At 66.7% G+C, this 114,100-nt stretch carries 111 protein-coding genes, 3 tRNA genes and 1 pseudogene (1 of these 115 cut by a window edge); 49 read left to right on the top strand and 66 right to left on the bottom strand.

Features of this window, described 5'->3' with window-relative positions; all coding sequences use genetic code 11:
• The 11 genes from P6281_RS00575 to P6281_RS00525 form a co-directional block, all read right to left on the bottom strand.
• Nucleotides 1–1,105 carry the 5' portion of a TetR/AcrR family transcriptional regulator gene (locus P6281_RS00575; protein ID WP_009955629.1) on the bottom strand. The gene continues 155 nt to the left of window position 1, outside the view, so only the first 1,105 of its 1,260 coding nucleotides appear in the window; the start codon lies at nt 1,103–1,105; its stop codon lies beyond the left edge, outside the window.
• A gap of 129 nt (nt 1,106–1,234) precedes the next feature.
• On the bottom strand, nt 1,235–2,032 hold the full coding sequence (locus P6281_RS00570; RefSeq protein WP_014710780.1) for a mannan-binding family protein: 798 nt from the start codon (nt 2,030–2,032) through the stop codon (nt 1,235–1,237).
• 12 nt (nt 2,033–2,044) lie between these two features.
• Complete coding sequence (locus P6281_RS00565; RefSeq protein ID WP_014378798.1) at nt 2,045–2,638, bottom strand: hypothetical protein; 594 nt, start codon at nt 2,636–2,638, stop codon at nt 2,045–2,047.
• A 31-nt stretch (nt 2,639–2,669) separates the two neighbouring features.
• Nucleotides 2,670–3,920 (bottom strand): MlaD family protein, encoded by a 1,251-nt coding sequence (locus tag P6281_RS00560; RefSeq protein ID WP_014381598.1) that lies wholly within the window; start codon nt 3,918–3,920, stop codon nt 2,670–2,672.
• Nucleotides 3,917–5,149: an MlaD family protein gene (locus P6281_RS00555; RefSeq protein ID WP_014378796.1), complete on the bottom strand. Its 1,233-nt coding sequence runs from the start codon at nt 5,147–5,149 to the stop codon at nt 3,917–3,919. Before P6281_RS00555 ends, P6281_RS00560 begins: the two co-directional genes overlap by 4 nt.
• A 2-nt stretch (nt 5,150–5,151) precedes the next feature.
• Nucleotides 5,152–6,267, bottom strand: coding sequence for an MCE family protein (locus P6281_RS00550; protein WP_324738570.1), 1,116 nt, complete (start codon nt 6,265–6,267; stop codon nt 5,152–5,154).
• The gene (locus tag P6281_RS00545) at nt 6,264–7,310 is read right to left on the bottom strand and encodes an MCE family protein (RefSeq protein ID WP_009955638.1); all 1,047 of its coding nucleotides are present in this window, start codon (nt 7,308–7,310) and stop codon (nt 6,264–6,266) included. Before P6281_RS00545 ends, P6281_RS00550 begins: the two co-directional genes overlap by 4 nt.
• Nucleotides 7,303–8,382, bottom strand: a complete 1,080-nt coding sequence (locus tag P6281_RS00540) for an MlaD family protein (protein ID WP_324738569.1) — start codon at nt 8,380–8,382, stop codon at nt 7,303–7,305. Before P6281_RS00540 ends, P6281_RS00545 begins: the two co-directional genes overlap by 8 nt.
• Nucleotides 8,379–9,950: an MlaD family protein gene (locus P6281_RS00535; protein ID WP_202349641.1), complete on the bottom strand. Its 1,572-nt coding sequence runs from the start codon at nt 9,948–9,950 to the stop codon at nt 8,379–8,381. Before P6281_RS00535 ends, P6281_RS00540 begins: the two co-directional genes overlap by 4 nt.
• Nucleotides 9,951–10,808: an ABC transporter permease gene (locus tag P6281_RS00530; protein ID WP_009952080.1), complete on the bottom strand. Its 858-nt coding sequence runs from the start codon at nt 10,806–10,808 to the stop codon at nt 9,951–9,953.
• A gap of 1 nt (nt 10,809) precedes the next feature.
• The gene (locus tag P6281_RS00525; protein WP_008262772.1) at nt 10,810–11,679 is read right to left on the bottom strand and encodes an MlaE family ABC transporter permease; all 870 of its coding nucleotides are present in this window, start codon (nt 11,677–11,679) and stop codon (nt 10,810–10,812) included.
• A 328-nt stretch (nt 11,680–12,007) separates the two neighbouring features.
• Here P6281_RS00525 and P6281_RS00520 point away from each other — a divergent pair, with 328 nt between their 5' ends.
• Together P6281_RS00520 and P6281_RS00515 are read left to right on the top strand one after the other, a co-directional pair.
• Nucleotides 12,008–12,619, top strand: a complete 612-nt coding sequence (locus tag P6281_RS00520) for a hypothetical protein (protein ID WP_009952082.1) — start codon at nt 12,008–12,010, stop codon at nt 12,617–12,619.
• A complete protein-coding gene (locus P6281_RS00515) occupies nt 12,619–13,320 on the top strand; it encodes a hypothetical protein (RefSeq protein ID WP_026071081.1) in 702 nt (233 codons plus the stop codon). Before P6281_RS00520 ends, P6281_RS00515 begins: the two co-directional genes overlap by 1 nt.
• 21 nt (nt 13,321–13,341) lie before the next feature.
• Here P6281_RS00515 and P6281_RS00510 read toward each other — a convergent pair whose 3' ends face one another.
• From P6281_RS00510 to P6281_RS00495, 4 genes are read right to left on the bottom strand one after another with little or no spacing between them, the layout of a single operon-like run.
• A complete protein-coding gene (locus P6281_RS00510) occupies nt 13,342–14,298 on the bottom strand; it encodes a dipeptidase (RefSeq protein WP_201407149.1) in 957 nt (318 codons plus the stop codon).
• Nucleotides 14,295–14,879, bottom strand: a complete 585-nt coding sequence (locus P6281_RS00505) for an arsinothricin resistance N-acetyltransferase ArsN1 family B (RefSeq protein WP_202349640.1) — start codon at nt 14,877–14,879, stop codon at nt 14,295–14,297. The genes P6281_RS00510 and P6281_RS00505 overlap by 4 nt, the downstream gene beginning before the upstream one ends.
• A 55-nt stretch (nt 14,880–14,934) precedes the next feature.
• Nucleotides 14,935–15,366 carry an SgcJ/EcaC family oxidoreductase gene (locus tag P6281_RS00500; protein ID WP_009952089.1) on the bottom strand — a complete coding sequence of 144 codons (432 nt, stop codon included), beginning with the start codon at nt 15,364–15,366 and terminating at the stop codon, nt 14,935–14,937.
• Nucleotides 15,363–16,751 (bottom strand): FAD-dependent oxidoreductase, encoded by a 1,389-nt coding sequence (locus P6281_RS00495; RefSeq protein WP_009952091.1) that lies wholly within the window; start codon nt 16,749–16,751, stop codon nt 15,363–15,365. Before P6281_RS00495 ends, P6281_RS00500 begins: the two co-directional genes overlap by 4 nt.
• Nucleotides 16,752–17,119: 368 nt before the next feature.
• On the opposite strand from P6281_RS00495, the gene P6281_RS00490 reads away from it, so the two are divergent.
• On the top strand, nt 17,120–18,016 hold the full coding sequence (locus P6281_RS00490) for an alpha/beta fold hydrolase (RefSeq protein WP_162832309.1): 897 nt from the start codon (nt 17,120–17,122) through the stop codon (nt 18,014–18,016).
• On the opposite strand, the gene P6281_RS00485 is transcribed toward P6281_RS00490, so the two are convergent.
• The 7 genes and pseudogenes from P6281_RS00485 to P6281_RS00455 all read right to left on the bottom strand — a co-directional run bounded on the left by P6281_RS00485 (nt 18,013) and on the right by P6281_RS00455 (nt 23,003).
• Nucleotides 18,013–18,690 (bottom strand): Crp/Fnr family transcriptional regulator, encoded by a 678-nt coding sequence (locus P6281_RS00485; protein ID WP_009952093.1) that lies wholly within the window; start codon nt 18,688–18,690, stop codon nt 18,013–18,015. The two genes, P6281_RS00490 and P6281_RS00485, sit on opposite strands and share 4 nt — an antisense overlap.
• A 128-nt stretch (nt 18,691–18,818) precedes the next feature.
• Nucleotides 18,819–18,947 (bottom strand): hypothetical protein, encoded by a 129-nt coding sequence (locus P6281_RS00480; protein ID WP_008262754.1) that lies wholly within the window; start codon nt 18,945–18,947, stop codon nt 18,819–18,821.
• A 126-nt stretch (nt 18,948–19,073) separates the two neighbouring features.
• A complete protein-coding gene (locus P6281_RS00475) occupies nt 19,074–20,507 on the bottom strand; it encodes an FAD-binding oxidoreductase (protein WP_009952095.1) in 1,434 nt (477 codons plus the stop codon).
• Between the two features lie 99 nt (nt 20,508–20,606).
• Nucleotides 20,607–21,346: pseudogene (locus tag P6281_RS00470) on the bottom strand (SDR family NAD(P)-dependent oxidoreductase).
• Nucleotides 21,347–21,403: 57 nt separating this feature from the next.
• On the bottom strand, nt 21,404–21,679 hold the full coding sequence (locus P6281_RS00465; RefSeq protein WP_014383609.1) for a hypothetical protein: 276 nt from the start codon (nt 21,677–21,679) through the stop codon (nt 21,404–21,406).
• Nucleotides 21,680–21,811: 132 nt separating this feature from the next.
• Nucleotides 21,812–22,009 (bottom strand): hypothetical protein, encoded by a 198-nt coding sequence (locus tag P6281_RS00460; RefSeq protein WP_014710772.1) that lies wholly within the window; start codon nt 22,007–22,009, stop codon nt 21,812–21,814.
• Between the two features lie 571 nt (nt 22,010–22,580).
• A complete protein-coding gene (locus P6281_RS00455) occupies nt 22,581–23,003 on the bottom strand; it encodes an Hsp20/alpha crystallin family protein (RefSeq protein ID WP_008262748.1) in 423 nt (140 codons plus the stop codon).
• 306 nt (nt 23,004–23,309) lie between these two features.
• Between P6281_RS00455 and P6281_RS00450 the strand changes: the two genes are divergently transcribed.
• Nucleotides 23,310–23,939, top strand: coding sequence for a TetR/AcrR family transcriptional regulator (locus tag P6281_RS00450; protein ID WP_008262744.1), 630 nt, complete (start codon nt 23,310–23,312; stop codon nt 23,937–23,939).
• A gap of 81 nt (nt 23,940–24,020) precedes the next feature.
• Here P6281_RS00450 and P6281_RS00445 read toward each other — a convergent pair whose 3' ends face one another.
• From P6281_RS00445 to P6281_RS00435, 3 genes are read right to left on the bottom strand one after another with little or no spacing between them, the layout of a single operon-like run.
• Complete coding sequence (locus tag P6281_RS00445) at nt 24,021–24,884, bottom strand: SDR family NAD(P)-dependent oxidoreductase (protein ID WP_014710769.1); 864 nt, start codon at nt 24,882–24,884, stop codon at nt 24,021–24,023.
• Nucleotides 24,885–24,906: 22 nt separating this feature from the next.
• A complete protein-coding gene (locus P6281_RS00440) occupies nt 24,907–26,094 on the bottom strand; it encodes a cytochrome P450 (protein ID WP_014383606.1) in 1,188 nt (395 codons plus the stop codon).
• Nucleotides 26,095–26,145: 51 nt separating this feature from the next.
• The gene (locus tag P6281_RS00435) at nt 26,146–26,889 is read right to left on the bottom strand and encodes an SDR family NAD(P)-dependent oxidoreductase (RefSeq protein ID WP_009952105.1); all 744 of its coding nucleotides are present in this window, start codon (nt 26,887–26,889) and stop codon (nt 26,146–26,148) included.
• A 149-nt stretch (nt 26,890–27,038) separates the two neighbouring features.
• Here P6281_RS00435 and P6281_RS00430 point away from each other — a divergent pair, with 149 nt between their 5' ends.
• Complete coding sequence (locus P6281_RS00430) at nt 27,039–27,809, top strand: SDR family NAD(P)-dependent oxidoreductase (protein ID WP_014383605.1); 771 nt, start codon at nt 27,039–27,041, stop codon at nt 27,807–27,809.
• Nucleotides 27,810–27,891: 82 nt separating this feature from the next.
• Here the strand turns inward: P6281_RS00430 and P6281_RS00425 are convergent, their stop codons facing one another.
• Nucleotides 27,892–28,449: a nuclear transport factor 2 family protein gene (locus tag P6281_RS00425; protein ID WP_324738568.1), complete on the bottom strand. Its 558-nt coding sequence runs from the start codon at nt 28,447–28,449 to the stop codon at nt 27,892–27,894.
• Between the two features lie 292 nt (nt 28,450–28,741).
• Here P6281_RS00425 and P6281_RS00420 point away from each other — a divergent pair, with 292 nt between their 5' ends.
• Entirely contained in the window at nt 28,742–29,656 is a 915-nt protein-coding gene (locus P6281_RS00420; protein ID WP_324738567.1) for an MBL fold metallo-hydrolase, read from the top strand.
• An 84-nt stretch (nt 29,657–29,740) separates the two neighbouring features.
• Nucleotides 29,741–30,370: a hypothetical protein gene (locus P6281_RS00415; protein WP_008262709.1), complete on the top strand. Its 630-nt coding sequence runs from the start codon at nt 29,741–29,743 to the stop codon at nt 30,368–30,370.
• 354 nt (nt 30,371–30,724) lie between these two features.
• On the opposite strand, the gene P6281_RS00410 is transcribed toward P6281_RS00415, so the two are convergent.
• On the bottom strand, nt 30,725–30,928 hold the full coding sequence (locus P6281_RS00410) for a cold-shock protein (protein ID WP_009952110.1): 204 nt from the start codon (nt 30,926–30,928) through the stop codon (nt 30,725–30,727).
• Nucleotides 30,929–31,378: 450 nt separating this feature from the next.
• On the opposite strand from P6281_RS00410, the gene P6281_RS00405 reads away from it, so the two are divergent.
• Genes P6281_RS00405 through P6281_RS00395 form a run of 3 tightly spaced genes read left to right on the top strand, consistent with a single transcriptional unit; the run spans nt 31,379 to nt 35,378 of the window.
• Nucleotides 31,379–31,801, top strand: coding sequence for an MmpS family transport accessory protein (locus tag P6281_RS00405; RefSeq protein ID WP_014383602.1), 423 nt, complete (start codon nt 31,379–31,381; stop codon nt 31,799–31,801).
• Nucleotides 31,798–34,683, top strand: a complete 2,886-nt coding sequence (locus P6281_RS00400) for an MMPL/RND family transporter (RefSeq protein ID WP_324738566.1) — start codon at nt 31,798–31,800, stop codon at nt 34,681–34,683. Before P6281_RS00405 ends, P6281_RS00400 begins: the two co-directional genes overlap by 4 nt.
• Before the next feature lie 5 nt (nt 34,684–34,688).
• Nucleotides 34,689–35,378 (top strand): TetR/AcrR family transcriptional regulator, encoded by a 690-nt coding sequence (locus tag P6281_RS00395; protein WP_014381579.1) that lies wholly within the window; start codon nt 34,689–34,691, stop codon nt 35,376–35,378.
• A 30-nt stretch (nt 35,379–35,408) separates the two neighbouring features.
• Here P6281_RS00395 and dnaB read toward each other — a convergent pair whose 3' ends face one another.
• From dnaB to P6281_RS00350, 9 genes are all read right to left on the bottom strand, one after another.
• Nucleotides 35,409–38,036: a replicative DNA helicase gene (dnaB, locus tag P6281_RS00390; protein ID WP_014383600.1), complete on the bottom strand. Its 2,628-nt coding sequence runs from the start codon at nt 38,034–38,036 to the stop codon at nt 35,409–35,411.
• A 529-nt stretch (nt 38,037–38,565) separates the two neighbouring features.
• Nucleotides 38,566–39,024, bottom strand: a complete 459-nt coding sequence (gene rplI / locus P6281_RS00385) for a 50S ribosomal protein L9 (protein WP_008262694.1) — start codon at nt 39,022–39,024, stop codon at nt 38,566–38,568.
• A 30-nt stretch (nt 39,025–39,054) separates the two neighbouring features.
• The gene (rpsR, locus tag P6281_RS00380; protein WP_003874730.1) at nt 39,055–39,309 is read right to left on the bottom strand and encodes a 30S ribosomal protein S18; all 255 of its coding nucleotides are present in this window, start codon (nt 39,307–39,309) and stop codon (nt 39,055–39,057) included.
• 36 nt (nt 39,310–39,345) lie between these two features.
• The gene (locus tag P6281_RS00375; protein WP_008262692.1) at nt 39,346–39,864 is read right to left on the bottom strand and encodes a single-stranded DNA-binding protein; all 519 of its coding nucleotides are present in this window, start codon (nt 39,862–39,864) and stop codon (nt 39,346–39,348) included.
• Between the two features lie 117 nt (nt 39,865–39,981).
• Entirely contained in the window at nt 39,982–40,272 is a 291-nt protein-coding gene (gene rpsF / locus P6281_RS00370; protein WP_007771721.1) for a 30S ribosomal protein S6, read from the bottom strand.
• Nucleotides 40,273–40,405: 133 nt separating this feature from the next.
• Nucleotides 40,406–41,047 (bottom strand): DJ-1/PfpI family protein, encoded by a 642-nt coding sequence (locus P6281_RS00365; RefSeq protein WP_202377667.1) that lies wholly within the window; start codon nt 41,045–41,047, stop codon nt 40,406–40,408.
• A 1-nt stretch (nt 41,048) separates the two neighbouring features.
• Nucleotides 41,049–42,695 (bottom strand): glycosyltransferase family 87 protein, encoded by a 1,647-nt coding sequence (locus P6281_RS00360; RefSeq protein ID WP_065508490.1) that lies wholly within the window; start codon nt 42,693–42,695, stop codon nt 41,049–41,051.
• Nucleotides 42,692–45,283, bottom strand: a complete 2,592-nt coding sequence (locus tag P6281_RS00355) for a transglycosylase domain-containing protein (protein WP_201408913.1) — start codon at nt 45,281–45,283, stop codon at nt 42,692–42,694. Before P6281_RS00355 ends, P6281_RS00360 begins: the two co-directional genes overlap by 4 nt.
• Complete coding sequence (locus P6281_RS00350) at nt 45,280–45,714, bottom strand: DUF5318 family protein (protein WP_036396835.1); 435 nt, start codon at nt 45,712–45,714, stop codon at nt 45,280–45,282. Before P6281_RS00350 ends, P6281_RS00355 begins: the two co-directional genes overlap by 4 nt.
• A gap of 120 nt (nt 45,715–45,834) precedes the next feature.
• Here P6281_RS00350 and P6281_RS00345 point away from each other — a divergent pair, with 120 nt between their 5' ends.
• The 9 genes from P6281_RS00345 to P6281_RS00305 all read left to right on the top strand — a co-directional run bounded on the left by P6281_RS00345 (nt 45,835) and on the right by P6281_RS00305 (nt 54,638).
• On the top strand, nt 45,835–46,713 hold the full coding sequence (locus P6281_RS00345) for a DUF1707 SHOCT-like domain-containing protein (protein WP_201408912.1): 879 nt from the start codon (nt 45,835–45,837) through the stop codon (nt 46,711–46,713).
• A gap of 161 nt (nt 46,714–46,874) precedes the next feature.
• The gene (locus tag P6281_RS00340) at nt 46,875–47,417 is read left to right on the top strand and encodes a PadR family transcriptional regulator (protein ID WP_003874738.1); all 543 of its coding nucleotides are present in this window, start codon (nt 46,875–46,877) and stop codon (nt 47,415–47,417) included.
• A 55-nt stretch (nt 47,418–47,472) separates the two neighbouring features.
• A complete protein-coding gene (locus tag P6281_RS00335; protein ID WP_008262662.1) occupies nt 47,473–48,567 on the top strand; it encodes an inositol-3-phosphate synthase in 1,095 nt (364 codons plus the stop codon).
• A gap of 213 nt (nt 48,568–48,780) precedes the next feature.
• On the top strand, nt 48,781–49,908 hold the full coding sequence (locus P6281_RS00330; RefSeq protein WP_014383595.1) for an LLM class flavin-dependent oxidoreductase: 1,128 nt from the start codon (nt 48,781–48,783) through the stop codon (nt 49,906–49,908).
• Nucleotides 49,905–51,074, top strand: a complete 1,170-nt coding sequence (locus tag P6281_RS00325) for a sulfotransferase family protein (protein ID WP_014383594.1) — start codon at nt 49,905–49,907, stop codon at nt 51,072–51,074. Before P6281_RS00330 ends, P6281_RS00325 begins: the two co-directional genes overlap by 4 nt.
• A gap of 1 nt (nt 51,075) precedes the next feature.
• Nucleotides 51,076–51,879: a sugar phosphate isomerase/epimerase family protein gene (locus P6281_RS00320; RefSeq protein ID WP_014383593.1), complete on the top strand. Its 804-nt coding sequence runs from the start codon at nt 51,076–51,078 to the stop codon at nt 51,877–51,879.
• A 2-nt stretch (nt 51,880–51,881) separates the two neighbouring features.
• Nucleotides 51,882–53,090: a DUF1214 domain-containing protein gene (locus P6281_RS00315; RefSeq protein ID WP_324738994.1), complete on the top strand. Its 1,209-nt coding sequence runs from the start codon at nt 51,882–51,884 to the stop codon at nt 53,088–53,090.
• Between the two features lie 15 nt (nt 53,091–53,105).
• Entirely contained in the window at nt 53,106–54,026 is a 921-nt protein-coding gene (locus tag P6281_RS00310) for an alpha/beta fold hydrolase (protein WP_324738565.1), read from the top strand.
• Between the two features lie 6 nt (nt 54,027–54,032).
• Nucleotides 54,033–54,638, top strand: coding sequence for a TetR/AcrR family transcriptional regulator (locus P6281_RS00305; RefSeq protein ID WP_008262648.1), 606 nt, complete (start codon nt 54,033–54,035; stop codon nt 54,636–54,638).
• On the opposite strand, the gene P6281_RS00300 is transcribed toward P6281_RS00305, so the two are convergent.
• A complete protein-coding gene (locus P6281_RS00300; protein ID WP_008262645.1) occupies nt 54,579–55,592 on the bottom strand; it encodes an NAD-dependent epimerase/dehydratase family protein in 1,014 nt (337 codons plus the stop codon). The two genes, P6281_RS00305 and P6281_RS00300, sit on opposite strands and share 60 nt — an antisense overlap.
• A 50-nt stretch (nt 55,593–55,642) precedes the next feature.
• Here P6281_RS00300 and P6281_RS00295 point away from each other — a divergent pair, with 50 nt between their 5' ends.
• The 7 genes from P6281_RS00295 to P6281_RS00265 all read left to right on the top strand — a co-directional run bounded on the left by P6281_RS00295 (nt 55,643) and on the right by P6281_RS00265 (nt 62,412).
• The gene (locus tag P6281_RS00295) at nt 55,643–56,833 is read left to right on the top strand and encodes an NADH:flavin oxidoreductase (RefSeq protein ID WP_008262643.1); all 1,191 of its coding nucleotides are present in this window, start codon (nt 55,643–55,645) and stop codon (nt 56,831–56,833) included.
• A 19-nt stretch (nt 56,834–56,852) separates the two neighbouring features.
• On the top strand, nt 56,853–57,638 hold the full coding sequence (locus P6281_RS00290; protein ID WP_014378767.1) for an LLM class F420-dependent oxidoreductase: 786 nt from the start codon (nt 56,853–56,855) through the stop codon (nt 57,636–57,638).
• Nucleotides 57,639–57,758: 120 nt separating this feature from the next.
• On the top strand, nt 57,759–58,499 hold the full coding sequence (locus tag P6281_RS00285) for a GntR family transcriptional regulator (protein WP_038538361.1): 741 nt from the start codon (nt 57,759–57,761) through the stop codon (nt 58,497–58,499).
• Nucleotides 58,500–58,549: 50 nt separating this feature from the next.
• On the top strand, nt 58,550–60,367 hold the full coding sequence (locus tag P6281_RS00280) for an ABC transporter substrate-binding protein/permease (protein ID WP_038534686.1): 1,818 nt from the start codon (nt 58,550–58,552) through the stop codon (nt 60,365–60,367).
• Nucleotides 60,364–61,113, top strand: a complete 750-nt coding sequence (locus P6281_RS00275; protein ID WP_201406322.1) for an amino acid ABC transporter ATP-binding protein — start codon at nt 60,364–60,366, stop codon at nt 61,111–61,113. The genes P6281_RS00280 and P6281_RS00275 overlap by 4 nt, the downstream gene beginning before the upstream one ends.
• A 66-nt stretch (nt 61,114–61,179) precedes the next feature.
• On the top strand, nt 61,180–61,683 hold the full coding sequence (locus P6281_RS00270) for a MarR family winged helix-turn-helix transcriptional regulator (RefSeq protein WP_009954167.1): 504 nt from the start codon (nt 61,180–61,182) through the stop codon (nt 61,681–61,683).
• Between the two features lie 57 nt (nt 61,684–61,740).
• Entirely contained in the window at nt 61,741–62,412 is a 672-nt protein-coding gene (locus P6281_RS00265; protein ID WP_009954166.1) for an SDR family oxidoreductase, read from the top strand.
• Nucleotides 62,413–62,417: 5 nt separating this feature from the next.
• Here P6281_RS00265 and leuS read toward each other — a convergent pair whose 3' ends face one another.
• Nucleotides 62,418–65,327: a leucine--tRNA ligase gene (gene leuS, locus P6281_RS00260; protein WP_095662376.1), complete on the bottom strand. Its 2,910-nt coding sequence runs from the start codon at nt 65,325–65,327 to the stop codon at nt 62,418–62,420.
• A 184-nt stretch (nt 65,328–65,511) separates the two neighbouring features.
• Between leuS and P6281_RS00255 the strand changes: the two genes are divergently transcribed.
• Together P6281_RS00255 and P6281_RS00250 are read left to right on the top strand one after the other, a co-directional pair.
• Nucleotides 65,512–66,687 carry an LpqN/LpqT family lipoprotein gene (locus tag P6281_RS00255; protein ID WP_014381569.1) on the top strand — a complete coding sequence of 392 codons (1,176 nt, stop codon included), beginning with the start codon at nt 65,512–65,514 and terminating at the stop codon, nt 66,685–66,687.
• A 66-nt stretch (nt 66,688–66,753) separates the two neighbouring features.
• Nucleotides 66,754–67,095, top strand: a complete 342-nt coding sequence (locus P6281_RS00250; protein WP_008262622.1) for a hypothetical protein — start codon at nt 66,754–66,756, stop codon at nt 67,093–67,095.
• 17 nt (nt 67,096–67,112) lie between these two features.
• Here P6281_RS00250 and P6281_RS00245 read toward each other — a convergent pair whose 3' ends face one another.
• On the bottom strand, nt 67,113–67,718 hold the full coding sequence (locus P6281_RS00245; RefSeq protein ID WP_014381568.1) for a YqgE/AlgH family protein: 606 nt from the start codon (nt 67,716–67,718) through the stop codon (nt 67,113–67,115).
• 145 nt (nt 67,719–67,863) lie between these two features.
• Here P6281_RS00245 and P6281_RS00240 point away from each other — a divergent pair, with 145 nt between their 5' ends.
• A complete protein-coding gene (locus P6281_RS00240; RefSeq protein WP_014381567.1) occupies nt 67,864–69,150 on the top strand; it encodes an MFS transporter in 1,287 nt (428 codons plus the stop codon).
• Between the two features lie 50 nt (nt 69,151–69,200).
• Entirely contained in the window at nt 69,201–69,974 is a 774-nt protein-coding gene (locus P6281_RS00235) for a TIGR03084 family metal-binding protein (RefSeq protein ID WP_008262612.1), read from the top strand.
• Between the two features lie 245 nt (nt 69,975–70,219).
• On the opposite strand, the gene P6281_RS00230 is transcribed toward P6281_RS00235, so the two are convergent.
• Entirely contained in the window at nt 70,220–70,546 is a 327-nt protein-coding gene (locus P6281_RS00230; protein WP_170320646.1) for a DUF2710 family protein, read from the bottom strand.
• A 51-nt stretch (nt 70,547–70,597) separates the two neighbouring features.
• On the bottom strand, nt 70,598–72,337 hold the full coding sequence (locus tag P6281_RS00225) for a DUF5631 domain-containing protein (protein ID WP_014383582.1): 1,740 nt from the start codon (nt 72,335–72,337) through the stop codon (nt 70,598–70,600).
• 82 nt (nt 72,338–72,419) lie between these two features.
• On the opposite strand from P6281_RS00225, the gene P6281_RS00220 reads away from it, so the two are divergent.
• On the top strand, nt 72,420–72,563 hold the full coding sequence (locus P6281_RS00220; protein WP_014378759.1) for a hypothetical protein: 144 nt from the start codon (nt 72,420–72,422) through the stop codon (nt 72,561–72,563).
• 33 nt (nt 72,564–72,596) lie between these two features.
• Here P6281_RS00220 and P6281_RS00215 read toward each other — a convergent pair whose 3' ends face one another.
• The 6 genes from P6281_RS00215 to P6281_RS00190 all read right to left on the bottom strand — a co-directional run bounded on the left by P6281_RS00215 (nt 72,597) and on the right by P6281_RS00190 (nt 76,878).
• Nucleotides 72,597–72,908, bottom strand: coding sequence for a DUF2694 family protein (locus tag P6281_RS00215; RefSeq protein WP_008262605.1), 312 nt, complete (start codon nt 72,906–72,908; stop codon nt 72,597–72,599).
• Nucleotides 72,905–73,222: an ESX-1 secretion-associated protein gene (locus P6281_RS00210; RefSeq protein ID WP_008262603.1), complete on the bottom strand. Its 318-nt coding sequence runs from the start codon at nt 73,220–73,222 to the stop codon at nt 72,905–72,907. The genes P6281_RS00215 and P6281_RS00210 overlap by 4 nt, the downstream gene beginning before the upstream one ends.
• Nucleotides 73,223–73,272: 50 nt before the next feature.
• Nucleotides 73,273–74,730, bottom strand: coding sequence for a DUF4226 domain-containing protein (locus tag P6281_RS00205; protein WP_014383581.1), 1,458 nt, complete (start codon nt 74,728–74,730; stop codon nt 73,273–73,275).
• Between the two features lie 130 nt (nt 74,731–74,860).
• The gene (locus P6281_RS00200) at nt 74,861–75,223 is read right to left on the bottom strand and encodes a DUF4226 domain-containing protein (protein ID WP_009952739.1); all 363 of its coding nucleotides are present in this window, start codon (nt 75,221–75,223) and stop codon (nt 74,861–74,863) included.
• A 48-nt stretch (nt 75,224–75,271) separates the two neighbouring features.
• Nucleotides 75,272–76,090, bottom strand: coding sequence for a C40 family peptidase (locus P6281_RS00195; RefSeq protein WP_014940919.1), 819 nt, complete (start codon nt 76,088–76,090; stop codon nt 75,272–75,274).
• On the bottom strand, nt 76,087–76,878 hold the full coding sequence (locus P6281_RS00190) for a helix-turn-helix domain-containing protein (protein WP_009952746.1): 792 nt from the start codon (nt 76,876–76,878) through the stop codon (nt 76,087–76,089). Before P6281_RS00190 ends, P6281_RS00195 begins: the two co-directional genes overlap by 4 nt.
• A 144-nt stretch (nt 76,879–77,022) precedes the next feature.
• On the opposite strand from P6281_RS00190, the gene P6281_RS00185 reads away from it, so the two are divergent.
• The 4 genes from P6281_RS00185 (at nt 77,023) to P6281_RS00170 (ending at nt 80,290) form a co-directional block, all read left to right on the top strand.
• Complete coding sequence (locus P6281_RS00185) at nt 77,023–77,439, top strand: WhiB family transcriptional regulator (protein ID WP_008262579.1); 417 nt, start codon at nt 77,023–77,025, stop codon at nt 77,437–77,439.
• Between the two features lie 95 nt (nt 77,440–77,534).
• The gene (locus P6281_RS00180; protein WP_008262577.1) at nt 77,535–78,917 is read left to right on the top strand and encodes an acyl-CoA dehydrogenase family protein; all 1,383 of its coding nucleotides are present in this window, start codon (nt 77,535–77,537) and stop codon (nt 78,915–78,917) included.
• A 61-nt stretch (nt 78,918–78,978) separates the two neighbouring features.
• Nucleotides 78,979–79,974 (top strand): pirin family protein, encoded by a 996-nt coding sequence (locus tag P6281_RS00175; protein ID WP_202349556.1) that lies wholly within the window; start codon nt 78,979–78,981, stop codon nt 79,972–79,974.
• Nucleotides 79,961–80,290 (top strand): GNAT family N-acetyltransferase, encoded by a 330-nt coding sequence (locus P6281_RS00170; RefSeq protein ID WP_008262573.1) that lies wholly within the window; start codon nt 79,961–79,963, stop codon nt 80,288–80,290. The genes P6281_RS00175 and P6281_RS00170 overlap by 14 nt, the downstream gene beginning before the upstream one ends.
• 68 nt (nt 80,291–80,358) lie before the next feature.
• Here P6281_RS00170 and P6281_RS00165 read toward each other — a convergent pair whose 3' ends face one another.
• Together P6281_RS00165 and P6281_RS00160 are read right to left on the bottom strand one after the other, a co-directional pair.
• The gene (locus tag P6281_RS00165) at nt 80,359–80,793 is read right to left on the bottom strand and encodes a hypothetical protein (RefSeq protein ID WP_080587971.1); all 435 of its coding nucleotides are present in this window, start codon (nt 80,791–80,793) and stop codon (nt 80,359–80,361) included.
• Nucleotides 80,794–80,795: 2 nt separating this feature from the next.
• Complete coding sequence (locus tag P6281_RS00160) at nt 80,796–82,652, bottom strand: putative alpha/beta hydrolase (RefSeq protein ID WP_202349554.1); 1,857 nt, start codon at nt 82,650–82,652, stop codon at nt 80,796–80,798.
• Nucleotides 82,653–82,949: 297 nt separating this feature from the next.
• Here P6281_RS00160 and P6281_RS00155 point away from each other — a divergent pair, with 297 nt between their 5' ends.
• Nucleotides 82,950–83,537 (top strand): GNAT family N-acetyltransferase, encoded by a 588-nt coding sequence (locus P6281_RS00155; RefSeq protein ID WP_014381558.1) that lies wholly within the window; start codon nt 82,950–82,952, stop codon nt 83,535–83,537.
• Between the two features lie 12 nt (nt 83,538–83,549).
• Here P6281_RS00155 and mbtM read toward each other — a convergent pair whose 3' ends face one another.
• Nucleotides 83,550–85,109, bottom strand: a complete 1,560-nt coding sequence (gene mbtM, locus P6281_RS00150; protein ID WP_324738564.1) for a long-chain-fatty acid--ACP ligase MbtM — start codon at nt 85,107–85,109, stop codon at nt 83,550–83,552.
• Nucleotides 85,106–85,369 (bottom strand): acyl carrier protein, encoded by a 264-nt coding sequence (locus tag P6281_RS00145; protein ID WP_050989361.1) that lies wholly within the window; start codon nt 85,367–85,369, stop codon nt 85,106–85,108. Before P6281_RS00145 ends, mbtM begins: the two co-directional genes overlap by 4 nt.
• 280 nt (nt 85,370–85,649) lie before the next feature.
• On the opposite strand from P6281_RS00145, the gene P6281_RS00140 reads away from it, so the two are divergent.
• On the top strand, nt 85,650–86,090 hold the full coding sequence (locus tag P6281_RS00140; protein ID WP_014383574.1) for a DinB family protein: 441 nt from the start codon (nt 85,650–85,652) through the stop codon (nt 86,088–86,090).
• Nucleotides 86,091–86,156: 66 nt separating this feature from the next.
• Nucleotides 86,157–86,513 carry a nuclear transport factor 2 family protein gene (locus tag P6281_RS00135; protein ID WP_014383573.1) on the top strand — a complete coding sequence of 119 codons (357 nt, stop codon included), beginning with the start codon at nt 86,157–86,159 and terminating at the stop codon, nt 86,511–86,513.
• A gap of 20 nt (nt 86,514–86,533) precedes the next feature.
• On the opposite strand, the gene P6281_RS00130 is transcribed toward P6281_RS00135, so the two are convergent.
• Together P6281_RS00130 and P6281_RS00125 are read right to left on the bottom strand one after the other, a co-directional pair.
• A complete protein-coding gene (locus P6281_RS00130; protein ID WP_014383572.1) occupies nt 86,534–86,971 on the bottom strand; it encodes an Imm63 family immunity protein in 438 nt (145 codons plus the stop codon).
• Between the two features lie 100 nt (nt 86,972–87,071).
• Nucleotides 87,072–87,154 (bottom strand) — tRNA-Leu (locus P6281_RS00125).
• A gap of 251 nt (nt 87,155–87,405) precedes the next feature.
• Between P6281_RS00125 and P6281_RS00120 the strand changes: the two genes are divergently transcribed.
• The 7 genes from P6281_RS00120 (at nt 87,406) to pknB (ending at nt 97,222) form a co-directional block, all read left to right on the top strand.
• Nucleotides 87,406–89,034 carry a DUF3662 and FHA domain-containing protein gene (locus P6281_RS00120; RefSeq protein ID WP_014383571.1) on the top strand — a complete coding sequence of 543 codons (1,629 nt, stop codon included), beginning with the start codon at nt 87,406–87,408 and terminating at the stop codon, nt 89,032–89,034.
• Nucleotides 89,035–89,158: 124 nt separating this feature from the next.
• On the top strand, nt 89,159–89,626 hold the full coding sequence (locus P6281_RS00115) for an FHA domain-containing protein FhaB/FipA (RefSeq protein WP_007771646.1): 468 nt from the start codon (nt 89,159–89,161) through the stop codon (nt 89,624–89,626).
• A gap of 64 nt (nt 89,627–89,690) precedes the next feature.
• Entirely contained in the window at nt 89,691–91,196 is a 1,506-nt protein-coding gene (locus tag P6281_RS00110; protein WP_324738562.1) for a PP2C family protein-serine/threonine phosphatase, read from the top strand.
• On the top strand, nt 91,193–92,602 hold the full coding sequence (locus tag P6281_RS00105; protein WP_008262556.1) for an FtsW/RodA/SpoVE family cell cycle protein: 1,410 nt from the start codon (nt 91,193–91,195) through the stop codon (nt 92,600–92,602). The genes P6281_RS00110 and P6281_RS00105 overlap by 4 nt, the downstream gene beginning before the upstream one ends.
• A complete protein-coding gene (gene pbpA / locus P6281_RS00100) occupies nt 92,599–94,077 on the top strand; it encodes a D,D-transpeptidase PbpA (protein ID WP_009952767.1) in 1,479 nt (492 codons plus the stop codon). Before P6281_RS00105 ends, pbpA begins: the two co-directional genes overlap by 4 nt.
• Nucleotides 94,074–95,345: a serine/threonine-protein kinase gene (locus P6281_RS00095; protein ID WP_041297605.1), complete on the top strand. Its 1,272-nt coding sequence runs from the start codon at nt 94,074–94,076 to the stop codon at nt 95,343–95,345. Before pbpA ends, P6281_RS00095 begins: the two co-directional genes overlap by 4 nt.
• Nucleotides 95,342–97,222 (top strand): Stk1 family PASTA domain-containing Ser/Thr kinase, encoded by a 1,881-nt coding sequence (pknB, locus tag P6281_RS00090; RefSeq protein ID WP_324738561.1) that lies wholly within the window; start codon nt 95,342–95,344, stop codon nt 97,220–97,222. Before P6281_RS00095 ends, pknB begins: the two co-directional genes overlap by 4 nt.
• On the opposite strand, the gene P6281_RS00085 is transcribed toward pknB, so the two are convergent.
• Both P6281_RS00085 and P6281_RS00080 read right to left on the bottom strand, forming a co-directional pair.
• On the bottom strand, nt 97,200–97,886 hold the full coding sequence (locus P6281_RS00085; protein ID WP_014940906.1) for an aminodeoxychorismate/anthranilate synthase component II: 687 nt from the start codon (nt 97,884–97,886) through the stop codon (nt 97,200–97,202). The genes pknB and P6281_RS00085 overlap by 23 nt on opposite strands.
• Before the next feature lie 44 nt (nt 97,887–97,930).
• Nucleotides 97,931–98,674, bottom strand: a complete 744-nt coding sequence (locus tag P6281_RS00080; protein ID WP_009955365.1) for a DUF881 domain-containing protein — start codon at nt 98,672–98,674, stop codon at nt 97,931–97,933.
• A 129-nt stretch (nt 98,675–98,803) separates the two neighbouring features.
• Here P6281_RS00080 and crgA point away from each other — a divergent pair, with 129 nt between their 5' ends.
• Together crgA and P6281_RS00070 are read left to right on the top strand one after the other, a co-directional pair.
• Complete coding sequence (gene crgA / locus P6281_RS00075; protein ID WP_003872098.1) at nt 98,804–99,085, top strand: cell division protein CrgA; 282 nt, start codon at nt 98,804–98,806, stop codon at nt 99,083–99,085.
• A gap of 155 nt (nt 99,086–99,240) precedes the next feature.
• Nucleotides 99,241–99,666, top strand: coding sequence for a PH domain-containing protein (locus tag P6281_RS00070; protein WP_202349552.1), 426 nt, complete (start codon nt 99,241–99,243; stop codon nt 99,664–99,666).
• 24 nt (nt 99,667–99,690) lie between these two features.
• Here P6281_RS00070 and P6281_RS00065 read toward each other — a convergent pair whose 3' ends face one another.
• Nucleotides 99,691–100,239 carry a peptidylprolyl isomerase gene (locus tag P6281_RS00065; RefSeq protein ID WP_008262529.1) on the bottom strand — a complete coding sequence of 183 codons (549 nt, stop codon included), beginning with the start codon at nt 100,237–100,239 and terminating at the stop codon, nt 99,691–99,693.
• 170 nt (nt 100,240–100,409) lie between these two features.
• On the opposite strand from P6281_RS00065, the gene cwsA reads away from it, so the two are divergent.
• Entirely contained in the window at nt 100,410–100,844 is a 435-nt protein-coding gene (gene cwsA / locus P6281_RS00060) for a cell wall synthesis protein CwsA (RefSeq protein WP_008262526.1), read from the top strand.
• A gap of 2 nt (nt 100,845–100,846) precedes the next feature.
• On the opposite strand, the gene P6281_RS00055 is transcribed toward cwsA, so the two are convergent.
• Nucleotides 100,847–102,061, bottom strand: a complete 1,215-nt coding sequence (locus P6281_RS00055) for a cytochrome P450 (RefSeq protein ID WP_008262524.1) — start codon at nt 102,059–102,061, stop codon at nt 100,847–100,849.
• Nucleotides 102,062–102,257: 196 nt separating this feature from the next.
• Here P6281_RS00055 and P6281_RS00050 point away from each other — a divergent pair, with 196 nt between their 5' ends.
• Nucleotides 102,258–102,824 (top strand): TetR/AcrR family transcriptional regulator, encoded by a 567-nt coding sequence (locus P6281_RS00050; RefSeq protein WP_008262523.1) that lies wholly within the window; start codon nt 102,258–102,260, stop codon nt 102,822–102,824.
• 22 nt (nt 102,825–102,846) lie between these two features.
• On the opposite strand, the gene P6281_RS00045 is transcribed toward P6281_RS00050, so the two are convergent.
• The 9 genes from P6281_RS00045 to dnaA form a co-directional block, all read right to left on the bottom strand.
• Nucleotides 102,847–102,919 (bottom strand) — tRNA-Ala (locus P6281_RS00045).
• 148 nt (nt 102,920–103,067) lie between these two features.
• A tRNA-Ile gene (locus P6281_RS00040) sits at nt 103,068–103,141 on the bottom strand.
• An 81-nt stretch (nt 103,142–103,222) separates the two neighbouring features.
• Entirely contained in the window at nt 103,223–104,107 is an 885-nt protein-coding gene (locus tag P6281_RS00035; protein WP_008262519.1) for a DUF3566 domain-containing protein, read from the bottom strand.
• A 146-nt stretch (nt 104,108–104,253) separates the two neighbouring features.
• Nucleotides 104,254–106,770: a DNA gyrase subunit A gene (gyrA, locus tag P6281_RS00030; protein WP_008262517.1), complete on the bottom strand. Its 2,517-nt coding sequence runs from the start codon at nt 106,768–106,770 to the stop codon at nt 104,254–104,256.
• Nucleotides 106,771–106,821: 51 nt separating this feature from the next.
• Nucleotides 106,822–108,855, bottom strand: coding sequence for a DNA topoisomerase (ATP-hydrolyzing) subunit B (gene gyrB / locus P6281_RS00025; RefSeq protein WP_009954877.1), 2,034 nt, complete (start codon nt 108,853–108,855; stop codon nt 106,822–106,824).
• Nucleotides 108,856–109,112: 257 nt separating this feature from the next.
• Complete coding sequence (locus P6281_RS00020) at nt 109,113–109,676, bottom strand: DUF721 family protein (RefSeq protein WP_014940902.1); 564 nt, start codon at nt 109,674–109,676, stop codon at nt 109,113–109,115.
• Nucleotides 109,673–110,830, bottom strand: coding sequence for a DNA replication/repair protein RecF (gene recF / locus P6281_RS00015; protein WP_038534615.1), 1,158 nt, complete (start codon nt 110,828–110,830; stop codon nt 109,673–109,675). Before recF ends, P6281_RS00020 begins: the two co-directional genes overlap by 4 nt.
• Nucleotides 110,831–112,030 (bottom strand): DNA polymerase III subunit beta, encoded by a 1,200-nt coding sequence (dnaN, locus tag P6281_RS00010; RefSeq protein WP_201408873.1) that lies wholly within the window; start codon nt 112,028–112,030, stop codon nt 110,831–110,833. It lies immediately after the preceding gene.
• Between the two features lie 534 nt (nt 112,031–112,564).
• Nucleotides 112,565–114,100 carry a chromosomal replication initiator protein DnaA gene (gene dnaA, locus P6281_RS00005; RefSeq protein ID WP_324738560.1) on the bottom strand — a complete coding sequence of 512 codons (1,536 nt, stop codon included), beginning with the start codon at nt 114,098–114,100 and terminating at the stop codon, nt 112,565–112,567.

The raw sequence follows: 114,100 nt of genomic DNA, 5'->3' as shown, positions 1-114,100 counted from the left end.
CGTGCACGGCGTACCGCGCGCGTCCCAGGGTGAGTTCCGGTCTTGCCGCGACGGCCAACCGGGCCCAGGATTCGACGGTCGAGCGCTGAATGTTGTAGAGCAGCACCGCATCTGACTCGGGCAGGTTGTGACGCTCGGTGTAATAGACGCACGCGAGCTCGGGGTTGGCGAAGGACCGGGTCACATAGGCGTCGATGAGCCGGGCGAGTGCCTGCTCCGGATCGTCGCTGGTGGCCAGGATGCTGGACAGGTCGCCGGAGAGTTGGTCGGCGGCGCGCCGGTAGTAGACCGCCAAGATGGCGGCCTTCCCCGGAAAGTATTGGTAGATGCTGGCAACCGGTATGCCCACCGCGGCGGCGATGTCCTCCATCCCGGTCTCGCGGTAACCGCGCTCGTTGAACAGGCGCATCGACTCATGGAGCAGCAGCTCGTAGCTGCCCGCGGCGCTGGTCAGCGTCGACGTCCGCAGCGGTTCGGAGCCGCGTGGGTGCTGCGCCGGCAACTCGGCGTGCAACACCGCGGTCGCGATATCGGTGAGCGCTGCCCGGATCTCCGCGTTGCCGAGGCGGGACCGATGGTCGGTGATACTGCCGATGACGCTCAACGTGGCCGCCGACAGCAACCAGCGTTGCCGCGATGTGAGTTTGGGGCGCAGCCTGACCAACGGCCGCTGCAGGCGCCGGTTGATCCGCTTGATCTGCTCCGCCGAAGCGCGTTGGTCGTCCCCGCGCAGATAGCGGCCTTCCCACCGATACAGCCCGCCGGTGGTGCGGTTGACGATGGTGGTGTCGATCAGCGCACGGGTGAGCGCGCTGAGGACCTTTTCGGGATCGGCGTCGGCGGGCACGTCGTCGGCGAACGCCGTCGCGTCGACCAGTTGCTGGCCCAGCGCCAAGACGACATCGCGGAACAGGTCGTATTTGCCTTGCGAATGCCGGTACAGCGCGGCCGCGGAAATCCCGACCCTCGCCGCGATGTTCTCCATGCTGACGGCGTGGTAGCCGAGCTCGCTGAAGGCATCGGTGGCGGCGCGGGCGATCTGGATCTTGCGGTCCTTCGGGCGCCGCTTGACGTGATCCGCAGACGAGCGGCTAGCCGATGGCATACAGATCACCGTAGCCGCAGCGGCGGCTGATCGGGCGATCGGTGGACCGCCGGTTTTGTGGGGACGGCAAGGTGGGGCCGCCCGGCCGGGCGCAGCGTCGTACGCGAGGTCATTGGACGTCTAACCCCGTTACGCCCCGCCGAATTCCGGCCGCAGCACCGGGCTGAGCGCGCTGAGCGGGATGTGTGGCTGGGCGGTGCCTCCGTCCATAAACCATTGCTGGGACTGCCCGTACTGGATCGGGGAGTCGTGCCCGACCGGGTAGTCCGGCATGTAGAGAATCAGCTCGTCGGGCGTGAGCGCCCACGCCTTGTAGCCCCCGGAGAACACGTTGTCCGGTGTCCAGCGGTCGACGGTGAACGGATATGTCCCCGGGGTGTGTTGCCACGCGGCGCGGTCGAGCGCCTCCTGAATGAAGGGTTCGGCCAACGGAGGGATAGCGGTCAGCGGGGCGACACCGGGTTTGGTGATGTCAGCCAGCTGCAGCGGCCGTCCGGACGCCATGTCGAAGGTGAACGTGCGATAGGCGTTGTTGAACGACGGCCCGTCGGCGTGGTAGTCCTCGTGGAAGGCCACGCTGAGCGCGCGCCCATGCGAGAAGACTTGGAAGTTCTCCTCGCCCCAGCTGTCTTGGACCATCGAGGCGCCCTTCGCGCGCCAGTTGTTCATCAGGGTGTGCAGGTACTCGCGGATCGCGGGGCCGCTGGTCGGGTTTTCGACCAGATCGCCCGGCAGGGCCATCTTGATGTCGCGCACGGCTTTTCGCTCGGATGTCACCGAGGCGTGGCAGTACTGTCCGTCCCAGTCGCCGCCGAGGTCGCCGCAAAACGACTGCGCCGACGCCGACGCCGGCGGCGCGGTCAACACCGCCGTGGCCACCGCCGCGGCCACCGCCGCGACACTGGCCGAGAGCCGGATAATCCGCATGACCGAAACGCCCTAGGGGAGTTCGACTTTGCTGGCCAGCCAATGGCCGCCGACATTGTCCATCGTGATCTTCATCCGACTCCGGTCGACGCGGCCGTCGGGACGCACGGCATTGCTGACCGTCTGGTCGACCATCAACAACACCACCACCCTGGTTTTGCTCAGGGATTCGATCGCGGAGTCGACGACCGTGCCGTGCGCGGTGGCCTTGTTGTCGACCAGCAGCTGCCGAAGCTGCACGCTGGCCTTGGTGTAGGTGTCCTTGAATTCCCCTGTGGCGCCGTCGAGTACGGCGGAGAAGTTCTGGTCGACCTGGTTGGAGTCGATGCTGGTCAGCACCTGGGCATAATCGATCGCGGTTCGCTGGGCCGCCTGCCCGGCCTGAGTCACCGTGTGCTCATCCCACAGCTTCCAGCCCAGCCCGCCCGCAAGGCCGAATGCGCCCAGGTAGACGGCGGCCACCACGGCGACGCCGGCGTACCTTTTCCACTGGCGCGCCGCGGTTTTCGGGCCCTTCTCCCCGGCATCCGACGCGTCTTCGCCGTCGTCGGGCGGCTTCTCGATGTCCTCGGTGGTGTCGCATTCTTGGTCGGCGGTCACGGTCACGGTTTCTCCTCGAGGTCTGGGCGTCGGTAGGTCAGTGGGGTGGTTCGATCGGCAGCACCGGTCCGCCGTACGGCGTGGGAATGGTGAACCGGCCCTTGGGCGTTGGATCCGCGGTTTGGCCGAGGTCGGCGCCGGCCGGGGGGCCCGCGGTGTCGTCGCCGCCCGGCCGGGGGGCGTTCTTGGCGCCGCGGATCAACACCTGGGGATCGTCGTCGCGGCAATAGGTGTACAGGAACGGTTCGGGGTAGTCCGCCGACGACGACGGCCGGCGCGGGGTGCCGTAGTCACAGGTGTAGCGCGGGTAGATGTCGGCGGTCGCCCACAGCCCGTGCTCGTGCATGGTCGTCATCAGGGCCTCGAGCGTGGACCCCCGGTAGTTCGGGAAGACCGCGTTCAAGGCAGGAACCCGGACATAGATGATCCGCGCGGTGGTCACCAGGTTGGCCAGCAGCCCGACCATGGTGTCGGAGTTGTCGTCGAACAGGTTGTCCACCGACGACATCGCGTGCGGTGTCTGGTCGACGAATTTGCGATAGCCGCGGTCCATTTTGTTCACACCGGTCATGAGGTCGCCGACATTGCGTGCGGCGACCGCGAGCCCGGCATTCTTGTCGGAGAGGGTGGTCAGGACGACGCGACTGGTCTTGAGCATGCTGACGGTCTGCGGCAGCACCGGGTCCATCGTGGAGAGCAGGAACGTCGAACCGTCGATGATGTCGGTGAGCTTTTGCGGGCCCTCCTTGCTCAAACTCAGTTCGCGCTTCACGATTTCGAGCTTCTTCGGGTCGGCTTGGGCGAGCATCCCATCGGCGTCGGCCAGCACCTGGGACAGCGGGATGGGAGTCGTGGTCCGCTGTGGGCCGATCACGCTGCCGTTCGACAGGAACGGTCCGCTGTTGGAGGCGGGCTCGAAATCGATGTACTGTTCGCCGGCGGGCGAGAGTCCGGACACCCGCACCGGGCTGACAGCGGGAATCTTGGTGTTCGCGTTGATGTTTGCGATCACCTCGACACCGGTGGGTGTGGGTCGCAGCGACTGAATCCGCCCGACCCGGATCCCGCGGACGGAGACGTCCTGGTTGGCCAGCAACCCGCCGGATTCGGGCAGCCGGATCGTGACCTGGAAGGTGGAGTCCAGCGGATTGATGCGCAGTGCGCCGATCGCCAGGTAGGCCAGGCCGACCACGAGGGTGAGCACCAAGGCGAGGCCGGACAGCCAGGCGCGCTGGCGGTGGCCGGCTCGGACCGCGGCGACGATGATTCGAGCGAGGGTGTCGATCATCGCGGTGGCTCCGGGTTGATGGGATCGGGCGGCGCTTCTCCCCCGGGCGCCGGGGGGAGGGGCGGACCGCTCGGCGTCCACGGGGTCTGGCCCATCGGCGTTTGCGGCCCGCGACCCACGACGCGTTCCTGCAGGCGCCACAGCACGTACTTGATGGAGCCGATCATGTAGTTCCAGTCGCGGCGCATGGGTCCGTGAAATGCCGGGTCGCCCTTGAACCCCCCGGTCTCCGCCCCGGTACCGGGTCGCGATCCCATGACCAGCCGGTCGAAGCTTCCGCGTACCGAAATGGCGTCGCTGGACGTGGTTTTCACGAACGGCGGGATCAGCCGGTTCAGCGCGGCGAGGCTGGTATCGGGGCTCAGCACCACGTCGTTCCAGGCGGCGGCGATGGTGTTGGCGTCCTTGATGACGCTGCGGCCTGTCTTGTCGGTGCCGGCGATGGAGGGGAATTTGGAGAGCTGCCGGGTCGTGGCGCCGAGTTCGTCGACCACGTCGGCGATTTCATCGGCGTTGCTGGACAACACGTTCGTGGCCGGGCCGACGGCCTGCAAGACCTCGGTGATCGCCTGGTTCTTCTCATCCAGGCGATCGGCCAGGCCCGCCGTCTCGGTCACCGCCGCGTCGATCTGCTCCGATCGGGCGTTGAGCTTGCCCAGCAATAGATTGGTCCGGTTGATCAGGTCGCCGAACGCGCGTCCCTGGTCGCCTGTCGCCTTCCCGGCGCCGTTGACGATGTTGGTGAAGTTGCGGACCGCACCGCCGTTGACGAGCAGCGCGGCCGAGCTGAGCACGCTCTCGACGGTGGCGGCGGCGCGGGTGGCCGGCAGCCCGATGGTTTCGCCGCCCTTGAGCAGCGGCGCATTCGGGTCCACCGGGGTCGGTGGCTTGATGGCGACGAACACGTCGCCGAGCGGTGTCGCGGATCGCAGCTCCGCGGTGCTGCCGACGGGGATGCGCACGCCGTCCATGATGCGCAGGGTGGTCACCGCGGTGTAGTTGCGCGCGACCATCTTCTCGAGTTGCCCGACGTCGGCTCCGGCGAGTTTGACCTTGGCATGGGCGGGCAGATTCAGGGCGTTGGAGAACACGGCGTTGAGCAAATATCCACCGCCGCCGATTCCCGGTGCCGGCAGCGGCAAACTGGCCAGGCCGTTGGTGGCACAGCCCGCACTGACCATCACCGCGCTCAGCGCCGCCGCCGCTGCCTTGTGCTTGCCCCAGGTCATCGCTACTGCCCCATCGCCGAGAGGCCCTCGAGGATGTAGGTCAGCCCGAAGTCCGGGCCGTAATCCTGGAGCGTCCCTGTGCTGCAGCCCAATTGGCGCAGGTGCATCAGATTGCACAGCTCCTTGGCCGACTGGCTGTCGGTGAGCGCCTTGTCGAGCAGGCCGTGCACACGGATCGCGCCATTGGTGCGGTCGACGGTGTTGTACAGGTTTTCCAGTGTCAGCGGGAGCACGTCCAGCATCTCGGCCACGACGCGCTGATCCGCGACAACCGTCTTGGCGACCGTGTCCCCGTTGCGGACGGCCTGCTTGAGGTTGTCGCGATTGTTCTCGATCAGCGTGGTGACTTCTTCGAGTATCCGGTTGATGGTCCGCCCGGTGGCGCCGGTGCCGAACTTCTCGTCCGCCAGGATCTGGCTGAGCTGCCGTGTGGTGGAACCGAACTCGCGTACCTTGGCGTCGTTGCGCGCGGCCGCCTCGGTGATCGAGCTGAGGTCGGTGATGATGGTGGTCAGTTGCTCGCGGGTGGTGACGCCACGCTCGGAGCTGAGGCGCAGCGCTTTGGAAAGCTCGTCGAGGGCGGCCAGGATCTTCTTGCCGTTCCCATCGGTGATGGCGACCGCCGCGTCGCTCAGGTCGGCGACCGGGCCGCCGCCTTTCCCGTCGCCCTTGAGCGATTTGGAGACTTTGTCGAGCATGTCGAGCACGCGGTCGAACGCCACGGGCGTCTTCGTCCTGGTCAGTCCGATGGTGTCGTGGTTCTTGAGCACCGGTCCGCTCCGGTATGGCGGGGTCAATTCAACCTGGCGGTCGGTGAGTATCGAGGTGGTGATCGTGACGGCACGGACCGCGGCGGGGATCTTGACCTTCTTGTCCAGCGTCAGCTCGGCCTCGACGTAACTGCCTTTGGACGTGACCTTGCTGACCTTCCCCACCGGCATGCCGAGCACCGCTACCACGTTTCCCTCGTAAAGGCCGGCGGCGCTGTCGAATTGAGCGATCACGGTCATCGTGTCTAGTCGGGATTTGACATAGTGCCCTACCAAGCCGATGGCGACGGCCGCCGCCGCGGCTGCCACGGCCGCGACGGCGATGAGCCTGCGCCGACCTGAAATCATTTGCAGTCCTTGAAGTACTGGATCATCTTGAATTCCTTCGCGCGCCCACTGATGGCGCACATCCACGAGTCGATGGCGAGCCCGTTGGGCAGGTTGAATTCGACGACCGGACCGTAGCCGGTGGCGTTCGTCAAGCCCCGCAGCGCCACCGGGGCGACCTGCAGCGTGTTGCGCACCAAGTCGTCGTGCTGGCCGATCATGTTCGTCAGGTCATGCAGGTTGACGAACAATTCGTCGAGCATGGGGCGGTTGGTGACGACGACCTTGTCGAGCTGATCGACCAGCTCGGTCAGCGCCGCGAACATGGCGTGGAAGGTGGCCTGGCGGGCCACCAGGTGGCCGAGCAGGTCCTGCCCTTGATCCATCAGATGCCCGATGTTGGTCTGCTGGCGCCGCAGCGTATTGACCACTCGCTGAGTGCTTTTCAGCAGCGTGCCGAGCTGTCCCCGGCGGTCGGCGGTGATCGTCGACAACGTCTGCAGGTTCGCGACCGCCTGCGGAACCAGCGGGGGCACCCCGCCCAGTTGCTTGCCCAGCACGGCGAGCGACTGCGCGAACTGGTCGGAATCGACCTGCTCGAATGTGGTGGTGGCGTCTTCGAGCAGAGACTGCAGGTCGTAGGGCACCGCCGTGTGGGACAGGGTGATCGTCTTGCCCGGAATCGATCCCGGGCCGTCGGGCACCAGCTCCAGATAGCGCGATCCAAGGATGGTCATCACCTTGATGACCGCCCGGGTGTCCTTGCCCAGCGCGACGTTGTCCCGCACGCTCAAGCCCGCTTCGACGTGATCGCCGTCGAGTTTCATGCTGGTGACGTGCCCGACCTCGATCCCGGCGATGGTGATGGGGTTTCCGGGCCGCAGCGTGGCGGCTTGCAGGAATTCGGCGGTGTAATGGGTGTAACCGACGCCGAGAAGCTTGATCCCCAGCGACACCGCGACGAGGACCGCGACCACCGCCAGCCCGCCCAGCCCGAGCCAGGTCCTGTTGTAGGACTCGAGCGGTCGCCAGCGCAGCCATCGGGTTCTCAGTGCGTCAGCCATTGGCCATGTTCCTGCATCGCGGGGTGTGCCACCCCATGTTCTTCGTGGTGATCGGATACGCGTTTCCGGGCGTGGCCGCGTTGACGATGAACGTGGTGATGTCGTTGAGCCCGGGGAAGAAGCCCGTCGCGTTCAGGTCACACGCGTAGGCGTTGCCGTAGGAACCCTCGCTGAGCGCCCGCGCGAAACCCTTGAGCAATAGGGGGAGGTTGTCACCGGTGAACGCCAGCTGGGGCTCGATTCCGGCCAGGTGCTTGCTGAATCCCGGCTCCCGGGTGATCAGCTGGTTCAATGACGGGTCGACGTCATCGGCGATCGCCGCGAGGCGGCGGGTCACGCGGGCGATCGAACCCACCGAGTCCTGCAGCGCCGGGCGGCGGGCATCGAAATTGGCTACCGCGGGGCGGGTTTGATCGAGGGTGTGGTCGAGGTCGTCGTTTTGCCGCGCGACGGTGTCGGTGACCTTGGTGAGATTGCTGATGAGGTCGCCCAACGACTGGTCGCGCGCCGACAGCGTCCGCGTGATCGTCGAGGTCTGCTGCACCAGCAGCGGAATGGACGCCTGGTCGCCTTGCAGCGACTGCAGGACCCCCTTGGTCAGGTCGTCGGCGTCTTTGGGGTTGAGCAGGGTGAACAGCGGCTCGAAACCGTTGAGCAGCTTGCCGACGTCAAAGGAGGGGTCGGTCTGCTGCACCGGTATCACGCTGCCCGCCGAAAGCATTCCCCTGCTGCCGGTTTCGCCGAGCGACAATCCCAGATAGCGCTGCCCGATGATGTTCTGGTAGGTCACCGATGCGACCGTGTTGCCGTACAGGTGCTGGTCGTTCTCGACGATGAACGAGACCTTCGCCAATTTGCCGGCCAATTCGATGTTTTCGACGCGGCCCACCCGCACGCCGGCCATACGGACGTCGTCGCCGATGCGTAGTCCATACACGTCGGTGAACATCGCCGCGTACGGCGTGGTCGGCCCGGCCACGTCGCGCCGCAGGGTGGCGTACACCATCCACGTCACGGCGATGGCGATCGCCATGAACAGCGACAGCCCGATCAGCGGTCCGCGTACCTTCATTTCGGCTCACCACCCGGCGCGGGCTGCGGTTGCTGTGGTTTCAGGGAGACCGTGGCGCCGCGCGCCACCGGGCCCAGCAGCAGTTGCGTCGCTACCGACGCCGGACGGCCCTGGCCGGTGATCGCGCCGAGTTGGTCACGTTCGTGTTGGCTGCCCACCGGGCCGACGTTGCCGCCGTAGGTCGCCGGCGCGGCCGCGTCGGGCGGGCCCGGACTCGGGGGAGGCGGTCCCGGCGCCGGTGCCGGCGGCGCGTCGTCGGGGACGGCGGTCCCCGGGACGCGGGGTGTCGGGCCGATCTGCCACGGCCACCACGGCAACGGCGGGTTGGGGTCTTCCAGGCTGGGATTCGGGTTGAACAGGGGCGGGCCCACCGCGGTGAGGTTGCCATCGGGTCCGATCTGCGTGCCCGGGGGCGGCGCCAAATCCGCTGGCGCGTGGTAGTTCTGCGGCAACAACACCTCGGGCAGGTCCGGGCGCACCGCGATGGTCGGGGCGGTGTAGCAGCTCGGCCCGAGCAACTGACCATACCGCGGGCAATCGGCGCGGGTGTAGGTGTAGGTCGGGGTGAGCGCCAGATTGACTCGCATGTTCCCGGTGTCCATTTCCGGGTCCCACACCTCTTCGAAGAACTTGTCGGACAGCCGGTTCAGCCGAGTGAAGATGGGGACGAATTTGTCGCTGTTCAGGGCGAACACGCCGAGGGCGGGCGTGAGGTTCTGGCTCATCTCGATCAGCTGGTCGGTGTGGTTGTCGAACGCTTGCCGGTTCACGCCGAAGGTGTGGCGCGAGCCGGTGACCAGAGACCGGAATTGCTCGTGCTTTTCGGCCAGGGTTTGCATCGGTTTGACCGCGTCGTGCAAGACGTCGACGAGGTCGGGCGCGGTGGCCTGCAGGCCGCGGGTGGCGTCCAGCAGCGCGGAGACCGTGGACGGGCCGGGGTAGGTGGTCACGATGGCATTGAGCTCGTCGAGCACCCGGGTCAGCTGCGCGCCGGCGTTGAGCAAGGTGCCGCGCCGGTTGTTGGTGGCGGCCGCGACGGCGGCCAGGATGCCGACACTGTGGTCTTCGCGGCCCCGGCCGGTCGCGGCCAGGATGTCGCGTAGCTTGCTGATCGTGGTCTGGAAGATCACCGTCGACAGCTGCAGGTCCTCGGGGATGCGCGTCCCGTTGCGGATGCTCGGGCTCGGGGCGCCGTCGACGAGTTGCACCGACGAGACCGCGAACACGTTGCTGGGCACCACGCGCGCGGTCACCGCGCTCGGGATGTCCTTGGCGTATTCGGGTTTGAGGTTGATGTGCACGTAGTTCGGCTTGCCGTAGGCCGCCGGGACGACGTTGTCGACGGCGCCGACGAGCAGCCCGTGGTATTTGACATCGGACCGCGCCGGCAGCCCATCGCCCACGTTCGTCAGCTCGGCGACCACGCGGATGTAGTCGTTGAGCCGGCCGGTGGACTTCAGCAGCAGGCTTCCCGTGATCAGTCCCGCGATCAGCAGCACCGTCGCGCCCAGGGCCACCAGCTGTTGGTCGGTGGGGCCCCGCCCGTCGAAATCTAGCGAATTGGCCATTCAGCCACCGAATCTCGCGCCGGCGTCGATGCTCCACAGCGCCATCGTGAGCAACATGTTGACCATGATCACGACGGTGATGCTCGCCCGCATGGCATGGCCGGCCGCGACGCCCACGCCCTCGGGTCCGCCCGCGGCGTAGAACCCGTAGTAACACTGCACGGTGGAGGAAAGCCACACGAAGACAACGCATTTGAGTACCGAGTAGGCGATGTCCTTGGTGCTGAGCATCATGGTGAAGTAGTGCAGGTACGGGCCGATCGATCCGCCGCTGATGATGTTGGCGACCACCTGGCACGTGAGGTAGGTGACGGCGAGGCAGGCGATGTAGAGCGGGATGACGGCGATGACGGAGGCCATCAGCCTCGTCGTGACCAGGAACGGGATGGGGCGTATCGCCAGGGATTCCAGGGCGTCGATCTCTTCGGCGATGCGCATGGCGCCGAGTTGGGCGGTGAACCGGCAGCCGGCCTGCATCGCGAACGCCAGGGAGGCCATGATGGGCGCCAGTTCGCGGGTGTTGACCAGTGACGAGATGATCCCGGTGGCGGGGCCGAGGCCGAGCAGGTTGAGAAAGTTGTATCCCTCCACGGCCACCAGTGCGCCGGCGGTGAAGCCGAGGACCACCGCGACGCCGGCGGTGCCGCCGCCGACCACGATCGAGCCGTTGCCCCAGGCGATGTTCGACAGCAATCGTAGGAATTCCGTGCGGTATTGCCGAAGCACGATCGGCACCGCGAGCACGGCACGGACGAAGAAGACCAGCATGTGTCCCAGCCGCATGGTAGGTGCGGCCGCGACCCGGTACGCGCCGATGAACGGTCGTGCGAGTCCGGGAACGTATGCGGAGGCCGTCATTTCACAGTCCCGTCCTGGGGAACAGCGTGTTGTACAACTGGCTGATCCCGACGTTGACGATCATCAGCACCAAAATCGACTCCACCACGGCCGCGTTCACCGAGTTGGCCACGCCCGCCGGCCCGCCCTTGGTGAAAAGCCCTTTTTGGCAGGCGATTACCGCCACGATGGCTCCGTAGATCACGGCCTTGAGCAGCGCGACGATCATGTCCTCCGTGGTGGCGAACGACGAAAACGTCGCCACGAAACTTCCCGGTGCGCCGCGTTGGAAGTAGACGTTGAACAGATAACTGGCCAAAAAGCCGACGAAGCAGGTGATTCCGGTCAGCGCCACGCCGACCATGATGGCGGCGGCGAAGCGAGGGACGACCAGGCGGCGGATTACCGAGACCCCCATGACCTCCATGGCGTCGGTTTCTTCGCGCATGGTCCGAGACCCGAGGTCCGCGGTGATGGCGGACCCGACGGCCGATGCCATCAGCACCGCGGCCACCAGCGAGGCGGCCTGACGGATCACGGCGAGCCCACTGGCGGCGCCCGCCAGCGAGGTCGCGCCGACCTGGTTGGCCAGCAGGGCGAACTGGATGGACAGCGTCACCCCGATGGGCAGCGCCACCAGGACCGTGGGCAGCACGGCGGTCGCCGCCATGAAGGCCCCCTGCCGCACGAACTCCGCCCACTGGAAGCGGCCGGTGAACAGGTCGACCATGCAGTACTCGACCGTGCGGACCGCGAGGATGTACTGCTCGCCCAGTGTGTTCAGCGAGGCGAGGGGGTGCCGCACCACATAGCCCGCGGACCACTCCTGGATGGTGGCCACACTGTCGGGCGCCCGATCCTCGGTGAGCGGGCGATCGTCCTGGGCGGTCATCGCCGGATGCGCCTCGGCGCGGTCACTCGCCGGTACGGCTGTTCATCGGTGAACCTTTGCTGTGCCCCCACGGGCGGCTATGTTAACCGCTATTCAGGCTATGCGAAAGATCTCACTTTGCACTTTGTGCAGATTTGGCGCTCAATTGCCCCGCCTGGTGCCGCTATGGCCCGTGGTCACTTCGCATCTTCGCCTGCCAGCGGGTCCTTGACGCGACGCCGACTTCGCGAGAAGATCCCGTTCCAGGCCACAGATGTTACTGGACATTTGTCGACTAAATGGTTGGTTAGAGCGGTCGCGAGTTATCGTGTTCTCGGGGAAGGCGCGGATGATTCTGGCGAGGTTGCGACAGGCGGGCGGAGGCATCGTGTGTGCCGGCCAGGCGCTGCTCGCGACCGCCGTCGTGCTTTCCGGCACCGCCTACGCCGATCCGGGTGAACCTCCCCCACCGCAGCCGGCGTTCACGCCCGCGCCCAGCGATTGGTCACCGAACTTCGACGTCTGGCCCTACAACACGTTCACCTCTCGGGTGACCCCCGAGATGATCGGCGGAATGTCCGACTCCTGCCAATGGTTCAAGTCCCAATTCGATCCGTTGATGGGCCAGATCAACGACTTCAATCGCCACCTCGGTGACCACCATGACGACTACACGACCGGCGGCATGCAGCGGAACGCCGATGCCGTTGTCGCCAACATCGATCGGTCGACGGCCTTTCTGGGCCCGCGGGTGAAGCCACTGATCATCACCAACGAACCCGACAACTTCGGCCCCTATTCGCCGTTATACGGCGGGGAATCCATGGTCCACTTGGCATTTCAGTTGTCCCGGATCAGCGACAGCATCAAGAGAAAGGATCCGTCGGGCGTCACCCACGCGAATATCGTCTCGGCCATCGGCTGGGCGAACGCGCTGCGTGACTCCGGCGCATGTAACTGATGAACCATCGCCCATCGCTACGAACAGTCGGCAACCCACGGACGTGGTTGGTGAGTCGCTTCCGCATCGCCGCAGAAGGCACAGAAGTTGCCGAAGACACGGAAGCGGCGGAGGCCGAGGACGACGACGTCAGCCGTCCACCGGCCGACGCCTCCCCGGACACGGACCCCGGTGAGGGCTCTGCCGACGGGGAAGACGATCAGCGTCCGAGCAAGCGAAAGGGCCGGCGCGTCAACGTCGCTCGTTGGGCGGCCGCTCTGATTCTGGCGGTCGTACTCGCCGGCGCCGGATACGAGGGCTGGTTGCTGTTCCAGCATCACCAGAAGGACGTGGCGGCGGCCCAAGCACTCACTGCGGCAAAGAAATACATCCTCGCGCTGACCAGCGTGGACACCAACGCGATCGACAAGAACTTCGCCGAAGTCCTCGACGGCTCGACCGGCGAGTTCAAGGACATGTACACGAAATCCAGCGCCCAGCTGCGCCAAACGCTCATCGACAACAAGGCGGCGGCGCACGGCAACGTCGTCGACGCGGCGGTCCAGTCGGCGACCGAGGACAAGGTGGACGTCGTGCTGTTCGTGGATCAGTCGGTGAGCAACGGTGCGGCGCCGGCACCTCAGCTGGACCGCAGCAGGGTAAAGATGACGATGGAAAAGGTGGACGGCCGATGGCTGGCCAGCAAGGTCGAACTGCCGTGAAGTGATGCGCCGGTGGCCTGTTCAGGCGCGCCAGGCTTGTTTGGCCACCCGATAGAAGTTGCCACCGAGGACCGCGTGGATGTCACGACCGTTCCATCCCCTTCCCCGCAGGTGCTCACCGAGTGTCACAAAGGTTTCCGGCGGCACCCACTGGATCGGGCCCCAGCGGGTGTAGCTGGCGTCGAACAGGTGGGGATTGCGGCGCAGCTCGTTGGCGAAATCGGCGGCGTCGAAACAGAAGTCGGTGCTGATACCGACGTGCTCGATGCCGACGAGGTCGACGGCGTATTCGAGGTGCCCTGTCATCGCTTCCAGCGTGGGCGTGTTGGGTCCGAGGAAGATGCCGACGCCGGTGATGCCGATGACACCGCCCGTCTGCGCGCAGGCCCTGGCCTGATCGTCGGTGATGTTGCGGGGATGGTCCCACAACGCGCGCATGCATGAGTGGCTGTAAATGACCGGGCCGGTCGATACCTCGCACATGTCGAGACCGGTGCGCGCACTGCAGTGAGACCCGTCGGGAACGATGCCGACCGTGTTCAGTTCCGCGACGATCGCACGGCCCCAGGCGGTGAGGCCGCCGTCGGTGCGGTCGAGGCAGCCGCTGCCCGCGCGGTTGGCGTTGTTATAGGTCGGCAACAGGGTGCGCACTCCCAGGTTCGCCAGCCTCCGCAGATTCTCCAGGTCGTCGTCAAGCGGGCGTGAATCTTCCAGGTCGAAGACGACCGCGATGCGCCCGGCTTGGGTCGCCGCGTCTACCTCACCGAGGGTGGCCGCCAATTCCAGGCCGGGGTGGTCGTCGATCGCGGCACGATAGTGATCCAGCAGCGCCACGGCGTCGCCGAAGCTGTGTGGTGAATATCCCGCGTTGACCGAAAGCACCGTGCCACCGGCGAATTGGTAACGATTCAACGGCCCGATGTCGGCGTCGGTGGCGAGCGGCAGGCACGTGTGCTGGTCCCACAACAGGGCGGTCATGGTGGTGAACTCTCCTGAGGCGAGCCGTTACCCTCGAGCGCGGAGTCGACGGCCCGATCGGCCAGTTCGGGCCAGGGCCTCGGTTCGCGCGGGGACACGGGCGGGTCGGCCAAGCGACGATGCCACCAGCCGACATCCCACCATCTTTGTCGCTTGAAGCCCCCGTCGCGAAAGACGCCGACCGGGGTGAAGCCCAAGGCTTCGTGCAGACCGACACTGGCAGCGTTGGGAAGCGTGATGCCGGCATAGGCATTGATGTGCCCCTGTGCGGCAAGCACATTCAGCAGCGCCGTGTAAATTCGGCGGCCATGTCCCCGGCCCTGAACGGATGTGTCGAGGTACACCGAAACATCGACGCACCAACGGTAGGCGTCCCGTGCCCGGTGTGGGCTTGCGTAGGCGTATCCCTTGGGGCCTCGACTGTCCGCGACGACCAGCCAGGGCAGCGTTGCCAGCGTGGTGGTCATCCTCGACCGCATCTCCTGAACGCTCGGGGCGACCGTCTCGAAGGACACGGCCGTGTCCCGCACATACGGCAGATAGATGTCCACGATGGCGCCCGCGTCCTCGGGCGTGGCCATTCTTAGCCTCACGACCACAGAAGGCTAGCCGCACGACGGCCGATGGTCGCGGCCTTCAGGAAAAGAACCTGGCCATAAGGGCTTCTGCGAACGGGCGATGCGTGGTGTTTTGCGAAGACGCGAGCAACCAGCGCCCGTCGGTCCGCACGGCGACACTGGTGTTCACCCGGGCATTGCGCCGGTTGCGTCGCCGCCTCACCACCGTCGCGTTCGCGTGAATCAGCGCCACGTCGGGTGTGAGAAACCGGAGCTGGGCGACGTCGATCCGTAGCCGGGTGCCCTTGAGGAGCTTGCGGAACAGCGGGGCGTACGACGCCGCAATCGCGTCGCGGCCCGTATGGTGGGCGCCCAGAAAGGTGACGTAGTCCGCATCCGCGGTGAAGACACTGGCGTAGGCGTCGGGATCGCCTGCCGCCCAACCCCTTACCTGCTGATCGATCAGCCCGCGGATCGCGTCTTCGTCGGCCCGCCGCTCACCGGTCGTCACAATGCCTCCCGCAATCGATGGTGTCGATGCTGCTGCGCCCGTCGGAATCGTTGCCGCAAGTTGGCTCGAAGGACGCGAAGCAACAACGTGGGGTCCTGCAGCCGCACCGGTGGGTCGACGAGGTGAGTGACCCGCAGCAGGCGTTCGGTGACCGCGGTGTCGTCGCCGGCGGCGTTCAGCATCGCCCCGACCAGACGGCCCCGCAGCCACCGTTGCAGGGAAGGCTTGCGGTTCGACGACCGGTTGCGGTCGTTGGCCTGATTCATCGCCCATGTCGGCCGGATGCCGCGTGCCGCCATGAGGAAGAAGCGCTGGGCCAAGTCGGCGTCGCCGCCGCGTAGGCAGTCACGCAGTGCCAGCGCTTGCTGCGCCGCCATTGTCATGCCTTGCCCGTACACCGGGTTAGGGCTGCAGAGCGCATCGCCGATGACGAGCAGTCCGCGGGGGAGTCTCGTCATGTGGTCGTAGCGCCGCCAAACCGCCGCGGGATTGCGGAAGGTGGCAATGTCCGCGAGCGGGTGCGCGCGGTGTAGCCCGTCCATGATTTCCGGGGGCAATGCACCCTCGGCCAGCGCAAGCATGGTGGCGAAATCGGGTGGCGCCCCGCCCGTGTCGATGGTGCGGGCGACCGCGAACATCCAGGTGTCGTTCTCGCAGGCCAGCAGCAGCCCGCCGGGCTTGCCACGGAGCCCGAGGTTGAACACGACCATCTGCTCGTTGATGCATCCGTTAGGGATGCTCAGCAGTTGGCTGGAATAGCCCAGCATGGCGGTGGAGCGCGTCTCGGGCGGGCGTCCGTAGCCCATCCCCTCTAAAAACGCCGGGGTGCGGGCGGACCGGCCCATCGCGTCGACGACCAGATCGGCGGCCAGGTCCCCCGGCGTGCCGTTGTCGTGCTGCACTATTCGCACGCCGGCAATGGCATTTGCCTCGGTGAGCGGCTCGATCACCTCATGGCCCTCGAGAAACCGCACGTTGGGCAGATTCGCGACGCGTCGATGCACATGGGACTCCACAAAAGGTCGCGTCGCCAGGCACAACGTCACCGCCGTGGGATCGGTCAACGTGCCCGCACGTTGGAGCTCGTAGCGGCCCGCCCGCACATAAAGCCGCGACAAGTCGCCGTCGTCGATGACAACCGCACCGGCGGCGCCCAGCTCGTCAATCAGCCCGGGAAACAGTTCGGCGAGCACCTGCGTGCCGCGGCTCAGGAAATTGTGGATGTGACGCCCTTGTGGCACACCCTTCCGGTGAATGGGAAGGCCGAGAGTCTTGTCACGCTCGATGACGCACACCGAGTCGTAGACATCCGAAAGTACCCGCGCGGCAAGCAGACCCGCGATCCCCGCACCTAGCACAACGGCGTGCTCACGCGAGGCGTTCACGGCACAGGCCTGTGAACAGAGGAGCCCACACGGTTTGTGGTGTGACCCATGCCGCAGCAGCATACCGCAAATCTAAGGTTATGGTAAGAATATTAAGGCGATGATAATACGGCTTCCGCCACGGCCGACCGGCGGGATCCGTGGAGATCGCAGTCCCTCCCGGACAACGGCACGCACCTCAACACGGTGAAAGTTGGATCTATGCACAGCTTTTGGGACATGGGTGGCCCTCCTGGCGTCCATTCCGATGATTCGCTGCCACCCACAGGGCCGCCGTGGATGCGCGAGCATGCTTTCGAAATTGTTCCGCTGCAGTTAAAGTGGGGCGTCGGCGCGGCTGACCTGCATCACGAATAGGGAGGGTCAAACTGTTCTCCCGTTCGCGCCAGCTACCCGTTACACCGGCGTGGTTCACTGCCGCACTCGATCAACAGCCCGAGCACGGCGAGGTCGATGTCGACGGCTGCCGTATCCACCTACGCATTTGGGGTGCCGCCGACCAGCCGCCGGTGGTGCTGATCCACGGCGGCGGAGCCCACTCCGGTTGGTGGGACCACATCGCGCCGTTCATTTCCCGTACCCACCGGGTGATTGCGCTGGATCTGTCCGGCCATGGCGACAGCGGGTCGCGCGCCAACTATGACCTGCGGATCTGGGCGAGCGAAGTGATGGCCGCCGCGTCCGCCGCGGGCCCCGCCGGGAGGCCGACCATCGTCGGCCACAGCATGGGCGGTTGGGTCGCATCCACAACGGCGATGCACCACAGCCGGCAGATCAACAGCATGTTGGTGATCGATTCGCCGCTGTGGGAGCGTGCGCCGGAGGAAGAACGCCTACGCCGGCACAAACACACCGAATATCGGACGAAAGACGAGATCCTGGCCCGGTTTACGGCCGTGCCGTCGCAGGAGTTGATCCTCCCCTATGTCCGCCGGCATATCGCGGCGGAGTCGGTACGCAAGTCCGACGGGGGCTGGGTTTGGAAATTCGATCCGGCGATTTACGGCGGTGAGTATCTCGATCCGACGCCCGCTGACGAGGAATCGCTGGAGAGCATGCTCGCCGCGATGCGCTGCCGCGTAGGGTATTTGCGTTGCGAGGCCGGATTGGTGCCGCCCGCCATGGCCGAACGGATTCGCTCCCTCCTGCAGCTGAGGGGCCCGTTTGTCGAGCTGGCCGAAGCCGGTCATCACCCGATGCTGGACCAGCCGCTTCCCCTGGTCGCGACGCTACGGACGCTGCTGGAATTCTGGTCGATCACCTAGGCCCGTGCGCGGCGGGCCAGCTTCGCGGGCTGGTCGATGATCAGGGCCTTGCCCTGCTGCCGGATCCAGCCGCGCTGGGTGAAATCCGATAGCGCCTTGTTGACCGTTTCGCGCGAGGAACCGACGAGTTGAGCGAGCTCCTTTTGCGTGAGGTGATGCTCGACGCGCACCGGTCCCCCGCTGTTGGTACCGAAACGCATTGCCAGATCGAGGATTTGCTTGGCGACCCGGGCGGGCACATCGGTGAAGATCAAGTCGCACAGCGTGTTGTTGGTGTGCCGGAGCCGACGCGCCAGCACCCGTAGCAGCTGCTCCGCGATTTCGGGGCGTTCGGCCATCCATGTTCGCAGGGCGTGGCGGTCCATCCTGACGGTCTCCACCTCGGTCAGCGTGATCACCGTCGAGGTTCGCGGGCCCGGATCGAACAGTGCGAGCTCGCCGAACACGTCGCCGGGGCCCAGCACCGCGAAGACGGTTTCACGGCCGTCGGCGGTCTGATGACGGATCTTCACCGAACCCGCCAAGATCACGAAGAGGTCGTCGCCCGCCTCGCCCTCGACGAAGACGGTGCGCCTGCGCGGGAAGGAGACGTGCTGCAGGTGGCGGGCCAACGCGGCGACCGCGTCGGGTGCAATTCCCTGGAAGATGCCGGCTCGCGCCAAAATGTCGTCCACGCCGCCCCTTTCAACGCGTTCCGCACGGCGTTTGCGCGCACTAGGCGCTACTCCGGGTTGGGGGCGTCTTGGCTCGCGTCCTCGACTTTACACGAGGGTTAAATTCCGTAACGCAGCAGGTCGGGCGGCTAGGCGGCCGGCGTCGTGGCGGTCGACGCGGTGGTGACTTCGGAGTAGACGTTGCCGCACGCATCGCAACGGACCTGATACTCGAGCTTGTCGTCGCGCTCTAGAAAGCTGTACTGCGCCCATGCCATGCATCGCGGGCACCGTGCGCGACCGTGTTCCACTGCCATTCACCAAACCCCTCATTCGCACAGATGCAGTGGAAGTACCCCGTGCAAAGCTGGTCTAATCACCGACTTGCGGGCCCTGCCCGCCGCCTAGTAATTCAGCCCGGAGAACATCACCCGGCCGGGATCATACTTTTGCCGCACCGCGCTCAGCCGAGACAGGTTCGGGCCGAAATAGCGCGCCGGCGACTGGCCGGCCTCGATGTAGTTCACGTAGCCGCCGACCGAATACTGTTGCACCGCTTGGTGTGCCGTGCCGAGCCAATTCGTCGCGGCCGCAGGATCGCCGGTTTCGACGTACCACTGCACCAGCGCCGACTGCCGGCGCCAGGGAAAGGCCGTCGCCCCCGGCGCCACGGTGGCAAGGGCGCCGTCGAGCGCGTGCATGATCGCCAACATGCGCCCGGCGCCGCGGGGAAAGGCGTTGACCGCCGCGGCGATCCCCTGCGCGACGCCCGCGTTGACGGTGGCGAAGACGTCGGATCCGCCGACGTAGCCGAGCGGTGACGGGTTGAGGTTCCCGACCGCCAGGTAGTTCACCAGGTCCATGTAGTTGAAGGTGTGGTTCTCGGTGCCGGAGGGCTGCATTCCGACCGCCTGGGTGATGGCCGCCGCCGTGCTGTTGCCGGATCCGGCCGGGGAGGTCGCCATGATTCGGCAATGCGTGCCCGTCGCGTCGACGGTGGCGTCGGCCAGCGCCCAGCTGTTTCGGTCCGCGGTGCGCAGCCAGTTCTGCCATCCGACGAGGACCTGGGCGAACGACTCCGGCGGGAAGTTGAGGTTGACGACGTCGACGTCCTTGGTGGGGAACGTCGCGAAGGTCAGCGAGGTCGTCACACCGAAGTTGCCGCCACCGCCGCCGCGCAGCGCCCAGAACAGGTCGGGGTTGCTGGCCGCGGATGCGGTGACCGCCTGGCCGTTGGGCAGCACGACCGACGCCGATGTCAGCTGGTCGCAGAGCAGACCCGCGTGCCGGGACTGGGCACCCAGGCCGCCGCCCAGCGCGTGCCCCGCGGCGCCGACCGATGGGCAGGTGCCCGTCGGGACGCCCCGGCCGGCCGCGGCAAGCGTCCGGTGCATCGTGTAGAGGCTGGTGGCCGGCGTCACCGTGACCTGCCCCGTGGCCGCGTCGTAGTTGGCGTCCCCGGGCAGTTGGCGCAGATCGAGCACCATGGTCCCGTTGGCGGTCGACGCTCCGATGTAGGAGTGCCCGCCACTGCGCGGAGCGACCTTGAGGTTGTGGGCGGCGGCGAACGCCATCGCCTTCTGCACGTCGGCCGCCGACGTGGGGGTGACGACGGCCGCCGGCGTGGACCCGTTGTAGTTGGTGTTGAAAACCTGTTTGGCACTGGCGAATTGGGGGCTGTCCGGGAGCAGCACCTTGCCGCCGAGCGCGGTGGAAAGGCCTTCCCACCCGGACGGCCTGGGATCGGCGAAAGCACGGGGTGAGCCGAGCACCGCCCCCGCGGCTAGCGCCCCGACGGCGCCCCGCAGAAACGTCTGCCGTGAGATCTCACGCGCCAACGTCGGGCTCCCGCGACTGCCTCATGTCCCGAATTGTCGGCCACGAGAACCGTGGCGGCGCATGACATGTCGACGGTTGACCGAAACGTGCCCCAACCGTTATCCGGCGCCCTTGCCGTTGTCGACGCGATAGACGGCGCCGTGGATGGCCGCGGCGGCGTCGCTGGCAAGGAAGGCGATCACGTTGGCGACGTCGAGCGGCTGCATCATGCCGCGTGGGGAGGCCGTGCGCATGATCAGGTCGTAGTTCGGATTGTCCGGGGCGCTGAACTGTTCGATTTGGGGTGTGAGCATCCCGCCCGGGCACACGGCGTTGACGCGCAGGCGATCCGCCGTGTATTCGACGGCCAGCGCGCGGGTAAGGCCAATCAGCCCATGCTTGGCGGCGCAGTAGCCGGCCGAGTACGCCTGGCCCTCGACACCGGCGATCGAGCTGACGTTGACGATGTTTCCGCCTCGCTCCAGCAGGTGGGGCAGCGCGGCCCGGCAGAGAAAGAAGGGGCCGTTCAGGTTGACGGCGACACCTGCTCCCAGTCGGCGTCGGACATCGACTCCGTGCGGCGCATCTGGTGTTTGCCGGCGACGTTGACGAGAATGTCTAAGCCGCCGAATTCGTTGACGCACTGCTCGACCGCGTCCCTGCAGGCCCGGGGCGAAGCGATGTCCACCGATGCGTGGCGGCCGCGTTCCACGTCGGCGAAGACGCCGGCCAGGCGTCCGGCGTCGCGACCGATGCCGAAAACCGTTGCGCCCTGCCGCGAGAACAGTTTGGCGGTTTCCGCGCCCAGTCCCGACGACGCGCCCGTCACCAATGCCACCTTGTCCTGCAGCGCAGCCATGCCAGCTCTCTTCCTTCGTCGCGGCGAGTTCGATGCGGCGTGCATGCTTCGGGCAGGCTAGTAGGACCGCATCCGCACGACGCTACCCCGCAGAAGGTCAAGTGGGGCAACCGGTCTCGATCTTCGCCCACTCGCGAACATCCGCTCGAGCTGCAGGCTCTGCCGAAGTCGGCGTGCCGTGACCACCGCGACCAGGTTGATCGCCAGCTTGCCCAGCGCGATCCTGCTGGTGCGCTTCTTCCAGCTCGGCCGCGTGGGACGCGCACGGCGGCCGACGTAGTAGCCGATGCACGTCGCTGTCGTGAGCGCGCAGATCGCCGCGATTACCGTCACGTGATGAGCGTCCTTCGTCACGGTCGCGGGAGGGTCACGCGCCGGCCACACTCCGGCCAACAAGTCTCAGGCCAGGTCGTGAGGCACGGAACCTGCCGATTCAAACAAGCTGGACCTCAACGCAATGCGATATCAGTCGATGTCGGCGCCGCCCGACATCGAGATCAGGACGCGGCGGTCACCACCGAGATGGGGATATTCGTCGTCGGGCAGGGGTACCGACAGTTGCTGTTCTGCCCAGTCGGCGGGGTCGGCCTCCACTGGCAAAAAGCTGTCCCGCGCACCGAAGTATCTGCGCGCACGGCTGTTGAGCATGGCTGGTTCGATCACGGTTACCCTCCTTCGCGACTGATGAATAACCCCGACTGTCAACATGTTTGGCTTTGTGAGGGTGGGCCGCCCGCCCCCGGACGAGTCGCCTGGCTATGGCAGTGGCCGAACCTCATCCGTGCAGGATCGAGGTAGTGCCCACGGAGTTGCCCGGGCGCGGCGGACTGGCCCATTCATCCTCGTTGTGATCTCATCACCTGCCTTTCTCCATCCTGGTGTTACCGGGCTTGGCCGACGGTCGCCGCGGAGGGCTGCGCTGCACGGCGCGCACATTGGGCGCGGGCGCGCGCCATGGCGGTGCGCATACCTCCCAGGACCGACCAGGTGACCGGGGCCCAAGCAGGGCGCACCCGGCCACTGGTGGCGCCGGTGGCCGACGAAGCAGGGTGACTGACGCCGCGCACAAGATGGCGTCGACCTCGGCAATCAGGACCGCCACCTCCGGATCATCGGCCAGCAAGAGCCCCGTCTGCCGGCCTGCTGATCCCTCGGCGTCGGTGCCGGGCGCCGCTGTCCCGGTGCCGCAGTGCGTCATCACCAACTCACGTTCTGTCAGCATGGCACCGGCCCATCAGGCGCTGATTGCGGTCTGCTGCCTATCCCCGCGGTTGACCGCGATCTTGCGTGGCTTGGCCTTCTCGGCCACAGGGATACGTAACCGCAGTACCCCGGCGTCGTAACACGCGTCGATATGTTCGGTGTCGAGATTGTCGCCGAGCACCAGTTGCCGACTGAACACCCCACGCGCCCGTTCGGTTGCCAGCATCTCCCGGCTTGGATCGACGTCGGGGCGCTCGGCGCGCACCGTCACCACATTGCGCTCGATGTCGAGGTCCAGCGACTGCTCATCGATTCCCGGCAGATCGAATTCGACCACGAACTGCTCGCCGTCGCGCCAGGCATCCATCGGCATCGCGGCAGGACGTGCCGCGGTGCCCGATAGCTGCTGAGTGAAGCGGTCGAGGTCACGAAACGGATCGCTACGAACCAACATGGTCGTCACCTCCAACACTCCCATCTGGTGTCTGTTCGCATCGGTTATCTATGCCTTGCGGCATAGTTTTTATATAGCTCGGGTCGGCGATCTTGGCAAGGGTCTGGCGAAGATTTTCGGGGCCAGTTGCCGAGAGATGTTGCCGGCCACCGCATGCAGCGGGAGATCGGGTTGACGTGACCGGGCGACGGCGCCCCCCTTCGGCGCAAGACCCCCGCGCCGCAATCGCAGAATCGCCCGGCACTGTACGCCTGTACAGCGTGCCACCGGTGTCACAATACAACGAACCGGCTGAACGAGGAGAACATGGCAGCATCCGCGCGGCGTGTGGGCGCCGAGACGTCCAAGACCCGGGACACCCTGCTCGACCATGTCGAGAAAATGATGCTCGACGAGGGATACGCGAGCGTGACCTACCGCGCCCTGGCCTCGGCCGCCGGGGTCACGCCCAGCCTGGTCCAGTACTACTTCCCGACACTCGACGACATTTTTCTCTCGGCGATCCGCCGCTATTCCGAACGCAGCCGACGGCTCCTCGACAAAGTGCTCGAATCGCGCCCCGATGATCCACTCCGCGCATTGTGGGAGTTCAGCCGTACCGAGGCATCGGGCGCGTTGATGACGGAATTCATGGCTCTGGGCAACCACCGCAAATCCATCCAGGCCGAGATCGCCGCGGTGACCCAGGCCAACCGCAAACGTCAGGTCGATGCGCTCGTCGCCAAATTCGGCAAGAGCGCACGCCCGGGTGGACACTTCTCGCTACCCGCCCTGCAACTGCTGATCTCCGGGCTGCCCAAGTTCCTCAACCTCGAAGAGGGCATCGGCGTCAAGACCGCCCACAAGGAAGTCACCAACGCCTTCGAGAAGTACCTGGACTCGATCGAACCGGCCCCAGCGCCGAAACGTAAGACCGCCCAACGGCGTTCACCGTAGCGTTCAGGGCGGACTTCTCCAGGGAAGCCGGATCGAATCAGGGCGCAGCCAACTGCATAGCGACACCGCGGTGCCGCTCGGCTAGCGCATCACATGGGCGCACTGGGTGTGCGGATGGACGTCAAACAGGTCGCGGTAGGAGGGTGGTTGCCGGCCGTCTTCATCGTGGATGCCGTACTTGACGGCCAGTTCCGCGCCGATGAGCGTCTGGCCGCTGAGTTCGATGCATTGGTGGTCGTTGTAGAGCGCCCAGATCACATGTCCGGTGAGCTCGGGTGTTTCGGCGCTGTCGAGGATGTGCCCGAATTTCTCGGGGTTGCTGGCGATGATGGCGCGGACGCGGTCGGTGAGCAGCGATCCCATCCAGATCGATACCGCCGTGATCCCAGTGTCTTTGAAGTCGACGGCCATGTCGGCGGCCATCTTGTCGACGGCGGCTTTCGGCACTCCGTAGGCGGGTCCGAAGGCATAGTGCACCGAGCCCGACGAGGAGGTGAAGGCCACCAGGCCGCGTCGCTGCGGGAGCATCAGGGGTGCGGCATAGACGGTGGCGACGTAGCTGCTGCGCACGCCGACATCCAGGGTGTCGATGACATTGAGCGGCTCTTCCCAGAACTTGGTGCGCCCCATCATTTCGTCGCGGATGAGGGCGGCGTTGTTCACCAGGATGTCGATGCGGCCCTGTTCCTGCTCGATCCGGGTGAACAGCGCCTTGACCTGTTCGTCGTCGCCGTGATCGACACGCACGGCGATGCCCTGTCCCCCTGCGGCGCTGACCATTTCGGCCGTCCGGTGGATCGTGCCGGGCAGGGCGGCGTCGCCGGCGTTCTCGCTGCGGCCGGTGACGTACACGGTGGCGCCGTGCTGTCCGAGGGCGTGGGCTATGCCGGCTCCGGCGCCGCGGCTGGCTCCGGTCACGACGGCCACGCACGGTGCGGACGACATGAGAGTTCTCCTGTCTGTCGGGTCAGCCGACGATCGCGGGCATGGAGTCCCAGCCCCGGACGGTCGAAGTGCGCGAACGACGCGCGTTGTCCATGTCGATGGTCCACTCGGGAAATCGCTTGAGCACCTCCTCGAGCGCGACGCGGCCCTCGAGGCGGGCCAGTGGTGAGCCGACGCAGAAGTGGGCGCCGCGACCGAAGGTGAGGTGTCCGCCAGGCTTACGGCGGATGTCGAACCGGTCGGGGTCCTCGAAGTGCCGTTCGTCGCGATTTGCCGAGGCGAGCATCAGCAGTATCGCGCTGCCGGCCGGCACCATCTGCTCCTGGAACGCGACATCCTCGGTCGCGACGTAGCGCGCGACGTGCGGCCCGGGCGGCTCGAAGCGCAGCAGTTCCTCGATCGCCGTCGGGATCAGGGAGTGGTCTTCGGCGAGTTCCTTGCGTTGGTCGGGGTGTTCGGCCAGGACCTTGCCCATCCACCCGAACAGCCGACCGGTGGTCTCGACGCCGGCGCCGGCGACGACGGCGAGGAAGATGACCAGCTCTTGCTTGGTCAACTTGCGCGTAGTTCCGGTTTCGTCGTCGAATTCGACGTTCAGCAGCTCGGTGATCAGGTCCTCGGACGGGTGCTTCTCGCGCCACTCGACGTATTCGCCGAACATCTCGCCGGTGAAGTAGTGCTCCTTGTCGACGTGCATAGGCTTGCCGGCTTCGTTGCGCAGCACCGCGTTGGCGTGGGCGCGCACCGCGGGCTGCTCGGAATCCGGGATGCCGGCGAGCATCCCGATCGTTTTCATCGGGAGTTCTGCCCCGAGGTCCTGGACGAAGTCGAAGCGTTCACCGCCAACCAGCGGATCGAGGCAGGCGGTGCAGAACGCGCGCACCTTGTCCTCGATGGCGCGCATCTTCTTCGGTGTGAATGCGCGCGACACGATGGCGCGGTGGATGGTGTGCACCGGGGGATCTTCATTGATGAAGACGCCTGCCGGGATCATCGGATCTGTGAGCACGACTTCGAGGATGTCGCCCTTGGCCGAGCTCAGGCGAGTGGTGTCCTTGAGCGCCGCGTCGACGTCGGCGTAGCGGCTGATGCCCCAGAAGTTGTGCCGCTCGTTGTAATAGAGCGGGGATTCGTCGCGAAGCCGGCGATACGTCGGGTAGGGGTCGAGGTCGATCTCGACATCCCAGGGATCGTAGTACAGGTCGTCCATCTGCTGCCTCCAAAGTTATTGCCGAGCGGCGCGATTCGTTTGGCATTCGGCCTAGATGACGGCACCGCCGTTGACGCCGATCACCTGGCCGGTGATGTAGCCCGCGGCGTCGGTGCACAGGTAGGAGCACAATCCGGCGACGTCCTCGGGCGAGCCCAGGTGGCCGGCGGGAATCGCCCGCGTCAGGTACTCGGTCGGCGGCAGCTTTTCCAGCCGCTGTTGTTCGCGCAGCATCGGGGTGTCGATCGCGAATGGCGGAATGGTGTTGGCGGTGACGCCTTTTCCGGCGTAGTCCCGCGCGACGGTCTTCGTCAACGCGATCACCCCGCCCTTGGTGGCCGAGTAATGGCCCTGACGTGGCGCGCCCTGTTGGCCGGCCGCCGACGAGATGGTGACGATGCGCCCCCATCCGGCGGGGACCATGTCCGCGAGGCCGGCCTGCAGGCTCAGGAAGGTGCCGGTCAGGTTCACCGCGAGGAACCGATTCCACTCTGCCAGGGTGATCTGGTCGAACCGCGTGAACCCGCCGATGGCCGCGCTGGTCACCAGGATCTCGACGGGGCCGAACTGTGCTCGCACCGTGTCGAACGCGGCGTGAACCGACGCTTCCTCCGATACGTCGACACCGGCCGCGACGGCTTTGCCTCCCGCCTCGTGGATTTCGGCGACGACCTGGGTGGCTGCCTCCTCGTTCAGATCAAGGACGGCCACCCGGTGCCCGTCGGCAGCGAGCATCGTGCAGATCGACCGACCCAAGCCCGATCCGCCGCCGGTCACCACCGCCACTCGGCTCATCTCAGACACGCTCCTTGCCGCACCGACATTGGGTGGGTGCTGTACGAATGTACAGCGATACGTACGCCGTAGACAAGGCGGCCGCATTTCGCTGATGTTGTACAGTCGTATTGCGTCTGTTGCCGGTCGCGACGATGGGAAGTGGTGTTGTGGACGACAGGTTCTCGATGCAGGGGCGGGTTGCCGTCATCACCGGCGGCGGCACTGGGATCGGCCGGGCTTCGGCACTGGTCCTGGCCGAATACGGCGCCGACGTCGTGCTCGCCGGACGGCGGGAGGAGCCGCTGAAGGCCACGGCCGCCGAGATCGAGGTACTGGGACGGCGGGCACTGGCCGTGCCGACCGACGTGACCGATGCCGCGGCGTGCCAGTCCCTCGTCGATACGACGCTGGCCGAATTTGGCCACCTGGATGTGCTTTTGAACAATGCCGGTGGCGGTGAGACCAAATCCCTGATGAAGTGGACCGACGACGAGTGGCATCGGGTGCTGGACCTGAACCTGTCCAGTGCGTGGTATCTGTCGCGCGCGGCCGCCAAGCCGATGATCGCCGCGGGCAAGGGCGCCATCGTCAACATCTCGTCCGGCGCCGGCCTGTTGGCCATGCCCCAGGCGCCGGTGTATGCCGCCGCGAAGGCCGGGCTGAACAACCTCACCGGCTCGATGGCCGCGGCCTGGACCCGCAAGGGCGTGCGGGTCAACTGCATCGCCTGCGGCGCCATCCGCACGCCCGGCCTAGAAGCCGACGCAGAGCGTCAGGGCTTCGACGTCAACGTGATCGGACAGACCAACGCCTCGGGTCGCGTTGCCGAGCCGGATGAGATTGGTTACGGGGTACTGTTTTTCGCCTCTGATGCGTCCAGTTACTGCTCGGGTCAGACGCTGTACATGCACGGCGGGCCCGGCCCCGCAGGTGTCTGAGACACAGGCGAGACGCGAGGTCTGCTGGGGTTGTAACCACAGATCGGATTCCAACCGAGGCGATCTACCTCGTCGCTGAGGTTCACCACCGTTCGGCGGGGACGTCTTCGATCGTCAGCGGACGGGCGTAGGAGGGATCGGTGCGGTCCCACTTGCCCTTGATGAAGCCCTTGACGGCGCCCGATGCCATCACCGAGGAATCGCCGCTCATCATCCACTCGAGGGTGCAGCGGCGCAGCGCGATCTTCCAGACCCCGTCGCGGCGCTCGAGGCGATCGAGGTAACGGCCGCCCATCAGCGACACGATCTTGCCGCCCTTGGCCCGCATCGCCCCGATGACATAGCTCTCCGCATGGGCTTCGTCGCCATTGATCTCACAGGTCTGGGTGGTGATGTTGTGCAGGTGGTCCTCGAAGACCATGCTGTGCGCGTTGTTGGCCCAATCCCCGTATTCGGGGCCGAGTTTCACGGTCGGGCCGTGTTCGTCCACGCCGTCCTCGAAATAGACGCTGCCCATCAGTTCCGTGTCGTGGCGGTCATGCCCACGGGACTGGTTCATCACGCAGTCGAGGATGGCGGTGCGATCCTCGAGGTACTGCACCCGCTGCTGCAGTTGCTTGAGCTCGTCGCCGTTGGTCATGACGGTCCTTCCGCTGAAGTAATGGCTTCGCTGTACATCTGTATAGCACACCGTGGGGTCGACCTCATCAAGGCGGGCGTGTTCGTTCAGGACGGCTGGCCTCGTTGTGATCAACCTGCGAGAGGCCGCGTGTTCGACTACGCACGCCGGGACACGGACTACGCACTTTCAAGGGCGCGAAGGACTGCCTGGACACGCGAAGCTCATGCCGTGCGACCCGGACCGGCATGAATTTTCCACCATTCCTCGCCGGCCCGTTCGGGTCCGCCCTTCAACTATCGAGGAGACGAAGATGAGCCTGGCGCACGCCTCAGACGCCCGGATGGCCCCGGCGGACGAGTTGGTGCCGTCGCGCTACGCGGTGCGGGTCGGCGAGATTGACGTGCTGGTGATCAGCGATGGGGTGCTACCGATAACCACCTCGACGTTGGCCACCAACGCCGCCCCCGCCGAGCTGGCAGGCTGGCTGGGCGATAACTTCCTGCCGCCTGAGGTGGTCGACTGGCCGCTGAACGTGGTCGTGGTGCGTAGTGGTGACCGGACCATCCTGGTCGACGCCGGGCTGGGGCTGGAGTTCCCGGACTTCCCGCGGGCGGGGCAAACGGCGAAGCGACTGGAGGCCGCGGGTGTCGATCTGGCATCCGTGACCGACGTGGTGCTCACCCACCTGCACATGGATCACGTGGGCGGGCTGCTCACCGAAGGGCTGAAGGACCGGTTGCGTCCGGACCTGCGGATCCACGTGGCGGCCGCAGAAGCCGATTTCTGGGAGGCACCCGACTTCTCCCACACCACCATGCCGGAGCCGATACCGGACGTGCTTCGCTCGGTCGCCTCGCGATTCCTGGACGAGTACCGCGACCGGCTCCGGACGTTCGAGACGGACTACGAGGTGGCGGCGGGCGTGTTCGTCACCCGCACCGGTGGTCACACCCCCGGGCACAGTGTGGTCCGCCTGGCTTCGGGCGGCGACCGGCTGACATTCGCGGGTGACGCCGTGTTTCAGGTCGGATTCGAAAACCCCGAGTGGCACAACGGATTCGAGCACGACCCCGAGGAGGCGGCCCGCGTTCGGGTGCGTCTCCTGCGGGAGTTGGCCTCGACAGGCGAGTCGCTGGTGGCCACCCACTTGCCGTTCCCGTCAGTGTGCCGGGTCGTGGTCGCCGGCAACGTCTTTCGGTGCGTACCGACCGTCTGGGATTACTGACCGCTCCCGGGTGGTCGCGCCATTGTCGCTGCCGGACTAGGCTATCGCGGTAGCGTCGGCCGACACACGAAGGAGGCGCTCGCATTGACCGACATCATCAACGACGCTTTCTCCCGCCGGGTGTTCATGCGGGGCGCCGCGTTATCGGTGCCCGTCGTGGGCGCCGCGCTCGTCGTACCCGCCGCGTTGGCCGAGCCTTCGGAGTGCAGCGATCCATCCGGCATGGTCGGCAACTGCGCGGTGCAGCTACCCCAGGAATTCACCTCGACGAGTTTCAGCACAACGGCCATCGCCGGAGGTACGAACTACTCGATTCTGTTCAGCACCAAGATCCCGAGAGGCCCGCTCGTACCTTCGGGCGCCACCGGTTACCGCATCCGCAGCGGCAGTGTGTCGGGCACGAAGCAGGACGGAACCCCGTTCCGCCTGACACCAGGGATCGGCGAGGTGGGACCACGGGTCCTCGGAGCACGTTCGGCGTCATCCCTCGGCTTCGCGCTGGATGTGCCGTGGAATGCCGACCAGCTCGTGCGTTCGTTCCTGTACGCCTACGAAGTCGAGTTCTTGACCGGGCTGACTGGAATTCAGACCTGCCCGTACACGACCACCATGACGCTCGCGGACAATGGGATGACCCTCGGCGGTGTCGGCTCGGTGACGTTTTCCCAGCCGAGGCTTACCGATTGCGGCGAGGCACCACCGCCTCCAGAGTGAACCAGTCGCACAGCTTCCGTCGCTATCCCGCTGCTCGGGTTTCGGAATCAGGGATGGTCCTACCCTTGACGAACTTCCACCGCTCAACCAGTGCGTCGCCGAAAACATCGTTCTGCCAATAGAATTCGATGGACATTAGTACTTCGAGTATGATATGACCCGGCTGTTCGCGATTGAGGCCAGGATTGGGGCCGGCACCTATGGGGTGCAATTGGTCGGCGCGCCCCACCGCGGCATGGGCCGCAAATACGTCGCGCAGCTTCTCGACCGAGCCGCGGGGCCCGCGGCACCGGCCGTAAACGATCTGTGGGCCGACAAGGGTAATCCCTTGCCGGCCCACAGATTACGTAAAGATCAGACCGCGGTCACTCCGGTGGCCTGGGGGCCCTTGGCGCCCTGTCCTACCTCGAACTGAACCCGCTGATTCTCCTCCAGTGAGCGGTAGCCACCGCCCTGGATCTCGGAGTAGTGGACGAAGACGTCCGCACTGCCGTCATCGGGGGCGATGAAGCCGAAGCCCTTTTCGCCGTTGAACCATTTCACGGTTCCTTGCGTCATATCTCTTGTACTTCTTTCGTTTACTTTCGCGAATGCAGAACACATTCACCCTTCAGCCTACCCCACAATTGGAGTCCCTGAATCCGTCTTCTACGGCGGCGCCGCGCCGGGGGCACCCACCGGACGAGATTTACGCGTCGATCATCACCGTAGGTTGCCAACCTGCGTGGCGGTGGACGACTCCTTTACGCGCCGCTCGACGCGATGCCAATCGACCGGCTACGGCGTGAAGGCCATGCGATCACGGCTCCGTTGCGCACACAGCTCGCCACCCCGTCAACGCCCCCCGGGTCGGTTGGCGTGGTTGACGCGACGGTGTTAGCGTAGCCACCGTCGCTGACTCGGAACCCGAGTTTCGCTTCGGTTGGCAGCCATCTTCTCGCGTCAACCGGGCTGTCCGGCGTCTGACTGAACGCAACGAAAGCTGGGGGAACGCACGCGGTGTTTCGAGTGTTGAGACGGTTCTGGATCCCGCTGCTGCTGGTGGTGGTCGTGGCACTAGGCGCGTACGCGATCACCCGCATCCGGGAGTCCACCGGGCATCACGGCCCGAATCTGGCGGAGGGATCCGGAATTACCGCGAACTTCAATCCGAAGCACATCCGGTACGAGGTCACCGGGGCGGGTGGGACCGCGAATCTCAACTACCTCGATGAGAACGGACAACCCCATCTCATCGAAAACGCCCCGCTGCCCTGGTCTTTCACGATCGTGACGACGCTGCCGTCGATGTCGGCCAACATCCTGGCCCAGGGCGATCGGGGCACCCACGATCTTCGGTGTCAGGTGACCGTCGACGGTCAGGTGCGTGACAGCAGGACGAGCACCGACGCCATCAAACCGTTCATCTACTGCTTGGTGAAATCCGTATGAGCAACTTGCACACGAAGCCGCACCGCCCGTTCGTTGGTCGGATGGTCCGGATCTTCTCGGTACCGATCATCGTGTTCTGGGTGCTCGTCGCGGTGGGCCTGGGCATCTTGACCCCGTCGCTCGATGACGTCGCGGCGACGCGTTCAGTGCCTATCAGCCCCACCAATTCGGATTCGTATCGGGCGATGCTGCACATCGGCAAGGTGTTTCAGCAGTACGATTCCGACTCCACAGCGATGGTCGTGCTGGAGGGCAAGGACAAGCTCGGCGACGCGGCGCACAAGTTCTACGACAAGATCGTCGCCAAGCTGGAAGCCGATCATCAGCACGTGCAGAACGTCCAGGACTTCTGGAGTGATCCGCTGACCGCGGCGGGCTCTCAGAGCGTGGACGGCAAATCCGCCTACGTGCAGATCTTCCTCAATGGCCCCCAGGGCACGACGCCCAGCCACGAGTCGGTGGCAGCCGTGCGTGACATCGTTGCGTCGGTACCAGCGCCTCCGGGTATCAAGGCCCATGTCGCCGGTAATACCGTGCTCAATGCCGACACCAGCGTGGCAGGGCACCAAAGCATGGCGATCATGGAGCTGGTGTCGGTCGGCGTCATCATTGTGATGCTTCTGATCGTCTACCGCTCCGTCGTGACGATGCTGGTTTCCATGGTCATCATCGGCCTGGAACTATTTGCCGCACAGGGCATTACGGCCACGGCGGGCAACCTGAACATCATCGGCTTGACGCCGTACGCGGTGAGCATGGTGACCATGCTGGCCTTGGCCGCCGGGACAGATTACGTAATCTTCCTACTCGGGCGATATCACGAGGAGAGATCGAAAGGCCTCGATTCCGAAGAGGCGTTCTATGTCGCCTACAGCGGTGTCTCGCATGTCATCCTGGGTTCCGGGCTGACCATCGTCGGTGCCTGCTTGTGCCTCACCATGACCACGCTGCCCTACTTCCAGACCATGGGTCTGCCCTGCGCGATCGCAGTTGGGGTGATCATCGCCGCAGCCCTGACGCTGGCGCCGGCGATCCTGACGGTGGCATCGAAGTTCGGTCTGCTCGACCCCAAGCACAACGTGGTCTCCTCGCCGGGTTGGCGCAAGGTCGGCACCTCCGTGGTTCGCTGGCCCATCCCGATCGTCCTGGTGACCTGCGTGATCGCCGTCGTGGGTTTCGTCGCCCTGATGACGTATGTGCCGCAGTACAACGACCAGAAGTTCACCCCCGCCGATATGCCCGCCAACCAGGCCATGGGCGTCGCGGACCGGCATTTCTCCCAGGCCCGCATGAACCCCGAACTGTTGATGCTCGAGGCCGATCACGATCTGCGTACCCCCGCGGACATGCTCGTGATCGAAAAGGTCGCCAAGAATGTCTTTCGCATGCGGGGCATCGATCGGGTGCAGACCATCACCCGCCCGCTGGGCGCACCGATCGAGCACAGCTCGATCCCCTTCCTGCTTGGTGCGCAAAACGCCGGCACCCTGCAGGCCGCGAAGTTCAACAACGACAACTCGGCGCAGATGCTCGAACAGGCCGACGAGATGAGCCGGACCATCGCCAACATGCAACGCATGTACACCATCACCAAGGAGATGACCGAAACCACGCACAGCATGGTTGGCAGGACGCACGAGATGGTGGACACCACCAACGAATTGCGGCAAAGCCTCGCCGATTTCGAGGATTTCTTCAGACCCATTCGCAGCTACTTCTACTGGGAAAAGCACTGCTACGACATCCCGATCTGCTTTTCACTGCGGTCAGTCTTCGACACCCTGGACGGAATCGACGCCCTCGCCGACCAAATACAAGGCCTCACCACCGATTTGGATCGGTTGGATCATTTGCTGCCGCAGATGTTGCCGGTGCTGCAGAACACCATCACCTCGATGACAAAGATGCGCGACTTCATGATCGCGACCCATAGCACCCAGGCCGGCACCCAGGCCCAGCAGCAGGAGCTGGCCAAAGGCGCGACGGAGATCGGCCTGTACTTCGACCAGGCCAAGAATGACGACTTGTTCTATCTGCCACCGGACGTGTTCGACAATCCCGACTTCAAACGTGGCATGAAGATGTTCATGTCACCCGACGGCAAGGCAGTCCGGATGATCATCACCCACCAGGGCGACCCGGCCTCGGTGGAGGGTATCGACCATGTGCGGGGCCTCAAAGGTGTTGTCGCAGATGCCCTCAAGGGCACCCCGCTGAGTAATGCCAAGGTCTCACTCGCCGGCACGGCATCGCTGTATGCCGACATGCAGGACGGCGTCGTCACCGACCTCATGATTGCGATCATCGCGGCGATGATCCTGATTTTTGCGATCATGCTGCTGATCACGCGCAGTGTGGTGGCCGCCCTGGTGATCGTCTGCACCGTCGCCGCATCCTTGGGTACCGCGTGTGGTTTGTCGGTGCTGCTCTGGCAGGACATCCTGGGGCTGGGCGTGCAGTGGATCGTGATCCCGTTGTCGATGGTGATCCTGCTGGCAGTGGGTTCGGACTACAATCTGCTCGTGGTCTCGCGCTTCAGGGAAGAGCTACACGCCGGGCTCAACACGGGCATCATCCGTGGCATCGGGGCGACCGGACGCGTCGTCACCGCGGCCGGCCTGGTATTCGCCTTCACCATGATGGCGATGATCGTGTCCGACCTGCGCGTGGTCGGTCAGCTCGGCATGACCATCGGCATCGGCCTGGTGGTCGATACGTTGATCGTGCGGGCGTTCATGACCCCCTCGATTGCCGCCGCGCTGGGCCGCTGGTTCTGGTGGCCGCTCAACACCTTTGAGATCACCAGGCATGGCCGTGGCGGACCCGAGCCAACTCCGGTCGACGACGACAACACTGCGCCCCTTGCGACAGCGAGGGCGTGAGAGCCGTGACCGAGTCTGGCAAGCTGGCGGCGGGGTTGGTCGCCGCGGCGGAATGCTTGTCAGACACGGAATCAAAACTGCGCCAACGTACCCAAGGCCGGCTCGATCGATCCCGCGATCCCGCGATCCTCGACGCCGCGCTGGCCGCATTAGCCGAAAACGGTTACAACGACACCAATATGAACGATATCGCCGCGCGAGCGGGTGTTGGTAAAGCGGCGATATACCGCCGCTGGGCGTCGAAGGCCGCGTTGATGACCGATGCGCTTGTGTATTGGCGGCCCGACCTCATCGACGACGATGCCCCGGACACCGGCAGCCTTGCCGGTGACTTCGACGCGGTGGTTGAACGTGTGGCGCGCGCCGATGACGACCTGATCTCCAGCGATCTGGTGCTGCGAGTGGCAATGGAGGCGATGCACGATCAGCAGCTCGCATCGGCCCTCGACGAGTTGATGCTGCTCAAGGGCAGGCGCGTGGTGACGGCCATCCTCCGACAGGCCGCCGCCCGCGGCGAGGTCGCACCCGACGGGGACTGGACCCTTATCGCCGACACCTTGACGGGAATGGGGCTGATGCGGGTCATCAGCGGTCAAACCGTCGACGCGAAGTTCGTCCGCAGAGTCATCGACACGCTCATCCTGCCTGCCGTCTGCGCGGCGAGCACCAAGGATGGTGGCGGGAGCGCAAAGTAGCGCCTGTTCGACCAACGACGACGTCGGACGTCACCGCGCCATGTTGGCGAAGCGCGAGAGGTGCAACTGGTGCGCAACGGTCACCGTCTTGGTCGGGCCGTTACGGTGTTTGGCGAGAATGAAATCCGCCTCTCCCCCGCGCGGATCGTCCCTTTCGAATGCGTCCGGCCGGTTCAACAGAATCACCATGTCCGCATCCTGCTCCAGCGATCCCGACTCACGAAGGTCAGACAGCATCGGCTTCTTGTCGGTGCGCTGCTCGGGACCGCGATTGAGCTGGCTGATTGCGACCACGGGAACCTCGAGCTCCTTGGCCAAAAGCTTGAGCTGACGGGAGAATTCGGACACCTCGAGCTGTCGCGACTCCACCTTCTTGCCCGACGACATCAGCTGCAGGTAGTCGACCACCACCAGGCGCAGGTCGGCCTTCTGCCGCAACCGGCGCGCCTTGGCGCGGATCTCCATCATCGTCAGGTTCGGCGAATCGTCGATATAAAGTGGTGCCTCGCTGATTTCGCTCATCCGCCGCGCCAGCCGCGTCCAGTCTTCGTCGCTCATCCGGCCCGAACGCATGTCGGCGAGTTTGATTTTCGCCTCCGCCGACAGCAACCGCATGACGATCTCGGACTTGCTCATCTCCAGCGAGAAGATGACGCTGGCCATGCGGTGTTTGATCGAACACGACCGCAGGAAATCCAGGCCGAGGGTGGAGTTATGAGTAGGGACCATCGCCCTGCTCGCCAGATACAGGTGACTGTCGTTGTCCACTTCGACACAACGCACGGCAACCGTATCGACCGGGCGGACGTCCACAATGAAGCGTGATCCAGAACGCGTAGTGCCGGCTACAGCGCGGCGCTCTTTGTGCGCTAGGGCCTTTCGCTCCAACGCGAACACTTTGTCTTCCGTCGAAAAAGTCAGGGTGTAAGCGATGCTGGACGCTTCATTGCGCCCCCGGACGCGCTTGGTCGAGGTTTGGCAGCGATAGCCGAGGCTGACGATAAGCTCGGCGACATCGCACACGAGCCGCTGGTTGGTGACCGAAAACTGCACGGCACCACCCGCTGTCACCGTTCCATCGGTGTCGAGCAAGCCGGCGAGTAGCGCGCGCCGCTGCGTCTCGGATCCCCGCAGGTATTCGGTCGGGATGTGTTTGTTCCCGAGCACGCCGATTGTGCGCAGGCGCGCCTGCAAGGTACCCACAGTCGAGTGACATTTCTGGCACAACCGCAGCCCCGCGGATGGCCCCCCGCAGCGAACGCAGGTGGGGCCCGGCACCGGGGCGGAGACAAACCGTGCCCGGCCACCGCACGATCGTCCACAAGTCCGTACCTGACTAGGTTGTGGAATGAACGACTTGCCGCATACCACGCACTGGCGCGGAGCCTGTTCGGCGCTAGCCGGGAGTCGCAAGTGGTACCGATACCGAGCGGATTCCGACGGAACCGCCACAATGCCGTCCGCTTCGATCCGCATGATGATCTCAGGATCGGCCGCGGTGATCTGGGCTGCGGCACTGGTGCCATCCCCGAGCCAGGCGCCGAGAGTGTAAGGGGGCACCAAGAACTCGCGATCCGGCAGGTCAAGTGCGCGCGCATTGACCACGCTGTGGTTCAGTCGCCGGTCCAGAGTGGGGCAACGCAAGGTTCCGGCGATCTCGGCCGTCGTTCGCACCGCCGCGAAGGTGCGCTGATTCTTGTACCGGTTGTAGCCCGCGGCGGCCGCCCGCGCGGACTTCCGGGACGCACGTGTCTCGGTCAGCCACTGATGCGCGGCGTCGGCGACGATCACCGTCCCGTCGGAGAATTCCACTTCGTAGCATGGCCGTCCCAGCAGCACCTCGGTGGCGGCGACCACCCGCGTCGGCTTCCCATCGGCGCCGAGCAGCTCATCGCCGACCGCGACATCGCCCATCGTCGTCCACCCGGTCGGCGTGGGCAGCGGCGTATCCAACGCCAGGGCCTTCCCGACTCCAGGCCTGGCCGCCACAATGATCATCTGCCCGGCGTGCAGACCGTTGGTCACCTCGTCGAGTTCGGTGAAACCCGTCGGCACCCCGCGCGCCACGCCGCCGTTCGACGCGATGGCGTCGATCTCGTCCATCGTCGGCTGCAGCAGATCCTCGAGCGGAACGAAATCCTCCGTCGTCCGCCGGTCGGCCACCTCGTAGATCTCGGCCTGCGCGCGGTCGACCACCTCGGCCACATCGGCACCCTCGGCGCCCGCGTAGCCGTACTGCACCACACGGGTTCCGGCCTCGACCAGGCGCCGCAGTAGCGCCTTCTCGGCGACGATGGTCGCGTAGTAGCCCGCGTTGGCCGCGGTGGGCACCGTCGAGATCAGCGTGTGCAGATACGGCGCGCCGCCGATCCGGCGCAGCAGGTTGCGACGGTCCAATTCCGCGGCGACCGTGACGGCGTCGGCCGGCTCACCGCGCCCGTACAGGTCCAGGATCGCGTCGTAGACGTTCTGGTGCGCGGGGCGGTAGAAGTCGCCGGGCCGCAGCCGCTCGAGCACGTCGGCGATGGCGTCCTTGCTCAGCAGCATGCCGCCGAGCACGGCCTGCTCCGCCGCCATGTCCTGCGGTGGCTGACGCCCGAAGTCCTCGCTGGGCGACGACGCATCCATGCCCGACGTCAGATCATCGACGACCGCCATGGATTCCCTTCTCCCGCGCTCCACTCATCCGAACATACATTCGATAACCGACATTGAGGGTAGGTCAAGGTCCTGACACCTTCGCCTCAGAGCGCCCACACGCTCGGCGCCGGGACGACGTTAGACGTTGCTGGCTACTAGGTAAAAGGGGTGCTGTTCATGAAGCTGTGCATCGTGTGTGCATATACATCGACACCTGTGTTGAGCGGGGTGTGGAGAACCTGTGGATTAAAGCAAAGGGCCAGGACATAGGTGCAGATACCGGCCATACAACGCCATGAAAACCATGTGGACAAGAATCTCTACGGCGTGTCGGGCCGGGTTACGGTCCCGGGCGTGTTGGCTTTCCGCCATATTTTCCCAGCGTTACGGGCCGGTAACGCGGACCGTTCGGATGCGGCCCAGAAATCGTTCGCTAGGGAGCACGTCCGCGACCACCCGTGGCAAACAACGGCCGCAAGCCCGCAGCGCAAAAAGCCCGGCGGCGGCCGATCAAGGCCACCGCCGGGAATGAGCAAATGTCGGGTGCTTAGCTCTGCGCGACCACTTCGAGCGCGACCTCGACGTCGACCTCGGGGTGCAGGTGCACCGCCACCGGGTGAGTACCGAGGGCTTTGATGTGCGACTTCGGCAGCCGGACGATCCGTTTGTCCAGGTTGGGACCGCCGGCCTTCTTGATCGCGGCGACGACGTCGCCGGCGGTCACCGAGCCGAACAGCTTCCCGGAATCCGCCGCGGTCTTCACTGGCAGCGAGACCGGTCCCAGCGCCTCGATCGCCGTCTTGAGTTCGTTGGCGTGGCCGAGGTCGCGCACCGCCTTGGTTTCGCGGGCCCGGCGGATGTCGTCGGCCTGCTTCTGCGCGCCGCGCGAGGCCACGATCGCCAGTCCGCGCGGGAGCAGGTAGTTGCGGCCGTAGCCATCCTTGACCTCGACAGTGTCGCCGACGGTACCAAGGTGGTCGACGTCAGCCGTCAGAATCAGCTTCATCGTTCGTAACTTTCAGTTGGCCTTCGACGCCTACCGCGCCGAGGAGGTGAAGGGCAGCAGCGCCACTTCGCGGGCATTCTTCACCGCGATGGCGATGTCGCGTTGGTGCTGCACACAGTTGCCGGTGACGCGACGCGCACGGATCTTGCCGCGCTCACTGATGTAGGTGCGCAGCAGCGCGGTGTCCTTGTAGTCGATCGCTTGATCCTTCTTGGCGCAGAAGACACACTTCCGCGCCTTGACCGGCTTTTCCGGAGCCGGGCGCCGCTTGTTGGACTTGGCCATGTCTGTCTTTCTTTCCCTTTTCTACTGCTGAAGTTCTTAGAAGGGCGGTTCGTCGTCGCCGCCGCCGAACGAGCCCGATGCCGGCGCGCTGCCCCACGGGTCGTCGGCCGGTGCGCTGGTCGCGGGCGCCGCCTGCTGGCGGGATCCACCGCCGCCACCACCGCCGAAGCCGCCGCCGCCACCGCCACTGCGCGAGGCCTTGTTGACCTTGGCCGTGGCATAGCGCAGCGAGGGGCCGATCTCGTCGACCTCGACCTCGACGACGGTGCGCTTCTCACCTTCGCGGGTCTCGAACGAACGCTGCTTGAGCCGGCCCGTGACGATCACACGGGAGCCGCGGGTGAGGCTTTCGGCGACGTTCTCGGCGGCTTCCCGCCAGATGTTGCATCGCAGGAACAGCGCCTCGCCGTCCTTCCACTCCCCGCTCTGGCGGTCATAGATCCGAGGCGTCGACGCCACCGTGAAATTCGCGACGGCGGCACCCGACGGAGTGAACCGCAGTTCTGGGTCTGCGGTCAGGTTTCCGACGACGGTGATAGTGGTGTCACCAGCCACAGTTTCCTCCTCGTTCCACGCTGTTGCTCGCCGCTCCGGTAGTGGATGTCATGAGCGTGTCCTCGCTGAGCCTACGCAGGTGCGCCCCGCCGTGGGTCCACGGCGCGGCCACGATTGTTAGTGCTTGTCGGTGCGCATCACCTTGGTGCGCAGTACCGACTCGTTGAGGCTCAGCTGGCGGTCGAGCTCGGACACCGTCGCGGGCTCGGCTTTCAGGTCGACGACGACGTAGATGCCTTCGGCGTGCTTGGCGATCTCGTAGGCCAGCCGGCGCCGGCCCCAGATGTCGACCTTGTCGACGGATCCGCCATCCTTGCGGACGACGTTCAGGAACGTCTCCAAGGACGGGGCAACGGTGCGCTCGTCGAGCGTGGGGTCAAGAATGACCATGATTTCGTATGGACGCATGGAAACCTCACCACCTCCTCTGGTCTCAAGCGGCCACGGTCGATCCGTGGCAGGAGGGTCGCCTGCGTCGGCAACCGCCCCAGGCTACCGGATACAGGGCTGACCAGAAAATCCGCGCGACGGCGCAACCCCGCTACCGCCGGGCGGCCATGTATTCCTTGACCCTGGCCAGCGTCGCCGGATCGGCCTTGGCGAGCGCACCGGAATCGAAGGGCGGCTGCGGGTCGTATTCGATGAGCAGCTGGGCGGCCTGCGCGGCCTGGCGGTCGACGAGCAACTCCACCAGCCGCAACGCCATGTCGATGCCGCTGGACACCCCGGCCGCGGTGATGATCCGCTGCGGCAGGTGCTCGACGACCCGCTCGGGCACGTAGCGCGCGCCCAAATTGTTGAGCAGGTCGGCGGCGCCCCAGTGGGTGGTGGCGGTCAACCCCTCGAGCAGTCCGGCCGCAGCCAACAGCAATGAGCCGGTGCAGACCGAGGTGGTGAACCTGGTGTTCGGATGCACCGCCCGCAGCCAGTCCCGGATGGCCTCGTCGTGGATCAGTTGGCGGGTACCGATGCCGCCGGGAAACACCACCACTTCCGGGGCGCTCACCTCATCGAAAGTGGCGTCGCAGGTGACGCCGAGCATTCCGTTGTCGGTCCGCACCTCACCGCGGCGGTGCCCGACGAATGCGACCTCGATCGACGGAATGCGTTGCAGCACCTCGTAGGGCCCCACCGCGTCCAGAGCGGTGAAGCGCGGAAAGATCGGGATGGCGACCTGGGTCATGTCATGGCGCCAGTGCCGGTTGTTCGTCGGCGTCCTCGGGCACGGGGGCGCTCGCGCGGCGTGAGCCCATCGGCCGCAGCCAGTCCGGCAGCCAGCCCGGCGGGGCGTCGGGTGCGCGGTCGAACGGCCCGCCCGCCGGGTCGTCCACCCGTCCGCCCCAGCGCACCAAATCCTCGTCGGGCCGGTAGATCTGGCGGATCACCAGCGCGCACAACGCGATGACCGCGACGTCACGCAACAGCACCGTGGTGGTGAAGAACTGCTCGGGCAGCGAACGATTGGGATTGCCGTACAGGTAATACATCCGCGGCACCCACACCAGCGCGTCGATGGTCATCCACGCCAGCAGCACCCGTCGATGCGGCAGAGCCAGCACCGCCAGCGGCACCAGCCACAGCGAGAACTGCGGACTCCACACCTTGTTGGTCAGCAGGAAAGCAGCCACCACCAAGAACACGACCTGCGCCACCCGCGGTCGCCGCGTAGCGGTCAGGATTATGAATGCGATTGCCGCACAACACGTCACGAACAACACCGCGACGACCGTGTTCAACACCGTCGGCGGTTGCCAGAAACCCAGCTTGGGATCGAAACCCCGCCAGCCGGTGAACGACTTCACGACGTTGTACAACGAGTCCATGTCGTCGCCGCGTCGCGTATTGAGCCGGAAGAACTCCGACCATCCGCGCGGAAAGAACACCAGCACGGGCAGGTTCACCAGCAGCCAGGTCACCACGGCCGCCGCCGCGGTGCGGCCCCACGCCCGCAGCCGCCCGGTCCGGATTCCCAGCAGCAGCATGGGACCCAGGAACAGCAACGGGTACAGCTTTGCCGCCGCCCCCAACCCGATCAGCACACCGGCCAGCATCGGCCTGCGCCGCGCCCAGGCCAGCAATCCGGCCATCGCGAAACCCGTTGCCAGCGCGTCGAAGTTGGTGAAGATCTGAAAGATCAGCACCGGCGATGCCGCCACCAGGGCCGCATCCCAGACCCGCCGCCCGGCCAGGCCCGCGGACGCCCAGACGGTGGCCAGCCAGGCCAGCGCGAGTCCGAACGCCGAGACGTTGAAGAACATCACGACCTCGGCGACCACCGGAAGCGGGGCCAGCTTGCTCAGCGCCGTGTAGGTCTTGGCCAGCGCCATCGACACGTACTGGTACATCCCCGTCAGCACGGGATACTCCATGTACCGCACCGCGGGCCGGCCGTCGTAGCGGATCTGCTGGGCGCCGGTGGAGTCGGTCTCGATCCAGCTCGACTTGTACGGAAATTTGCCCTGGCTCAACAACTCCGCGCCGTAGAGCGGCACCGTGTCGGAATAGCACAGCTCGTAGTAGGCGCGCTGGTTGTCCCAATTGGCCACGCGCTGATCGCCGGTGCCGGTGCCGGTGCTTTGCAGGCAGGCCGCCTTGGTCGACCAGCCGAGCGCCAAAAAGACCAACCCGATCAGGAACATCACCCGCAGCGGCGTCATCAACCGAGCGCGGCCAATCAGCGCGTGCCGGCCGACGGGACCCCCGACGACGTCGGCGAGCGCGGCGCCCAGAAAGTCGGTGCGGCTCGGGCAGTCTCGGTTGTCGGCGCTGCGTAGGTCCGCGGCCAATGGCCGCGGTGAAATGGTGGCTCCGTGTTCCGCGTCCCCGGTCACGGCGGCGGGGGCGGCGCTTGGGGCCCACCCGGCGGGACACCGCCGCCCGGCTCCGGAGCGCCCGGCGGGCCGCCGCCGGGCGGCGGTGGCGCGAGCGTGATCGTGGTGGGCGGGCCGACCGGGATGGTGATGCCCGGCGCCACTTCGATGGTGGGCTGAATGACGGTTTCGGCCGGCGGCTTCGGCGGGGGCGGCGGCGCCGGCACGCCCGCGTAGCCGCCGATCTCGGTCGGCTTGGGGAAGGATTCGTTGGAGGTGCCCTTGAGCGCGCCGTCCATGGTGGCCTTCCAGATATCCGATGGCAGCCCCGACCCGTAAACCGGTGCGCCCGAGGCCGTTACGAGCGGTTCGTCGCCTTTGGCGGTGCCCAGCCACACGGCCGTCGACAGCGACGGCGTGTAGCCGACCATCCAGGCGTCCTTGTCCGAGTTGGTGTCACCCAGCTGCGTGGTGCCGGTCTTGGCCGCCGATGGCCTGCCGCCGGCGAGGGCGTGGCCGCGCGAGTAGCTGGCGATCGGTGCCATGGCGGCGGTGACGTTGTCGGCGACGGCCTTGGGGATGCGCTGCTCGCCGTTGTCCTCGGACTTGCTCGCATCGAACAACACCTGGCCGTCGGAATTGACCACCTTCTGCACGAAATGCGGCCGATGATAGACGCCGGAGGCGGCCAGCGTGGCATACGCCGAGGCCATGTCGATCACCCGGGTTTGATACTGGCCCAGCACGATTCCGTTGTTCGGTGGTCCACCCTTGCCGTCCTCGGACAGGGTGTGGGGGACGCCGGGGAAGCTGGTCGCGACGCCGGCCCGGTGCGCGGCGTCGGCCACGGCCTGCGGTCCGCCCTTGAGCTTGAGCATCAGCCGGTAATACGAGGTGTTCAACGATTGCTTGAGCGCCTGGGCGATGTTGCACGTCCCGCAGCTTTCGCCCTCGACGTTCGTGATCTTGATGCCGTCGACGGTCAACGGCGAACTGTCCACCTGATAACCCAGGCCGATCCCCTGCTCGAGCGCGGCGATCAGGCAGAACACCTTGAACGAGGAACCGGTCTGCAACCCGGCCTGAGCGAAGTCGAAGCCGTTGGCGTCGCTGCCGCCGTAGTAGGCGCGGATGGAGCCGTCGTGCGGATCGACCGACACCACCGCCGTGCGCATGTCGGGGTCTTGGCCGTCGAGGTATTTCGACACGGCCTTCTCGGCGGCCTGCTGGGCCTTGGGGTCGATGGTGGTGGTGACCTGAAGCCCCTGGGTGTTCAGCGTCCGTTCGTCGATGTTGAACAGATCCATCAGTTCTCGGGTCACCTGGCGCTCGATGAGCCCGTTGGGCCCGGTCGTCTGGTTCTGTGCGCGCGCCTGATCGGGCGGCACGGTCTGCGGGAACACCTGCGCGGCACGGTCGTTCGACGACAGCGCCTTGGTCTCCACCATGCCGTCGAGCACCCAGTTCCACCGCGCCAGGGCGCCCTTGGGGTCGACGGCCGGGTCCAGGGTGGAGGGCCGCCGAATGAGGGCCGCCAGCAGTGCCCCCTCCGATACGGTGAGCTGCTCGACCGGCTTGTCGAAGTAGGCCTTCGATGCCGCGGAGATGCCGTACGCGCCGCGCCCGAAGTAGATGATGTTCAGATAGGACTGCAGCACTTCGTCTTTGGACCACTCCCCCGACATCTTGGTGGCGATGACCAATTCCTTGGCCTTGCGCATCAGGCCGCTGATGCCGTGCTGCGCCGACCCGACGAGGGCGTTCTTCACGTATTGCTGGGTGATCGTCGATCCACCCTGCAGGTCCCCGCTGCCGAAGAGGTTGTTGTTCACCGCCCGCGCGAAGCCGCTGAAGTCGAAGCCGGGGTTGGAATAGAAGTTGCGGTCTTCGGCGGCGATCACCGCCTGGCGGACGTGCACGGGCACTTGGTTGAGGTTGACGTCGACTCGATTGCCTTCCGGCGGAATGATTTTGGCGATCTCCGAGCCGTCGCTGGCCAGGATGGTCGACACCTGGTTGGTGCGAAGGTCCCCCGGCTTGGGAATGTCGACGATGAAGTACGCCATCGCGAAGGTGACGATCGGTAACAGCACCAGCACGGCCGCACACAGGTAGGCGGCGCGGCGCACCCACAGCCAGTTGATCTGCTGGGTCCAGGCCCAGTCGCGCCACGGTCCGGCCGCCCGCCTGCCGGGTCCGCCGGATCCGCCGGGCCGGCCAGGCCGCGGCGGAGGTCCGCCGGGTGGGCGACCTCCGGAGCCGGCGCGCTGCTGCCGGCCCGACGCCGGCCCGCGGCTGTCCAAGGCGGCCTTGACCTCGTCGATCGCGTCACGGCGCAACGGCGTCGACGGTGGGCCCGCCAAGGCGGCTTTGACTTCGTCGATCGGGTCGGAGCGCCGCGGCGCCTGGTCGTCTCTGACCGCCGGCAGGATCGTGGTCAGGCGATCGTCGGGCGGCCCCTGCCGGCGGCGGTTGGACGGTCGCGGCGCATTGCGCTGTCCGGGATCCTGCGGACGGTCGTCGTTGTCGCGGTTGCCCACCCGCTCGGCCCCTGGCCCACGTTGGTCACCGGACGACTGGCTGTGCCGTCCTTCGTCATTCGAGCTCATTCAGTGGCCGTGCGGGCGCCGTTGCGCGCCGCCCGCGAGCGCCCGCTGCCCCTGGGAGGAGATGCCGGGCGCGCGGCGCCGAGCACGTATGACTTGACGAGGTGGTTCCAGCTGCACGTGCGGCACACCTCCACCACGTGGACCGCGAACTCCTCGAAGCGGGTGGCCAGCATCACCAACTCCTCGGCGGTCCGCGCCGAGCCCGAGACCGGGCCCAGGTGTTCGCCGAACACCCACGAGACCAGGGTCAGCTGCTCCTTGCGGCAGATCGGGCACATGACCTGGCTCGTTTTCCCGTGAAACTTGGCGGCGCGCAGCAGATACGGGTTCGCGTCACACACCTCGGACACGCCCGTCCGGCCCGAATACACCTGGGCCAGCAGTGAGCGCCGCCGAAGCGCGTAATCCACCACTTGTCGCTGCAGTCGCACGCCCACCAGAGTACGACGCCATCCCGACCAGTGATACGCAACCAAAACTGTGGCGGGCCTGCCGCGCTGCTCGGTGTCGGTTTCTGCGCCCAACGCGAGCCGGACTTCTACGATCATCCCGTGGCGAAATGGCTCGGGACACCGCTGGCCGGCGGGTTGACGGCGTCCACCCGCGCCAGGGACAGCGACCGTCAGGACACCTGCACGATCCTCGACAACGCGCTGAGCGACGGCGAGGTCTCCGCCGAGGAGCATCGGGAAAGGGTCAGCGCGGCCACCAAGGCGGTGACACTGGGCGACCTGCAGGCTCTGGTGCGCGATCTGCAATCCAACACCGGGCGGGAACTGCCCGCCCTCGACTCGCGGCCCCGGCGGCCGCGGCTGGGCGGGTGGGGCATACCGGCCGCCGCCTTCGTCGTCTCGGTCCTGCTGGGCATGGGCATCGGATGGGGCCTCTACGGCAACACCCGCTCGCCGCTGGACTTCACCACGGACCCAGGAGCGAAGCCCGACGGCGTCGCCGCCGTGGTCCTGACGCCGCCGACGCAACTGCACTCGGTGGGCGGGCTCACGGGATTGCTCGAGCAGATGCGCAAACGGTTCGGCGACACCATGGGCTACCGGCTGGTGATCTACCCGACGTATGCGGCGTTGGACCGCCCGGATCCCTCCGACGACCGGCGAATCCTTGCTTACACCTACCGGGGCGGATGGGGCGATCCGACCAGCTCGGCCAAGAGTTCCTCGGACGGTCCGGCGCCGGTCGACCTGAGCAAATTCGACGTCAACGCGGCGGTGGGCATCATGCGCGGCGCCCCGCAGACCCTGCGCATGAAGCCGTCCGACGTGAAATCGACGTACCTGATCGTCGAGCCGGCAAAAGACCCGACCACACCCGGGGCGCTGACGCTGTCGCTCTATGTCTCCAGTGACTACGGCGGCGGCTACATCGCATTCGGCGGTGACGGCACCGTCAAACAGATGAGTTTGCCCACGTAACGCCCCGTCCCCCCGGCGTAACTCGACCCCCCGGTGGGCTGTGACGAACTGCAAACCAACACCGAGTGGTGTTGTGGCTAATATATCGGGACGATACGATTGCGCGAGGCGTCGGACCGTCGTAACTAGCCATGCAAACCGTCTTGTGAGGGGGTGAATCGATGCTGGAGCTTGCCATCCTGGGTCTCCTCATCGAGTCGCCCATGCACGGCTACGAGTTGCGCAAACGGTTGACCGGTTTACTCGGCGCGTTCCGGGCGTTTTCGTACGGTTCGCTCTACCCGGCCCTGCGTCGCATGCAGGCCGAAGGGTTGATCGCCGAGGACGCCGCGCCGGCCGGGACGCCTGTCCGGCGGGCCCGGCGCGTTTACCAGTTGACCGACGAGGGCCGTCGGCGTTTCGGTGAGCTGGTGGCCGACACCGGTCCGCACAACTACACCGACGACGGCTTCGGGGTACACCTGGCCTTCTTCAACCGGACTCCGGCAGAGGCGCGGATGCGCATTCTGGAAGGCCGCCGCCGTCAGGTCGAGGAACGGCGGGAGGGTCTGCGTGAAGCCGTGGCGCGGGCCAGTAGCTCGTTCGACCGCTACACCCGCCAGCTTCATCAATTGGGGCTCGAGTCCAGTGAGCGCGAAGTCAAGTGGCTCAACGAGCTCATTGCTGCGGAGCGGGCTATGCCCGGCCTCTCCGAGCAAACATAATCCCCCGCACGAACCCAGCATCCAGTCAGAGGTCAGAGGTTAGGAGAACGCCCATATGAGTGAGCAGAACGCGCCGCTTGCGTCGACGGAGGTACGAGTCGCCATTGTCGGCGTCGGTAACTGCGCGTCTTCGCTGGTTCAGGGCGTGCAGTACTACTACGACGCCGACGAGAACAGCACCGTGCCCGGCTTGATGCACGTGAAGTTCGGCCAGTACCACGTGCGCGACGTGAAGTTCGTCGCCGCGTTCGACGTGGACGCCAAGAAGGTCGGGTTCGACCTGTCCGAGGCCATCTTCGCCTCGGAGAACAACACCATCAAGATCGCCGACGTGCCGCCCACCAACGTGACGGTGCAGCGCGGCCCGACGCTCGACGGCATCGGCAAGTACTACGCCGACACCATCGAGGTGTCCGATGCCGACCCCGTCGACGTGGTCAAGGCGCTGCGCGAGGCCAACGTCGACGTGCTGGTGTCCTACCTGCCGGTGGGCTCGGAGGAGGCCGACAAGTTCTACGCCCAGTGCGCCATCGACGCCGGCGTGGCATTCGTCAACGCGCTGCCGGTGTTCATCGCGTCGGACCCGGTGTGGGCCAAGAAGTTCGCCGACGCGGGTGTGCCGATCGTGGGCGACGACATCAAGAGCCAGGTCGGCGCGACCATCACCCACCGCGTGATGGCCAAGCTGTTCGAGGACCGCGGCGTGCAGCTGGACCGCACCATGCAGCTCAACGTCGGCGGCAACATGGACTTCCTCAACATGCTCGAGCGCGAGCGGCTGGAGTCCAAGAAGATCTCCAAGACGCAGGCCGTGACCTCCAACCTGCAGCGCGAGTTCAAGACCAAAGACGTGCACATCGGCCCGTCCGATCACGTCGGCTGGCTCGACGACCGCAAGTGGGCCTACGTCCGGCTCGAGGGCCGGGCCTTCGGTGACGTGCCGCTGAACCTGGAGTACAAGCTCGAGGTCTGGGACTCGCCGAACTCCGCCGGCGTCATCATCGACGCGGTGCGCGCCGCCAAGATCGCCAAGGACCGCGGCATCGGCGGCCCGGTGATCCCGGCGTCGGCCTACCTGATGAAGAGCCCGCCGCAGCAGCTGCCCGACGACATCGCGCGCACCCAGCTCGAAGAGTTCATCTCGGGCTAACGCTCCTTCCTTGCTCCGCGAACGTCGAGTTGTTGCGGCGACACGCCGTGCAGGCGGCCAACAACTCGACGTTCGGCCGGGGGTGAGGGCGTACCTCGGCGGGGGTTGAGGGCGCACTTCGGCCGGGGTTGAGGGCGTACCTCGGCCGGGGTTGAGGGCGCAATAGCCGATTCATCGACACAACGCTGTGCGGGTGCTTAGCATCATCTCTCGATGACCGTTCAACCCGCGGCGTTCCTCCGCACAACGCTGCCCCTCGACCTGTCGCGGCTCGGCGAACTCGACAGCGGCCGCTACCACTCGATTTGGCTGCCCGACCATATGGTCAGCTTCTGGCCCGACTCGATCTGGACTCCCGAGTTCACCGACCTGGCTACCGCGTCCCCATCGCCGCACCGTCACCTCGACGGGCTCGCGGTCGCGGCCGCGGCGGCCGTGCTGACCGAGCGGGTGCCGATCGTCAGCGCCGTGGTCGACACCGTGCGCCGCCATCCCGTGATGCTCGCGCAGACGGCGCTGACCATCGATCACCTCGCCAAGGGGCGCTTCATCCTCGGCCTGGGCAGTGGCGAGAGCGAAAACACGCTGCCCTACGGTTTCGACTTCTCCCGTCCGGTCAGCCGATTCGAGGAGGCTTTGACGGTGATCCGGCTGCTCTGGCGCAGCGACGGCCCGGTCGATTTCGACGGCCAGTTCTACTCGCTGCACCACGCCCGACTGGACACCGAACCCTACGAAGGCCGGCCTCCGCAGATCTGGATCGGCGCCAGCGGCCCGCGGATGCTCGACATCGCCGGCAGGCACGCCGACGGGTGGTGGCCGGCGGGCGCCTGGACTCCCGGGCACTACGCCGAGATGCTCACCGCGGTGAGGACATCCGCGGAACGCGCCGGCCGCGACCCGATGGCGATCACACCGTCGTTCATCCAGGTGTGCCTGATCGGCGAGGACGACGCGGCCCTCGCCGAGATCCTGCAGGCTCCCCTGGTCAAGGCGTTTCTGCTGCAGGTGTCCGCGAAGACGTTGCGCGACTTCGGTTTCGAACACCCCATGGGCGACGGTTGGCGTGGCTTTCAGGACATCGACCCCGCGGTGCTCACCCGGGACCGCATCGCCGAGTTCCTGGGCAAGGTGCGGCCCGAGATGGTGCTGTCCGTCGTGCCCCACGGGACACCGAAAGAGGTCGCCAGAATCGTCAAGACCTATGTGGACGCCGGCCTGCGCGTACCCAAGATCCTCGACTACGGCGCCATGGCCGGGCTGGCCTACGCGCAGACCTCGGCGGCGAACGTCCGCGCCGCCGAGGACGAACTCATGCGGCTCTGCGGAGACCCGTCGTGACAACGCTTTTGGACGCCGCGGAGTTGCTCGCCGCCGCCGAGGCCGAAACCGGACTGCACGACTACGGCGACCCGACATTGCCGGAGCGCTTCGCCGTCGCCGTCGACCATCTCAACGGCCTCGGCCTGGACGCCGACGGCAGATTCGAAGCCGCGCAGGTATGTCGATGGCTGCTGACCTCGCGGCTCGAACTCATCGAAGACCGCAACCGCTACCCGATCGCCGAGGAAGTGATCGATTCGCCGATGTTCGTCACGGGCGAACCACGCTCGGGGACAACGCTGATGCACGCCCTGATGTCGGTCGACCCGGGCGCTCGGGCGCTACGGTTCTGGGAGGTGATGTATCCGTCCCCGCCGCCGGGACTCGCGGGACCCGACGACGAGCGCCGGGCACGCGCCGACGCCGACTGGCGCGAGATCAACGCGAAGATGCCCAAATGGCTGCGCAGCCATCCCTACAACGACATGCTGGGCGACGGCCTGCCCGAGGACGAACGCACCTGGGCGTTCGACTTCCGCGTCATGACACCCACCGCGTGGTGGCGGGTGCCCATGCAGTCACTGGTCGGGGGCCTGGCCACCGACCCGGACGCACAGTACCGGCTACACAAGGCCATGCTGCAACAGCTCCAATACCGCAGGCCGCGAAAGTATTGGGTGCTGAAGGGCTTTCACGGATTCCGGCTCAAGGAGCTGTTCGACACCTATCCCGACGCGCGGATGGTCTGGTTGCACCGCGACCCCGTGCAGGTCGCCGCCTCACGCACCATGATGATGGCCGACATCGCCGAAGGCATGGTCGGCACCGTCGACCTGCACGCCTTGGCCAAGATGCATCTGGAGTTGACGCGCGCCGGCGTCGCCAACACCATGAGCAACCCGCTGGTCGATGATCCCCGCATCCTGCACCTCCGCTACGCCGACTTCATCACCGATCACGTTGGCGCCGTGCGGCGTTACTACACGTTCTGCGGTCGCGAACTGACCGCCGAGGCGGAGGCGGCGATGCGCGCGTACCTGGCCGACAATCGCGGCGACCGCTACGGCAAGTTCCACTACTCCACGCAACTGCTCACAGACATCGGAGAAGACCTCGACGCCCTGCACGCCGAATTCAAGCCCTTCCGCGACCGGTTCGGCGTCGCGATCGAAAAACGGGGCTGACATGACGGGCGCACACCAACGGCTGTCCGTCCACAACGTCACCTTCTACGGCGCTTCGCTGGCCGAGCTGCACGAGCACTGGGCGACGCTCGGCGTATCCCGGTTGAGCATCCTGGACGGCCAGCTGCTCGACCCGGAGTTGTCAAAACTGTTTCGGCACAACGACTATACCGTGGAGGCGGTGTACCACCTCTTCGCCGAGGGCTGCCTGACCTCCGACGCCCACGCCGCCCGGGATGCGCTGTCCGCCGTCATCGACGCGGCGGCCGAGGTGGGCGCGCACACGGTCTACATGCTCACCGGCGGACGCGGAGACCTGACCTGGAACCAGGGCGCCGAGCGCTTCTGCGAGATGGTCGCGCCGTGCGCCGCGCGCGCGAAGGCCACCGGAGTGGCGCTGGCGATCGAGAACGCGTCCAGCCTGTACGCCGACATCCACGTCGCCCACACCCTGCGAGACACCGTCGCCCTGGCGGAGATGTGCGACCTACAGGTGTGCATCGACGTGTTCCACTGCTGGGCCGAAGGCGATTTCGATGCCCAGGTGCAACGGGCGCTACCGCGCACGGCGCTCATCCAGCTGAGCGACTACGTGCTCGGCGACCGGGCGCTGCCGAACCGTGCGGTCCCCGGCGACGGCGCCATCCCCATCGAAACGTTCGTGGCCCGGGTGCTCGCCGGCGGTTACAACCACGGCTTCGACCTGGAGCTTATCGGGCCCCGCATCGACCGCGAGGGCAGGCTCGAATCGTCCCGGCGCGCATGCGATGTCGTCGGCGCGATGCTGGCCAGGCTGGGGGCGTGAGCATGGCCTTCGGTGACGGTCCGGACGACGCGGCCCTCCAGGAAGCCTGGACCGAATTCTGCGAGCGGCTGCGGCGCGCCGGCGAGCGCGTCTTCAAGGACCCCAACCCCACGTCGGGCAGTCATCGCGTCGACGCCTACCGGTTCCTCACCCAAAACCTCGGCCAGGCCTTCGACCTGGCCCTCGAAACTCGCGACACCGGCTACCCCGCGCTGCACACCTTCAGCGGCCCCACCCGCAAGCTCGGCGGTGACTGCGCCGACTTCACCTATCAACAGGCCTGGATCGACGGGCACTCGACCTACCGGCTCACCGGCACCCGCGGCACCGCGCGATTCTTCAACGTCACCGTGCAGGGCCGACGCACCCCCGGACCCGGCGTGCTGCACGAACCCTTCGGCGACACACCGGAAGCCAACCTGCTCGGCCATCAGCTCCGCACCGGCGAAGACGGGGCGTTCGAGCTCTACATCGGCGGTCCGGAGCGCGGGCCGAACTGGCTGCCCACCACGTCCGGCTCACGAAAGCTGTTCATCCGCCAGGGGTTTGACCGCTGGGACGAGCTCCCCGCGCAGCTACGCATCGAGCGCGTCGACATGGCCGGCCCCAAACCGCTGCCCACGCCCGCCGACATGGTCGAGGCGATGCGGTGGGCCGGCGATTTCGTCACCGGCCTGATGTCGGATTGGCCCGAGTTCCCGTTCCAATACGGCGGCGTCGACGCCGACCACCCGAACAGGTTTAACGGCGCCGGCGCGACCGACGCCGACACCAAGCGCGGCCGAGCCGCCACCAACATGTATTGGGAGCTGGCCGCCGACGAGGCGCTGATCGTCGAATTCGACGCCCACGACGGGTTGTGGATGTTCACCAACATGGGCGTCTTCTTCAACAGCATGGACTACCTGTACCGCCCGGTGAGCTACACGCCGAGCCGCACCAAGATCGACCGCGACGGACGCATCCGGCTGGTGATGGCTCACCGTGATCCCGGCGTGCACAACTGGCTCGACACCCAGGGCTTCGAACGCGGCAACCTGACCTATCGGCACATGCTCGAGGGCAAACCCGCCGCGCTGGACACCCGGGTGGTCAAGTATGACGCGCTGCGCGGCGCGCTCCCCGAAGGAACCGCCATGGTGAGCGCCGGAGAACGCGCCGCCCAGATGTGGGAACGCTTCCGCGGCATTCGCCGCCGCTATGTCCTCTAGAGCGGTCTAGGGTCAATGATCGTGACCGACGTATCTGAGGACGAGCTGGCGGAGCTACCTGAATTCGCGCTGTTGCATGAAAACGCCGAGCAGGCCGGGGTGTCCGGCCCGCTGCCCGACGTCGAACGCGTCGAATCGGGCAACGGTGAGGGCAAGATCAGCGCGCTGCGCTGGGGCGGCGCCGCGCCGCGCATCGTGTTCATCCACGGCGGCGGACAGAACGCGCACACCTGGGACACGGTCATCGTCGGCCTCGGTGAGCCCGCGCTGGCGGTCGACCTTCCCGGCCATGGCCACTCCGCCTGGCGCGAGGACGGCGACTATTCGCCGCGGCTCAACGCCGACACCTTGCTGCCGCTCCTGCGCCAGCACGCACCGTCGGCCGACCTCGTCGTCGGCATGTCGCTCGGCGGGCTGACCGCGATCCGGCTGGGCGCGGTGGCACCCGAGCTGGTCAAGGAACTCGTGCTGATCGACGTCACCCCCTCGGCGCTGCAACGCCATTCCGAGATGACCAAGGAGCAGCAGGGCACGGTCGCGCTGATGCACGGCGAACGGGAGTTCCCCAGCTTCCAGGCCATGCTGGACCTGACGATCGCCGCCGCGCCGCACCGCGAGGTGAAGGCGCTGCGCCGCGGGGTGTTCCACAACTCCCGCAAGCTCGACAACGGTAGCTGGACGTGGCGCTACGACGCCATCCGCACCTTCCCCGACTGCTCCGGCCTGTGGGACGACGTCGACGCGTTGTCCGCACCCGTGACGCTCGTGTGCGGTGGCAGTTCGGGCTTCGTCAGCGACGACGACGCGGCCGAACTCGCCCGTCGCGCAAGGCATTTCCGCGCCGCCCACGTGGTCGAGAACTCGGGGCACTCCGTGCAGAGCGACCAACCCCTCGCGCTGATCGACCTGCTGCGCGGGGTGCTCGACGCACCCTGAGCCGTCATGACCGACCACGACCGCAGCGCCAGGGCCTCCGGGCGGCCGCGTGACACCTCGATCGACGAGCGCGTGCTGTCGGTGACCCGTGACCTGCTGGTCGAGGTCGGGTGGGACGGGTTGAGCATGCGCCTCGTCGCGGCGCGGACCGGCGTCGGGCGATCCAGCCTGAACCGTCGCTGGTCGTCCAAGGCGGAACTGGTGCTGCACGCCATCCTCGGTGAAACCCCTGATCTGGCACCGTTTTCCGGTACCGATCTGACCGGCTGGATCGACTGGGTGGTGCGCGGAAGTCACGAGCTGTTCGCCAGGCCCGACGTGCGGGCCGCGGTCCCGGGTCTGCTGCTGGCCCTCGGCGAAAACGACGACTTACGCCGGGACCTGTGGGCAAGGTTCAGCGGGCCGGCCGTGCAGCTTTTCGCCGACGACGTGCAGGCGACGACGCCCGCCAAGCGCCGCCGAGCCGACGTCGACGCCCGGGCAACCCTGGCGATGGCGGCAGGGGCCGCGCTGTTCGTCACGACGGTCGCCGTCGAGGACGACTCCGAGACCCTACGAAACCGGATCGCGCAGCTGTTGATCACGGCCGTCGCCACGTCCCACCCGCAGTGACTCGACGATCGCGGCTTTCGGGGATCGCCACGCGATTCCGAGGTCGCCCAGGGTCTTGCTGTCGTCGGTGGGGGTGGCGGCGGTCAGCAGCAGCGCCGCTTCGTAACTGAGGCCGTCGCCGAGCGCGATGTATCGGCCGGCGACGTCGGCCAGGCGGCCGATACCGCGCAACGCGCCCGGCGATAGCCGCACGCGCCGCACCCGCCGGCCCAGCCCCTCTTCGAGCGCGTCGATCATCTCGTCGAAGGTGAGCAGCTGCCCACCGCACACATAGCGGCGCGGGCCGCGGCCGGCCCGCATGATCCGCGCATGCACGTCGGCGACGTCACGGACGTCGACCATCTGCATGCCGCCGCGCACCTTCGGTGCCACCGCCCACCGCACGATCGGCGCCCACCCTTGTTCGGTGACGCCGGGGGCGGTGCCGAAGGCCGGTCCCACGACGCTCGAGGGGTACGTCACCACCACGGGCGCGCCGGTCTCCTGGAACCGCCGCGCGACCCGGTCGGCATACCCCTTGGTCTTCGCGTACGCGCTGCGGCCGCGCGCCGTGGGCGAGTCGGGCGAAATGACGCCGTCGGGCGGCGGGAACAGCGCGCTGTAGCTGCTGACCAACACCACCGGGTCGAGCGCGAGGGCGACCGCGCGGGTCAGGATCGCCTCCGTCGCATAGGCATTGACGTCCCACATCAACTGCGCGCGGCGTTCGTCGGTGCCCACGACGCCGGCGGCGTGCAATAGGGCGTCGGCTCCGGCGAGGAGTTCCTCGACGGTCGCGGCGGACCTCACGTCACCGGTCAATACCGTCACGGGACCGAGCGTTCGTAGCCGGTCGAGGACGGCGGTGGGGTCGGTGGGGGCGGCCAACAGCTTCACCTCGTGACCGGCCTGGATCAATGCGCGCACCGTATGCGCGCCGAGATATCCGGTTCCGCCCGTCACGGCTACGAGCATGCGTGGTTCTCCGATCTGTGATCAGCCCGTCGTGCTATATTTCGGCGCCAATGGTATCGAAACTGGCATTCAGCCCGCTGCGGCTGGGTCCCCTCACCCTGAAGAACCGCTTCATCAAGGCGGCGACGTTCGAGGGCGTGATGCCGCGCGGCACGGTCAGCGACGCGCTGATCGACTTCCACACCGAGGTCGCGCGCGGCGGGGCCGCGATGACGACCGTGGCCTACTGCGCGATCTCCCCGGGCGGCCGCGTTCACCGCGACACCGTCGTGCTGGACCGCGACCGCGTGCCCCAGCTGCGCCGACTGACCGAGGCCGTGCATGCCGCGGGTGCGCTCGTGTGCGCCCAGATCGGCCACGCCGGGCTGGTCGCCAACACGCTGTCGAACCGGACGCCGACCCTGGCGCCGTCCACCCGGGTGAGCGCGCCGGCCATGGGACTGGTTCGCGCGGCCACCGCCGAACAACTCGACGCGGTCGTCGACGGCTTCGGGACAGCGGCCCAAAACGCGGTCGACGCCGGATTCGACGCCCTCGAAATCCACATGGGCCATGGCTATTTGCTCAGTTCGTTCTTCAGCCCGAATCTGAACAGGCGCACCGACCGCTACGGCGGCGACACCGTGCGCCGCGCCGAACTGGCCCGTCGCGTCGCCGAACGGGTCCGGGCCACCGTCGGCGACTCCGTTGCCGTCACCGCCAAGTTCAACATGGACGACGGGGTGCGGGGTGGCTTCTGGCTCGACGACAGCATCCCCACGGCGCGGCTGCTGGAGTCCGACGGGCACCTCGACGCGTTGCAGTTGACCGGCGGCAGCTCGCTACTCAACCCGATGTACTACTTCCGCGGCGATGTCCCCATGGACGAATTCATCGCCTCCCAACCCCGGCCGGTCGGCGTGGGTCTGCGCGTGATGGGCTGGCGGCTGTTCCGGGCCTATCCGTTCGAAGAGGCGTTCTTTTCAGCACTCGCGCGCCAGTTCCGCGCGGCGATGTCGATGCCCTTGATCCTTCTCGGCGGCATCAACCGGCTCGACACGGTCGAAGGCGCCCTGGCCGAGGGGTTCGAGTTCGTCGCCATGGCCCGCGCGCTGCTACGAGATCCCTTCCTGGTCAACCGTTTTCGAGAGGGTTCCGCCACCGAAGGGTTGTGCATCCACTGCATGAAATGCATGCCCACCGTGTACAGCGGAACGCATTGCGTGGTGCGCGAACGGATCGAGGCGGCGCCGGTGGCCTGACGGGGCTTACGGTGGAGCCATGACTTCTGAGCTTCCTGTTCGTATCGGTGTGCAGCTACAACCCCAACACGCTCCGCAGTACGGTCAGATCCGCGACGCCGTGCGCCGGTGCGAGGACATCGGCGTGGACATCGCCTTCAACTGGGACCATTTCTTCCCGCTCTACGGCGATCCGGACGGCGCGCATTTCGAATGCTGGACGATGCTCGGGGCTTGGGCCGAGCAGACGTCGCGCATTCAGATTGGTGCGCTGGTGACATGTAACTCGTACCGCAACCCGGAACTGCTCGCCGATATGGCCCGCACCGTCGACCACATCTCCGACGGGCGACTGATCCTGGGCATCGGTTCGGGGTGGAAGCAAAAGGACTACGACGAGTACGGCTACGAATTCGGCACCGCCGGCAGTCGCCTCGACGACCTGGCGACCGCGCTCCCCCGGATCAAAAGCCGGCTGGCCAAGCTGAACCCGGCGCCCACCCGGGAGATCCCGATCCTGATCGGCGGCGGGGGCGAACGTAAGACGCTGCGACTGGTCGCCGAACACGCGCACATCTGGCACAGCTTCACCGCCGCCGACGAGTTCCCGGCCAAGTCGGAGGTCCTGGCGCGCCACTGCGCCGACGTCGGTCGCGATCCGGCCGGCATCGAACGCTCGGCGGCCGTGAAAAACGGCGGCGAACTGCTGGCGAACGCCGAAACGCTGGTCGGCCTCGGCGTCACACTGCTGACCGTGGGATGCGACGGCCCGGGTTACGACCTGAGCGACGCCGAAGCGTTATGCAAGTGGCGCAATAACCGCTGAATGGGCGGCCGCCGGCTTTGCTCCGGGTTCATTCGCCAAACTCGTGAACGCGCGCGTCAATTCGTGAGAAACTCTCAGCGCCAGATGGCCGAACCGGCGCGAAAGAGATTCGACAAAAAGATGCCGAAGAAATACGGGGTCAAAGAAAAGGACCTGGTTGTTTCGCACATCCTCCACCTGTTGTTGACCGGCAAGCTGCGCAGCGGGGACCGCGTCGACCGCAACGAAATTGCGCTGGGCTTGGGAGTCAGCCGGGTCCCCATTCAGGAGGCACTGGTCCAACTCGAGCACGACGGCATTGTGTCCACCCGGTACCACCGCGGCGCCTTTGTCGAGCGTTTCGATGAAGCCACCGTCCTCGAGCACCACGAACTGGACGGGCTGCTCAACGGGATCGCGTCCGCACGCGCGGCGACCAACCCCACCCCGCGGATCCTGGGGCAGCTCGACACCCTCATGCGCTCGCTGCGCGCCGCCAAGGATGCGCGCGCGTTCAGCGATATCGCCGCCGAATATCGGCGCACCGTCAACGACGAGTACGCCGGGCCGCGGCTGCACGCGACGATCCGCGCCTCGCAAAACCTCATCCCCCGCCTGTTCTGGACGACCTATCAGGGCGGACGCGAGGAAATACTGCCGTTCTACGAGGACGAGAACTCCGCGATACACCGCCGCGATCCCGACGCCGCGCGGGCGGCCTGCGTCGACCGCTCCTACCTGATGGCCCAGACCATGCTTGCCGAGCTGGTTCGGCGCAGGGTCTTCACGCCGTCCGACGACATCGGACGCGTGGCTGCCGGCCCCCTTCAAGTGATTACCGGCGGCGAGGCGATCTCGGCCGAAGCGTCGTTGGTGCTGTAGAACCGGCGCTGTCCGGGCCGTGCCGCCGCCGGGTCGATACGGTGGCAGTGATGAGTTTGCCCGTGCGCCGGCGCGCCACGCGCCTTGCCAAGCTGTTCGCACTGGCCTCGACATTGCTGGTGGTGTGGGGGTCGACGTCGATCACGCTGGCCAGTCCCGCGGCGGCCGACCGCAACCAATGCGCGCCCGCCGGCCCGAAGAGCGCGGCCGTGTTGCCGGAGGAACTGGCCCATAGCGGCGCCATGGGCCGGCCCGACGAGCACACCACGCCCGGCGTCGAGCCGCTGAGTTCGGTGAACGTCGACACCCTGGGTTTGGGCACGCCGGGGGTGTTGACCGTCGGCACCCTCTCGGGCGCTCCGCCCCACATCTGCATCACCCCCACCGGCCAGTACAGCGGGTTCGACAACCAGCTGCTGCGGGCGATCGCCCGCAAGCTCGGTCTTCAAGTCCGCTTCGTCGGCACGGATTTCGCCGGGCTGCTCGCACAGGTGGCGACGCACCGCTTCGACGTCGGGTCCTCGTCGATCAAGGCCACCGAGGAGCGCCGCCGGACCGTCGCCTTCACCAACGGCTACGACTTCGGCTACTACTCGCTGGTGGTGCCCCCCGGCTCCGCCATAAAAGACTTCAGCAATCTGACCGCCCGGCAGCGCATCGGCGTCGTGCAGGGCACCGTCGAAGAGTCCTACGTCGTCGACAATCTGCATTTGCAGCCCGTGAAGTACCCCGACTTCGCCACCGTGTATGCCAGCCTCAAAACGCGCCAGATCGACGCGTGGGTGGCGCCGGCCGGGGAGGCGGCCAGCACGATCCAGCGGGGCGATCCGGCGGTGATCGTGGCGCACGCCTTCAGCAACGAGGGCTTCGTGGCGTACGCGGTGGCCAAGGACAACAAGCCTTTGGTGGACGCACTGAATTCCGGGCTCGACGCCGTGATCGCCGACGGCACCTGGTCAAACCTGTACTCGCAGTGGGTTCCCCGCACCCTGCCGCCGGGCTGGAAGCCCGGATCGCTGGCCGCGCCCCCGCCGGTCCTGCCGGATTTCGCCGCCATCGCGGCGAGTCAACACCACAAGAACGTGGGCCCGGCCGCGCCCAAGTCGACGCTTGCGCAGTTGCGTGACTCGTTCTTCGACTGGGAGATGTACCGGCAGGCCATTCCCGCTCTGTTCAGCACGGGGCTGCCCAACACGTTGATCCTGACCAGCAGCGCCAGCGCGATCGGGCTGACGCTGGGCATGCTGCTGGCCATCGCCGGGATATCACAGTCGCGCTGGCTGCGCTGGCCGGCGCGCGTGTACACCGACGTTTTCCGGGGGCTCCCGGAAGTGGTGATCATCCTGATCATCGGACTCGGTGTCGGGCCGATAGTGGGCGGGTTGACCAACAACAACCCGTATCCGATCGGCGTTGCCGCGTTGGGGATGATGGCCGCCGCCTACATCGGCGAAATCCTGCGCTCGGGGATCCAAAGCGTCGATCCCGGCCAGTTGGAAGCGTCCCGCGCGCTGGGGTTCAGCTATCCGGTGGCGATGCGGTTGGTGGTGGTGCCCCAGGGGGTGCGACGGGTGCTGCCGGCGCTGGTCAATCAATTCATCGCGTTGCTGAAAGCCTCTGCGCTGGTGTACTTCCTGGGCCTGGTCGCCGACCAGCGGGAGCTGTTCCAGGTGGGCCGCGACCTCAACGCGCAGACCGGCAACCTGTCGCCGCTCGTCGCCGCCGGCGCCTTCTACCTGATATTGACTGTGCCGTTAACGCATTTGGTGAATTACATCGACGCTCGGCTGCGCCGTGGTCGCGCCGCGGTCGACCCCGAGGACCGGCCCGACATGCTCACCTCGACGTTCGGCCAGGAGATCACGTGAGTTCGGGCGTCGTGGCCCGTTCGTCAGTCTCTTTGGCGTGCAACGGCATTCACAAAACCCTGGACGGTACCGCGGTGCTTCGCGGCGTCGATATCGACGTCCCCGCCGGCAGCACGGTGGCGGTCATCGGGCCGTCCGGCTCGGGCAAGTCGACGCTGCTGCGCACGCTCAACCGCTTGCACGAGCCGGACAGCGGCGACATCCTGCTCGACGGCAGGTCGGTGTTGAAAGACGATCCCGACCAGCTACGCCAGCGCATCGGCATGGTGTTCCAGCATTTCAACCTCTTCCCGCACCGCACCGTACTGGACAACGTGGCCCTGGCACCGCGCAAGTTGCGGCGTCTGCCCGCCGACCGGGCGCGCGACTTGGCGCTGACCCAGCTGGACCGAGTTGGCCTGAAACACAAGGCCGGTTCCCGCCCCGGCATGCTGTCGGGCGGCCAACAACAGCGGGTGGCGATCGCCCGCGCCCTGGCGATGTCGCCGCAGGTGATGTTTTTCGACGAGGCGACCTCGGCGCTGGATCCCGAAATGGTCAAGGGAATTTTAGAACTCATTGCCGACCTCGGTGCCGACGGCATGACAATGGTTGTCGTAACCCACGAAATGGGTTTCGCCCGGTCGGCATCCGACGCGGTGGTTTTCATGGATCACGGCAAGGTCGTGGAATCGGGCCCGCCCGAGCAGATATTCGAAGCCGCCGAGACCGAACGGCTGCAGCGGTTTTTGTCCCAAGTGCTTTGATCCCCACTGCCCTAATGGGCAATAGCTACCTTGTAAGCACCTGATAACGGGTTAGACTCCCGATTTATGGCAGACAGCGAATCGAACCCGGCCGACGTTGCCGAGCTCGCCGAAGGTTTGCACCGTGCGCTGTCCAAATTGTTTGCCATGCTGCGGCGTGGGGACCCCAGCGGGGCCGCCGCCGGGGAACTGACCCTGGCGCAGCTGTCGATCCTGGTCACCTTGCTCGATCAGGGGCCCATCCGGATGACCGATCTGGCGGCGCACGAACGGGTGCGGACTCCCACCACGACCGTGGCGATCCGCCGGCTCGAGAAGGTGGGGTTGGTCAAGCGTTCCCGCGACCCGTCCGATCTGCGGGCGGTCCTGGTCGACATCACCCCGCGCGGGCGAGCCGTCCACGGGGAGTCGCTGGCCAACCGCCGCGCGGCCCTGGCCGCCATGCTCAGCCAGCTCCCCACCGACGACCTCGACACCCTGATGAAGGCGCTGGCGCCGCTGGAGCGGTTGGCGTCCGGCGACCCCACGTCCGGCCCGGCCGGCGTGCCGCCCGCCCGCCAGGAAGCCTGAAAGCTGCTGGCGTTCAACGCTTTTCGCTTGCCGTTGGGGTCTGGGTAGACTTTCCACATGCCCACTGCACTCATCACCGGCGCCGGACGCGGGATCGGTACGGCGATCGCGACGGCGCTGGCACCGACGCACACCCTGCTGCTGGCCGGCCGCCCATCCGATCGGCTCGACGCGGTCGCGGAGCGACTCGATGCCACCACCTTTCCACTGGACCTGACCGACGGGGGCGACATCGAGGCCGCCTGCGAAATCGTGGACGAACTCGACGTGCTCGTGCACAACGCGGGACTGTCGATCCCCGGGAACGTCGCCGATTCCCACGTCGACGAGTGGCGTGCCACCTTCGCCGTCAACGTCTTTGGGCCGGTGGAACTCACGCTGGCGCTGTTGCCCGCGCTGCGACGCGCCCGTGGCCAGGTCATCTTCATCAACTCCGGAGCGGGCCGCAACGTCTCGCCCGGCATGGCCTCCTATTCGGCCAGCAAGTTCGCCGTCCGCGCCTTCGCGGACTCCCTGCGCAACGACGAGCCGGACTTGCGCGTCACCACGGTCTATCCGGGCCGCACCGACACCGACATGCAACGCGAACTCATCGAATTCGAAGGCGGAAGCTACGATCCCGCCAAGTTCTTGAAGCCGGAAACCGTTGCGGCCGCGGTCGCCAACGTGGTGGCCACCCCACCCGACGGGCACGTCCACGAGGTGATGCTTCGGCCGGCCGGTCGGTAGCGGCGTTACACGACGAGGTTGACCAGCCGGCCGGGGACCACGATCACCTTGCGCGGGTTCGCACCCGCCAGGAACGCCTGAACCTTCTCGTCGGCCAGCGCGGCGGCCTTCAACGTGTCCTGGTCGGCGTCGGCGGCCACCGTCACGCGTCCGCGCACCTTGCCGTTCACCTGCACCGGGTATTCCACCGTGTCGTCGACGAGGTACGCGGGGTCGGCCACCGGGAACGGCCCGTGCGCCAGCGAGGTGGTGTGGCCGAGCCGTAGCCACAATTCCTCGGCCAGGTGCGGAGCCAGGGGCGCCAGCATCAACACCAGCGGCTCGACCGCCGCGCGGGGCACCTCCTCACGGTGCTCCTTGGTGAGGTGGTTGGTGTATTCGATCAGCTTGGCCGCGGCCGTGTTATTGCGCAGTGTGGCATAGTCTTCCGCGACTCCGGCGATTGTGCGGTGCAGCATCCGCAGGGTGCCGGTGGCGAGCTCCTGCGCGGGCCCGTCGAGGACCCGCGTCTCACCGGTCTGTTCGTCGACCACCAGCCGCCACACGCGCTGCAGGAATCGGTGGGCCCCGACGACGTCCTTGGTCGCCCAGGGCCGGGAGGCCTCCAGCGGGCCCATCGACATCTCGTAGACCCGCAGCGTGTCGGCGCCGTAGTCGTCGCAGATCTCGTCGGGCGAGATCGAATTCTTGAGGCTCTTACCGATTTTGCCGAACTCCTGGAAGACTTCGACCTCTCCCCCGGGTCCCGGGTAGACGAAACGGCCGTCCCGCTCGACCACCTCTTCGGCGGGCACGTACGACCCTCGGGCGTCGGTGTAGGCGAAGGCCTGGATGTAGCCCTGGTTGACCAGCCGGCGGTAGGGCTCCCGCGAGCTGACGTGTCCCAGGTCGTAGAGAACCTTGTGCCAGAACCGCGCATAGAGCAGGTGCAGCACGGCGTGTTCGGCGCCGCCGACGTACAGGTCGACGCCGCCGGGATCCTGCGGGCCGTGCTCGGCCGGCCGCGGGCCCATCCAGTAGGCCTCATTCTCCTTGGCGCAGAACCGTTCCGAGTTGTGCGGGTCGGTGTAGCGCAGTTCGTACCAGGAGCTGCCGGCCCACTGCGGCATCACGTTGGTGTCGCGGGTGTAGGGCTTGAGGCCGTCGCCGAGATCCAGCTCGACGTGCACCCATTCCGTGGCCTTGGCCAGCGGCGGCGAGGGCTCGCTGTCGGCGTCGTCGGGGTCGAACAGCACGGGCGAGTAGTCCGGCACGTCGGGCAGCTCGACCGGCAGCGCGGCTTCGTCGAGTGCGTGCGCGCGTCCGTCGGCGTCGTAGACGATCGGGAACGGTTCACCCCAGTACCGCTGGCGGGCGAAAAGCCAGTCGCGCAACTTGAATTCGATGCGGGCCTGGCCCCGGCCTTCGGACTCCAGGCGGGCGGTGATCTTTTCCTTGGCGGCAGCCACGTCCAGGCCGTCGAGGTAGCCGGAGTTGACCAGCACCCCGTCACCGGCGTAGGCCGCTTCCGAAATATCCCCGCCGGCAATGACTTCCACGATGGGCAGGCCGAACTCGTGGGCGAAGTCCCAGTCCCGCTGGTCGTGGCCGGGGACGGCCATGATGGCCCCGGTCCCGTACCCGGCCAGCACGTAGTCGGCGATGAAGATCGGCACGGGCTTGCCGTTGGTGGGGTTGGTGGCGTAGCTGCCCAAAAAGACGCCGGTCTTCGCCTTGCTCTCCTGGCGCTCGAGGTCCGACTTCGAGGCGATGGCCTTGCGGTAGGCGTCGACGGCTTCGCCGGGCGTCGCGGCGCGATACGTCCAACGCGGGTCGGTGCCGTCGGGCCAGGCGGCGGCGACCAGCTCGTCGACCAGGTCGTGCTCGGGGGCCAGCACCAAGTAGGTGGCGCCGAACAGCGTGTCGGGCCGGGTGGTGAACACCTCGATGTCGACCGCCTCGCCGTCGGCCTTGGTCGCCGCGAACAGCGCCTTGGCGCCGGTGGACCGGCCGATCCAGTTGCGCTGCATGGCCTTGACCGGCTCCGGCCAGTCCAGCAGTTCGAGGTCGTCGAGCAGCCGGTCGGAATAGGCGGTGATCCGCATCATCCACTGCCGCAACCGCTTCCGGAATACCGGGAAGTTGCCGCGGTCGCTGCGGCCGTCGGCGGTCACCTCCTCGTTGGCCAGCACGGTGCCCAACCCGGGGCACCAGTTCACCATCGAGTCGGCCCGGTAGACCAGCCGGTGGCTATCGATCACGTCGGCCCGCTCCCCCGCCGACAGGGCGGCCCAGTCCCGCCCGTCCTCGAGCCGGCGCGCCCCGGAATCGAATTCGGCGACCAGCTCGGCGATGGGACGCGCCTTGTTGGCGGCGGTGTCGAACCAGGCGTTGTAGATCTGCAGGAAGATCCACTGCGTCCACTTGTAGAACTCGACGTCGGTGGTCGAGAAGCTGCGTCGGCTGTCGTGGCCCAGCCCAAGGCGGCCCAGCTGGCGCCGGAAATTGACGACGTTGGCCTCGGTGCGGGTGCGCGGGTGGGTGCCGGTCTGCACGGCGTACTGCTCGGCGGGCAGCCCGAATGCGTCAAACCCCAACGCGTGCAGCACGTTACGGCCCGTCATGCGGAAATAGCGGGCGTACACGTCCGTCGCGATGTAGCCCAGCGGGTGGCCGACGTGCAGCCCCTCCCCCGACGGGTAGGGGAACATGTCCTGCACGAACAACTTGTCGTCGGGGACCGAAGACCCGTCTGGCGGCGCCAGCGATCCGACCGGGTTGGGCACATTGAACGTCCCCAGCTTCGCCCAGTTGTCCTGCCACGCGCCCTCGATCCGGGCCGCCAGCGCCGCGGTGTAACGATGCGGCGGCGCGTCGGAGTCCGGCTGGGCGGCGCCAGGGCCGCCGCCTGTCGAAGTGGTCGGGGATTCGGTCACTTGAACAGGGTATAAGGGCCGACACGGCCGTTCGCCGGCCACAGGTTGGTCTCGGTTCCGTTGCGCGCCGATCAGGGGTTCATCCCAGGTGTATTTCGGGCCTGTTCACCGCCTTTGACCTCTAGTTACAGTCGGCCACTATCGACGGCTTCTGGTATTTGAGCCATGGGAAGGACCGACGCAGATGATTGACATCGTCCCCGTCCACCGGGCACTTCTCGGCGGCATGGTCGCCGGCCTGATGGGTTTGGCGGTTGTTGCGAGCGGCACCGCATCGGCGGACCCGTTGCCCCCGGCGCCGGCACCGGTTCCCGCCGTCCCCGCGCAGGCGCCGCAGAACCTCGGGCCCGAGCTGGTGCCTCCGAGCAGATACCTCGCCGCGCCGCAGGCGGCCACTCCCCTGGCGCCGCCGGCCACCGCCGGGACTCCAGGAACGACGGCACCCGCCGCGGCCGCCCCGGCTGCCGCTCCGGCCCCGGCTGCGGCCCCGGCTCCCGTTCCCGCGACCTCCGGCACGATTCGTGAATTCCTGCAGTCGAAGGGCGTCAAGCTCGAGGCGCAGAAGCCGCAGAACTTCAAGGCGCTCGACATCACGCTGCCGGTGCCCGCCCGCTGGACCCAGGTGCCCGACCCGAACGTGCCCGACGCGTTCGCGGTCATCGCCGATCGGCGCGGCAGCAGCATCTATTCCTCCAACGCCCAGGTGGTGGTGTACAAGCTGGTCGGGGATTTCGATCCGAAAGAGGCGATCACCCACGGCTACGTCGACAGCCAGAAACTGCCGGCGTGGCAGCCCACCAATGCCTCGATGGCCGACTTCGGGGGCTTCCCGTCGTCCATCGTCGAGGGCACCTACCGCGACGGGGACCTGACGCTGAACACGTCCCGGCGCCACGTCATCGCCACGTCGGGACCCGACAAGTACCTCGTCTCGCTCGCGGTGACCACCGACCGCGCGGTCAGCGTCGCCGACGCCCCGGCGACCGACGCCATCATCAACGGTTTCCGGGTCAACGCCCCCGGCGGTGCCGCCCCGGCGCCGGCCCAGGCCCCGGCCGCCTCGCCGGTCGGGCGACCCGCCCAGCCACCCGTCGCTCCGGCACCCGCCACCGCCCCGGCCGCTCCGGTCGCCCCGGCGCCGGCTGCCCCGGCCACCCCAGCGGCCCCGGTCGCCCCGGTTGCCCCGGCCGCCCCGGCCCCCGCCACGGCTCCGTTGGTGCCGCTCGCCCAGACGACACCCGCGGCCCCGGCCCGGCTCCCCGCGCAGACTCCGCTGCCCAACCAGCAGCACACGCCCAGCCTGCTGGCCATGGTGCCCGGCTTGCCGCCGCTGCCGAACTTTTCGTTCCTCCAGCACTGAGCCCGGCGGCACCCACCCCGCAGAGCCGGATGAGCGGGCGGCCAACCCGGCTCGTATTGTGGGCCCATGCTGATTGCGGGCGTGCTGTGCATGTGTGCGGCGGTGGCCTCGGCGGGGTTCGGCACCTGGTCGCTTGCGCACAATCGGAATTTCGGCGCCACGGCGCTGGCGCTGCGCGCCATGGCGCCCACCCAGTTGGCTGCCGCGGTGATGCTGGGCGCCGGTGGTGTGGTGGCGCTGGCCGCGGTCCCGCACACCGCACTGGTGGTGCTGATCGTGTGTGTCGCGGGGGCGCTGGGGACGCTGGCCGCGGGCTCCTGGCAGAGCGCGCGTTTCGCGCTGCGCCAGGAAGCGGCGGCGCCCGCGTGCGCGGGCAGCTGCGCCGGCTGCACACAGTCGTGCCACTGACTTCTAGCTGGGGAGCCCTAGTTTCGGCTGATGTCGATCGGGTGGGTCGCGAGCAGCGACAGCGGCAACGGCTGCCGACGCAGGACGTGACCCCACAAATCTGACCTCGGCCCGACGAGAACGTCGGAGGGCAAGGCGGACAAGACAATCCAGTCGTCGCGTTCGATCTCGCCTTCGAGCTGACCGATTGTCCAGCCGGAGTATCCCGCGAAGATCCGCACGCCCTCCACCAGGGGTGCGATGGCGTCGGGGTCGGCGTCCAAATCGACCATCACCACTCGGCCGTCCACATGCCGCAAGCCCGGCACGTCGTGCGGATCGGCGCCGACGCGCAACGTCGCCAGACACAGCGCGGCGTCACGCTTCACCGGGCCCCCGATGAACATCGTCTTCGGCTTCGCCGACAGGTTGGTCCACTGGGGCAGCACGTTGTACACCGCGGTTTCGCTGGCGCGGTTGAGCACCACACCCAGCGTGCCGCCATCGTTGTGCTCGACGATGTAGATCACGCTGCGCCGAAACGTCGGTTCGAGAAGGTCGGTGTTGGCGAGCAGCAAAGTCCCCGCGCGCACCCGTTGCGCGGCGGGTGCGACATAGTCCTCTGGATCCTCCGGCGGCGGCACCCCACCATCATCGCATCCGGCCGATCGTCGCCCAGGGCAATCGCGACCGCGGGCCACGGCGATTTGTACTGTTGTTGGGACAGCTCTGAGCGCACGAGTTTGCCAGCCCCAATCGCGAAAGTCGGTTTCGGTGATCCCAACCCGGATGCAGTCCAGCGCACCCGTCGAAATCTGGCGGTCCGTGCGCGGTTTGCCAGACTTCTGGCGGCTGCTGCAGGTGCGCATGGCGAGCCAGTTCGGTGACGGACTGTTTCAGGCGGCGCTGGCCGGAGCGCTGCTGTTCAACCCGGATCGCGCGGCCGATCCGCTTTCCATCGCGCGCGCCTTCACGGTCCTGTTTCTGCCCTACTCGCTGCTGGGGCCGTTCGCCGGCGCACTGATGGATAGGTGGGACCGCCGGCTCGTGCTCGTCGGAGCCAACGCGGGCCGCCTGATCCTCGTCGCCGCGATCGGCACGATCCTGGCGGTCCGGGCGGGCGACCTGCCGCTGCTGCTGGGCGCGTTGTTCGCCAACGGCTTAGCCCGATTCGTCGGGTCCGGGCTGTCCGCGTCGCTGCCGCATGTGGTGCCGCGCGAGCAGGTGGTGACGATGAACTCGGTGGCGACCGCGGTCGGTGCCATCGCGGCGTTCGTCGGCGCAAACTTCATGCTGGTGCCGCGGTTCGTCTTCGGCGCCGGCGACAAGGGCGCCTCGGCCATCGTCTTCATCACGGCGATTCCCGTGGCGATCGCGTTGCTGTTGTCGTGGCGGTTCGGTCCGCGGGCGCTGGGCCCCGACGACACCCGGCGCGCGATCCACGGCCCCGTCATCTACGCGGTGGTCACCGGCTGGCTGCACGGTGCGCGCACGGTGGCGCAGCGCCCGACGGTCGGCGCCACACTGTCGGGGCTGGCCTCGCACCGGATGGTGGTCGGCATCAACTCGCTGCTGGTCCTGTTGCTGGTCCATCACATGCCCGATGCCGATGGCGGGGGATTCGGGACCGCGCTGCTGTTCTTCGGCGCGGCGGGCTTGGGCGCCTTTTTGGCCAACCTGCTGACACCGCCCGCGATCCGGCGGTGGGGGCGCTATGCCACGGCAAACGGTGCGTTGGCGGCCTCGGCGATCATCGAGATCGCCGGCGCCCAGCTGCTGGTCCCCGTCATGGTGGCGTGTGGCTTTCTCCTCGGCGTCACCGGTCAGGTGGTCAAACTCTGCGCCGACACAGCGATCCAGATGGATGTCGACGACGCTCTTCGCGGGCATGTGTTCGCCGTGCAGGACGCGCTGTTTTGGGTGGCGTTCATCGTCGCGATCACGGTGGCCGGAACGTTGATCCCCGGCGACGGACACGCGCCCGCGTTCGCATTGTTCGGCTCGGTGCTCTACCTGGCCGGCCTGGCGGTGCACAGCTTCATCGGCCGCCGCGGCGAGCAGGCGAATGATCGCTAGGGTGACGACGTGAGGTGTCCAACCGCCGCGGCCGGCAGGGGAGCGCAGCGATGACCGGTCCCGCACCCATGGTCGAGGACCTGCGCGCCGAGAGCGAGGCGCTCGACGCCCTGGTCGCGCCGTTGCAGCCCGAGCGCTGGGCCGACCCGACGCCCGCGCCCGGCTGGACCATCGCGCACCAGATCGGACACCTGCTGTGGACCGACCGCGTCGCCCTGATCGCGGTGACCGACGAGCCCGGATTCGCCGACGTGCTGGCGGGTGCGGCCGCCGACCCGACGGGCTTCGTCGACAAGGGTGCCGAAGAACTTGCGGCCCTGGCGCCGGCCGAGCTGCTCGCCGACTGGCGCGCCACGCGACGTCGGCTGCACGAGGAGCTGCTCGGGGTCACCGCCGGCCGCAAACTCCCGTGGTTCGGCCCATCGATGAGTGCGGCCTCGATGGCCACCGCGCGGTTGATGGAGACGTGGGCGCACGGTCTCGACGTCGCCGACGCGCTGCGCGTCACGCGGCCCGCGACCGACCGCCTACGGTCGATCGCGCATCTGGGGGTCCGCACCCGCGACTTCGCCTTCGCCGTCAACAATCTCGCGCCCCCGGCCGAACCGTTCCTGGTCGAACTGCGCGGACCCGGCGGTGACATTTGGTCCTGGGGACCGCCGGAGGCTGAGCAACGGGTCAGCGGCTCCGCGGAGGATTTCTGCTACCTGGTCACCCAGCGGCGCCCGCTGAGCGCCCTGGACATCACGGCCCAGGGCGCCGACGCGCGGCGCTGGCTGGAGATCGCGCAGGCTTTCGCGGGACCTCCCGGCGCCGGGCGATGAGCGCGCGATTTGGCTGAAGCCGCGGGTGCCGGTCACGCGGAGCGCCACTTCTGTCTCGTGCGTCGCTCGGAGTCGGCACCCATCCTTTGCCCGCCTCACAGCGACAAAATCCAGCGCGGTGCCGCCGGCCCGTCGAACGCACGGTGTCGCTACGAGGTGGGCACCAAGCACCCGGAGAGACGACCGGTGTGACCAACGCGGGGGGGCCCGTCAACCGAGCCCGCGCGATGAGCGCGTAAGCGCCATCAGTGCAGGGGGCCGCCGTAACTCGCCCGGTTCTCGGCCTCGGCCTCTTCTCGCAGCGCAGTGATCGCGAGGTTCAGCCGGTCGGCCAACTCGCCGTGGCCGTACCCGGTCATCACACCGGGATGGAGGGTCAGTTTGATCAGGCGACCGTCGGAATTCGCCACGGCGTACACGTCGCCCAGGTCGACGCTGTAGGTCACCGCCTCGGCCTGCGCCACGAGGGCTTCCCACTTGTCGGCCGCTTCGCTCAGTTCCCGAAGAACCGATTCGACGAGATCCTTATCGCTGAGATTCGCGCGACTGCCCGAACCCGACACGAGGAACAGTATCGTCGACCCCTCCGACCAGCGTCAATTCATACGCGATGGGTTCTCGACTCAACCGCCGGGCGTCGACCCGGCGAGCATGCGATACCACGCGAGGTGATAGTTCGCCGACACCGTGTCGCCGCTGGCAATGCCTTCGGTGGCGGCCATCAGCATGCACTTGAGCAGCAATCCCGGATTGACGTTCGGATACTGAACCAGCAGCTGATAGCGCGCCGTGTCGAGGTGCACGCGTAGCACGTCGACCTCCTGATCGACGACGAACGTCCCGGCGGCCGTGGCGTCGGCCAGCCGCGTCACGATCTTGGGCAGTTCGGCGTGCGCCCGGGTGGCTTGGCTGAGCACCCTTGCCAGGTCATCGATGGCGGGCAGCTGGCGTGGCTCCACCGACGATCGCGTCGCGGCGAAGTCGGCCGAGCGGCGCAACGAATCACCGGGAGCGTAAGTGACGACGCGTGCCGTGTCGCCGATCAGTGCGGCGACCCTGCCGCCGCGTCGCTCGGGTTCCAACAGCCGCACGCCTGCGGGAAGGCTGATGCCAGACGGGATCCAGCCGTGGGCGAGGTCGGTGACCAAGACCGTGGTCCCGTCGGCGCGATCCCCGATCGCCCAACTCAGCCGTGGCTCTTGCCGGACCACGAACTCAAGCAGCCGGTTCAGCCGGGCGTTGTCGAAACCCGTTGGGGTCACCGGTTTTTCGATGGCGGTCGGCGCGGCTACGACGGGTTCGGCCTCCTCGGCCGGGGCTTCCTGGCTCACCGCGGCCGGCTCGACGGGAACTTCCTGACTCACCGCGGCCGGCTCGTCGCGGGTGTCCTCCGCCGGTTCCTCCGCGGGCGCGTGGTGGCGCCCGTTCTCGACGGGTTCGACGGGTTCCTCGACGGGCGCCGGCGCGCGATCGGCCGGCGCCGCGAACGGGGGTTCCGCGTCGGTGACCACCGGAATGACCTGCGTCTCCTCGAGGTGCGACGCGTCGGCGACGTCGGCCGGCTCGTCCTCGGCGGGGGTTGCTTCCGGCCCGGCCGTCGGCTCGTCGCCGGCTGCGGGCTCGTCCACCACCGCATGGTGGCGGCCGGTTGCGGCGGGCTCCTCGACCGGCTCGGGCTCGGGGTCCACCGGCGTCTCGACGACCGGCTCCGCTTCGGAGACGACCGGGATGACCTGAGTCTCCTCGAGATGGGACACATCGGGGGCCGCGGCCGGCTCCTCAGCGTGGGTGGCTTCCGGTTCGCCCGCCTCCGGTTCGACCGGTTCGGCTGGTTCGACCGGCTCGACCGATTCGACCGGTTCGGCCGGGCGGGGACGCCATCTCGGGGGCGGCGGGGGTGGCTCGGCGACGTCGTCGACCTCGCGGACCGCGGGCAGCACCTGCGTCCTGTCCAGGTCAGCGCCCGGACCCTCGAGGGTGGGCGGGGCGGCGGCGGGGGGCTGCGCACCGCTCTGCACCGTGTGCAGATAGCGGATCGTCGATTCGACTCGGCGCACGGCGCGGCCGCGTGCCTCCTCGATGACTCGCGCCTCGGCCGCCTGGCGCGCCGGGTCGGTCATGCCCGCCCGCTTGAGCATCTTGAGTTGGTCGTTGGCGCCGTTGGCTATGCGCTGCAGGTCGGCCTTGAGATACTCTGCGAGAGTTGCGGTTTCGGCGGTGACCGTCGACAATTCGGCAGGCCACAGCCCGCCTGTCACCCAAGGGGTGCAGTCGATGGGAGCGCTGAAAGCCGGAATCGCCAGCGATTCCCGGGTAGCCCTCCGGAGGCGCTGACGCGCCGTCATCCGACCGAAGATCGCCACCAGCTAAGCGTACCGGCAGCGGGCGTTCGACTTGTGCGGTCAGTGAATTGTGCGCCCGCAACGGCCTGGGTAGCGTGGGGACATGGCTGAATCTGCACTGCAGCAGCAACTCGACGAGGTGCGCGCCCTACTCGCCCGCGCGCGAGAGTTGTTCGGCCCCAATCCCGTCGAGCCGCCCACGGGGATCGCTCCCGATCCCAGCGCAGCTAAGCCGTGGCTGCGCTAGCACCGCGTTGCATTTGAGATTCGTGCAGGACGGCTAGCGTCCGCCGTTGCGGCGGCGCAGTTTGTGCGCCAGCAACTTCTCGATGGCGGCGTCGAGGTCCCGGGGGGTCGGAACCTCGGCGGAAGGGGTGTGCCCTGCCGCGACAATCTCGTCGCGGATCTCCAGCAACGCCTTGAGGCACGACACATCCGCGGTGAGCACGATGCCCTGCGCCAAAGTCTCGGCGTCGGTTTCCATCGCCTCTTCGCTCAGCGCGACGCTGTGCATATATCCGCCGCGGCAAGAGCGGACCAGGATGTGCCCACTCGGGTGAACGGTGTCGAAAGCGGGATTCGCGTCGGTCATCGACCGCGGTCGACGACGTCGCCGAACTTGCGTGCAGCCTCCTGCTCGTGCTGTTCCCACATCGTCGCCGATACGGTCAATTGGTCGGCCAAATCCGCGTGGTCAGCGGCCTGCTGCTCATAGCACTGCCGTCGCAGCTCGAGCAGCTCGCGGCCGGCATCGCGCAGCTCACTAAAGATCGGCCCGAGCGAATCGAGGCTCTCCTGGATCGCGGCGTGCGACGACGGGACGGTGCGCAAGTACTCCGAGGTGTCCTGATGATGCGCGGCGGCCTGACGTAAGTGCGCGGGCACCACATGTATCGAATCTGCCATCCGCTGTCTCCTGTTGACGACCGCCGTACGTGCCGGCGAGTTCATTTTTCTCAGGTGGTCGACGAGGTTGCCGGCCGGGTAGGTGTCGGTGGTTCAGGCTTAGTCGGCGCGGTCGCGGGCACGGCCGCCGCCGGCGGATGCTCCCAGCCTAGAAAGTTCGGTCCGCTCACGGTGGCGATGTGCTGAATTTGGCCATCGAGAAGCGCCTTGTCAGGGCCCAGGACAAGCGCGTGACGGTCCGTGAACATACCGATGTCGCCCGGGCCCACCCGTAGGGCATCGATTGGGTTGGCGACCGCCGTTCCCGGTGGGGGAATGGTCATTCCCTGTTGTTGGAAGGCTTCCGCGATCGGCGTGCCGCCGACGGCGGCCTGGATCGCCGCTGCCAACTGTGGGCTGGCGGCGGTCACTGTCTCGCCGTCGGGCAGGGTCACCGGCGTCGGGCCATCCGCTGGCTCATGGGATGACACGTCCTGCGGGTCGTTGTTCTCGTCGGGATTGTCCGAGGCGTCGTGCGCGCTGGGGTCTTCCTCCTGCGCGTCCGGTAGTTCTTCGCCGGCCAAGTCCTGCAGCGCCGGATCGTCCGCGTCGCCGCCCGAAAAGGGAAGGCCGCCCGGCGCTTCCCACCCCGCCGTGGAGGCGGGCATGGTGCCCAGGCCCGGAAGTGGCCCACCACCGAAGTTGGGCATCGGGGGCGCCATCGGCGTTTCCGTCGCCGTTGGGATCGGGGCGCCCGCCGCCGGATCTGGCGCCGGGGCGTCTTCGGGCCACAGTCCGTCATCATCGGCCAACAGCGAGTCCAGCAGCGGATCCCATTCGGAGTCGGTATCGCTCGACTCGGCGACCGCACCGACCGCGGGCGCATCACCAACGGACGCCGCCGGCGCGTGTTCCTCCGGGCGATTCGGTTCATTCTTGGACGCGTCGTAGAGCGACGTCCAGGCGGCCATCAGCGCCGACTTCGACGTGTCGTCCAGGCTGGCGTTCAGGACCACCGCGCGAATGTCCCTGAGCTTGCCGATCAGGAAACGTTGGAAATCGCGCGCTCCCGCCGGAGTGTCCAGGTCCGATCTCATCAGCACCGCGGCTTCGGTTTCGTGCTGCAACTTGGTGAGCGCTTCTCTGCCGTCGACCGCACTCAGGTGTGCGTTCAGGATGGCCGACACCACTTGCATGTCCAGTTGCGAACTCGCGGAATTCTGCTGTGCGAGAGCGGCTTCGGCGCTGGCGATGGCGTCCGCCGCCGCACCCGATTCCCGGTCCGGCGGTGTCGCGGTTCCCGCCAGGGATCGACCCGTCGGCGGGCCGCTCGCGGGCACGGCGCCGAACACGTCCGCGTGCTGGCGGCGGATCTTGGCTGCGATCGCCTCGAGTTGGTCGGTGCGGGTGGTCGGCGTGATCACAGCGGAGACTTCGGTCGGCGCCAATCCCGTCTGCCACGCGTTGGGATCGCCGGTGCGGTCTCGGACGGACTTGACCGTGGCCAGCAGGTCGTCGTATGCCGACATCAGCCGCGCAGCCGGCGCTGCAGCGGCACTCGCTGCGGAAAGTGACGCGACCCCTCCATGTCCGGCGACAGTAGTGGCGGGCGTTCCTGCCGACAATTCATTGAGCAGCATGGTTGTGGACTAGTTCCGGTTAACTGCTGCCGGTGGTGTACTGCGCCCGAAGGTTCTCCAACACAGCCCTTTTCGCCTGAGCGAGTTCGCGCGCTCCGGCGACGACCGCGGCGATTTCGCGCTGCTTGTCCAGCAGGAACTTGTGAAACTCTCGCGCCCCCATCGGTGTATCCACGGCGAGGTTTGCTTGCTGGACGACGGCGTGGTCGATCTGTTCGGCGATGGCGTCCAGTCGCCGGACGCTTTCGCGCGCTGCGCTGTGAGCGGTGTTCAGCACGTCGGTCAGCACAAGGTCGGCTTCGGACACGGCGCCGTGCTGGCTCGCCAGCGTCGATCGCCGTGCTTCGACGGCCTCTAACGAGTGCCCGGGTTGTTCCGGCATCGGCTCACCCTTCTCGTCGTGCCCGCATCGCCGGGCGAAGTTGGCGTGTCATAACGGTCGGCGGATCGCAACGTTGTTGCCCAGTCGGCTTATTCGCACCGACGCCCCCGAGTACGGCGCCTCGACAACCAGGTTGTTGCCGATCGCGAGTTGGACGTGACCGGCGTGCGGAAAGACCAGATCACCCGGTCGCACCTGCGAACGCGGTACCGGAATGCCGTCGTTGATCTGCTGATATGTGGTGCGGTCCAAGTGAATACCGGCCCGCGCGTAGCTCCACTGAACCAGCCCGGAGCAGTCGAACGCCTCCGGGCCGCTGGCGCCCCAGACGTAGGGGCGGCCCAGCCGCGACAACGCCGCCCGAACCGCGAGCGCGGCCCGGTCGTTCGGCGGTAACCCGGGGCCACGCCCATGCCGCAGCCGATACCGCAACGCCAGCAGTGCCGCGTGGTGGCGTCGCGCACGCGACCTCGCCGTTACGACGTGGGCCCGTTGCGTACGCAGTCGCGCCACGCGGCGGCGCATCTCCTCCCGCTGCGCCAACGGGGTTGACGGGAGCGTGGTGGCATCGGCGCGGGCCGCGTCGAGGACGTTTTGGGTCAGGCCGCGCGCCTGCGCGCGGTCTCGGTGGGCGCCGGCGAGCACCTCGGTAACAGCGGCGTCGGTCCCGGCCGCCGACGCGAGGCGTTCGCGACCGTGGTCCACTGCGAGCTGGTAGCCGCCGTGGGCCAGTCCGTCGTTCAGTCGGGCCGCGCGGCGCAACAGGCTGCGATAGTGCCCGGTGTCCGCGTCCAGGGACGCAGGCGTCGTGCTGCCGGCGAAGAGTTGATGCGCGCGGCTCAACGCCTCGACTTCGCTATGGCTCACTGTGCCCCCTCGGCGCCGTCGTGGCTTTCCTGTTGTTCTTGGCCCGTCGTCTCGACCGCCTCGGTGAAGGCGCGCACGCGGGGGAGGGCGCCCGGCGAAATGACCCCGCGATTGCGGATGTCCCATATCTCGTCGACGTCGACGCCGACCAGCGCGGCGATGATCGTTTCCGGCAACGAGGACTGTGCGCAGGCCCGGTCGAAACGCGCGCTCAGGCTGCCGGGCATCCGCTTCAGCAGGGCCGTGCGCGTCGCCTCGAGGGCCTGCAGATGCTCCATCAGCCGGCCGGTCGAATCCGCGCCCGCGCTCACCGCCACCCGCCAGGAGCTGGCGGCGAGCATCTCCGCTTTCACGCACTGAGCGATCACAGACAGAATATACGTCTCATATTCGTTTGATGTTGTCGCAGGAAGCCGATCGATGACGGATTTGAGGGCGTCGAGCTGGGCTTCGGCATAACCTTCCAGCACTTCGGTGTCGCTGTGACGGTCGACCACGACCGGTCCGGTGCGCCGCGCCGGCATCGCGGCCGACGCTTGCGCGGCCATCAGGCGCGCCAACTCGGCATCCGGATCGGCGGCCACCAATAGCCGCGAATAGGTGCCCGGCGGCAGGCCGAGCCCGTTTTCGATCTTCTGAACTGTGCTTTTGTGCGGTTTGCGGGCGCCGCGTTCCAAAAAGCTGAGCCCCATGATGCTGACCCCGGTCGCGGCGGCGAGGTCGGCTAGTGACCAATCCCGCGATTCTCGCAACGCGCGGATCGCCGCGCCGGCCGACTCACGGCTCACCACACGCTCCGGCCATAGGCCGGATAGTACACAGCCACGGTCTCGGATATGCGGATATACGTTTTTGTCGTTGTTTCTCTTGCGTCGGGCCCATCTCGCCATATACGCTTTTGCCTACGTTTCACGCTCGACAAGGAGACCGACATGGGACATCCGTGCGCAGCCAACCCGGAGCTTTGGTTTGGCTACCCCGACGACGACGGTGGTGACGGCGCGGCGAAGGCGCGCGCATACGAACGGTCGGCCACCGAGGCGCGCCTGCAATGCCTGCGGCGCTGCCCACTGGCGCAACAGCGCCGCTGCGCCCAGCACGCCATCGCGCACCGCGAGGAGTACGGCGTGTGGGCAGGCGTGAAGCTGCCGGGCGGCCAGTACCGCAAGCGTGACCAGCTCGCGCACGCCCACGACGTCCTGCGGCGTATCGCGTCCGGGGAAATCAACTCCCGGCAGCTGCCCGAGAACGCGGCGCTGCTGGCGCGGCACGAACATGAGGCGGTCCCGGTGGCCGCGGTCGTGTTGCATCTGCCGCTGGCCCAGGTCGGGCCTCGTACGGCCGCCTGACCGTCCGGCGAAATCCCAGCTCGGCAGTTTGTTGAACCGGTCAATGGGGTAGTCGGGGTCGGCAAGACCAGTCTGTCGACCTTAAAGGCGCGCCCATGACGTTCGACCTGACCCCGACGGCCGCACAACATGATCTGGCCCGACGCACGCATGAGTTCGCCGAATCCGTAATACGCCCGGTAGCCCTCGACTATGACCAGCGCCAGGAGTTCCCCTGGCCGGTGCTCGAGGAGGCGGCCCAGCAAGGTTTCTATAGCCCGCTGTTCTATCGCGACCTGATCGGCGATCCGACCGGTATCTCCCTGCCCATGTTCATGGAGGAACTGTTCTGGGGGTGCGCCGGGATCGGGCTAGCCATCGTCATGCCGGCCCTGGCGCTCTCGGCGATCGGCCAGGCCGCCTCCCCGGAACAGATGCTGGAGTGGGCACCCGAATGTTTCGGCACCCCAGGCGATCTCAAGCTCGCTGCGCTGGCGATCTCCGAGCCCGAAGGCGGCAGCGATGTACGCAACCTGCGCACGCGTGCACGTCGTGACGGCGATGACTGGATCATCGACGGCCACAAGATGTGGATCGGCAACGGCGGGATCGCCAATGTGCACGTGGTCAACGCGGTGGTCGACGAGGAGCTCGGCCATCGGGGTCAGGCGCTCTTCGTGGTGCCGGGCGGCACGCCCGGGCTGAAACTGCTGCGAAAGCTCGACAAGCTGGGCTGCCGCGCCTCCCACACCGCCGAGCTGCTCTTCGAAGGTGTGCGCGTGCCGCGCGCCAACCTGCTCGGCGGGGAGGAAAAACTCGAACACAAACTCGCCAAGGCGCGCGAAGTCGTGGCGGGTGGAAAGCGCTCCGGCTCAGCGACGTTGGGAACCTTCGAGCAGACGCGACCCATGGTCGCCGCCCAGGCCATCGGGATCGCCCGGGCGGCGTTGGAGTACGCGACGGCGTATGCCACCGAGCGGGAGGCGTTCGGCGGGCCCATCATCGACAACCAGGGCATCGCGTTCCCGCTCGCGGAACTCGCCACTCAGATCGACGCGGCTCGGCTGCTCACCTGGCGTGCCTCCTGGATGGCGGCCAACAACGTCCCCTTCGAACGGGGTGAGGGCTCGATGTCGAAGATGGCCGCCAGCGAGGTAGCGGTCAAGGCCACCGAGCGCGCGATCCAAACCATGGGCGGCTGGGGCTATATCACCGATCACCCGGTTGAGAAGTGGTATCGGGATGCCAAGCTGTACACCATCTTTGAAGGAACCAGCGAGATCCAGCGGATGGTCATCTCCAACGCCCTGGGCGCCGCCGTCGGCACCCCGCCGCTGCATGTGGTCCTCGAGCCGTCCGGGGGACCGCTGAACCGGGTCTTCGGGCGGGGTACGCCGTTGCGGTCCCGCGTCGCCGACACCGCCCTGTCCATGCAGGATCGGGTGCCCGAGCCCGTCATGCGGCTGGCCATGAAGGTGCTGCGGCCACCGGGCAAGTGAGATGGCCGGGTACGGTCGCGGATGACGGCGCCGTTGGCGAGCCTGCGACGGAGGATGGGCGATGAGCAACCTGGAAGCCGCGCCGGCCGAAGTCGCCTGCGCCGCTTCGCAACGCCGGGACACCTCGCCCAGGGTGGAGGTGCTGCATCCGCGGGAGGTTCCCTTGGGCGGCCCCAGGGCGATCCGGGTGCAACGCACGTTGCCGCAACGCGGGCGTTCGCTGATCGGTGCGTGGTGTTTCATCGACCACTACGGCCCCGTCGCGGCGAGGATGGATGTGCCGCCGCACCCGCATACGGGACTACAAACCGTGAGTTGGTTGTTCAGTGGGGAAGTGGAGCACCGTGACAGCGCCGGCGTTCGTGCGGTCGTTCGGCCCGGCGAGCTGAATCTGATGACCGCCGGTGCCGGCATTTGCCACTCCGAGGTGTCGGTTGACGCAGGGCCGGTCCTGCACGGCGTCCAGCTCTGGGTGGCGCTTCCCGCTGCCGCCCGCGACACGGCGCGAGACTTTGCCCACTACGCACCCCCCGTGGTCTCGCTACCGGGCGCCCAGGCCCGCGTGTTCCTCGGCGAGCTGGCCGGGAGTCGTTCGCCCACAAAGACCTTCAGTCCGTTGCTGGGCGCCCAACTCGACCTCGACGCCGACGCAGGTTTCGATATCGACGTGGATCCCACCTTCGAGCACGGAGTGCTCTGCGATTCGGGCACCGTCCAGGTCGACGAGACGTCCCTGGCGACCGCCGACCTGGCTTACCTAAGTCCCGGCCAAACGCAGCTGCACGTGCGCAACGTGGGGGAGCGGCCCGCGCGGATGTTGTTGCTCGGCGGCACGCCGTTCACCGAAGAGTTGGTGATGTGGTGGAACTTCGTCGGACGAAGCCACGAGGACATCGTCAACTACCGCCGACTGTGGGAGGACGGTGACGACCGGTTCGGCGCCGTCCACGGATACCGGGGAGCGCTCGCCCGACTGCCCGCCCCGCCGCTGCCGACCGCTCGGCTGCGGCCTCGACCGATACCCCGACGAAAGGAAAGCACAAATGACAACCGATAAGACCGGCGCGGAAACCACGGTCACCCTTGAGGACGGGAAGTACACGATCGCCGTCGAGGGCAAGACGGTGGGGCTCGCCGATTTCGCCGATCGCGGCGAGCAACGCGTCTTCTACCACACCGAAATTGATCCGGCTTACGGCGGACGTGGCCTGGCGACGATCCTCGTCGAGGAGGCGCTCAACGAGGCACGCGATGAGGGCAAGCGCATTGTTCCGGTGTGCTCGATGATCGGCACCGTGCTCAAGAAGCATCCCGAGTTCGATGACATCACCGACCCGGTCACTCCGGAAATAACGCAGTGGGTGCGGTCTTAGGGGTCCACAACGGCGAAGTCCGGCTACGACAGAACATTTACGTCGATACGACGTTACCGCATTTACGCTTAGCTGATTTCGTCCGGTTTCGGCCAACCCCATTTTTTAGACGAATTGGACCGGCGTAATGTAACGAGTTCCTCGCAAATGCGTGCGGTTGCCGACCGATCCGCGAATAGCTCCTCGACACGCTTCAGGTTCATCGACAGCCAATTGGCTTGATCTATCGCGCCGCTTGCTCCCGGGTCATCACCACCTTCTAAGTATTGGCGAATCAACGGTAGGGCAAACCACTCGTCGGAGGCCGTCTGATGGACCGGAACTGCGGCGAAATTAATAAGTCCGCGATCATTGACCACGTCCCACCTGATCTGAGCGCCGGTGAACGAGATCGATGCATCAATATCGGCGAGCCCTCGGTTGGATGAATCCGTAATTCTGTACTTTGGGTTTAGGTAAAGAATGCCCACATATTGAACGATAAATTCCAGAAGCGTTTTCATCGCTAACCTCCAATCTTGGGCGGGACTAGGGTGTAGCCATCCGTTACTTGGTATCCGTGTGCCATCAGATATCTGAGTTCGGCGGCAGTATACGTATTATCGATAACACTATCGATGGGAGTCGACAGCTTAATAGTGTCCCGATTTGCGATTGCAATGTCGAGTACATGCTGATTAGCCGCGAGTCGCTGAATTGGCGTGGCCGAGTTCCATGCGTCTCCGATATCGAAGTAGCTTGCGCCTCGCTCCTGAGCGAGCTCGATGTACGACGGGCCCCCTAATGGGTTCTTAAATGGTCCGAGAACGGTTTCACCACTTCCGGTCAGATGCGCTTCAGCCATCGCTCGCAACTCGGGAGGCATGTAGTTGAGCGGGTTGTCCAAGTGGAATTCCGGATGGGCTGGATCTATGACAACCGGCGCCGGGCTATCAGGTAAGGCTCCTGCGTGAGGCCCGGCCGGCGCATGTTCGACGGGTACGTCGCCGTGCGGGGCGGGCGGCGCGTGCTCCACCGGGGGCGGCTCGAGAGGGTGAGTGCCCGGGACCGGCTCCCCGGGTAGCGGTGTATGGGAAGCCAGGTTCTGTTCTGCGGCTTGGACGCGTTCCTCGGCTCCGGCGAGTGCGCGGGGGAACACGTTGTCGGCCGTCACACCCTCCAACATCTCGCGGCTGAAAAGCATCTTCAGGCCCTGAAAGGCCGCCTCGCCGCCCGCCTTGAGCGCTGGCGCCCCGGCCGCCAGGGTGACGGCCGTAAAAAGGGGCTCGGCAGTCGCTTCCACTTTCCCGGGATCCGGTGTGCGCATGCCGGTCAATTTGCCGCCGTTGAAGGTGTAATACGTGCCGGTGGCTTGGTCGAAGAACTCGCCCGTGCCGTTCTTGAGCTGGCCGTAAGCCTGCACCGGCTGCCCGTTGACCTTGTAGGTGAACGTGAAATGCCCGTCGGGGGAAACACTTACGGACGCCGGGTCAATGCTGTTGTAGTCGGGGATCTTGCCCAGGTCGTCGAGGGCACGCGCGAGGTCCGCCTTGAGCTTGGGCAGTTTGGCGCTGGCCGCCTCGCCTTCCGGCGAACCCGGGCCATGCGTATACAGGTCGGCCGCGGCTTTACTGAGCGCCTCCTGCGCGGCGCGCACCTTGGCCATTTGGTCGACGACGGCCTGGTTGGTGGCTTGGCGAATGTCAGCCAACGCGGCCTGCTGGGCGGGAGACGGTGGGGCCACGCCGTCAGCGTCGGCACCATGCAGCGGGGCGCCGTCGTACCCTTCGGCGTGAAGGTTATCGAGCGATTTCTGAAGGCCATCGGCGTATCCGTTGCGGATCGATTGCAGGGCTGCGAGCGCAGCTTTGGTGTCACGCAGCGCGTCGTCCTCACAAGTGTTGATGAGGGCATGCAGCGCGTCCTTTTCCCCTGCGCTGAGGCTTTTGTCGTTTTGCAAGATGGAGACGGCCTGGCTGACCATGTCCGAGATGTTCTTCAACTGGGCTTCTAAGGTGGCGATGCGCGCGGCCCCGGCCTTTTGCGCATCGGCCAGCGACGCGGCGATGTTTTCCAGGTCCGCAGCGATCTTGGGCAGCTGTAACGACTGCGCCCCTAAGGATTTCGTGACGCGCTGAACTTCGTCGGAGTCGTTGATGGGATGACCGCCGCCGTCGTGGTGGTTCCAAGCGGCCTCGAAGCGTGCGCGTGCTTGCTGGAACGCGTTCTCGGCCTCCGCCGTGCATCGGCCCGCGCGGTGAAAGGCTCCGGCCAGATTGGAAATCTCCAGCGGGCTACCCGCCTGCAGGCTGGCGTTGATCGCCCAGGGGTCACCACCGGCCTCGGCGATCAGCGCCTGCTCATCTATATACGGAAGTCCCACAGCACCGCTGGTCGCCGCGCAGCAATAAACTCCGGTCCTAGTGATTGCATTGCGCGCATTCCAACCCTCCCTGAGCTAGCTCATAAGGCTACTGGCGCAAACGTGCTCGTCAATTCACGACCGATCGAAACGCTTAGCTAGTCAGTTACCGCTGGAACCCCTGAGTTACACATGAAACGATTAACCTGACCTCGCAACCGTTAGAAGGAGCGGCTCAGTGCATATCGGTGTTACGCGTACCGCGGTGAGAATGGCCTGCGGGACGGGGGCGCTCTCGTGACAGGCGCCCCCGGGGCTGTGCTCGCTCGTGAGCTCACCGACATCACCGACAGCGTCCGGCAGGTGCCGGCGCCTCCCGTACCTGAACTGCTGCCGCCGAGCCGAATTCGTGTCGCCGATCCTGACGGAGCGGACGCGGAATTGGTTGCCGAGTGGATGAACCGGCCCCACTTGGTCACGACGTGGGAGTACGACTGGCCGGTCGCGCGTTGGCGTAACCACTTGCGCGCGCAAGTCGATGGCGCCTACTCGCGACCGCTGATCCTCAGCATCAATGGTGTCGACCGCGCGTACATGGAGATCTACCGTGCTGCCAAGGATTCCATCGCCCACTGCTACGACAGCCGGCCACACGACCTTGGCCTGCACGGGGCGATCGCAGACGAGAAGCTCGTGAACCGCGGGCTAGGCCCGCTGATCCTCCGGAAGGTGATCGCCAGCATCCTGGCCGCCGACCCGGCGTGCCAACGGATTATGTTCGACCCCGACCACCGCAATACGACGGTGCGGCGGCTCTGCGAGTTCCTGCGCTGTGAATTCCTCGGCGAACACGACATGCCGAACCGCAGGATGGCGCTCTACGCCCTGAATCGGCCAGCGCCGTAACAGCGTTCGCGCTCAGGCCTGTAGTTGGCTGCGGACCTCCAGCCGTCTGAGCTTGCCCGACGACGTACGCGGTAATGAGCCTGGTGGCATCAAGACGACATCGGCCGGAGTCGCCCCGCACACCGAGATGACCCGCTTGATGACAGCGCTGCGGGTCACGTCGTGATCCGCACCCACGAATTCGGCGGCGATGAGCAACCGCGACTGGGCGGCACCGGATTTCGAACCGACCGCAACCACGCCACCGTGTCGCACTCCATCCACCTGCGCGGCCACCTGCTCGATTTCGGTGGGAAAGATGTTGCGGCCGGCGATCGTGATGACCTCTTTGGACCGACCGCAGATAACCAGCTCACCGTCGACCAGATAACCGATGTCTCCGGTGCGGAACCACTCCGCACCGCGATCGGACCCTGTGGCGGGGTCGCCGAAGTATTTCGTCATCATCGATGAGCCGCGGATCTCGACCTCCCCAACACCATCATCCGCTGATCGATGCGTCGGGCTAATGCGTAACTCCATACCGGGGATGGGGCGCCCCAACAGCGCATAGCGTTGCCGCACATCCGATTCCGTCCGCTCATCGATGCGCAACCCCTGCCCACAGGCGGGCATCGTCACGGCGCAGGTTGACTCGGCCATCCCATACGCCGGCGTCGCCGCCGACGCCCGCAATCCGAACGGAGCCATCGCGTCGGCGAATCGCTGAAACCCCTCGCAATCAACGGGTTCGCCGCCATTGATGGCAATCCGCAGCGCCCCCAGGTCCACGTCCGAAACGCGGCCGGAGTAGCGACCGAGCATGGAGTACCCGAAATTGGGTCCGGCGGTGAAGGTTGCCGCGCTGGCCGAAAGCCAATCCGCCCAGCGAAGCGGTGCCGCAGAGAACGCGCCCGTCGGCGCCTGCCAAAGCGGCATCCCGCTCAGGACGGCGGTCAACAGGAAGGCCAAGCCCATGTCGTGGTAGATCGGCAGCCACGAACACGCCCGGTCGGAGCCGTCGAGTTGTAGCCGCTCGATGAGGCCGCGCATATTGTTCAGCACGGCCTCCGGCGACAAGACGGCAGTGCGCGGATCACCGGTCGAGCCGGCAGTACCCTGGAGGATCGCGGCGTTCGAATCGGAGTGACTTTGAAGGTCATTCGACGCCGGGGTGCGAGCGGCCTCGGCAAGGCTGGAGACAGACAGCGTCGTCTCCGCATCGCCGAGCGTGCGCAGGGTCGCACCGTGACTGAATACCGTGCTGACTCCGATTCCGCTGAACCGACTCAGGGTGCTGTGCGCCCACTCGGCCGGGTCGGCACCGCGCCTGGGACGGGGCAGAATCGATACGGCGGCACCCGCCAGCCACGCGCCCTGTATGGCGGCGACCAGCTCGACGGTCGGTTCACCGACAATTCCCACGGCACCGAGGTCGTCCTGCTGGAGCAGATGCGTTGCGATGCTTTCGGCCATCCCGTGGACCTCGGGCCAGGGGCAGGCGGTCCATTTGTCGGTGTCTTTGTCCAGGACCACCAAGTCATGCGGCGATCGCGTCATCGCATCGCGCATGGCGGCCGCGAGAACGTTCATGCGTCGACCCCGACTCCGATCGCGGCCTGCAAGTCACCGACGGTCGTGCAGGTCAACAGGTCTTCCTCGCTCAATTGCGTGCCGAACCGTTCTTCGATGGCAACCAGGCCGGCGGCAAAGGCGACGGAGTCCATTCCCAGGTCGTCTATCAGACGCGTTGCGGCAGTGACGGATTCGAATTTGAGGTCCAGGTCATCCCGAAGGACGCTGACCAACTGATCGTCGACGGTGCTGGGCACAGGGGGATTGGAGGAGGTCATGAGCCGCGACCATACCGTGCTGATTTAGGTAAGGCTACCCTCATGGGTAGGGTGTGGGTTGTCTCACCGTCGAGGCCGACAGCAATGGGCCGCCCATTGACGTCGGCCAGCTGCGCTTGCCCGCGCCGACGATTGTCCCACAGGCACAACGACTTTGAACGCCGCGCGATCGGTGGCGAATGGCCGACCGGCTTCGTGTTGAGCCCGCTGAAATGATGGTGCTGTGACAGAACCTTGCGCGGGGTGCGGTTTCGCCTATGACCTGCGCCGAGCCGCCTCAGTGCGCCACGACATCCGGGCGTTGGCGGCCGAAGCCGTTGTACTTCTGTCTAACAACAAGATTGACGTGCGGTCCCGCTCGCGTCCCGACGTGTGGTCACCGCTGGAGTACGCATGCCATCTGCGAGACGTGCTGCTGGTGCAACGCGAGCGGGTGCTCGCAGCACGGCGCACGAACGGCCACGATTGTGCGTCCATGGGGCGCGACGAGCGCGCCGAACACGACGGGTACAGCGAACAGGATCCGGCCGAGGTCGCGCGTCAACTTGCCGACGCGGCAGCACTATTCAGCAATGTCCTCGCTCGGCTATCCGACGATGACTGGGACCGAACGGTGATTTACCACTATCCGGAAACCCACGAGCGGTCGCTGCGCTGGGTCGCGGTACATACCGTGCACGAACTCCAGCACCATCTTCTCGACATCCGCCGCCAACTGTGACCGCCACACACGAGGCGCATCAAAGCCGCTCGGCCGGCCCAATTCACCTGCGCTACAGTGCCGGCCATGAACGTCGACGCGGACGCCTTCTCGAAACGATGGGCACGACGCTGGAACGCCCACGACGTCGACGCCGTCCTCGACGACTTCCATGACGACGTGGTGTTCACATCGCCCGTGGCCGCCAAGCTCTTGCCGGAAACGCAGGGAGTGGTCCGCGGCAAGGCGGCGCTACGTCGGTACTGGATCGCCGCCCTCGAACGCGTTCCGGATCTCCGGTTCACCGTCGAAGGCGTCTACCAAGGCGTCAACACGATCGTCATCGCCTACCGCAACCAGAGCGGCGACCTCGTCAACGAGGTCTTGATCTTCGACGGCGAGGTGATCGTCGAGGGCCACGGGACATACCGGGTGGGCGAATAGCGGACACTTACCGCCGCGGATTACCCGTCGCGACCGGGGATGTTCGGTAACAACGCGACGTCGTCGTGCTTGCCCCAACGCCGTAATAGTTCCGCCGTTTCGCGTACGCAGCGTGCGGCCCAATCCGGATTCACTCGGTTCAGAACCTCATATTGTTTGGCCCACATCAGGATGCGCGGGTCCTGATCCCGTGGACGATGTCTGGCGGCGTACGAACCGCCGATGTCGAAAGCTATATCGCAAGCGAACCAGTAGAGGGCCTCGTCGATGTCGCCGACGTGATCGACCCTCTGCCTGCCGCGCTCCCAATAGTCGTAGTGGTATCGCCCGTCGTCATCGATATAGACGTTGCGGTCATCATCCTTCAGCACGACTCCGGCCTGGATCGGCCGGGCGTTCAGCAGCGCGGCGATGCGATTGACTTCGGACTGCAAGTGGGCCGTCTTGTCGTCGACCATGCGCCAGACCTTACGTTTTTTCGGCTGCCGTGGCCGGTCGCCCAAACACGAAAGTCACGACCCCTTGCGAGGTCGTGACTTTGCGTAGTACCGCTCAATGTGGGCGAAGGGGGACTTGAACCCCCACGTCCCGAAGGACACTGGCACCTGAAGCCAGCGCGTCTGCCATTCCGCCACTCGCCCGGAAAAACAACCGGTGGACCATACCACTGTAATGGCCCGATTCCCGAACCGCCGCAGCGGGCCTGGATCCCATTCGGCGCCCTGCCCTCGCCGCAGGCGCACCCCTGAGCTGCGGGGACCCAGTTCTCACTGTTTCGACAGTGCCGCGCCGTTGCGATGTGCCGATACCATGCGGGAGTGAACCAGCACGCGGGCGATTCGTTTGCCGCGCACCGGCAATACCTTCTGCAAGTGCAGGCGAACGGTAGGACATGAGTAGCCAACGGGGGCTGGCCGCGCGGATCGAGCGCAAACTCGAGGCGTCGGTGGACAACGCCTTCGCCCGGGTGTTCGGCGGATCGATCGTCCCGCAAGAGGTAGAAGCCCTGTTGTGCCGCGAGGCCCGCGACGGAGTTCAGAAGCTTCACGGAAATCGCCTTTTGGCCCCCAACGAATACATCATTACCCTCGGTATGCACGACTTCGGAAAGGTGAGCACCGATCCCGATCTCACGTCGAGCTCATTCGCGAGGTACTTGGCTGACTACATCCACGAACAGGGGTGGCAAACGTATGGTGAGGTGGTCGTCCGGTTCGAGCAGTCGTCGAACCTGCGTACCGGCCAGTACCGCGCCCGTGGTGCTGTCAACCCCGATGTCCAGCCCCGCCCGACGGACAAAGACGCCGTCCGGCCACAATCAAATAACGCGTTCGGCGATGAACGAGGAGTAGCACCAATGACTGACAATTCGAGCTACCGCGGGGATCAGGGGCCGGGGCGGCCCGGCGACGAGTATTACGACGACCGCTACCGGCGTCCCCAGGACGACGCGCGCGGTGGCCCGGACCCGCAGGGTGCACCCGACCCCCGCGGGGGATATCCGCCTGAGCAGGGCGGCTACCCACCTCAGCAGGGCTACCCGCCGCGCCAGCCCGAGCAGGGCGGCTACCCGGAGCAAGGCGGCTACCCGCCGCAACAGGGCTACCAAGACCAGGGCGGTTACCAGGGCCAGGCTGGCTACCCCGACCAGGGGCAAGGCGGCTACCCGCCGCAGCCGGGCTACCAGGACCAGCGCGGCTACCCCGACCAGGGGCAGGGCGGCTACCCGCAGTCGTATGAACAGCGGCCGCCCGCGCCGGGCGGTTATGGCGGTGGGCAAGGCTACGAGCAGGGATACCGCCAGGGCGGTTACGGCCCTCCCGCCGGCCAGCCGGGCGGTGGCCCGCAGGGCTACGGCGGCGGCTACGCCGACTACGGTCGCGGACCGGCCCGCCAGGACGAGGGCGGCTACGCCCCGCCGGAACAACGCCCCGCCTACCCCGAGCAGGGTGGTGGGTACGACCAGGGTTACCAACAGGGCGGGGGATACGGCCGCCAGGATTACGGCTCGCCCGAATACACCCAGTACGCCGAGCACGCGCAGGGCACGACGTACGGCGGCCAGGGCGGGGGATACCCCGAGGCCGCCAGCCCCGAGTACGACTACGGTCAGCAGCCCGACTACGGCCAGCAGGCGGAGTACGGCCAGCCCGCCGACTACGGCCAACCCGCCGACTACGGTCAACAGGCGGGCGGCTACGGCGGATACGGGCAGGGCGGCTACGGCGCGACGGGCACCACGATCACCCTTCAGCTCGATGACGGCAGCGGCCGCACCTATCAGTTGCGCGATGGCTCCAACATCATCGGCCGCGGGCAAGACGCCCAGTTCCGACTGCCCGATACGGGCGTGTCACGGCGCCACCTGGAGATCCGCTGGGACGGGCAGGTCGCCCTGCTGTCGGACCTGAACTCCACCAACGGCACCACCGTGAACAACGCGCCGGTCCAGGAGTGGCAATTGGCCGACGGCGACGTCATCCGTTTGGGCCATTCGGAAATCATCGTCCGGATCCACTAAGTCGCTGGGCTCAACGCTGCCGTGCTTCGCCCCGTGTCGACCACCGTCCAAGTATCGTGACGTAGCCGATGTGCGCGGAGTCACGGGCGCCGGGAACACGACGCTAGGACGGAAAGGACGCCAGATGCAGGGATTGGTACTGCAGCTGACGCGCGCCGGATTTTTGATGTTGCTCTGGGTATTCATCTGGTCCGTGCTGCGAATCCTGCGGACCGATATCTACGCCCCGACCGGTGCCGTCATGGTGCGTCGCGGTCTGGCGCTGCGCAGCACGCTGCTTCCGTCGCGGCAGCGCCGGCACGCGGCCCGCTATCTGGTGGTGACCGAAGGCGCGCTGGCGGGGGGGCGCATCACGCTGAGCGGCCAGCCGGTGCTGATCGGACGGGCCGACGACTCCACCCTGGTGCTCACCGACGACTACGCCTCAACCCGGCACGCCCGGCTGTCTCAGCGCGGCTCGGAGTGGTACGTCGAGGATCTAGGATCGACCAACGGTACTTACCTTGACAGGGCGAAAGTGACGACAGCGGTACGAGTCCCGATAGGAACGCCGATTCGAATCGGCAAAACGGCGATCGAGTTACGCCCGTGACCCGCGCCAATGACAATGATGCCGGCTCGGCAGATTTTCCGGCCGGGATCGAGGAGTGGCGCCCGTGACCCTGGTCCTGCGATACGCCGCCCGGAGTGACCGTGGCCTGGTGCGCGCCAACAACGAAGACTCTGTCTATGCCGGCGCCCGGCTGCTGGCCCTGGCCGACGGCATGGGCGGCCATGCGGCCGGCGAGGTGGCATCCCAGTTGGTGATCGCTGCACTGGCCCACCTCGACGACGACGAGCCGGGCGGCGACCTGCTGGCCAAGCTCGACAACGCGGTGCGCTCCGGCAATGCGGCCATCGCAGCGCAGGTAGAGGCGGAGCCCGAACTCGAGGGGATGGGCACCACTCTTACCGCGATCCTGTTCGCGGGCGACCGAATTGGATTGGTACACATCGGCGATTCGCGGGGCTACCTGCTGCGCGACGGCGAACTGAGCCAGATCACCAAGGACGACACCTTCGTTCAGACCCTGGTCGACGAGGGCCGCATCACCCGGGAAGAGGCGCACAGCCACCCGCAGCGATCACTGATAATGCGGGCGCTCACCGGCCACGAGGTCGAGCCGACGTTGACCATGCGGGAAGCGCGCGCCGGCGACCGTTATCTGCTGTGTTCCGACGGGCTGTCGGACCCGGTCAGCGACGAGACCATCCTCGAGGCGTTGCAGATTCCCGACGTCGCCGAGGCCGCCTATCGCCTCATCGAGTTGGCGCTGCGTGGCGGCGGGCCGGACAACGTCACCGTCGTGGTCGCCGACGTCGTCGACTACGACTACGGGCAGACCCAGCCGATTCTGGCCGGCGCGGTCTCGGGTGACGAGGATCAAATGACGCTGCCCAACACCTCGGCCGGGCGAGCCTCGGCGATCAGGCCGCGCGACGAGTCGGCCAAACGTGCTGCGCCGCAACCCGAAACGCCGCACCGGCCGCGGTGGTCCCGCCGACGGATGGTCGTCGTCGCCGCGCTGGCGGTGCTGCTGGTCGTCGCGGGCCTCACCGTGGGGTGGTGGGTCATCCAGCGCAATTATTACGTCGCCGAATACAACGGCAGGGTCTCCATCGTCCGGGGTATCCAGGGGACGCTGCTGGGCGTCCCGTTGCAACGGCCTTACCTGGTCGGCTGCCTCAACGCGCGCAACGAACTGGCCCTGGTCAGCTACGGACAATCCGGCCATCCCAATTGCCAGCTCATGACCCTGCAAGATCTGCGCCGTCCCGGCCAGGTCCAGGTCCAAACCGGACTGCCGGGCGGCAGCCTGGACCAAGCGGAATCGCAGCTGCGCCAGTTGCTGGCCGAATACCTGCTGCCGATCTGTCCGCCGCCGCGCGCCACCTCTCCGCCCGGATCCCCGTCTACCGGCGGTACACCCCAATCCAGCACCACCGCAACGCCATCACCCCAGACCACCAGTTCCACCAGCGCCAGCCCCCCACCCAGCACAAGCGCCTCCAACGGCCCCGCGTCCCCAGCACCGGCAGGTCCGACGACCACCTCGCAAACGGTGACCGCTCTCCCCGGGCCCCCACCCCAACCGGGCATCGATTGCCGGACGGTGGCATGACAACACAGCTTCAACCGCCGGTCGCGGTCACACCTCCTCTGCCTACCCGGCGCAATGCCGAGCTATTGCTGCTGGGCTTCGCATCGCTGATCACCGTCGCCGCGCTGCTGATCGTCGAGGCGAATCAAACCCGCGATCTGCACTGGGACGCGATCAACTACGGGCTGGTGTTTCTCGTCGTCTTCGGATCGGCGCACATGGCGATCCGGCGCTTCGCGCCCTATACCGATCCGCTGCTGTTGCCAATCGTGGCTCTACTCAACGGGCTTGGCCTGGTGATGATCCACCGGCTCGATCTGGTCACCAATCAGCTCAGCGGCCGTCACCACCCCAGCGCAACCCAGCAGATGCTGTGGACCCTGGTCGGGGTGGTGACCTTTGCCCTGGTGGTCACCTTCTTGAAAGACCATCGGCAGCTCGCGCGCTACGGTTACATCTGCGGACTCGTCGGTCTGGTCTTGCTGGTGATTCCCGCCCTGTTGCCGGCCTCGCTGTCCGAACAGAACGGCGCCAAGATCTGGATTCGCTTGCCCGGCTTCTCAATTCAGCCCGCTGAGTTCTCCAAAATCCTGCTCCTGATCTTCTTCTCCGCGGTGCTGATCGCCAAACGCGGCCTGTTCACCAGCGTCGGCAAGCACTTCATGGGTTTGACCCTGCCCCGCCCCCGCGACCTCGCGCCCCTGCTGGCGGCCTGGGTGATCTCGGTCGGCGTGATGGCCTTCGAAAAAGACCTTGGCACTTCGCTATTGCTGTACACGTCGTTTCTGGTGGTGGTCTACCTCGCCACCCAGCGGTTCAGCTGGGTGGGGATCGGTCTGGTCCTGTTCGTCGCGGGAAGCGTTGTCGCGTATTTCATTTTCAGCCACGTCCGGGTCCGGGTGCAGATGTGGTGGGACCCGTTTTCCGACCCCGACGGCAGCGGCTATCAGATTGTGCAGTCGCTCTTCAGCTTCGCCACCGGCGGGATTTTCGGCACCGGGCTCGGCAACGGTCAGCCCGACACCGTGCCCGCCGCGTCGACCGACTTCATCATCGCGGCGTTCGGCGAAGAGCTGGGATTGGTGGGCCTGGCGAGCATCTTGATGCTCTACACCATCGTCATCGTGCGGGGCATGCGCACGGCGATCGCCACCCGGGACAGCTTCGGCAAGCTGCTCGCGGCGGGCCTGGCGTCGACGCTGGCCCTGCAGTTGTTCATCGTCGTCGGCGGGGTAACCCAACTCATTCCGCTGACCGGGTTGACCACCCCGTGGATGTCCTATGGCGGTTCGTCGTTGCTGGCGAACTACGTGCTGTTGGCCATCCTGGCGCGCATCTCGCACAGCGCCCGTCGTCCCCTGCGCGCCCCCGCGCGCCATGAGCCGCCGATCGCGGCGGCCGGCACCGAGGTGATCGAGAAAGTATGAACGCCTCCCTGCGCCGGATCTCGGTGACCGTGATGGCGTTGATCGTGCTGCTGTTGATCAACGCCACGATGACGCAGGTCTTCGCCGCCGACTCGCTGCGCGCCGATCCGCGCAACCAGCGCGTGCTGCTCGATGAGTATTCGCGCCAGCGCGGCCAGATCGTGGCGGGCGGACAGCTGTTGGCGTACTCCGTCGCCACCGATAACCGCTTCCGCTTCTTACGGGTCTACCCCAACCCCGCGACGTACGCGCCGGTCACCGGGTTCTACTCGCTGCGCTATTCCAGCACCGGCCTGGAACGCGCCGAGGACCCGCTGTTAAACGGCTCCGACGAACGGCTGTTCGGGCGCCGGCTGGCCGACTTCTTCACCGGCCGCGACCCGCGCGGGGCCAACGTCGACACCACGATCAAGCCGCGCGTCCAGCAGGCCGCCTGGGACGGGATGCAGCAGGGCTGCGGCGGCCCGCCGTGCAAAGGCGCCGTGGTCGCCCTCGAACCGTCCACCGGCAAGATCCTGGCGATGGTGTCGTCGCCGTCCTACGACCCCAACCTGCTGTCGTCGCACGATCCCGAGGTGCAGGCCAAGGCCTGGCAGTTGCTGCGCGACGATCCCGACAACCCGATGACCAACCGTGCCATCTCGGAGACCTACCCGCCCGGCTCCACCTTCAAGGTGATCACCACCGCGGCCGCGCTGCAGGCCGGCGCCTCCGACACCGAGCAGCTGACCGCCGCGCCGTCGATTCCGCTGCCGAACAGCACCGCGACGCTGGAGAACTACGGTGGACAGTCGTGTGGCAACGAGCCGACCGTGTCCTTGCAGCAGGCCTTCGCCCTGTCCTGCAACACCGCGTTCGTCCAACTCGGCATGCTCACCGGATCCGACGCGCTGCGTGGCATGGCGCGCTCATTCGGCCTGGACAGCACCCCGAGCGTGATCCCGCTTCAGGTCGCGGAGTCGACCATCGGGATCATCCCGGACGCGGCCGCCCTGGGCATGTCGAGCATCGGGCAGAAGGATGTCGCGATGACGCCGCTGCAGAACGCCGAGATCGCGGCGACCATCGCGAACGGCGGGGTGACGATGCAGCCGTATCTGATCGACAGCCTCAAGGGGCCGGACCTGACCACGATCAGCACCACGGCACCGTATGAGCAGCGGCGCGCCGTGTCGCCGCAGGTCGCCGCTAAGCTAACAGAGCTGATGGTCGGCGCCGAGAAGGTCGCACAGCAGAAAGGGGCCATTCCCGGCGTGCAGATCGCATCCAAGACGGGTACCGCAGAACATGGCACCGATCCGCGGCACACACCGCCGCACGCGTGGTACATCGCTTTCGCGCCCGCACAGACCCCGAAAGTCGCCGTGGCGGTGTTGGTGGAGAATGGCGCCGACCGCCTGTCCGCGACGGGGGGTGCACTCGCCGCGCCGATCGGACGGGCTGTGATCCAGGCCGCGCTACAGGGAGGACCATGAGCCCGCGAGTTGGTGTGACGCTGTCTGGCAGATACCGCCTGCAGCGCCTGATCGCCACCGGCGGCATGGGTCAGGTCTGGGAGGCCGTGGACAGCCGCCTGGGCCGACGCGTCGCGGTCAAGGTGCTCAAGCAGGAGTTCTCCCAAGACCCCGAGTTCATCGAGCGCTTCCGCGCTGAGGCGCGGACCACGGCGATGCTCAATCACCCCGGGATCGCGGCGGTCCACGATTACGGCGAGAGCCAGCTGGACGGGGAGGGCCGCACCGCCTACCTGGTGATGGAGCTGGTCAACGGCGAGCCGCTGAACTCGGTGCTCAAACGCACCGGCCGGCTGTCCCTGCGGCACGCCCTGGACATGCTCGAGCAGACCGGCCGCGCGCTGCAGGTCGCGCACGCCGCCGGGCTGGTCCACCGCGACGTCAAGCCGGGCAACATACTGATCACCCCGACCGGCCAGGTGAAGATCACCGACTTCGGCATCGCCAAGGCCGTCGACGCCGCACCGGTGACCCAGACCGGCATGGTCATGGGCACCGCCCAATACATCGCGCCCGAACAGGCGCTCGGGCACGACGCCACCCCGTCCAGCGACGTGTACTCGCTGGGAGTTGTTGGCTACGAGGTCGTTTCGGGCAAGCGGCCGTTCACCGGTGACGGCGCCCTGACCGTGGCGATGAAGCACATCAAGGAACCACCGCCGCCGCTGCCCGCGGAGCTGCCGCCCAACGTGCGAGAACTCATCGAGATCACGCTGGTCAAGAACCCGGCGATGCGGTACCGCAGCGGGGGACCGTTCGCCGACGCCGTCGCGGCGGTGCGCGCCGGTCGCCGTCCGCCCCGCCCCAGCCAGTCACCGCCCCCGGGCCGGGCCTCGCCGGCGGCGATACCGTCCAGCCCGACGACCCGGGCGGCCGCGGTGTCCCCGCGCAGCGCGGCGCCGCGTCGATCCCGCCCCACCACCGGCGGGCACCGCCCGCCCCCGGCCCGGCGCACCTTCTCGTCGGGGCAGCGCGCGCTGCTCTGGGCCGCCGGGGTACTCGGCGCGCTGGCGATCATCATCGCGGTGCTCATCGTCATCAATTCCCGGGGGGATCAGCAGCAACAGCCCCCGACGGTCACCGACACCGGCACCCCGCCGGCATCGGCGCCCGCGCCGACCAACACCCCGAGCGGTTCGGCAGGCATGCGTCTCGAGTGGCCGGATGACGGCACGATAGGGATGTCGGGATTCCGCGGCGGACCGGCGGGACACGGGACATCGCAATGACCACCCCGCAGCACCTGTCCGACCGTTATGAGCTCGGCGAGATCCTCGGTTTCGGGGGGATGTCCGAGGTTCACCTGGCCCGCGACCTCCGCCTGCATCGCGACGTCGCGGTCAAGGTGCTGCGCGCGGATCTGGCCCGCGATCCCAGCTTCTACCTACGCTTTCGGCGGGAGGCGCAAAACGCCGCCGCGCTGAATCACCCGTCCATCGTCGCCGTCTACGACACCGGCGAGGCGGAGACCCCCACCGGGCCGCTGCCCTACATCGTCATGGAGTACGTCGACGGCGTCACCCTGCGCGACATCGTGCACACCGACGGGCCGCTGCCGCCGCGGCGGGCGATCGAGATCATCGCCGACGCGTGCCAGGCGCTGAACTTCAGTCATCAGAACGGCATCATCCACCGCGACGTCAAGCCGGCCAACATCATGATCAGCACCACCAACGCGGTCAAGGTGATGGATTTCGGTATCGCCCGCGCGATCGCCGACAGCGGCAACAGCGTCACCCAGACCGCCGCGGTGATCGGCACCGCGCAGTACCTCTCGCCCGAGCAGGCCCGCGGCGACGCCGTCGACGCCCGCTCCGATGTGTATTCGTTGGGCTGCGTCCTTTATGAAATCCTCACGGGCGAACCACCTTTCGTCGGAGACTCGCCGGTCGCGGTTGCCTACCAACATGTCCGCGAGGACCCCGTGCCGCCGTCGCAGCGCCACGACGGCATCTCGCCCGACCTCGACGCCGTTGTGCTCAAGGCGCTGGCCAAGAATCCCGAAAACCGCTATCAGACCGCGGCGGAGATGCGCGCCGATCTGGTCCGGGTGCACAACGGCGAAAAGCCCGAGGCGCCAAAGGTTTTCACCGACGCCGACCGAAGCTCGATGCTGTCATCGAGCCCCGGCAGCGGGGGCCCGCCCCGGACCGATCCGCTGCCCCGCCAGGTTCTCGCCGACGCGGGCGAGGACCGCACCGTCGGGTCGGTCGGTCGCTGGATCGTCGCGGTGGCGGCACTGGCCGTCCTGACGATCGTTGTGGTGATCGCGTTCAACACCTTCGGTGGCGGGGCTCGTGACGTTCAGGTGCCCGACGTGCGCGGGCAGGTGTCCGCCGACGCCATCGCGGCGCTGCAAAACCGCGGCTTCAAAACGCGCACGCTGCAAAAGCCGGATTCGATCGTTCCGCCCGACCACGTCATCGGCACCGACCCCGGCGCCAACGCGTCGGTCAGCGCCGGCGACGAGATCACCGTCAACGTCTCCACCGGCCCGGAGCAACGCGAGGTGCCAGACGTGTCCTCGTTGAGTTACTCCGACGCGGTCACCAAGCTCAAAGCCGCGGGATTCACCAAGTTCAAGCAGGCCAATTCGCCGTCGACACCGGAGCTGCTGGGCAAGGTGATCGGGACCAACCCGCCGGCCAACCAGACGTCGGCGATCACCAACGTCATCACCGTCATCGTCGGCTCCGGGCCGGAGACCAAGCAGGTTCCCGACATAGCGGGCCAGACCGTGGACATCGCGCAACGCAACCTCACCGTCTACGGGTTCAGCAAGGTGACCCAGGTGCAGGTGGACAGCCCCCGGCCGGCCGGTGAGGTGATCGGGACCAATCCGCCCAAGGGACAGATGGTTCCGGTGGACTCGGTCATCGAGCTGCAGGTGTCCAAGGGCAATCAGTTCGTCATGCCCGACCTGTCCGGCATGTTCTGGACGGACGCCGAACCCCGGCTGCGGGCGCTGGGCTGGACGGGCATCCTCGACAAGGGCGCCGACGTCGACGCCGGTGGCTCCCAGTCCCACCGGGTGGTGTATCAGAACCCGCCGGCCGGCTCCGGGGTGAACCGGGACGGGATCATCACGCTGAAGTTCGGTCAGTAGCCGCCGGGTCGGCCGGGAAATACGGCCGCACCGCGGCGTGCACGTCATTCTCGAGCCGGCGCACCAGCGTGTCGTTGCGCACCAACCCGCACACGGCCAGCCAGTTCGCCAGCATGCGGTGGCCGCCCTCGGTCAGGATCGACTCGGGATGGAACTGCACGCCGTGAATCGGCAGTTCGGCGTGGCGCACCCCCATGATCACGCCGCTGTCGGTGTGGGCGGTGACCTCGAGAACCGGCGGCAGCGATTCGGGCAGGATGGTCAGCGAGTGGTAGCGGGTCGCCGTGAAGGGATCCGGAAGGCCTTGCAACACACCGACATTGGTGTGGTGAACGCTGCTGGTCTTGCCGTGCAGCAGTTCGGGGGCGCGGTCGACGGTGGCGCCGAAGGCCACGCCGATGGCTTGGTGCCCCAGGCAGACCCCGAGCAGCGGGGTCCGCTCGGCGGCACAGGCGCGAACCATCCCGATGGAAGCGCCCGCGCGCTCCGGGGTGCCCGGCCCCGGACTGAGCAGCACGCCGTCGAACTGCCGGGCGGCCGCGGTCTCGTCGGAGAGCCGGTCGTCGTCATTGCGCCAGACGTCCGCGTCCACACCCAGCTGCCCGAGGTACTGCACCAGGTTGAACACGAAGCTGTCGTAGTTGTCGACAACCAGGATCCGCATCGTGCCAGGTTACCGCCCGAGGGCGCGCCACCGGTCGGGCGGCGTCAGTAGGCGATCGGGCCGTTGGGCTGCGCGTAATGCAGCCGGTCGGGCTCGAAGTGCCCGACGACCTGCACGTCCGATTTGACCTCTTCGCGGTAGCCGAGGCCGAACCGGACCACGTACTGCTTGTAGAGGACCACCAGGGGAGCGGCGGCGAGGGCGGCTTGCATGGCCGCGGAGTTGCCGATCGCGGTGATCGTGTACGGCGGGCTGTAGGTGCGCCCGTTGAGCAGCAGCGTATTGCCCACGCAGCGGGGCACCGAGGTGGCGATGAGCCGTTGGTCTTGCATCTGGATCGCCTCGGCGCCCGCGCTCCACAGCGCGTTGAGCACGGCCTGGATGTCTTGCTGGTGCACCACCAGATCGTCGGGTGACGCGTCGCGCGGGAACCGGCCGTTGGCGTCGCGCTGCGCGTCCTCGAGGGTGACCACCAGGCCCGGGCCGTGCACCGGGTTCATGTCCGCCTGACCGGCGAGCTGCGCTGAGCGCCGCAGCATCGCGGCCAGCGCGGCGTCCGAAGAGCGCCCGTGCGCCGTGTCGATCTTCTTCGCGAGTTCCTCGCGTTCGGCGTTAAGGCGGTTCACCGACGACTGGGTCTCACGGACCAGGTCCACCAGCCGCGGGGCGTCGCTGCCCCGGATCTCAGCGCCGCCGGATACCCCGTGCGTGGCGGCGAGCAGCAATCCCGCCAGCGCGCACACCACCGGGACGCCGAAGCGCCATGGCGACTGGCGCGTCTGGATCATCGAGTCTCCATTTCCTGGTCACCGCCCCAGGTGCGTTAGTCTCGTAGCCAAGCTATGGGTGCAGCTGCCGTGTTCATCGTTGCACCCCGTCCCGCTCACCGTGTCGTTGAGGTAATCCGCGAGGTAATCATGCCCAAGTCCAAGGTCCGCAAGAAGAACGACTTCACCGTCAGCGCGGTCAGCCGCACCCCGGTGAAGGTCAAGGTCGGACCGTCCAGCGTGTGGTTTGTCGCGCTGTTCATCGGCCTCATGCTGATCGGGCTCGTCTGGCTGATGGTGTTTCAGTTAGCCGCCGTCGGATCCCAGGCGCCGACCGCGCTGAACTGGATGGCCCAACTGGGCCCCTGGAACTACGCCATCGCGTTCGCTTTCATGATCACCGGTTTGTTGCTCACGATGCGCTGGCACTGAGCAGCACGACCGACGGAATGAATTCATTTTCGGGCTGATTTGTCGTTGCGCCAGCAACTTTCCGACCACCCAATCACACGCGTGTGATTTATCCCCACTGTTGATAGAGATTGTGGATAACTGCATCGGCAGTGGTGGGAGGGGCTAAGGACCGCATGCAGCAAACTCAATGGGAGCCACACGCGACCGGAATCGCAGGTTGTGGAGCCGCGGGCGTCTTGTTGGCTATCGCCGGTGTGACCCTAATCACAGACCCGCCGGGGCGGGTTCTGGCGGGCGTTGCCGCGGGGGGTCTGCTGTTGTTTGCGGGGATGTCGTGGCGCGCGCGCCCGAAACTGGCAATCACGCCCGACGGCCTGGCGTTGCGCGGCTGGTTCCGGACGCAGCTATTGCAGCAATCCGACATCAAGATCATCCGCATCATCGAGTTCCGCCGTTACGGACGCAAAGTGCGGCTGCTGGAGGTCGAGACCGCCGACGGCGGCCTGGTGCTGTTCTCCCGCTGGGACCTTGGGACCGACCCGCTGGACGTGCTGGACGCGCTCACCGCAGCCGGCTACGCGGGCCGTCCGCAGCCCTGAACGGCCCTCGCGGGCGGGTCCCGGTTACGAGATGGTGATCGACTCGATGACGACCGGCTCGGAGGGGCGGTCGTTGCCGTCGGTGCTCGTCGTGGCGATCGCGTCGACCACCTGCTGGGAGTCCGGGTCGGTCACCTCGCCGAAGATCGTGTGGCGCCGATTCAGGTGCGGCGTCTTGTCGACCGTGATGAAGAACTGCGAGCCGTTGGTGCCCGGCCCCGCGTTCGCCATCGCCAGCAGGTAGGGCTTGTCGAATTGCAGTTCGGGGTGGAACTCGTCGGCGAACTTGTACCCCGGGCCACCGCGGCCCGTGCCGGTCGGGTCGCCGCCCTGGATCATGAAGCCCCGGATCACCCGGTGAAAGACCGCGCCATCGTAGAACGGGCCGGACGAGCCTCCCGATGCGTTCTGGGTCGAGTACTCCTTGGTCCCCTGCGCCAGGCCGACGAAGTTGGCGACTGTCTTGGGCGCGTGGTTTCCGAACAGGGCGACCTTGATGTCGCCGCGGTTGGTGTGGAGCGTGGCGGTAGCAGTCTGAAAGGGGCTGTTAGTCACGGCATGAGAGTCTGCCATTACGCGTGAGCGCGCCCGCACGCGGTGCCACCCATCCGACCCGCCGACGAAACCTCGCGAACGCGCACCCGCGCCGCCGACGTCCCTATGCTGGCAGTCTGTTCAGTATCGGGCCGGCCCGGCGCGCCGGCCTCACGACAGGCGTCACCAGCGGAACAGAAGGGCGGCAGATGAGCGCGAAGACGGAGTCCCGGCTGACCCCCCGGGAGCGACTGGCCCGCGGCCTGACCTACTCGACGAGGGGGCCGGTGGACGTCACCCGCGGAGTCGTCGGCCTCAGCGTCCAGTCGGCGCAGTCGACCGCGGCGCAGCTGCGTCGCCGGTATCGGGAGGGGCGCTTGGCCGCCGACATCGCGGCGGCCCAAGAGGCCCTCGCCCAGGAACTGGCCGCCGCGCAGGAAGTGGTCACCAACCTGCCCCAGGCACTGCAGGAGGCGCGGCGAGCGCAGCGTCGCGGCAAGCGGCCGTTGATCATTGCGGGGGTGGCCGTCGCGGTCCTCGCGGGCGGCGCCGTGGCATTCAGCATCGTCCGGCGCTCGGTGCGGGCGAAGCCTCAGGAGCCGCAGTCGCGCCCGCCCAGTGTCGAGGTACAGCCGCGTCCGTAGGTTCACCGCACGCTGAGGCGCAAGCGTTCGCGGCGCCGAACCAGGATGCTGGGCAACCATTCTCCGACCTCGGCGGCGTCGATCCAGGTGGTGCGCTCGAGCAGCATCCGCAACACGATGTGGGCCTCCAAGCGGGCCAGCGCGGCGCCCACGCAGAAATGCACGCCCTTGCCGAAACTCATGTGGCTCTTGGTCGCGGCGCGGTCGAGCCGGAATTCGTTCGGGGCCTCGAAGTGCGCCGGGTCGCGATTGGCCGCCCCCCACATCAACAGCAGATGTGAGTCGGCCGGCACCGCGACCCCACCGAGCGTGGTGTCGCGCCACACGTGTCGGTAATGGCCCCGGAACGGCGCCTCGAAGCGCAAGGTCTCTTCGATGAAAGCGCTTAGCAATTCCGGCTTTTCGCGGAGTTGCTGTTGGATCGCGGGGCGATCGGTGAGGATCCACGCCGCGCTTCCCAGCAGAGACGCCGTCGACTCGCCGGCCGCGCTGAAGAGGGTCAGCATGATCCCGAGCGCCGGTGTTTGTTCGAGTTCCCCCGAGGCGTAACGAGCCGCGAGGTCGGCGATCAGGCCGTATTCACCGTTGGCGCTTGTCCTTTCGAAACGCTCGAGGACATAGCCGAAGAGTTCCATCGCCGCGGCTCCGGCCTCTGCGAGCTGGGCGGGCGTGACGATCCCGTCAAGCAGCGTGGTGGTGGCGTAGCCGAGGCGGATGAGTTTGTCGACGTCGTCATCGGGGAGACCGAGCAGCTTGCAGACCACCATCATCGGCAGCCGATTGGCGATGCCGCTCATCCATTCGATTTCGCCGTTGCGCAGGTTCTGCTCCCACAGGCGGTCGGCGGTCTGAGCCGCGAATTCCTCGATGATCCGGACGCGCTTGGCCGACAAGTGTGGCAACAAGATCTTTCGGTGCATCGCATGCACGGGGTCGTCCGCGGTGGCCAATGCGTGCATCGAATCCCCGGGCGGTCCCATGTCGAGCGGAGCGACGGTGCCGTCCTCGTGAAAGACCATGGTCGCCGTGAGGTTCGACGAAAAATCCTCGACCCGCTCGACGGCCTCTTGCACCGCGTCCCAACCGCAGACGGCGTAGAACTCTGAACCGCCGATGCGGTGCACCGGTGCCTCCGCACGCATGCGGTCATACAGCGGGTAGGGATCCTGTATCGCCTCGCTACCGAAGAACCGAATCGCACTGTCCAAGACCGCCACGCGTTTCAGGCTCGACGCGGCCCACCGCGGGGTCAATGGATCGCGCAGAAGTTGAGGAACCCGCGCGACCGTCGCCGAAGGCGCGCGACCAGGGACACCGGTCGCCAGCAGGACGTTTGTGTGAGAAAAATAGACCAATACTTCTCATCCTGCGAGAGCTATTTTCGCATCCCGCAGCGTAGGGGAGCATGGGTGGATGCCACGCGACGACTGGTTGGTGGGCCGTGATCGCCGTAGCGAAGCGGCCGAGCGGATCTATAGCGCCGCGGCCGATCTCATCGCTCGCCGGGGGTATGAAGGTTTCACGATCGAGGCCCTGGCCGCCCGGGTTCACTGCTCACCCGCGACGATCTACCGGCACGCCGGCGGCAAGGCCACCATCCGCGATGCCGTCGTCGCCATCCACGCGGCTCGCATCGTCGACACCACACGGGAAGCCATCAAGGACCTCCGCGGGCCCGATCGTGTCGTCGCCGCCACGATCATCGCGTTAGAACGCCTGCGGTCGGACCCACTGGCCCAGCTCATGCGATCGATCCACGCGGCCCCGGTCAGCGACTGGGTGATCAGCTCGCCGACCGTGACGAGCTTGGCCGCCGAGATGCTCGGCCCCGGCAACCATCATCCGCTGGCCGCACAGTGGCTGATTCGCGTCTTCCTGGGGCTGTGGGCCTGGCCGCTCAAGGATCCGGCCGCCGAACGCGCCTTGGTGGAACGCTTCCTCGGCCCGTCCTACGCGCCGCGGACAGGGATGGCCAATTAGGCGTGCAAAGGGAATCGGCTTGTGGAGCCTAGGGGAATCGAACCCCTGACACCCGCCTTGCAAAGGCGGTGCTCTACCAACTGAGCTAAGGCCCCTCATCGTGACTGGGTGGTTGACCGGGGTCATCCACAGCCACGTGCCAGACCTCGACTCCACGTCGTGACCACGCCACCGCTGCCAATACGGCGATCAGTGCCAGTGGCAGTGCGAGTCGTACGCAACGTCTTGACGGGCACATGGTTGTGGGCCTAGGAGGACTCGAACCTCCGACCTCTTCGTTATCAGCGAAGCGCTCTAACCGCCTGAGCTATAGGCCCGTACTCGCGTACGGCCGAGCGACGAGATTACCGCACTAGCCGCCCGACTCCCAAAAACGCAGCACCAGAGCTAGCCATCAGCTAGTCGCGATCCGCCAGCGTCACTTCGATGCCGCCGATCAGATCGGTGGTCAGGTTGTAGACGAACGCGGCGATGGTCGCCATCGCGGTCAGCAGCACGATGTTTACCAGGCCGATCAAGACGGCGCCGCCGAAAATCGTGCCGCTGGATACCAGTTCGCCGCTGCTGCCGCTGGTGTTGTTCAGCAGGTCGCCGACGTTGCTGTTCAACTTCGACCAGACGCCCATGCCGCCGAGCACGAGGTAGAGGAACGCGACGGCGATCATCCACACGAAGAACAGCGCCACCGACAACAGCAGCGACACCTTCAACGTGCTCCACGGGTCGATCCGGCGGATCTGCATGCTGGCCCGGACGGGTCCTCGCGTCCGCCGTGACACCTGCACGCGGTCGCGGTTCTCCCGGGCTTCCCGGCTTTCCGTGGTCGAAGGCCGGCCGGCTCCCGACGGACTCTCGGACGTCCGCTGTTCGGGTGCGGGCTTGCGGTGCGGGCCGCGCGGTAGCGGGCCGGACAGGTCCGGCAACTCGCTGGCGTAGGCCTCAGCGGGCGATCCTTCGCGGGCCGGTGCCGCGTCGGCGTCTTTCGCATGCGCCGCGGCGCCGGCTCCGGGTGCCGCGGTGCCGGAGATGAAACGGTTCAGCCTCGCCTCGACCCCGCCGGCCGGACCCGATGGTCGCTTCTCGGTCGGAGGCTCGCTCTGGCGAGACGGTGGCTGCTGGGGCCGGGTTCCGCCACGCTGCCACGGCGGTCCGTCCCCGGGCTCCTGGGGACGGCCACCCTGCGCGGACGGCGCCGGGCGCCGCACCCCGGCGCGCTCGGCCGCACCATCCCCGTTGGGAACGTCTCCCTTTTTGGGGGCGCCCGGCTCGTTCGGTGAAGTCACCCCGACTCCTTAGGTCTGCTACCCCGGCCGCGCAGGCGGTGCAGTCGCGTCATGTCTGATCGGGCTGAGTCTAAATGCCCCGGTCCTCCTCGGGCCGCGCCGCGGCCCGCATCGTCATCGGGCTGAGTCTAGTGGTTTTACACCGACTAGCTCTCCGACTCGGCGCCCTCGACCTCCTCGACGGCTTCGTCCGCGTTCGCTTCGGCATTGCGGGCGATGGCCAACAGGGTGTTTTCTTCGCCCAGGTTCATCAGCCGCACACCCTTGGTCTGCCGTCCCGCCTTGCGGACCTGGCCGGCCGCGGTCCGGATGACGCCGCCTCCCGAGGTGATCGCGTACAGCTCGCTGTCCTCGTCGACGATCAACGCGCCGACCAGCCGGCCACGCCGCCGGTCATACATCACCGTCAAGACGCCCTTGCCGCCGCGGCCCTGCACCGGGTACTCCTCGATCGCGGTGCGCTTGGCGTACCCGCCGGAGGTCGCCACCAGCAGGTAGGTGCCCTCACGAACGACGTTGAGCGACAACAGATAATCGTCGGCGTTGAAGCGCATGCCCTGCACGCCGGAGGTGGCGCGCCCCATCGGGCGCAGCGCTTCGTCGGTCGCCGAGAACCTGATGGACTGGCCGTTGGCCGACACCAGCAGCAGGTCCTCGTCGGAGGAGCACAACACCGCGCCGACCAGCTCGTCGTTGTCGCGCAGGTTGATCGCCACGATTCCACCCGACCGGTTGGAATCGAAGTCGGTCAGCTTGGTCTTCTTCACCAGGCCGTTGCGGGTGGCCAGCACCAGGTACGGCGCATCCTCATAGCCGCGGATCTGGATGACCTGGGCGATCCGCTCCTCGGGCTGGAACGCCAGCAGGTTGGCGACGTGCTGACCGCGCGCGGTGCGGGACGCCTCCGGCAGTTCGTAGGCCTTGGCGCGGTAGACCCGGCCCTGCGTGGTGAAGAACAGGATCCAGTCGTGCGTCGAGCACACGAAGAAGTGCCGCACGATGTCGTCCTGCTTGAGCCCGGCGCCCTGGACGCCCTTGCCGCCGCGTTTCTGGCTGCGGTACAGGTCGGTTTTGGTGCGCTTGGCGTAGCCGGTCTCGGTGATGGTGACGACGACGTCCTCGCGAGCGATCAAGTCCTCGTCGTTCACGTCCCCATCGGCGGCGATGATCCGGGTGCGCCGCTCGTCGCCGTGTTTGTCGACGATCTCGGACAGCTCGTCGTGCACGATCCGGCGCTGCCGCTCGGGCTTGGCCAGGATGTCCTCGAGGTCGGCGATCTCGGCTTCGATCTTGGCCAGGTCGTCGATGATGCGCTGGCGCTCCAGGGCGGCCAGGCGGCGTAGCTGCATGTCCAGGATCGCCTGCGCCTGGATTTCGTCGATATCCAGCAGCTCGATCAGCCCGGCCCGTGCGATGTCCACGGTCTCCGACGCGCGGATCAAGGCGATGACCTCGTCGAGCGCGTCGAGCGCTTTGACCAGTCCGCGCAAGATGTGCGCACGTTCGTTGGCCTTGCGCAACCGGTAGGTGGTGCGCCGCACGATGACGTCGAGTTGATGCGCCACGTAGTGGCGAATCATCTGGTCGAGGCGCAGCGTGCGCGGCACCCCGTCGACGATCGACAGCATGTTCGCGCCGAAGCTGGTCTGCAGCTGGGTGTGCTTGTAGAGGTTGTTCAGCACCACTTTGGCGACGGCGTCGCGCTTGATCTCCACGACGATGCGCAAGCCGACCCGGTCGCTGGACTGGTCCTCGATGTTGGAGATGCCGGCCAGCTTGCCGTCGCGGACCTGCTCGGCGATCGAGGTGATGAAGTTGTCGTGGTTCACCTGGTACGGCAGCTCGGTGATGACCAGCGAGGTGCGTCCACGTGAATCCTCTTCCACCTCAACGACTCCGCGCATCCGGATCGAGCCGCGTCCGGTGGTGTACGCGTCGTGGATGCCCTGTGACCCGACGATCAGGCCGTGGGTGGGGAAGTCGGGGCCCTTGACCCGCTCGCAGACCGCGGTGAGGGTGGCCTCTTCGTCGGCCTCGTGATTGTCCAGGCACCAGTAGACGGCCTCGGCCAGCTCGCGCAGGTTGTGCGGCGGGATGTTGGTCGCCATCCCGACCGCGATGCCGCCGGAACCGTTGGCGAGCAGGTTCGGGAACCGGCTGGGCAGGACGGTGGGCTCCTGGACCCGTCCGTCGTAGTTGGGGATGAAATCGACTGTCTCCTCGTCGATTTCACGCAACATTTCCATGGCGAGCGGGGTCAGCCGCGCCTCGGTATATCTCATGGCCGCCGGCGGGTCGTTGCCGGGCGAACCGAAGTTGCCCTGCCCGTCGACCAGGGGATAGCGCAGCGACCAAGGCTGCGCCATCCGCACCAGGGTGTCGTAGATCGAGGCGTCGCCGTGCGGGTGGTAGTTACCCATCGTCTCGGCCACCGACCGCGCCGACTTGGCGTGGCTGCGGTCCGGGCGGAACCCGGAGTCATACATCGCATAGAGCACCCGGCGGTGCACCGGCTTGAGGCCGTCGCGCACCTCGGGCAGCGCGCGGCCGACGATCACGCTCATCGCGTAATCGATGTAGCTGCGCTGCATCTCCTGCTGAATGTCAACCGGCTGGATCCGGTCGACGGAGTCGTCACCTGGCGGCAGCGTGGTGTCAGTCATGTATTCCTCGTTGGTCGGTCAACGGTGGCAGGTCTGCATCGCTCAGCCGTCTTAGACATCTAAGAAGCGAACGTCCTTGGCGTTACGGGTGATAAAGCTGCGGCGCGCGTCGACGTCCTCGCCCATCAGGATCGAGAACAGCTCGTCGGCGGCCGCGGCGTCGTCCAGCGTGACTTGGCGCAACACCCGGACGGTGGGATCCATTGTGGTTTCCCATAATTCCTTCGCATCCATCTCACCGAGGCCCTTGTAGCGCTGAATGCCGTCGTCCTTGTTGATCTTCTTGCCGGCCTTCTGCCCTGCTTCCAACAAGCCGTCGCGCTCGCGGTCGGAGTAGGCGAATTCGGGGTCGCTGCGCTGCCACTTCAGCTTGTACAGCGGCGGTTGCGCCAAGAACACGTGCCCGTTTTCGATCAGGGGCCGCATGAAACGGAAGAGCAGAGTCAACAAGAGCGTCGAGATGTGCTGGCCGTCGACGTCGGCGTCGGCCATCAGCACGATCTTGTGATAGCGCAGCTTGGTGATGTCGAACTCGTCGTGGATGCCGGTGCCCAGGGCGGTGATGATGGCCTGCACCTCGGTGTTCTTCAACACCCGGTCGATGCGGGCCTTCTCGACGTTGATGATCTTGCCGCGCAGCGGCAGGATGGCCTGGAACATCGAGTCGCGGCCGCTCTTCGCCGAGCCGCCGGCCGAATCACCCTCCACCACATACAGTTCCGACTTGCGCGGATCCGTCGAGCGGCAGTCGGCGAGCTTGCCGGGCAGCCCGCCCAGATCGGTGGCGCTCTTGCGACGCACCAACTCTCGCGCCTTGCGCGCGGCGATCCGGGCCTGCGCCGACGACACCGCCTTGTTGACCACCACCTTGGCGTCCGCGGGGTTGGCCTCGAACCAGTGGGTGAGCTGTTCGTTGCAGACCTTCTGCACGAACGACTTCACTTCGGTGTTGCCCAGCTTGGTCTTGGTCTGGCCCTCGAACTGCGGTTCGCTGACCTTGACCGAGATCACCGCGGCCAGGCCTTCGCGAATGTCGTCGCCGGTGAGGTTCGGGTCCTTGTCTTTCAGCAGCTTCTTGTCTTTGGCGTACTTGTTCACCACCGACGTCAGCGCGCTGCGGAAACCCTCTTCGTGGGTGCCGCCCTCGTGGGTGTTGATGGTGTTGGCGAAGGTGTGCACGGATTCCGAGTAGCCGCCGTTCCACTGCATCGCGATCTCGACCTCGTGGCCGGGGCCTTTGCCGTCGAAGTCGATGATGCTCTGCTGGATCGGGCTCTTGGTGCGGTTGATGTGCTTGACGAAGTCGACCAGACCGCCGGGGTAGTGGAAGGTGCGGTGCTTAACCTTATGTGGCGCAGTCGATTCCGCCGCCTTTTCCTGGGCGGACTTGGGTGCGTCGGCGGTGTCGCTGACGACCTCGTCGACAACCTCCTCGTTGCTCACCCGCTCGTCGGTGAGGTTGATGGTCAACCCCTTGTTGAGGAACGCCATTTCCTGCAGCCGGCGCGCCACCGTCTCGAAGTCGTACTCGGTGGTCTCGAAGATGTCGGGGTCGGCCCAGAACCTGATCGTGGTGCCCGTCCGCTTGGTGGCCTCACCCTGTTTGAGCGTTCCGGGTACGGCGTGGTCGTAGAACTGCGACCATTCGTAGCCATCGCGGGCGATGTCCACCTCGAGCCGGGTCGACAGCGCGTTGACCACCGAGACGCCGACGCCGTGCAGGCCACCGCTGACGTTGTAACCGCTGTTCTCACCGCCGAACTTGCCGCCGGCGTGAAGTTGGGTCATCACGACGTCGACGGTGGGGGCGCCGGTCGCGTGCATCGCGACCGGGATGCCGCGCCCGTTGTCGGCGACCTCGACGCTGCCGTCGTCGAGTATCCGCACGTCGACCTTGTTGGCATAGCCGGCCATCGCCTCGTCGACGGAGTTGTCGACCACCTCCCAGATGAGGTGGTGCAGACCACGCTCGCCGGTGGACCCGATGTACATGCCGGGGCGTTTGCGGACGGCTTCGAGGCCTTCGAGCACGGTGATCGCTGAAGCGCCGTAATCGTCTTGCGCCTTCTTCTTCTGGGCAGCCACGGTCGGAATGCTCTCCTTGGGGTTTCATGCGGGCGGTTCCTCATCACCGCAACAGTCGCATGCGGCTAGTCTAGCGTGATCCCCCGTCCGCACCGATTTTCTAGCCGCGTTTCTACCCAGCTAACCGCGCCGTGCGGACGATTTCTTTATTCTGGCCGCGTCCCGACGTGCATCAAGGGTGTCTACGGGATTCTGGCCGATTTGAGCGGCCTGTGGATAAACGTCTGCCCGGGGATCGGGCGGCGCCCCGAACGGCGCTAACCGTAAGTGTCCCGCGGGCCTCTCCCGGCGATGTGGCGCGGCCCCTTGCGCCACGACGGCGCGGCCGGCCCGGTGATCTTCAGCGACGTCACCACCCCGTTGCCGACCGCGGCGGCGATCTTCGCCAACAACTGCGCCTGAATCATCCGCAACTGCGTGGCCCACGCCGTCGATTCCGCGGAGACGCTCAGCACGCCGTCCTTGAGGGCGGTCGGGACGGCGTGGTCGGCGATCTGGTGGCCGACCACCGATGTCCAGTTGCCCAGCACGGTGCCCTCGGCGACTTGCGCGGACCAGCCCCGCTTTTTCGCCAAGTCGCGCGCCAATCTGCCCAGCGGTTGCGGGTCGCGCCCGTCCGGCCCGGGCCCCGACCAGCTTCGCCGCTGGCCCGCCACCCGGCGCGGGGAAGACGACACCGCGCGGCCGCGGCCGGCGTCCTTCCCCTGCGCGCGCGCCGCCGCCCGGGCCTCCTCGAGGGTGCGCCTGACCAAGTCGATCCCGCTCAGCTCGCCCGACGGCCCGCCGGGGCCGGGACCTGGACCCGCGCCCGTGCCGGTCATGCGCGCATCTCCGATACCCGGCCCGAGTCGCCGTCATGCAGGTCGACGTAGACCCGTCGAACGTCCCAGCCCGCCGGGATGTCCTCGACGACCGCGGCGGTGACCAGCACCTGCTCGGCCGATTCGGCCACGGTTGCCAGGGCGCGGCGCCGGGTCGAGTCGAGCTCGGCAAAGACATCGTCGAGCAACAACACGGGGTCGCTTTCGTCGGCGCGCAACAGCTCGTAGGCGGCGAGTCGCAGCGCCAACGCGAACGACCACGATTCCCCATGGCTGGCAAAGCCTTTCGCCGGCTGATCGCCGAGCCACAGCTCCAGGTCGTCCCGGTGCGGACCGACCAAACACATGCCGCGCTCCAACTCCGCACCGCGGCGCTCCGCCAACGCGGCCAACAGAGCGGCCTCGAGGAATTCGCGGTCCCCGCCAGCGATGTCCGCCGCGGCGTCGGCGCCCAGGCTGGAACGGTAGCTGATCGACGCGGCACGTGATCCCGGAGCCAGCAGTTGATAAGCCTTCTCCACCTCGGGCGTCAGCTGGTTCACCAAATCGATACGGGCGGACATCAATTCGGCCCCGTGTTCGGCCAGGCGACTGTCCCAAACCTCGAGCGTGTCCAGCGCACTGTGATCGCCCCGGTACCGCGCGCCAGACAGGGATTTCAACAGCGCGGTCCGCTGCCGCAGCACTTTCTCGTAGTCGGCACGCACCGCCGCCACGGCCGGCCGACGCAGCGTTGCCAGGTCGTCGAGGTAGCGGCGTCGCTCCGACGGGTCGCCGCGCACCAGCGCCAAGTCCTCGGGGGCGAACAACACCGCGCGCAAGACGCCGATGACCTCGCGGGTGCTGCGCACCGGTGAGCGATTCAGCCGCGCCTTGTTCGCCCGCCCCGCGGCGATTTCCAGATCGACGGCGCATTCCCTGCCGTCGTTGACCACGATCGTGGAAACGACCGCCCGGGCGGCACCGGCCCGGATCAACGGCGCGTCAGTTCCCACCCGGTGTGAACCCAGAGTGCTCGAATACCACAGCGCCTCAAGGAGATTCGTCTTCCCGAATCCGTTGGAACCGATGAAGACCGTCCGACCGGGTTGCAATTCGAGGTCGGCGTGTGCCCAGGACCGGAAGTCGCGCAGTCCTAAATGCCGGACGTACACCTAGCCAGGCAACCGGACAGGCATCAACAGGTAGACGTAATCGGTCGGCAGGGCGCTGAACGGTCCCGGCCCGGTCGGGTGGCTGTCGTCGTCCAGCGCCGGGCGCAGCAACGCTGGCTTGCCCGGAGTCGTGAAACCAAACGACACCCGCTCGGAATGCACCGAACCCAGTCCGTCGGTCAAGTAGGTCGGATTGAAGGCGATGGTCAGCGGTTCGCCGGCGAAATCGATCGCCAGGTCTTCTTCGGCCCGGCCGACGTCGTCGGCCCCCGCGGACAGCCGCAGCAATCCATCGCTGAATTCCATCCGCACCTGCGCCCCGCGGTCGGCGACCAGCGCGACCAACTTGATGGCCTCGGTCAACTCCGCCACATCGATCGTCGCGACGGCGGTGTGCTCGGCCGGCAGCAGCTGGCGGAACTTCGGGAATTCCGCATCGAGCAGGCGCGTGGTGCTGCGCTTGCCGTTCCCGCTGATGCCGAGCAACCCGTCCTTTCCAACGCCGGCACCCGCGCCCAACGACAACCGAACCTCAGCGCCGTCGGTGCCGGCCCGGGCGGCTTCGGCCAGCGTCTTGGCCGGCACCAGGACCGCGGCTTCGATGTCTGGCGAGGCCGCCGACCAGGTCAGCTCGCGAACCGCCAACCGGAACCTGTCGGTGGCGGCCAGCACCACCGTGTCGCCCGAAATCTCAACCCGGATCCCGGTCAACATGGGCAACGTGTCGTCCCGCCCGGCCGCGATGGCCACCTGGCTGATCGCCTCGGCGAACAGATCGGCGGGCAGCGTCCCGGTCTCGTCCGGGAGGGCCGGCAGTGTCGGGTAATCCTCGACCGCCATCGTCGGCAACGAGAACCTGGCATTTCCGCAGTTCAGCGCCACCCGGTTGCCGTCGACGTAGAAGTCGATCGGCTTGTTCGGCAACGCCCGAACGATGTCTGACAAGAGCCGTCCGGAGACCAAAACGCTTCCGGGAGAAGCGATTTCGGCTGCGACCTGAGCTTCCGCGGATACCTCGTAATCGAATCCGGAGATCGTCAGGCCGTCATCGGTCCCGGACAGCAGCACGCCGGATAGCACCGGCACCGCGGGTCTGGACGGCAGGTTCTTCGCCACCCACGACACCGCGTCGGCGAAAGACTCCCGCACCAAACGAAACTTCAAGTCGCTGAGGCCAGCCGTTGTCGTCGCCGCGTCCATAGCGTCCCTTCACCTTCAGCGTTTTCGAATCCATTGTGGCTAGCCTCCCCCCGCTAGCACGGGGCTCCGCCACGAGCGCCGGCGACGCAACGCGCCGACGACGACCGTAACGGCAGTCGAAGAACAACCGTAGATCCTCCGGGGCCATCTTGAAAGCTAATCGCGAAGGCCGACAAAACGATCTGACGACGGACTCGGCGAGGGGTGTGCACCGAACGTCCCCAGGCCTGTATTTCCAAGAAGAACCGATGTAGAGATCTCAGTAACAGTATTAAGGCCTGTGCATTCTGGGGACAGCGTCGCCCCGGCCCAGCTAGCGCGACGATCGGGATGTGGATCGTCGCGGTGGCGCCTGTGAGTCAGGTGTTGGTCCGGTGGGGACGAACGACAAGTGTGCACGGAACGCCCGGTACTGCACCGCAGTTTGAATGCTGTGTGCACAGGGCTGCGCACATGCCCTGGGTGTTGCGGATGTGACGGACGCGCGAGAAGTTTCTCGAAAAATTTGCGCGCAGGGGCGCCGAAACCGGGGATTCAGCGCTTGGAGCGCTGCCGGATGCGGGTGGTGAGCTCCTTGACGTGATCAAAAACCTCACGCCGCTCGGCCATTTCGGACAGGATCTTGCGGTGCGCGTACATGACCGTGGTGTGGTCGCGGCCGAAGGCCTGCCCGATCTTGGGCAGCGACAGATCGGTGAGCTCACGGCACAGGTACATCGCGATCTGGCGTGACTGGGCGAGCGCCCGCGTCTTGCCCGGGCCGCGGAGTTCTTCCACGGTGGTGTCGAAGTATTCGGCGGTGGCGGCCATGATGGTGGCCGCACTGATCTGCATGGTGCTGGCGTCGGCGATCAAATCGCGGAGCACGATTTCGGCCAGCGCCTTGTCGATCGGGGTCTTGTTCAGCGAGGCGAAGGCGGTCACCCGGATCAGGGCGCCCTCGAGCTCGCGGATGTTGCGCTCGATGCTGCTGGCGATGAGTTCGAGGACGTCGTCGGGGACCGCGAGCCGCTCCATCTGGGCTTTCTTGCGCAGGATGGCGATCCGGGTTTCCAGCTCCGGGGGCTGCACGTCGGTGATCAGACCCCATTCGAACCGTGTTCGCAGCCGGTCTTCCAGGGTGGCGAGCTGCTTGGGCGGCCGGTCCGAGGAGATGACGATCTGCTTGTTGGCGTTGTGCAGCGTGTTGAAGGTGTGGAAGAACTCTTCCTGGATACCTTCCTTGCCCTCGATGAACTGAATGTCATCGACGAGCAGCACGTCGACATCGCGATAGCTGCGCTTGAAGGCCACCTTGCGGTCGTCGCGCAGCGAGTTGATGAAGTCGTTGGTGAATTCCTCGGTGGAGACGTACTTGACCCGCATCCCCGGGAACAGGCGCTGCGCGTAATTGCCGGCGGCGTGCAGCAAGTGGGTCTTGCCGAGACCGGATTCGCCCCAGATGAACAGGGGGTTGTACGCGCGGGCCGGGGCCTCGGCGATCGCCAGGGCCGCGGCATGGGCGAACCGGTTGGAGGCGCCGATGACGAACGTGTCGAATGTGTAGCGGCGGTTGAGGCTCGTGCCGGCGGCGACGGCGGGGTCGATGGCGTGCGGCCGCTCGGTGAAGTAATTCGGCCAGCCCGGCTGGGCGCCGTCGACGGCCTCGCCGTTTTCGAACGGCTCGTCGGTGTCGAGCGCGGCGTCGTCGCCGGGAATCGAACCGTCGGATCCCGGGAACGGCTCCGCCGGCGGGATCAGGGCGTCCTCGACATCGTCGGGTGGGGGAGCGATGCGGACTCCCAGCTGGATCTGTTGTCCGAGCCGGCGGCTGAGCGCATCGGTGATCGGGGCCCGCAGATGCCGTTCGATCTCGTTTTGCACGAAGCTGCTCGGAACGGACAGCAGGGCAAATCCCTCGACGATCGTCAGCGGCCGGACCAAATTCAGCCACGCCCGTTGCTGCGGGGTGAGGGGAGTGACCAGGGTGGTGCGGTTGGCGGCTACGCCGTCCGCGGTCGGGTCACCGTTGAGCTCGGAAACGACCGCATTCCACACTGTCGTGAAGCCTGAACCGGGGTCATCGGTCAA

This window comes from Mycobacterium sp. 5-140-3-2, assembly GCF_035666375.1.
GTDB classification, from domain to species: Bacteria; Actinomycetota; Actinomycetes; order Mycobacteriales; family Mycobacteriaceae; genus Mycobacterium; species Mycobacterium intracellulare.
This window is presented reverse-complemented; position numbering and strand designations above follow the sequence as displayed.

Bases quoted from the DNA above. Each gene is read 5' to 3' on its own strand.
- P6281_RS00340 (WP_003874738.1), top strand. From the start codon at position 46,875: ATGCTGGAGCTTGCCATCCTGGGTCTCCTCATCGAGTCGCCCATGCAC.
- crgA (WP_003872098.1), top strand. From the start codon at position 98,804: ATGCCCAAGTCCAAGGTCCGCAAGAAGAACGACTTCACCGTCAGCGCG.
- P6281_RS00335 (WP_008262662.1), top strand. From the start codon at position 47,473: ATGAGTGAGCAGAACGCGCCGCTTGCGTCGACGGAGGTACGAGTCGCC.
- P6281_RS00310 (WP_324738565.1), top strand. From the start codon at position 53,106: ATGATCGTGACCGACGTATCTGAGGACGAGCTGGCGGAGCTACCTGAA.
- P6281_RS00450 (WP_008262744.1), top strand. From the start codon at position 23,310: ATGGCAGCATCCGCGCGGCGTGTGGGCGCCGAGACGTCCAAGACCCGG.
- P6281_RS00135 (WP_014383573.1), top strand. From the start codon at position 86,157: ATGAACGTCGACGCGGACGCCTTCTCGAAACGATGGGCACGACGCTGG.
- P6281_RS00545 (WP_009955638.1), bottom strand. From the start codon at position 7,310: ATGGCTGACGCACTGAGAACCCGATGGCTGCGCTGGCGACCGCTCGAG.
- P6281_RS00285 (WP_038538361.1), top strand. From the start codon at position 57,759: ATGCCGAAGAAATACGGGGTCAAAGAAAAGGACCTGGTTGTTTCGCAC.
- P6281_RS00365 (WP_202377667.1), bottom strand. From the start codon at position 41,047: ATGACCCAGGTCGCCATCCCGATCTTTCCGCGCTTCACCGCTCTGGAC.
- P6281_RS00320 (WP_014383593.1), top strand. From the start codon at position 51,076: ATGACGGGCGCACACCAACGGCTGTCCGTCCACAACGTCACCTTCTAC.
- P6281_RS00520 (WP_009952082.1), top strand. From the start codon at position 12,008: ATGATTCTGGCGAGGTTGCGACAGGCGGGCGGAGGCATCGTGTGTGCC.
- P6281_RS00120 (WP_014383571.1), top strand. From the start codon at position 87,406: ATGAGTAGCCAACGGGGGCTGGCCGCGCGGATCGAGCGCAAACTCGAG.
- P6281_RS00435 (WP_009952105.1), bottom strand. From the start codon at position 26,889: ATGAGCCGAGTGGCGGTGGTGACCGGCGGCGGATCGGGCTTGGGTCGG.
- P6281_RS00170 (WP_008262573.1), top strand. From the start codon at position 79,961: ATGACAACCGATAAGACCGGCGCGGAAACCACGGTCACCCTTGAGGAC.
- P6281_RS00235 (WP_008262612.1), top strand. From the start codon at position 69,201: ATGACCGGTCCCGCACCCATGGTCGAGGACCTGCGCGCCGAGAGCGAG.
- P6281_RS00425 (WP_324738568.1), bottom strand. From the start codon at position 28,449: ATGACCAACGGCGACGAGCTCAAGCAACTGCAGCAGCGGGTGCAGTAC.
- P6281_RS00455 (WP_008262748.1), bottom strand. From the start codon at position 23,003: ATGTTGGTTCGTAGCGATCCGTTTCGTGACCTCGACCGCTTCACTCAG.
- P6281_RS00250 (WP_008262622.1), top strand. From the start codon at position 66,754: ATGCTGATTGCGGGCGTGCTGTGCATGTGTGCGGCGGTGGCCTCGGCG.
- P6281_RS00510 (WP_201407149.1), bottom strand. From the start codon at position 14,298: ATGACCGCCCTGTTGTGGGACCAGCACACGTGCCTGCCGCTCGCCACC.
- P6281_RS00555 (WP_014378796.1), bottom strand. From the start codon at position 5,149: ATGACCTGGGGCAAGCACAAGGCAGCGGCGGCGGCGCTGAGCGCGGTG.
- P6281_RS00210 (WP_008262603.1), bottom strand. From the start codon at position 73,222: ATGGCAGATTCGATACATGTGGTGCCCGCGCACTTACGTCAGGCCGCC.
- P6281_RS00270 (WP_009954167.1), top strand. From the start codon at position 61,180: ATGGCAGACAGCGAATCGAACCCGGCCGACGTTGCCGAGCTCGCCGAA.
- P6281_RS00080 (WP_009955365.1), bottom strand. From the start codon at position 98,674: ATGATCCAGACGCGCCAGTCGCCATGGCGCTTCGGCGTCCCGGTGGTG.
- rplI (WP_008262694.1), bottom strand. From the start codon at position 39,024: ATGAAGCTGATTCTGACGGCTGACGTCGACCACCTTGGTACCGTCGGC.
- P6281_RS00330 (WP_014383595.1), top strand. From the start codon at position 48,781: ATGACCGTTCAACCCGCGGCGTTCCTCCGCACAACGCTGCCCCTCGAC.
- P6281_RS00445 (WP_014710769.1), bottom strand. From the start codon at position 24,884: ATGTCGTCCGCACCGTGCGTGGCCGTCGTGACCGGAGCCAGCCGCGGC.
- P6281_RS00300 (WP_008262645.1), bottom strand. From the start codon at position 55,592: ATGCTCGTAGCCGTGACGGGCGGAACCGGATATCTCGGCGCGCATACG.
- P6281_RS00530 (WP_009952080.1), bottom strand. From the start codon at position 10,808: ATGACGGCCTCCGCATACGTTCCCGGACTCGCACGACCGTTCATCGGC.
- gyrA (WP_008262517.1), bottom strand. From the start codon at position 106,770: ATGACTGACACCACGCTGCCGCCAGGTGACGACTCCGTCGACCGGATC.
- P6281_RS00070 (WP_202349552.1), top strand. From the start codon at position 99,241: ATGCAGCAAACTCAATGGGAGCCACACGCGACCGGAATCGCAGGTTGT.
- P6281_RS00305 (WP_008262648.1), top strand. From the start codon at position 54,033: ATGACCGACCACGACCGCAGCGCCAGGGCCTCCGGGCGGCCGCGTGAC.
- P6281_RS00540 (WP_324738569.1), bottom strand. From the start codon at position 8,382: ATGAAGGTACGCGGACCGCTGATCGGGCTGTCGCTGTTCATGGCGATC.
- P6281_RS00570 (WP_014710780.1), bottom strand. From the start codon at position 2,032: ATGCGGATTATCCGGCTCTCGGCCAGTGTCGCGGCGGTGGCCGCGGCG.
- P6281_RS00215 (WP_008262605.1), bottom strand. From the start codon at position 72,908: ATGACCGACGCGAATCCCGCTTTCGACACCGTTCACCCGAGTGGGCAC.
- P6281_RS00065 (WP_008262529.1), bottom strand. From the start codon at position 100,239: ATGGCAGACTCTCATGCCGTGACTAACAGCCCCTTTCAGACTGCTACC.
- P6281_RS00165 (WP_080587971.1), bottom strand. From the start codon at position 80,793: ATGAAAACGCTTCTGGAATTTATCGTTCAATATGTGGGCATTCTTTAC.
- P6281_RS00205 (WP_014383581.1), bottom strand. From the start codon at position 74,730: ATGTCGGCATACGACGACCTGCTGGCCACGGTCAAGTCCGTCCGAGAC.
- P6281_RS00420 (WP_324738567.1), top strand. From the start codon at position 28,742: ATGAGCCTGGCGCACGCCTCAGACGCCCGGATGGCCCCGGCGGACGAG.
- P6281_RS00020 (WP_014940902.1), bottom strand. From the start codon at position 109,676: ATGACCGGCACGGGCGCGGGTCCAGGTCCCGGCCCCGGCGGGCCGTCG.
- pbpA (WP_009952767.1), top strand. From the start codon at position 92,599: ATGAACGCCTCCCTGCGCCGGATCTCGGTGACCGTGATGGCGTTGATC.
- P6281_RS00200 (WP_009952739.1), bottom strand. From the start codon at position 75,223: ATGCCGGAACAACCCGGGCACTCGTTAGAGGCCGTCGAAGCACGGCGA.
- P6281_RS00265 (WP_009954166.1), top strand. From the start codon at position 61,741: ATGCCCACTGCACTCATCACCGGCGCCGGACGCGGGATCGGTACGGCG.
- pknB (WP_324738561.1), top strand. From the start codon at position 95,342: ATGACCACCCCGCAGCACCTGTCCGACCGTTATGAGCTCGGCGAGATC.
- P6281_RS00145 (WP_050989361.1), bottom strand. From the start codon at position 85,369: ATGACCTCCTCCAATCCCCCTGTGCCCAGCACCGTCGACGATCAGTTG.
- rpsF (WP_007771721.1), bottom strand. From the start codon at position 40,272: ATGCGTCCATACGAAATCATGGTCATTCTTGACCCCACGCTCGACGAG.
- mbtM (WP_324738564.1), bottom strand. From the start codon at position 85,109: ATGAACGTTCTCGCGGCCGCCATGCGCGATGCGATGACGCGATCGCCG.
- P6281_RS00115 (WP_007771646.1), top strand. From the start codon at position 89,159: ATGCAGGGATTGGTACTGCAGCTGACGCGCGCCGGATTTTTGATGTTG.
- P6281_RS00290 (WP_014378767.1), top strand. From the start codon at position 56,853: ATGACTTCTGAGCTTCCTGTTCGTATCGGTGTGCAGCTACAACCCCAA.
- P6281_RS00085 (WP_014940906.1), bottom strand. From the start codon at position 97,886: ATGCGGATCCTGGTTGTCGACAACTACGACAGCTTCGTGTTCAACCTG.
- P6281_RS00550 (WP_324738570.1), bottom strand. From the start codon at position 6,267: ATGATTTCAGGTCGGCGCAGGCTCATCGCCGTCGCGGCCGTGGCAGCC.
- P6281_RS00255 (WP_014381569.1), top strand. From the start codon at position 65,512: ATGATTGACATCGTCCCCGTCCACCGGGCACTTCTCGGCGGCATGGTC.
- P6281_RS00355 (WP_201408913.1), bottom strand. From the start codon at position 45,283: ATGAGCTCGAATGACGAAGGACGGCACAGCCAGTCGTCCGGTGACCAA.
- P6281_RS00515 (WP_026071081.1), top strand. From the start codon at position 12,619: ATGAACCATCGCCCATCGCTACGAACAGTCGGCAACCCACGGACGTGG.
- P6281_RS00535 (WP_202349641.1), bottom strand. From the start codon at position 9,950: ATGGCCAATTCGCTAGATTTCGACGGGCGGGGCCCCACCGACCAACAG.
- P6281_RS00240 (WP_014381567.1), top strand. From the start codon at position 67,864: ATGCAGTCCAGCGCACCCGTCGAAATCTGGCGGTCCGTGCGCGGTTTG.
- P6281_RS00050 (WP_008262523.1), top strand. From the start codon at position 102,258: ATGCCACGCGACGACTGGTTGGTGGGCCGTGATCGCCGTAGCGAAGCG.
- P6281_RS00280 (WP_038534686.1), top strand. From the start codon at position 58,550: ATGAGTTTGCCCGTGCGCCGGCGCGCCACGCGCCTTGCCAAGCTGTTC.
- P6281_RS00295 (WP_008262643.1), top strand. From the start codon at position 55,643: ATGGTATCGAAACTGGCATTCAGCCCGCTGCGGCTGGGTCCCCTCACC.
- P6281_RS00440 (WP_014383606.1), bottom strand. From the start codon at position 26,094: ATGGACGACCTGTACTACGATCCCTGGGATGTCGAGATCGACCTCGAC.
- P6281_RS00505 (WP_202349640.1), bottom strand. From the start codon at position 14,879: ATGGCCACGCCCGAGGACGCGGGCGCCATCGTGGACATCTATCTGCCG.
- P6281_RS00185 (WP_008262579.1), top strand. From the start codon at position 77,023: ATGGGACATCCGTGCGCAGCCAACCCGGAGCTTTGGTTTGGCTACCCC.
- P6281_RS00175 (WP_202349556.1), top strand. From the start codon at position 78,979: ATGAGCAACCTGGAAGCCGCGCCGGCCGAAGTCGCCTGCGCCGCTTCG.
- P6281_RS00315 (WP_324738994.1), top strand. From the start codon at position 51,882: ATGGCCTTCGGTGACGGTCCGGACGACGCGGCCCTCCAGGAAGCCTGG.
- P6281_RS00095 (WP_041297605.1), top strand. From the start codon at position 94,074: ATGAGCCCGCGAGTTGGTGTGACGCTGTCTGGCAGATACCGCCTGCAG.
- P6281_RS00180 (WP_008262577.1), top strand. From the start codon at position 77,535: ATGACGTTCGACCTGACCCCGACGGCCGCACAACATGATCTGGCCCGA.
- P6281_RS00560 (WP_014381598.1), bottom strand. From the start codon at position 3,920: ATGATCGACACCCTCGCTCGAATCATCGTCGCCGCGGTCCGAGCCGGC.
- rpsR (WP_003874730.1), bottom strand. From the start codon at position 39,309: ATGGCCAAGTCCAACAAGCGGCGCCCGGCTCCGGAAAAGCCGGTCAAG.
- P6281_RS00130 (WP_014383572.1), bottom strand. From the start codon at position 86,971: ATGGTCGACGACAAGACGGCCCACTTGCAGTCCGAAGTCAATCGCATC.
- dnaB (WP_014383600.1), bottom strand. From the start codon at position 38,036: ATGGCGGTCGTCGATGATCTGACGTCGGGCATGGATGCGTCGTCGCCC.
- P6281_RS00410 (WP_009952110.1), bottom strand. From the start codon at position 30,928: ATGACGCAAGGAACCGTGAAATGGTTCAACGGCGAAAAGGGCTTCGGC.
- dnaN (WP_201408873.1), bottom strand. From the start codon at position 112,030: ATGGACGCGGCGACGACAACGGCTGGCCTCAGCGACTTGAAGTTTCGT.
- P6281_RS00220 (WP_014378759.1), top strand. From the start codon at position 72,420: ATGGCTGAATCTGCACTGCAGCAGCAACTCGACGAGGTGCGCGCCCTA.
- P6281_RS00525 (WP_008262772.1), bottom strand. From the start codon at position 11,679: ATGACCGCCCAGGACGATCGCCCGCTCACCGAGGATCGGGCGCCCGAC.
- P6281_RS00400 (WP_324738566.1), top strand. From the start codon at position 31,798: ATGAGCAACTTGCACACGAAGCCGCACCGCCCGTTCGTTGGTCGGATG.
- P6281_RS00105 (WP_008262556.1), top strand. From the start codon at position 91,193: ATGACAACACAGCTTCAACCGCCGGTCGCGGTCACACCTCCTCTGCCT.
- P6281_RS00480 (WP_008262754.1), bottom strand. From the start codon at position 18,947: ATGGCATGGGCGCAGTACAGCTTTCTAGAGCGCGACGACAAGCTCGAG.
- cwsA (WP_008262526.1), top strand. From the start codon at position 100,410: ATGAGCGCGAAGACGGAGTCCCGGCTGACCCCCCGGGAGCGACTGGCC.